Origin of the sequence: Pseudovibrio japonicus, from assembly GCF_014651595.1 — a bacterium.
In the GTDB taxonomy this organism is placed as follows: domain Bacteria; phylum Pseudomonadota; class Alphaproteobacteria; order Rhizobiales; family Stappiaceae; genus Pseudovibrio; species Pseudovibrio japonicus.
The window spans coordinates 173,015-288,357 of the sequence record NZ_BMXE01000006.1; the positions used below are offsets into that span (position 1 = coordinate 173,015).

At 51.8% G+C, this 115,343-nt stretch carries 95 protein-coding genes and 4 pseudogenes (2 of these 99 running past the window's edge); 44 read left to right on the forward strand and 55 right to left on the reverse strand.

Features of this window, described 5'->3' with window-relative positions:
- Positions 1–937 carry the 3' portion of a GSU2403 family nucleotidyltransferase fold protein gene (locus IE076_RS16495; RefSeq protein ID WP_189437883.1) on the forward strand. Its footprint begins 86 nt before the window's first position, so only the last 937 of its 1,023 coding nucleotides appear in the window; its start codon lies off the left edge, out of view; it ends in the stop codon at positions 935–937.
- Positions 938–1,004: 67 nt separating this feature from the next.
- Here IE076_RS16495 and IE076_RS16500 read toward each other — a convergent pair whose 3' ends face one another.
- A complete protein-coding gene (locus tag IE076_RS16500) occupies positions 1,005–1,949 on the reverse strand; it encodes an alpha/beta fold hydrolase (protein ID WP_189437884.1) in 945 nt (314 codons plus the stop codon).
- Between the two features lie 87 nt (positions 1,950–2,036).
- Here IE076_RS16500 and IE076_RS16505 point away from each other — a divergent pair, with 87 nt between their 5' ends.
- Positions 2,037–2,756, forward strand: coding sequence for a helix-turn-helix transcriptional regulator (locus IE076_RS16505; protein ID WP_189437885.1), 720 nt, complete (start codon positions 2,037–2,039; stop codon positions 2,754–2,756).
- Positions 2,757–2,788: 32 nt separating this feature from the next.
- On the opposite strand, the gene IE076_RS16510 is transcribed toward IE076_RS16505, so the two are convergent.
- The 3 genes from IE076_RS16510 to IE076_RS16520 all read right to left on the reverse strand — a co-directional run bounded on the left by IE076_RS16510 (position 2,789) and on the right by IE076_RS16520 (position 5,561).
- A complete protein-coding gene (locus tag IE076_RS16510; RefSeq protein WP_189437886.1) occupies positions 2,789–3,853 on the reverse strand; it encodes an alpha/beta hydrolase in 1,065 nt (354 codons plus the stop codon).
- Positions 3,854–4,038: 185 nt separating this feature from the next.
- Positions 4,039–4,338 (reverse strand): hypothetical protein, encoded by a 300-nt coding sequence (locus IE076_RS16515; protein ID WP_189437887.1) that lies wholly within the window; start codon positions 4,336–4,338, stop codon positions 4,039–4,041.
- Between the two features lie 587 nt (positions 4,339–4,925).
- The gene (locus tag IE076_RS16520) at positions 4,926–5,561 is read right to left on the reverse strand and encodes a TetR/AcrR family transcriptional regulator (protein WP_189437888.1); all 636 of its coding nucleotides are present in this window, start codon (positions 5,559–5,561) and stop codon (positions 4,926–4,928) included.
- Between the two features lie 282 nt (positions 5,562–5,843).
- Between IE076_RS16520 and IE076_RS16525 the strand changes: the two genes are divergently transcribed.
- On the forward strand, positions 5,844–6,542 hold the full coding sequence (locus tag IE076_RS16525; RefSeq protein ID WP_189437889.1) for a putative metalloprotease CJM1_0395 family protein: 699 nt from the start codon (positions 5,844–5,846) through the stop codon (positions 6,540–6,542).
- Between the two features lie 30 nt (positions 6,543–6,572).
- Here IE076_RS16525 and IE076_RS16530 read toward each other — a convergent pair whose 3' ends face one another.
- The 5 genes from IE076_RS16530 to IE076_RS16550 all read right to left on the reverse strand — a co-directional run bounded on the left by IE076_RS16530 (position 6,573) and on the right by IE076_RS16550 (position 10,347).
- Positions 6,573–6,995: a GFA family protein gene (locus IE076_RS16530; RefSeq protein WP_209009200.1), complete on the reverse strand. Its 423-nt coding sequence runs from the start codon at positions 6,993–6,995 to the stop codon at positions 6,573–6,575.
- A gap of 9 nt (positions 6,996–7,004) precedes the next feature.
- Positions 7,005–8,042, reverse strand: coding sequence for a phosphotransferase family protein (locus tag IE076_RS16535; protein ID WP_189437890.1), 1,038 nt, complete (start codon positions 8,040–8,042; stop codon positions 7,005–7,007).
- An 83-nt stretch (positions 8,043–8,125) separates the two neighbouring features.
- On the reverse strand, positions 8,126–9,037 hold the full coding sequence (locus tag IE076_RS16540) for an SDR family NAD(P)-dependent oxidoreductase (RefSeq protein ID WP_189437891.1): 912 nt from the start codon (positions 9,035–9,037) through the stop codon (positions 8,126–8,128).
- Complete coding sequence (locus tag IE076_RS16545; RefSeq protein ID WP_189437892.1) at positions 9,034–9,504, reverse strand: MaoC family dehydratase; 471 nt, start codon at positions 9,502–9,504, stop codon at positions 9,034–9,036. Before IE076_RS16545 ends, IE076_RS16540 begins: the two co-directional genes overlap by 4 nt.
- 12 nt (positions 9,505–9,516) lie before the next feature.
- The gene (locus tag IE076_RS16550; protein ID WP_189437893.1) at positions 9,517–10,347 is read right to left on the reverse strand and encodes an SDR family oxidoreductase; all 831 of its coding nucleotides are present in this window, start codon (positions 10,345–10,347) and stop codon (positions 9,517–9,519) included.
- A 349-nt stretch (positions 10,348–10,696) separates the two neighbouring features.
- Here IE076_RS16550 and IE076_RS16555 point away from each other — a divergent pair, with 349 nt between their 5' ends.
- From IE076_RS16555 to IE076_RS16565, 3 genes are all read left to right on the forward strand, one after another.
- Positions 10,697–11,956 (forward strand): acyl-CoA dehydrogenase family protein, encoded by a 1,260-nt coding sequence (locus tag IE076_RS16555; RefSeq protein ID WP_244649709.1) that lies wholly within the window; start codon positions 10,697–10,699, stop codon positions 11,954–11,956.
- Between the two features lie 65 nt (positions 11,957–12,021).
- Complete coding sequence (locus IE076_RS16560) at positions 12,022–13,212, forward strand: acyl-CoA dehydrogenase family protein (RefSeq protein WP_189437894.1); 1,191 nt, start codon at positions 12,022–12,024, stop codon at positions 13,210–13,212.
- Positions 13,213–13,223: 11 nt separating this feature from the next.
- Positions 13,224–14,339, forward strand: a complete 1,116-nt coding sequence (locus IE076_RS16565) for an acyl-CoA dehydrogenase family protein (RefSeq protein WP_189437895.1) — start codon at positions 13,224–13,226, stop codon at positions 14,337–14,339.
- 155 nt (positions 14,340–14,494) lie between these two features.
- On the opposite strand, the gene IE076_RS16570 is transcribed toward IE076_RS16565, so the two are convergent.
- A complete protein-coding gene (locus tag IE076_RS16570) occupies positions 14,495–15,286 on the reverse strand; it encodes an SDR family NAD(P)-dependent oxidoreductase (RefSeq protein WP_189437896.1) in 792 nt (263 codons plus the stop codon).
- Between the two features lie 2 nt (positions 15,287–15,288).
- Positions 15,289–16,275, reverse strand: coding sequence for an NADPH:quinone oxidoreductase family protein (locus IE076_RS16575; protein WP_189437897.1), 987 nt, complete (start codon positions 16,273–16,275; stop codon positions 15,289–15,291).
- Between the two features lie 234 nt (positions 16,276–16,509).
- On the opposite strand from IE076_RS16575, the gene IE076_RS16580 reads away from it, so the two are divergent.
- Both IE076_RS16580 and IE076_RS16585 read left to right on the forward strand, forming a co-directional pair.
- Entirely contained in the window at positions 16,510–18,903 is a 2,394-nt protein-coding gene (locus IE076_RS16580; RefSeq protein ID WP_189437898.1) for a plasma-membrane proton-efflux P-type ATPase, read from the forward strand.
- A 78-nt stretch (positions 18,904–18,981) separates the two neighbouring features.
- Positions 18,982–20,025: a helix-turn-helix domain-containing protein gene (locus tag IE076_RS16585; RefSeq protein ID WP_189437899.1), complete on the forward strand. Its 1,044-nt coding sequence runs from the start codon at positions 18,982–18,984 to the stop codon at positions 20,023–20,025.
- Here IE076_RS16585 and IE076_RS16590 read toward each other — a convergent pair.
- The 3 genes and pseudogenes from IE076_RS16590 to IE076_RS16600 all read right to left on the reverse strand — a co-directional run bounded on the left by IE076_RS16590 (position 20,022) and on the right by IE076_RS16600 (position 21,565).
- Positions 20,022–20,630: a hypothetical protein gene (locus IE076_RS16590; RefSeq protein WP_189437900.1), complete on the reverse strand. Its 609-nt coding sequence runs from the start codon at positions 20,628–20,630 to the stop codon at positions 20,022–20,024. The two genes, IE076_RS16585 and IE076_RS16590, sit on opposite strands and share 4 nt — an antisense overlap.
- Positions 20,631–20,751: 121 nt before the next feature.
- Positions 20,752–21,168, reverse strand: a pseudogene (locus IE076_RS23100) (acyl-CoA thioesterase).
- 31 nt (positions 21,169–21,199) lie between these two features.
- Positions 21,200–21,565 (reverse strand): SpoIIAA family protein, encoded by a 366-nt coding sequence (locus IE076_RS16600; protein ID WP_189437901.1) that lies wholly within the window; start codon positions 21,563–21,565, stop codon positions 21,200–21,202.
- Positions 21,566–21,815: 250 nt separating this feature from the next.
- Here IE076_RS16600 and IE076_RS16605 point away from each other — a divergent pair, with 250 nt between their 5' ends.
- The 6 genes from IE076_RS16605 to IE076_RS16630 all read left to right on the forward strand — a co-directional run bounded on the left by IE076_RS16605 (position 21,816) and on the right by IE076_RS16630 (position 26,274).
- Positions 21,816–22,073: an SHOCT domain-containing protein gene (locus tag IE076_RS16605; RefSeq protein WP_189437902.1), complete on the forward strand. Its 258-nt coding sequence runs from the start codon at positions 21,816–21,818 to the stop codon at positions 22,071–22,073.
- A 705-nt stretch (positions 22,074–22,778) separates the two neighbouring features.
- Complete coding sequence (locus IE076_RS16610) at positions 22,779–23,387, forward strand: protein-methionine-sulfoxide reductase heme-binding subunit MsrQ (RefSeq protein ID WP_189437903.1); 609 nt, start codon at positions 22,779–22,781, stop codon at positions 23,385–23,387.
- Positions 23,388–23,512: 125 nt separating this feature from the next.
- Positions 23,513–24,115: a peroxidase-related enzyme gene (locus IE076_RS16615; RefSeq protein WP_189437904.1), complete on the forward strand. Its 603-nt coding sequence runs from the start codon at positions 23,513–23,515 to the stop codon at positions 24,113–24,115.
- A 127-nt stretch (positions 24,116–24,242) separates the two neighbouring features.
- Positions 24,243–24,569: an ArsR/SmtB family transcription factor gene (locus IE076_RS16620; protein ID WP_189437905.1), complete on the forward strand. Its 327-nt coding sequence runs from the start codon at positions 24,243–24,245 to the stop codon at positions 24,567–24,569.
- Positions 24,570–24,612: 43 nt separating this feature from the next.
- Positions 24,613–25,662 carry an ACR3 family arsenite efflux transporter gene (gene arsB / locus IE076_RS16625; protein WP_189437906.1) on the forward strand — a complete coding sequence of 350 codons (1,050 nt, stop codon included), beginning with the start codon at positions 24,613–24,615 and terminating at the stop codon, positions 25,660–25,662.
- Between the two features lie 99 nt (positions 25,663–25,761).
- Positions 25,762–26,274 carry an NUDIX hydrolase gene (locus IE076_RS16630; protein ID WP_189437907.1) on the forward strand — a complete coding sequence of 171 codons (513 nt, stop codon included), beginning with the start codon at positions 25,762–25,764 and terminating at the stop codon, positions 26,272–26,274.
- Here IE076_RS16630 and repC read toward each other — a convergent pair.
- The 3 genes from repC to repA all read right to left on the reverse strand — a co-directional run bounded on the left by repC (position 26,253) and on the right by repA (position 30,098).
- Entirely contained in the window at positions 26,253–27,554 is a 1,302-nt protein-coding gene (repC, locus tag IE076_RS16635) for a plasmid replication protein RepC (RefSeq protein WP_189437908.1), read from the reverse strand. The genes IE076_RS16630 and repC overlap by 22 nt on opposite strands.
- Positions 27,555–27,807: 253 nt before the next feature.
- Positions 27,808–28,881: a plasmid partitioning protein RepB gene (repB, locus tag IE076_RS16640; protein ID WP_189437909.1), complete on the reverse strand. Its 1,074-nt coding sequence runs from the start codon at positions 28,879–28,881 to the stop codon at positions 27,808–27,810.
- Positions 28,878–30,098, reverse strand: a complete 1,221-nt coding sequence (repA, locus tag IE076_RS16645) for a plasmid partitioning protein RepA (RefSeq protein WP_189437910.1) — start codon at positions 30,096–30,098, stop codon at positions 28,878–28,880. Before repA ends, repB begins: the two co-directional genes overlap by 4 nt.
- Positions 30,099–30,937: 839 nt before the next feature.
- Between repA and IE076_RS16650 the strand changes: the two genes are divergently transcribed.
- Positions 30,938–31,645 (forward strand): GntR family transcriptional regulator, encoded by a 708-nt coding sequence (locus IE076_RS16650; protein ID WP_209009202.1) that lies wholly within the window; start codon positions 30,938–30,940, stop codon positions 31,643–31,645.
- A 186-nt stretch (positions 31,646–31,831) separates the two neighbouring features.
- Here IE076_RS16650 and IE076_RS16655 read toward each other — a convergent pair whose 3' ends face one another.
- From IE076_RS16655 to IE076_RS16685, 7 genes are read right to left on the reverse strand one after another with little or no spacing between them, the layout of a single operon-like run.
- The gene (locus IE076_RS16655) at positions 31,832–32,578 is read right to left on the reverse strand and encodes a formyltransferase family protein (RefSeq protein WP_189437911.1); all 747 of its coding nucleotides are present in this window, start codon (positions 32,576–32,578) and stop codon (positions 31,832–31,834) included.
- Between the two features lie 13 nt (positions 32,579–32,591).
- Complete coding sequence (locus tag IE076_RS16660; protein ID WP_189437912.1) at positions 32,592–33,890, reverse strand: capsular biosynthesis protein; 1,299 nt, start codon at positions 33,888–33,890, stop codon at positions 32,592–32,594.
- Positions 33,887–35,191 carry a capsule polysaccharide biogenesis protein gene (locus IE076_RS16665; RefSeq protein ID WP_189437913.1) on the reverse strand — a complete coding sequence of 435 codons (1,305 nt, stop codon included), beginning with the start codon at positions 35,189–35,191 and terminating at the stop codon, positions 33,887–33,889. Before IE076_RS16665 ends, IE076_RS16660 begins: the two co-directional genes overlap by 4 nt.
- Positions 35,192–35,206: 15 nt before the next feature.
- A complete protein-coding gene (locus IE076_RS16670) occupies positions 35,207–35,863 on the reverse strand; it encodes an ABC transporter ATP-binding protein (RefSeq protein ID WP_189437914.1) in 657 nt (218 codons plus the stop codon).
- Positions 35,863–36,630, reverse strand: coding sequence for an ABC transporter permease (locus IE076_RS16675; protein ID WP_189437915.1), 768 nt, complete (start codon positions 36,628–36,630; stop codon positions 35,863–35,865). Before IE076_RS16675 ends, IE076_RS16670 begins: the two co-directional genes overlap by 1 nt.
- Before the next feature lie 10 nt (positions 36,631–36,640).
- Entirely contained in the window at positions 36,641–38,167 is a 1,527-nt protein-coding gene (locus IE076_RS16680; RefSeq protein WP_209009203.1) for a KpsE/RkpR family capsule polysaccharide export protein, read from the reverse strand.
- A gap of 12 nt (positions 38,168–38,179) precedes the next feature.
- On the reverse strand, positions 38,180–39,361 hold the full coding sequence (locus IE076_RS16685) for a polysaccharide biosynthesis/export family protein (protein ID WP_189437916.1): 1,182 nt from the start codon (positions 39,359–39,361) through the stop codon (positions 38,180–38,182).
- A gap of 140 nt (positions 39,362–39,501) precedes the next feature.
- On the opposite strand from IE076_RS16685, the gene IE076_RS16690 reads away from it, so the two are divergent.
- The gene (locus IE076_RS16690; protein ID WP_209009204.1) at positions 39,502–40,374 is read left to right on the forward strand and encodes an SDR family NAD(P)-dependent oxidoreductase; all 873 of its coding nucleotides are present in this window, start codon (positions 39,502–39,504) and stop codon (positions 40,372–40,374) included.
- 19 nt (positions 40,375–40,393) lie between these two features.
- Here IE076_RS16690 and IE076_RS16695 read toward each other — a convergent pair whose 3' ends face one another.
- The 4 genes from IE076_RS16695 to gshA form a co-directional block, all read right to left on the reverse strand.
- A complete protein-coding gene (locus IE076_RS16695) occupies positions 40,394–41,755 on the reverse strand; it encodes an aminotransferase class I/II-fold pyridoxal phosphate-dependent enzyme (RefSeq protein ID WP_189437917.1) in 1,362 nt (453 codons plus the stop codon).
- Positions 41,755–49,335 carry a type I polyketide synthase gene (locus IE076_RS16700; protein WP_209009205.1) on the reverse strand — a complete coding sequence of 2,527 codons (7,581 nt, stop codon included), beginning with the start codon at positions 49,333–49,335 and terminating at the stop codon, positions 41,755–41,757. Before IE076_RS16700 ends, IE076_RS16695 begins: the two co-directional genes overlap by 1 nt.
- Before the next feature lie 665 nt (positions 49,336–50,000).
- Positions 50,001–50,423 carry a GNAT family N-acetyltransferase gene (locus tag IE076_RS16705; protein ID WP_189437918.1) on the reverse strand — a complete coding sequence of 141 codons (423 nt, stop codon included), beginning with the start codon at positions 50,421–50,423 and terminating at the stop codon, positions 50,001–50,003.
- A 31-nt stretch (positions 50,424–50,454) separates the two neighbouring features.
- Positions 50,455–52,059 carry a glutamate--cysteine ligase gene (gene gshA / locus IE076_RS16710; RefSeq protein WP_189437919.1) on the reverse strand — a complete coding sequence of 535 codons (1,605 nt, stop codon included), beginning with the start codon at positions 52,057–52,059 and terminating at the stop codon, positions 50,455–50,457.
- A gap of 861 nt (positions 52,060–52,920) precedes the next feature.
- Here gshA and IE076_RS16715 point away from each other — a divergent pair.
- Together IE076_RS16715 and IE076_RS16720 are read left to right on the forward strand one after the other, a co-directional pair.
- Positions 52,921–53,334 carry a hypothetical protein gene (locus IE076_RS16715; RefSeq protein ID WP_189437920.1) on the forward strand — a complete coding sequence of 138 codons (414 nt, stop codon included), beginning with the start codon at positions 52,921–52,923 and terminating at the stop codon, positions 53,332–53,334.
- Between the two features lie 257 nt (positions 53,335–53,591).
- The gene (locus IE076_RS16720; RefSeq protein ID WP_189437921.1) at positions 53,592–54,314 is read left to right on the forward strand and encodes an SDR family oxidoreductase; all 723 of its coding nucleotides are present in this window, start codon (positions 53,592–53,594) and stop codon (positions 54,312–54,314) included.
- A 60-nt stretch (positions 54,315–54,374) separates the two neighbouring features.
- Here IE076_RS16720 and IE076_RS16725 read toward each other — a convergent pair whose 3' ends face one another.
- Positions 54,375–55,613 (reverse strand): serine hydrolase domain-containing protein, encoded by a 1,239-nt coding sequence (locus IE076_RS16725; RefSeq protein WP_189437922.1) that lies wholly within the window; start codon positions 55,611–55,613, stop codon positions 54,375–54,377.
- Between the two features lie 214 nt (positions 55,614–55,827).
- Between IE076_RS16725 and IE076_RS16730 the strand changes: the two genes are divergently transcribed.
- Positions 55,828–56,181, forward strand: a complete 354-nt coding sequence (locus IE076_RS16730) for a hypothetical protein (RefSeq protein WP_189437923.1) — start codon at positions 55,828–55,830, stop codon at positions 56,179–56,181.
- Between the two features lie 28 nt (positions 56,182–56,209).
- Here the strand turns inward: IE076_RS16730 and IE076_RS16735 are convergent, their stop codons facing one another.
- Complete coding sequence (locus IE076_RS16735) at positions 56,210–57,061, reverse strand: AraC family transcriptional regulator (RefSeq protein ID WP_189437924.1); 852 nt, start codon at positions 57,059–57,061, stop codon at positions 56,210–56,212.
- Between the two features lie 368 nt (positions 57,062–57,429).
- Here IE076_RS16735 and IE076_RS16740 point away from each other — a divergent pair, with 368 nt between their 5' ends.
- Complete coding sequence (locus IE076_RS16740) at positions 57,430–58,266, forward strand: ferredoxin--NADP reductase (protein ID WP_189437925.1); 837 nt, start codon at positions 57,430–57,432, stop codon at positions 58,264–58,266.
- A 211-nt stretch (positions 58,267–58,477) separates the two neighbouring features.
- Entirely contained in the window at positions 58,478–59,071 is a 594-nt protein-coding gene (locus IE076_RS16745) for a TetR/AcrR family transcriptional regulator (protein WP_189437926.1), read from the forward strand.
- On the opposite strand, the gene IE076_RS16750 is transcribed toward IE076_RS16745, so the two are convergent.
- Complete coding sequence (locus IE076_RS16750) at positions 59,068–60,852, reverse strand: ABC-F family ATP-binding cassette domain-containing protein (protein WP_189437927.1); 1,785 nt, start codon at positions 60,850–60,852, stop codon at positions 59,068–59,070. The genes IE076_RS16745 and IE076_RS16750 overlap by 4 nt on opposite strands.
- Before the next feature lie 354 nt (positions 60,853–61,206).
- Entirely contained in the window at positions 61,207–61,764 is a 558-nt protein-coding gene (locus IE076_RS16755; protein WP_189437928.1) for an invasion associated locus B family protein, read from the reverse strand.
- A gap of 128 nt (positions 61,765–61,892) precedes the next feature.
- On the opposite strand from IE076_RS16755, the gene IE076_RS16760 reads away from it, so the two are divergent.
- Positions 61,893–62,246, forward strand: coding sequence for a VOC family protein (locus IE076_RS16760; RefSeq protein ID WP_189437929.1), 354 nt, complete (start codon positions 61,893–61,895; stop codon positions 62,244–62,246).
- Positions 62,247–62,306: 60 nt separating this feature from the next.
- Here IE076_RS16760 and IE076_RS16765 read toward each other — a convergent pair whose 3' ends face one another.
- Positions 62,307–63,569 (reverse strand): multidrug effflux MFS transporter, encoded by a 1,263-nt coding sequence (locus tag IE076_RS16765; RefSeq protein WP_189437930.1) that lies wholly within the window; start codon positions 63,567–63,569, stop codon positions 62,307–62,309.
- Positions 63,570–63,869: 300 nt separating this feature from the next.
- Between IE076_RS16765 and IE076_RS16770 the strand changes: the two genes are divergently transcribed.
- Positions 63,870–65,111 carry a hypothetical protein gene (locus IE076_RS16770; RefSeq protein WP_189437931.1) on the forward strand — a complete coding sequence of 414 codons (1,242 nt, stop codon included), beginning with the start codon at positions 63,870–63,872 and terminating at the stop codon, positions 65,109–65,111.
- Between the two features lie 11 nt (positions 65,112–65,122).
- On the opposite strand, the gene IE076_RS16775 is transcribed toward IE076_RS16770, so the two are convergent.
- Both IE076_RS16775 and IE076_RS16780 read right to left on the reverse strand, forming a co-directional pair.
- The gene (locus IE076_RS16775; protein WP_189437932.1) at positions 65,123–65,569 is read right to left on the reverse strand and encodes a GtrA family protein; all 447 of its coding nucleotides are present in this window, start codon (positions 65,567–65,569) and stop codon (positions 65,123–65,125) included.
- Positions 65,569–67,089: a UbiA family prenyltransferase gene (locus IE076_RS16780; protein WP_308936438.1), complete on the reverse strand. Its 1,521-nt coding sequence runs from the start codon at positions 67,087–67,089 to the stop codon at positions 65,569–65,571. The genes IE076_RS16775 and IE076_RS16780 overlap by 1 nt, the downstream gene beginning before the upstream one ends.
- Positions 67,090–67,545: 456 nt before the next feature.
- On the opposite strand from IE076_RS16780, the gene IE076_RS16785 reads away from it, so the two are divergent.
- The 6 genes from IE076_RS16785 (at position 67,546) to IE076_RS16810 (ending at position 73,405) form a co-directional block, all read left to right on the forward strand.
- Positions 67,546–69,174, forward strand: a complete 1,629-nt coding sequence (locus tag IE076_RS16785; protein ID WP_189437934.1) for a peptide ABC transporter substrate-binding protein — start codon at positions 67,546–67,548, stop codon at positions 69,172–69,174.
- A 94-nt stretch (positions 69,175–69,268) separates the two neighbouring features.
- Positions 69,269–70,192, forward strand: a complete 924-nt coding sequence (gene oppB, locus IE076_RS16790) for an oligopeptide ABC transporter permease OppB (RefSeq protein ID WP_189437935.1) — start codon at positions 69,269–69,271, stop codon at positions 70,190–70,192.
- An 11-nt stretch (positions 70,193–70,203) separates the two neighbouring features.
- The gene (locus tag IE076_RS16795) at positions 70,204–71,133 is read left to right on the forward strand and encodes an ABC transporter permease subunit (RefSeq protein ID WP_189437936.1); all 930 of its coding nucleotides are present in this window, start codon (positions 70,204–70,206) and stop codon (positions 71,131–71,133) included.
- Between the two features lie 11 nt (positions 71,134–71,144).
- Positions 71,145–71,999, forward strand: a complete 855-nt coding sequence (locus tag IE076_RS16800) for an ATP-binding cassette domain-containing protein (RefSeq protein ID WP_189437937.1) — start codon at positions 71,145–71,147, stop codon at positions 71,997–71,999.
- Positions 72,000–72,001: 2 nt separating this feature from the next.
- A complete protein-coding gene (locus IE076_RS16805) occupies positions 72,002–72,862 on the forward strand; it encodes an ATP-binding cassette domain-containing protein (protein ID WP_189437938.1) in 861 nt (286 codons plus the stop codon).
- A gap of 135 nt (positions 72,863–72,997) precedes the next feature.
- On the forward strand, positions 72,998–73,405 hold the full coding sequence (locus IE076_RS16810) for a GFA family protein (RefSeq protein ID WP_189437939.1): 408 nt from the start codon (positions 72,998–73,000) through the stop codon (positions 73,403–73,405).
- Positions 73,406–73,407: 2 nt separating this feature from the next.
- On the opposite strand, the gene IE076_RS16815 is transcribed toward IE076_RS16810, so the two are convergent.
- A complete protein-coding gene (locus IE076_RS16815) occupies positions 73,408–74,604 on the reverse strand; it encodes a benzoate/H(+) symporter BenE family transporter (protein ID WP_189437940.1) in 1,197 nt (398 codons plus the stop codon).
- Between the two features lie 291 nt (positions 74,605–74,895).
- Here IE076_RS16815 and IE076_RS16820 point away from each other — a divergent pair, with 291 nt between their 5' ends.
- A complete protein-coding gene (locus IE076_RS16820; protein ID WP_189437941.1) occupies positions 74,896–75,891 on the forward strand; it encodes a UDP-glucuronic acid decarboxylase family protein in 996 nt (331 codons plus the stop codon).
- A gap of 23 nt (positions 75,892–75,914) precedes the next feature.
- Here the strand turns inward: IE076_RS16820 and IE076_RS16825 are convergent, their stop codons facing one another.
- The 3 genes from IE076_RS16825 to IE076_RS16835 all read right to left on the reverse strand — a co-directional run bounded on the left by IE076_RS16825 (position 75,915) and on the right by IE076_RS16835 (position 78,511).
- Positions 75,915–76,574 carry an SDR family NAD(P)-dependent oxidoreductase gene (locus tag IE076_RS16825; protein ID WP_189437942.1) on the reverse strand — a complete coding sequence of 220 codons (660 nt, stop codon included), beginning with the start codon at positions 76,572–76,574 and terminating at the stop codon, positions 75,915–75,917.
- Between the two features lie 71 nt (positions 76,575–76,645).
- Complete coding sequence (locus IE076_RS16830) at positions 76,646–77,575, reverse strand: nuclear transport factor 2 family protein (RefSeq protein ID WP_189437943.1); 930 nt, start codon at positions 77,573–77,575, stop codon at positions 76,646–76,648.
- Between the two features lie 12 nt (positions 77,576–77,587).
- On the reverse strand, positions 77,588–78,511 hold the full coding sequence (locus IE076_RS16835) for an alpha/beta hydrolase (protein WP_189437944.1): 924 nt from the start codon (positions 78,509–78,511) through the stop codon (positions 77,588–77,590).
- 269 nt (positions 78,512–78,780) lie between these two features.
- On the opposite strand from IE076_RS16835, the gene IE076_RS16840 reads away from it, so the two are divergent.
- The 7 genes from IE076_RS16840 (at position 78,781) to IE076_RS16870 (ending at position 84,650) form a co-directional block, all read left to right on the forward strand.
- Complete coding sequence (locus tag IE076_RS16840) at positions 78,781–79,407, forward strand: class I SAM-dependent methyltransferase (protein ID WP_189437945.1); 627 nt, start codon at positions 78,781–78,783, stop codon at positions 79,405–79,407.
- 285 nt (positions 79,408–79,692) lie between these two features.
- Positions 79,693–80,307: a TetR/AcrR family transcriptional regulator gene (locus IE076_RS16845; protein ID WP_189437946.1), complete on the forward strand. Its 615-nt coding sequence runs from the start codon at positions 79,693–79,695 to the stop codon at positions 80,305–80,307.
- Between the two features lie 205 nt (positions 80,308–80,512).
- The gene (curA, locus tag IE076_RS16850; protein ID WP_189437947.1) at positions 80,513–81,544 is read left to right on the forward strand and encodes an NADPH-dependent curcumin/dihydrocurcumin reductase; all 1,032 of its coding nucleotides are present in this window, start codon (positions 80,513–80,515) and stop codon (positions 81,542–81,544) included.
- A 95-nt stretch (positions 81,545–81,639) separates the two neighbouring features.
- The gene (locus IE076_RS16855; RefSeq protein ID WP_189437948.1) at positions 81,640–82,317 is read left to right on the forward strand and encodes a type 1 glutamine amidotransferase domain-containing protein; all 678 of its coding nucleotides are present in this window, start codon (positions 81,640–81,642) and stop codon (positions 82,315–82,317) included.
- A gap of 400 nt (positions 82,318–82,717) precedes the next feature.
- Positions 82,718–83,056 carry an MbcA/ParS/Xre antitoxin family protein gene (locus IE076_RS16860; protein ID WP_244649715.1) on the forward strand — a complete coding sequence of 113 codons (339 nt, stop codon included), beginning with the start codon at positions 82,718–82,720 and terminating at the stop codon, positions 83,054–83,056.
- Positions 83,053–83,781: an RES family NAD+ phosphorylase gene (locus IE076_RS16865; protein WP_244649711.1), complete on the forward strand. Its 729-nt coding sequence runs from the start codon at positions 83,053–83,055 to the stop codon at positions 83,779–83,781. The genes IE076_RS16860 and IE076_RS16865 overlap by 4 nt, the downstream gene beginning before the upstream one ends.
- A gap of 71 nt (positions 83,782–83,852) precedes the next feature.
- Entirely contained in the window at positions 83,853–84,650 is a 798-nt protein-coding gene (locus tag IE076_RS16870) for a hypothetical protein (RefSeq protein ID WP_209009206.1), read from the forward strand.
- Positions 84,651–84,743: 93 nt separating this feature from the next.
- Here the strand turns inward: IE076_RS16870 and IE076_RS16875 are convergent, their stop codons facing one another.
- Together IE076_RS16875 and IE076_RS23105 are read right to left on the reverse strand one after the other, a co-directional pair.
- Positions 84,744–86,138 (reverse strand): alanine/glycine:cation symporter family protein, encoded by a 1,395-nt coding sequence (locus IE076_RS16875; protein ID WP_308936439.1) that lies wholly within the window; start codon positions 86,136–86,138, stop codon positions 84,744–84,746.
- 601 nt (positions 86,139–86,739) lie between these two features.
- Positions 86,740–86,922, reverse strand: a complete 183-nt coding sequence (locus IE076_RS23105; RefSeq protein WP_189437951.1) for a hypothetical protein — start codon at positions 86,920–86,922, stop codon at positions 86,740–86,742.
- 1,873 nt (positions 86,923–88,795) lie between these two features.
- Here IE076_RS23105 and IE076_RS16885 point away from each other — a divergent pair.
- The gene (locus IE076_RS16885) at positions 88,796–89,962 is read left to right on the forward strand and encodes a nucleotide sugar dehydrogenase (RefSeq protein ID WP_189437952.1); all 1,167 of its coding nucleotides are present in this window, start codon (positions 88,796–88,798) and stop codon (positions 89,960–89,962) included.
- Positions 89,963–90,418: 456 nt separating this feature from the next.
- Here the strand turns inward: IE076_RS16885 and IE076_RS16890 are convergent.
- Positions 90,419–91,513, reverse strand: a pseudogene (locus IE076_RS16890) (IS3 family transposase).
- An 88-nt stretch (positions 91,514–91,601) separates the two neighbouring features.
- On the opposite strand from IE076_RS16890, the pseudogene IE076_RS16895 reads away from it, so the two are divergent.
- Positions 91,602–91,757 (forward strand): annotated as a pseudogene (locus tag IE076_RS16895) (IS3 family transposase); the annotation flags it as partial.
- A gap of 188 nt (positions 91,758–91,945) precedes the next feature.
- On the opposite strand, the gene IE076_RS16900 reads toward IE076_RS16895, so the two are convergent.
- From IE076_RS16900 to IE076_RS16915, 4 genes are all read right to left on the reverse strand, one after another.
- On the reverse strand, positions 91,946–92,602 hold the full coding sequence (locus tag IE076_RS16900) for a hypothetical protein (RefSeq protein WP_189437953.1): 657 nt from the start codon (positions 92,600–92,602) through the stop codon (positions 91,946–91,948).
- Positions 92,595–93,449: a hypothetical protein gene (locus IE076_RS16905; RefSeq protein ID WP_189437954.1), complete on the reverse strand. Its 855-nt coding sequence runs from the start codon at positions 93,447–93,449 to the stop codon at positions 92,595–92,597. Before IE076_RS16905 ends, IE076_RS16900 begins: the two co-directional genes overlap by 8 nt.
- Positions 93,446–96,136: a glycosyltransferase gene (locus IE076_RS16910; protein ID WP_189437955.1), complete on the reverse strand. Its 2,691-nt coding sequence runs from the start codon at positions 96,134–96,136 to the stop codon at positions 93,446–93,448. Before IE076_RS16910 ends, IE076_RS16905 begins: the two co-directional genes overlap by 4 nt.
- Positions 96,137–96,255: 119 nt before the next feature.
- Complete coding sequence (locus IE076_RS16915) at positions 96,256–98,691, reverse strand: class I SAM-dependent methyltransferase (RefSeq protein WP_189437956.1); 2,436 nt, start codon at positions 98,689–98,691, stop codon at positions 96,256–96,258.
- Between the two features lie 578 nt (positions 98,692–99,269).
- Between IE076_RS16915 and glf the strand changes: the two genes are divergently transcribed.
- The 5 genes from glf to IE076_RS16945 all read left to right on the forward strand — a co-directional run bounded on the left by glf (position 99,270) and on the right by IE076_RS16945 (position 105,435).
- Positions 99,270–100,385, forward strand: coding sequence for a UDP-galactopyranose mutase (glf, locus tag IE076_RS16925; protein WP_189437958.1), 1,116 nt, complete (start codon positions 99,270–99,272; stop codon positions 100,383–100,385).
- Positions 100,386–100,393: 8 nt separating this feature from the next.
- Positions 100,394–101,371, forward strand: a complete 978-nt coding sequence (locus tag IE076_RS16930) for a glycosyltransferase family 2 protein (protein ID WP_189437959.1) — start codon at positions 100,394–100,396, stop codon at positions 101,369–101,371.
- 21 nt (positions 101,372–101,392) lie between these two features.
- Entirely contained in the window at positions 101,393–102,628 is a 1,236-nt protein-coding gene (locus tag IE076_RS16935; RefSeq protein ID WP_189437960.1) for a glycosyltransferase family 2 protein, read from the forward strand.
- Positions 102,612–103,748, forward strand: coding sequence for a polysaccharide pyruvyl transferase family protein (locus tag IE076_RS16940; RefSeq protein ID WP_209009207.1), 1,137 nt, complete (start codon positions 102,612–102,614; stop codon positions 103,746–103,748). Before IE076_RS16935 ends, IE076_RS16940 begins: the two co-directional genes overlap by 17 nt.
- Before the next feature lie 805 nt (positions 103,749–104,553).
- Entirely contained in the window at positions 104,554–105,435 is an 882-nt protein-coding gene (locus IE076_RS16945) for a DUF707 domain-containing protein (RefSeq protein ID WP_194539865.1), read from the forward strand.
- 176 nt (positions 105,436–105,611) lie between these two features.
- Here IE076_RS16945 and IE076_RS22885 read toward each other — a convergent pair.
- The 9 genes and pseudogenes from IE076_RS22885 to IE076_RS16990 all read right to left on the reverse strand — a co-directional run.
- Positions 105,612–106,115 (reverse strand): annotated as a pseudogene (locus IE076_RS22885) (integrase core domain-containing protein); the annotation flags it as partial.
- Positions 106,116–106,349: 234 nt separating this feature from the next.
- On the reverse strand, positions 106,350–106,595 hold the full coding sequence (locus tag IE076_RS16955; RefSeq protein WP_194539866.1) for a hypothetical protein: 246 nt from the start codon (positions 106,593–106,595) through the stop codon (positions 106,350–106,352).
- 37 nt (positions 106,596–106,632) lie between these two features.
- Positions 106,633–107,700: an SDR family oxidoreductase gene (locus IE076_RS16960; RefSeq protein ID WP_189437964.1), complete on the reverse strand. Its 1,068-nt coding sequence runs from the start codon at positions 107,698–107,700 to the stop codon at positions 106,633–106,635.
- Positions 107,701–108,022: 322 nt separating this feature from the next.
- Positions 108,023–108,460, reverse strand: a complete 438-nt coding sequence (locus IE076_RS16965) for a glyoxalase superfamily protein (RefSeq protein WP_189437965.1) — start codon at positions 108,458–108,460, stop codon at positions 108,023–108,025.
- A 190-nt stretch (positions 108,461–108,650) separates the two neighbouring features.
- Entirely contained in the window at positions 108,651–109,802 is a 1,152-nt protein-coding gene (locus IE076_RS16970; protein WP_244649713.1) for a DSD1 family PLP-dependent enzyme, read from the reverse strand.
- Between the two features lie 68 nt (positions 109,803–109,870).
- On the reverse strand, positions 109,871–112,270 hold the full coding sequence (locus IE076_RS16975) for a thiamine pyrophosphate-binding protein (RefSeq protein ID WP_189437966.1): 2,400 nt from the start codon (positions 112,268–112,270) through the stop codon (positions 109,871–109,873).
- A 192-nt stretch (positions 112,271–112,462) separates the two neighbouring features.
- Positions 112,463–113,518 carry an AbrB family transcriptional regulator gene (locus IE076_RS16980; protein ID WP_189437967.1) on the reverse strand — a complete coding sequence of 352 codons (1,056 nt, stop codon included), beginning with the start codon at positions 113,516–113,518 and terminating at the stop codon, positions 112,463–112,465.
- 36 nt (positions 113,519–113,554) lie between these two features.
- On the reverse strand, positions 113,555–115,072 hold the full coding sequence (locus IE076_RS16985) for a tripartite tricarboxylate transporter permease (protein WP_189437968.1): 1,518 nt from the start codon (positions 115,070–115,072) through the stop codon (positions 113,555–113,557).
- Between the two features lie 9 nt (positions 115,073–115,081).
- Positions 115,082–115,343: the 3' portion of a tripartite tricarboxylate transporter TctB family protein gene (locus tag IE076_RS16990; protein ID WP_189437969.1), read on the reverse strand. 224 nt of this gene lie beyond the right edge of the window; the window shows 262 of its 486 coding nt (coding positions 225–486); its start codon lies beyond the right edge, outside the window; it ends in the stop codon at positions 115,082–115,084.

Genomic DNA, 115,343 nt, shown 5'->3' on the forward strand with positions numbered 1-115,343 from the left:
GGTTTATCAGCAGGCGAAGGGGAATGTGGAGAATGTCTTTGTCAAGATGCCGGTGGGTGCTGGGCGCAAGAGCCTTTATGTCGGGCCAGCTCTGCAGTCTGAGACGCAGGCGAAGGTAGAGCAGATCAAGCAGGCCAGCGAACGGGCGCGGGCGCGGCGTAAAGACCTGAGCGTGCTGAATAAAGTCGGCATCCTCTCCACTCACAGCTATGCGGGCCGTGTGATGGATGCGATGGCCTATCATGGTCTGTTCCGCAACGGAGCAATTCTGGTGGGCACGCTGGCCTATCAATGCTACCCGCTTCTGCTGGGCTGCACACTGCCCTCCACCCAACTGGCGACGGATGATGCGGATCTGGTGGCAGCCTCACTGGCGATCAAAGCCGATGAGGGTATCGATATGCTCTCCATCCTGAAAGACGCCGACCCGAGCTTTGAGCCAATTCCGGAGCTGGATGGCCGCGCCAAACCTTCCCGTTTTCGCTCCCGTATCGGGTTTGTTGTGGACCTGCTGACGCCCACCCGCAAGCGCGGTGAAAAACAGCCACTAGCGCTGCAAGGGCTGGATGCCGGAGCCATGAGCCTGCAATATCTGGCGTGGCTGATTGACGGCTCTGTCCCCGCCGCCCTGCCCTTCGGCGCAGGCATTGCGGTGTATGTGCCGCGGCCAGAACGCTATGCAGTGCACAAGCTCATCATCTCGCAGAAACGGGCACATACCGCAACCAAAGTCACCAAGGATCTGGCACAGGCCAAGGCGCTGATCGAAGTCATCGAGCGCACCCGTCCCGGCTTGATTGGCGACGAATTGCTTGATGCACAGTCTCAAGGCAAGCAAGGCTGGAGCGAGCCCATCGTCAAAGCCATGAAGGCCCTCTGGCCCGACGGCTCATGGCAGGAGCGCCCTGAGTTTGAGGATTTTGTTGAAGGGCTCTAGCACTGCGTAAGGGGACACCCTCCGGCATGGCCGGAGGGATTATGTAACCTTAGATACGCCTATGGGGCTAGGTGACCTGTTGCTGGTCCAGCCAACGCAAAATCACCTTATTTGTCTCTTCCGGCTTTTCCTGTTGAATCCAGTGACCGCAATCCAGATTGACCTCGTACACATTCGGCACGAACTCCGATAGTTTCTCAAACTTCGGGATTAAATCACGCTCACCGTAGATCATGAGTGCAGGCTGCTGGATGATCGGGCTCGCCTCCGCCAAAATATGCCAGTTGCGATCAAGGTTCCTGTACCAATTTATACTGCCTGTGAACCCTGAGGCTTCGAAGGCGGAGGTAAAAACGGCCAGTTCTTCGTCGCTCATTATGGGGTCGCCGAGCGCTGTCTCTGTTCTGGCGAGGTTGATCATCGCCATACCCGGCTCAGGCGGTGAGAGAGGAACGTTCTTACGGAACAAGTTACGCAGGAACCGGGAGGAATTTTCGTCAAACACAGCGTCTGCAACACCCGGTTGCCGATTGAAATGCACGAAGTAATAGTCGCTGCCAAGAAACTCCTCCAAGGCCTCAATCCACGGTTTTTCTCCGCGCTCCTGATACGGCAAGGCCAGGTTTATGATCTTATTGACCCGCTCCGGATGCAATAAGGCCAGCCCCCAAACAACAAATGCCCCCCAATCGTGACCAACAAATGTAGCGTCTTCGTACCCGTAGTGATCGAGAAGTGCCGTGAGATCCCCCGACAACTGTTGGATGTCATAGTCTGTGACGTCTGCCGGTCGGGACGAGTTACCATAGCCCCGTTGGTTTGGGGCGATGACATGATAGCCGGCCTCGACAAGAGCGGGTATCTGGTGCCGCCAAGTATAGGCATGTTCTGGCCAGCCATGACAGAGCACGATGGGGTTTCCAGCATTTTCTCGGCCAGCTTCAAAGACTTCGAGTTCCACACCGTTGACGGCGATAAGGGTAGGTTCGGGGAAATTAGCGGGATCAAACATAAAACTATCTCCATGTAGACATGTTCAACGCCTGCCTAATTTGCAATAGTGCCAAATTCTGTCACCAATGAATGCTAGCTTTGCAAAATGAACACTCGCCTCCGACATGACGCCATCGTACGCAGCCTTCGCCGCAACGGCACTTTGACAGTCGCAGACCTGGCGGAGGAAGTCGGCGCATCCCGGCGCACTGTGTTGCGTGACATTAGCGCTTTGCGGGATGAGGGGTTTGTCATTCATTCTGAACCGGGGCGCGGCGGCGGCCTGCAACTTGATCCGCAGTCGGTTCAGACCACAGCGCGGCTCTCGGTTGCGGAAGTGTTTGCACTTCTTATCAGCGTGGCGTGCATGCGAGCCGCAGGAAATCTACCCTTTTCGGGTCTCGCAGATGCCGGACTTGCCAAAATTGAAAAGGCGCTGCCCTCGGATAAAGTCCGAGATTTGCGCCGGTTTTTGGATTGCTTGTATGTTGGGCAGCTTTCACCGCAGGTCGATATATCCGATATGGGCGTCATGGAGCCCGCACTGCTACCCGCATTCGAGAAAGCTTTTCTTCAACGGTTCCACCTGCGTTTCCAATACCGTGACGCAAAAGGGACCGTAACCAGCCGAATTGTTGAGCCCCAAGCTATACTGATCTTGCCACCACTGTGGTACTTGGTGGCTTGGGATCCTGCGCGCAACGACTTCCGTCATTTCCGAATGGATCGGATTAGCAGGCCAGAATACCTCCCGGACACAACCTTTCGGCAACGGCGCGTGCCATTCGAGGATAACGTCCGCCCAATTCGCGAGTCTCCTCGCTAACCCTCCTACATATCGCCCCGTTTTTCAGAGTGCTACTTCCCACCCGCATGCTTTTTCAGGAAGGCATGGAAGATCCGGTCGAACTGCTGCGGTTTTTCGATATGAGGGGCGTGGCCGCAGTTTTTGAACACTTGGCGTTCGGTGTGTCCGCCCTTTTGCTCGTAACGGTCCAGTGCATTTGAAGTTTGGGTGACCATGGGCTGAGGCGGGAAGACCGCTTCGCCGGGCCAGTTGGGCAGGAACCCCATCTTGCCCAGTGCCCCCAGCTCAAACATGGAATTGTCCGAGACCACAAGGTCATCAGCGCCATGCAGCCAGAGAATGTCAGGCTTGGCCGCAACATCACAGAACCCCAACGGGTTCGACTGATGGTTTGGGGCGAGCGCATTGCTGGCACCATACTTTCCCGGCGCGATGCCCGGCCAGTTGGGTGAGGCGATCACATCCCCCGGATAGGCGTTTTCACCCGTGTGTTGGGCAAATACCGACGCGGTGAACGCTTCAATTCGGCTCGGCACGAATGGTGGTTTCCAAGCGTACTGGCTTAAAATATTGCGCGGTGAAAAATCATTGTCAGGGCCATTCTCATGCAGCATCAGCGACTTGACAATTTCAGGGTTCATTGCCGCTGCGCCGCTCCCGGCACCATCCTCAAAGCAAGGCGTCCCGTCAGCCTTGCACCCCCCGAACCCGAACGGAGACGCCGGACTGACCTGCGTGAGAGAAAGCACGCGCTGCGGGTAATCGGCAAGGAACTGCCAAAGCACCCCGCCGCCAAGCGAATGCCCGACCATATGTGCCGCAGCAATGCCCAGCTCATCCATAAGCGCGGCAAGGTCCTCGGAGAAATCTTTGGTCCCACGGGTGGCATCTACAATGGCAGCCGGATCGGCTCCACCATAGCCGCGCAAGTCCGGCGCGATAGCCCGGTAAGCTTCGGGCAAGCGCTGCATGGTTTCTTCAAACCATGTTGCTGCTGAAAGATTCCCATGAATGAAGAGGGTCGGCACACCCTCTTTTGGACCGGACAACAACACGCGCGTTGTCAAACGTGCAGAGCGAACAGAACGCGCCTCAAGAAGCGTTGGAATTTCCATCTTCTTCCCTTCCAGTGGTTTCGGCAACGCCTGCACTCGGGCGCACAAAGACGCCTGTGTCAAACGCTCATAACCATAGGTTAACTGCAGTTTGGATGCACGGGAATAAACACCGCAACCTTAACTCTGCCAACCAAAAGAAAAGTGGAAGCGCGAAAACTACGCTTTTAACGCTCGGCCATTGCTCAGTTCAGAAGAGACCGTGCTGGTTTCTTTCTATAGGGAGCACGGGTTTTGATCTCCAGCAGAACCTTCACCGCAATCTTCCGGCTGGTGCTGCTTATCTGTCTCTGCCAGGCATCCTCATACCGCGACCATCGAAAAGCATGGCTCTTCAAAAGCCGGCAAATCTCCTCGCTCGGTTCTTCGTCGAAAAGAAACTGGATGCGGTTGATACCTGTATTTTCTCTCACGGTCAGTCCGGGAATACGAATGCTCGCCGGCTCAACCTGTTGCTGCTGTTGTCGAGGACTGTCTTGGTCCATTGCCCCGATCCTTTTCTGACTGCTGCTCCCGAATGCACGGTAAGGATTGCCAGCGCACAGGCCTGACCTGACACTACACTCTCCTGAACCACGGTAGTCCCTCTCCACAGCCCCCCGGCACAGGGATAAACTGCTTCGATCACGTCTTATTCGCTCAAATGGGCCCGCACCATCTCTAAACAGATCTGGAACCCGTTGATTTACCTAATCAATTCCTTGCACAATTCGGAATTGCATGATTGATGGTGAGCAGCATGCCCAAAAGCGTGTGCTCCAGCCGACTCGCAGAGCGATACCTAACGAATCTACTAGGTTCTTTCGCTGACATGAAGCAAATTGAGAGCGTCTAATTCGAATTAACGAGATCCCTCTGTTGAGAAAAATTCAATTTCATAACTTTGTTCTCGTAAAGCGCTCAACCAGAAGAAACCGGAACCATCAGAGCAACAGAGGCAGCTGCACCCCCTCTTTTTGGAAACTGTGACCTAACGGTATGGCGGTCTAACAAAATCACGCACAAAAACGCGAAATTGCGCAAAGCAACGCACATATCAACGCAAACAGGTTATCCCCGTCACCAATGCAGGTTATTCCCCCTTCAAAAGGGCTGGCTCTGCCAGTACAGCGCGTAGCACAAGATCCGATACGCTGCGGGCAATTTCTTCCAGATCCTTGTCGGTCTGTTCAGGGCGCGGAGAATACCAGAAACACGGGCCGTTCATTAGGATGATGATGGAATGGAGTGTGATGGAGATCGATTGTTTGGCAAACACACCCGCTTCAATACCCTCACTCAGCACACCGCGGTAAAGGTTCTCATAGTCGCGGCGTAACTCAATGATTTGTTGGATCATCTCCTTTTCATGAGGCTTTGCGGAACCACGGAAGAACATGCGGGTGTCCTCACTCACAACCCGGTGGTAACTGAGGAACTGGAGGATGCGCATCACGTGCGCGGTGGACATGGCCCGCAGCTTTTCGACGGGTGGCAGGTCTTGCGCCGCGATCGGGCTGACCTTTTCCATAAGCAGGGAAACAGAGCGCAGACGCACCGCGTATAGCAGCTCGCCCTTGGAGCGGAAGTGGTGATAAATACGGCCCTTTGTGGCACCAAGCAGCCCGGCAATATCATCAATCGAAGCCACATCCGGCCCCATTTTCATGAAACACTCAGCAGCAGCGTCCAATATTTCTTGCTGAGACCGGCTCAAATCTTCGATCATTCCTGCATTCCCTTAAGGCCCAACGGGCTTTCTACCCCACAAGCAGCTGTCCTCAATCCAAAACCAAAGAAACTGTCTGAAAGGCGTGCCCGCTCGCACGTTCCTCTGGAAATTCCACCCTTCGGAAAATCCAATAAATAATCGGCAGGCACTTTTCGGGAATACGCTGTAAATGCACAGGCTTACGGCCTAATCCCGAGGCAAAACCCTAGCACACCTAACAGATTTGTGTATCAGAAAGTACTTTACCGAACGCATCACTCACTAGTATATGTTCAACCTATGATAGACGGACTTACCTCCTCATTTCCCGGAATTGCCCGCGCTGCGTCTTACAACGCTGCCCAGCCCGCTCGTGTAAATCTGCAGGAGGCAACGAGCTTTTCCGTTGAACATGCGGTTCCAAAAGATTCTGTCGTCATTAGCAGCGACCTTTCCGCCAATCCGGTTGCCGCTCCTTCCTCCTCTGAAAAGTCCAAGAATGAAAACGGACTGCTTTCAGAAGAAGAACAGCAGCAGGTTCAAGAACTTCAGGAGCGCGATACTGAGGTTCGTGCCCACGAAGAAGCCCACGCTGCCGTCGGCGGAGCCTACGCAGGCGCGCCGAGTTACACCGAAACGCGCGGCCCCGACGGAAACAGTTATGCCATCGGCGGTGAGGTCTCGATTGACTCCGCACCAATCGCCGGAGACCCGGAAGCAACCATTGCCAAGCTAAACACGGTCATCGCCGCTGCTCTTGCGCCAGCCGAGCCCTCCGGTCAGGATCAGGCAGTTGCCTCTCAAGCCCAACAGGATCTGGCAAAAGCCTATGCGGAACTGAACGAAAGCAATCTTAGCAACAGCGAAGAAGAGCAGGACACCGCAGAAATCAGCGGCTTAAACTCTCTGCTGCAAGTTCAGGAATACCCTGAAACCGTCTCGGACCCTTCTGCCCTGCTGCTCAACGCAACCCAGGCCTATCAAGCCTTAGCGCTGTAACACTTGCCTCCTTCATTTTAAAATGAACGCTCACCCCTTCTCCGGTTTCCAGTCAGGCTGGGTCTCGAAAATCACTGCGGTCTCTGGCAGGACATCCCAGTGCTGCTTATCGCGGTCAAAGATGACAACCTGAACCTCCAGATCATCAGCATTATCCATGGTGCCGAGGGGTAGCGTCATGTGTTCCGTTGCGTTGGTGTTGCGACCGAAAACAGGACTACCGCAGTTAGGGCAGAAGGCTTTTGTCACCTGAGAGTCTTTGCTGGAGGTATAAACATACTGCTCAAACCGCCCAGAGATATCGACCTGCTCCGCCCGGAACATGGCACCAACCGTATGCCCGGTACCACTCACCCGGCGACATTCCTCACAATGACATTGGGCAACAACAATCGGATCGCCCTCAATCTTGTAAGTCACCGCGCCGCACATACAGCGTCCTGTTCGTGTCATAGTGCTTGCTTACTCCACCAGCTCGCCAACCACATCACATGCCATCTTCGAAATGAACGGAACTGCCATCCGCATCATTGCTGCTGACTCGGGATTAGAGGCGTTACCGGCTTCAGCGCGCGCTACAACCCCTTGAATAATTGCAGATAATCTGAACATGGAGAACGCCAGATAGAACTCCCAGTTCTTGATATTGTTTAACCCGCGGCGCTGGCAATACTCGCGGATATATTCCTCTTCAAGCGGAATTCCGAGCGAGGTGCGATCCAGCCCTGCAAGCCCGCGAAGGCCTTTCATGGAAGGCATACGCCACTGCATGCACTGATAGGCAAGGTCCGCCAGCGGATGCCCGAGCGTGGATAGCTCCCAATCAAGCACAGCTATGATACGGGGTTCCGTGGGGTGGAAGATCAGGTTATCAATGCGGAAATCCCCGTGAACCAGAGAAGACGCCCCATCATCTTCCACCATATTGGCCTCAAGCCATTCCATCAGGCGGTTCATCGAGGGAATATTCTCTGTCTCAGACGCTTTATACTGCTTGATCCAGCGGTCTGTTTGCCGAGCGAAGTAGTTCCCCGGCTTACCATAATCCGCCAGCCCCACCTCTTCAGGCGAAACATCATGCAGCGCAGCCAGCACCCGGTTCATCTCTGCAAAGATCGCCGTGCGCTCTTCGTTTGAAGACTTCTTCAAAGCAGGATCCCAGAAGATTCGGCCATCTACAAACTCCATGATGAAGAACATGGTACCGATTGGTGAGTCATCTCCCGACAGATGGTAGGTCTTGGGAACCGGCACATCACTATCAGCCAACGCTGTCATGACCCGATACTCGCGATCCACCATATGCGCTGATTTCAGTAGAGTTCCCGGTGGCTTCGCCCTCAAAACGTAAGTCTTACCGGTGGTCACCAGCTTATACGTTGGATTGGATTGGCCCCCTGAAAACTTTTCGATTTCCAGCAGCTCGCCAAACTCGGGTATGTGCTCTTGCAGATACGCCTGAAGCGCTGGTTTATCTAATGTATGCAAAGCGTTAGTCATGGTCTCCCTTCTTCCATGAAACAGTCTGATACCTGGCTGTAAGCCGCCCCTTCAACAGCCAGGCTTGCTATCATTTCTTATAATCAGGCGTTGGCCATTGCCTTTACCAGCTTGGCCACACCTTCCATTGCGCTATTCACCGGCACCGCATCGGTGCGGTCACTGATCTTGCCCCAATTGGCGGCAATAGCTTCTGGTGTGCGGTCTGCTTCTGGCAGATGAATGCCCTGTGTTTCCACCATTTCTGCCATTGTGTACGTGCCAGCAGCTGCCACAAGCACCTTGCGGTTTGGCGCAGCATCCGAGCACAGGAACACCACAGCAGGCGTGATGTTTTCAGGCGCCAGCATCTTCAGCGTACCGGCATCCATGATGCTTTCCGTCATGCGGGTACCAGCAGATGGCGCGATGCAGTTGATGTGAATGTTGTTCTTGGCACCTTCGATACCGAGCGTATTCATCATGCCCCACAGCCCCGCTTTCGCAGCGCCGTAGTTGGCCTGCCCAAAGTTGCCATAGATGCCGGATGGAGACGTGGTCATGACAATTCGGCCATAACCTTGCTCTTTCATCACGTTCCAGACGGCCTTGGTGCAGATTGCAGCACCGGTGAGGTGCACCTCTACCACCTTGTTCCAACTGGACATTTCCATCTTGGCGAAGGATTTATCGCGCAAGATACCTGCGTTGTTTATGAGAATATCAACACGGCCAAACGCCTCAACCGCCTCGGCAATCATGGCATTGACTGCGGCTTCATCTGTCACATCGGCAGCATTGGCAATCGCCTTGCCACCTGCTGCAACGATCTCCTCAACCACAGCCTCGGCAGCTGTTGCAGATGAACCGGACCCATCGACTGCGCCACCAAGATCATTCACCACCACGGCTGCACCACGGGCTGCAAGGTCCAGCGCATAAAGACGGCCAAGACCACCGCCAGCTCCAGTGATAATTGCGACCTGTCCGGCAAAGTTCATTGTATCCTGCGTCATGCAGATACCTCCTCAAAATACGTCATTGTCAGCCACTTTGCGACCAACGCGGGGCTCTCAACGCCCTCGATCTCGATTGCAAGACCAAACTCCTGAAGGATCTGCCCATCTCCCTTGCGGGTCAGAGTGTCCAGGGTGAAGCGTCCACGAATACGCTTACCACTGGCGACGGGATGCAAAAAGCGGATCTTATTGAAACCATAGTTGATGCCCATGGTCCGCCCTCTCACAACGGGCAGGGCTTCAACTGCAAACTTGCTGGCGAGGGAGAGCGTGAGAAACCCATGGGCAATCGTGCCGCCAAACGGCGTTTCTGCCTTTGCGCGCTCAGGATCCATATGGATAAACTGCTCATCAAACGTCAGTTTTCCGAAGGCGGAGATCATCTCCTGATCTACGGTCACCCAGTCAGACAAGCCGACTTGCTGGCCCACTTTGCTCTCAAGCTCTTCCACGGTCAGTTCCATAAGAACCCCTCTTTACCCAAACAGGTTGCCACCGGTCGCTACGTGAATGCCACCATCCAACGGAAGCACCTCGCCCGTGACATAAGACCCGCCCTTGCCACAAAGGAAGAGTGTTGCACCTGCAATATCATTCGGGTGTCCGATACGTTTCAAAGGCACGCCTTTGCTGACAAACTCCACTTTCTGCTCAGTATCCGTTGCAAACGCAGTCATGCGTGACTGGAACGGACCCGGTGCAAACCCATTGAACGTAATGTGCTTTCGCGCCATTTCTTTGGCGAGAATACGGGTCAGCTGGTGCACCGCAGCTTTGGATGCGGAGTAAGAATACGCACCGTCACCGATAGGTGTGGAGCCCATCACAGAGCCAAGGTTGATCACACGCGCCGGGTCTTCCGCACTACCGCTTTCCTTCAGTTCCGGCAGCAATGTCTGTGTCAGATGGAACAGGCCAGCCACATTCACGTCCATGACGCGGCTCCAGGCGTGGTAGGAGAAGGAACCCATAGGCTCACCCCAGCTAACGCCTGCATTGTTGACCAGAATGTCCAGTTTCGGGCTACGTTCACGGAAGGCTTCGACAAGCTTCTCAACGCCTTCCTCAGAGCCCACATCCCCCTGAAACGCCTCAACCGATCCAGATGGTTCCGCGTTGCTGCCGTTCAGACTCTCATTGATCTCTTTTGCTGTTTGTTCAACCACGTCCAGCTTGCGCGAGCAGATGAGAACACGTGCTCCGCCTTCTGCCAAAGCTGTGGCAACCATGCGGCCAATGCCGGTTCCGCCACCTGTTACAAGCGCCGTTTTGCCGCCTACACCAAACAATTCCTCAAGATAGCTCATGAAGAAACCCTACCTCCCTTAGTGTTCTTCGAACGCCAACCACATTTTGCGCAACTTGCTTCTCGTTCATCCGTAGTCAAGTCAGCCTGTCACCACGTTTTGGGAACGCCACCTTAAACCAATGATCAAGCCCGTCCGTCTGCGCATATAGTTGACAACATACTCAGTAGTATGTTTCGGTAGATCATCAGTTGTAAAGCAAAATTTTTACAGACTATCTTTTGTCTCTCCAGACTTGGGTCTGAATTGTGAGTGGGAGCCCACAGTCTCTTATCCATCTGATATTGCTTAGGATTTATCCACAGCATCGTGAAGATAAAAGAGCTCAGAAGCCTTGGGAGGGCCAACCATGAGCGACACAACATTAGCCGAACGTCCAGCTATGGACCTCGGGGTAAGCCAGCGCGTCGCGCCACTCATTGAGCAGGTGCGCAGCATGATCCGCGATGAGATCATGCCCCTCGAAGAGGAATTCCATAATGAAATTTCGGTAGGCGATCGCTGGGAATACACCGCGCGCCAAACAGAGATTCTGGAAAGTCTGAAGGTAAGTGCACGAGAGAAGGGCCTTTGGAATTTCTGGCTGACCGATTCCGAGCGCGGCTATGGTCTCACGACCGTTGAATATGCTTATCTGGCCGAAGAAATGGGGAAATCCCCCCTCGCCCCAGAAGTTTTCAACTGCGCAGCACCGGACACGGGCAACATGGAAGTGCTTGAGCGCTACGGTTCGCCAGAGATGAAAGAAAAATGGTTGAAGCCGCTGCTCAACGGCGAAATTCGCTCTGCCTACCTGATGACCGAGCCAGACCACGGCTCCTCAGACGCGACCAACATCAGCATGTCCTGTGTCCGAGATGGCGACCATTACGTGCTAAACGGCGAGAAGTGGTGGTCTTCCGGCGCTGGTGACCCGCGCTGTCAGGTTTACATCACCATGGTGCGCACGCCGACTGAAGGCAACAAGCACCAGCAGCATTCCATGATCGTGGTCGATGCCAACACCCCGGGCATCACCAAGCTGCGCCCGATGCAAGTGTTCGGCCATGACCACGCACCGCACGGTCATTTTCACCTGCGCTTTGAGGACGTGCGCGTTCCAGCTGAAAACCTGCTCATAACAGAAGGTGCTGGTTTTGCGGTGGCACAGGGCCGTCTTGGGCCGGGCCGCATTCACCACTGCATGCGTGCAATCGGCCAAGCAGAACTGGCTCTGGAGCTGATGTGTAAACGCGCCATCAATCGCGAAGCGTTTGGTAAGCCCCTCTACAAGCTGGGTGCCAACTTCGACATTGTTGCCGAATGCCGCATGGAAATTGAACAGGCGCGCCTGCTCTGCCTCAAAGCAGCGTGGATGATGGACAACGCCTCTGGCCGCGAAGCAGCGTTCTGGATCAGCCAGATCAAGGTTGTCGCCCCACGCATGGCACTGAAGGTCACTGATGAGGCCATGCAGATGTTTGGCGGTCAGGGAATCTCGCAGGATACGCCGCTGGCAGCCAACTGGATGGGCCTGCGCACACTGCGCTTTGCCGATGGCCCGGATGCTGTACACCGCAACTTTATTGGCCGCTCTGAGCTGCGCAAGCACACCCAGGAAAAGGTTTAGAACGGAAGGTGGGCACTTGCTCACCTTTTCTTTTTTCATCTGCACTCCAAAACAGGGAGAACGCAATGACGACGCTTGAAGAATTCCGCATGGAAACAAGGGCTTGGTTGGAAGACAACTGCCCGCAGGAAATGCGAAAACCGGTCACAGTTGAAGAGGATATCTGCTGGGGCGGCCGCAACTGGACCTTCAAATCCCCTGCACAAAAGCAGTGGCTGGAACGCATGGCCGAACGCGGCTGGACTGTCCCAAGCTGGCCCAAGGAATATGGCGGCGGTGGCCTCAGTGGTGACGAGGTCAAAATTCTCAAGGAAGAGATGACGCGCATCAACGCCATGTCTCCACTGGAAAGCTTCGGCATCTGGATGCTTGGCCCTGCTCTGCTTGAATACGGCTCTCACGAGCAAAAGCTTGAGCACCTGCCAAAGATTGCTCGCGGCGAGATTCGCTGGTGTCAGGGCTATTCTGAACCCGGTTCCGGCTCCGACCTCGCCTCCGTCCAGACTAAGGGCGTGGATATGGGCGACCACTTCCTCGTGTCAGGCCAGAAGATCTGGACATCCTACGCGGACAAAGCCGACTGGATCTTTGCATTGGTACGCACCGAGCCTGACGCCAAGAAACACAAGGGCATCTCGTTCCTGCTGTTTGACATGACCAGCGAGGGTGTCTCCACCAAGCCAATCCGCCTGATTTCCGGCAGTTCTCCGTTCTGTGAAACCTTCTTTGATGAAGTGAAGGTGCCAATGGAGAATGTCGTTGATGAGCGCGGCAACGGCTGGACCATCGCCAAATATCTGCTGACCCATGAGCGCGAAATGGTCAGCAATCTCGATGCGATCTTTGGCGGCTCCGCTGGCCTTTATGAAACCGCTGCCGAATCTATCGGTCTGGACGAAACAGGCCGTCTGGATGATCCACTGCTGCGCTCAGATATTGGCGACTTCCTCGTCGATGAAATGGCACTGACAGCACACCTTGCGACTGCAAGAGACTTCCACCGCGCTGGCAACCAGCTGGGCGCCCGTTCTGCAGAGCTAAAGTACCTTGGCACGGAGCTGAACAAACGCCGTCAGAGCCTTGTTGTGCAGGCTGGCGGGTTGGAAGCGCTGTCCGGTCCTGAGGAGAACTACGGGATCGGAAGCCAGTCGGCCTCATGGCTGCGTTCCAAGGGCAACAGTATCGAGGGCGGGACTTCCGAGATCATGCTCTCGATCATTTCAAAGGCAGTGCTGCGGCTGCCATCACTGGGTTAAGGAGAGAACACATGGAACTTTTCAGCTCTGAAGAAACTCTTCTCAAAGACTCTGCTGCTGGCTTTATGTCGGAACACGCCCCAGTACACGCCCTGCGTGACATTCGCGACCAGAAGGAAGCCCTCGGCTTTAATCAGGAGCTTCACAAAACACTGGCGGACATGGGCTGGTTTGGCATGCTCTTGCCGGAAGAAGCTGGTGGCTATGACTTCGGTCATCGCTCAGCTGGGCTTGTGGCAGAGGAAATGGGTCGCAACCTGACCGCCTCCCCTTTCCTCTCCACCGCCGTTTTGAGCGCAATTGCGCTTCGTCAGGCAAATGGCGAGCATCTAAGCGAGTGGGGTCCAAAGATCGCTTCTGGCGATGCCGTCATTGCACTAGCCATTGATGAGGGCGCAAAACACAACCCATCCCGCATTAAGGCCACGGCGGAGCCGGATGGTAACGGATTTGTCCTCAACGCGCGCAAACGTGCGGTGTTTGACGGCTACAATGCAGACCGGTTGATTGTGGTGGCCAAAACCGGAGCCGAGACCGGCCTCTTCCTCGTCGACCCGAGTGCTGCGGAAGTCGAGATCGAGCGCAACGCCATGCTCGACAGCCGGAACGCGGCCAACATCCAGATCACCAACCTGCATCTGGATGGCAAAGATCTGCTGTGTCCTCTGGAAGACGGAGCAGCTGTGCTGGAAGCCACTTTGCGCTCTGGTCGTGCGATCGCTGCCTCAGAGCAGCTTGGCGTGGCTCGGGAAGTTGCCGAGCGGACCACGGCGTATCTTGGGGAAAGAAAGCAGTTTGGGGTGCCGATCGGCATGTTCCAGGCCCTGCAACATCGGTTGGCCGACCTCTACTGTCAGATTGAGCAAACAGCCTCACTCATCTCTGCCGCGCAGAGAGCTATTGACACAACTTCAGATAGTGCTGACGAGCTTACACGCGCTGCAAAAGCAAAGGTGGCTAAGGTTTCCCGCACTGCAACAGAAGAAGCTGTGCAGATGCATGGTGGAATCGGCATGACTGATGAAGTTGATGTTGGATTGTTCATGAAACGCGACCGAGTTCTGACAGAAATGCTCGGTGATAGCGCTCATCATGTAGATGCATTGCTAAAAAAACGGGGTCTATAGCAGGATAATTCGTATTTTTACTTGTGATTATTTCGAAAGTGATTTCATAATCACTGCTATCTGATCCACCCCTTTGGATCGGCGGGAGCCAGTCCGCAACAGCATTGCCCGGTGTTGCAGACTGGCTCCTTCGCTATTCGCTCCCCGATCTCACCTCAGACCTTCATGCCCGGCATGTTGAGAGAAGATGTGTTTCCGCCATCAACTGCCAGCGCCTGCCCAGTAATGAAGCTTGCATCCCCACTAGCAAGAAACGCGATTGTGGCCGCAACTTCAGTAGGTTCACCGTGACGGCGCAATTCTGCTCGGGTGCCGAGTTTGGCTTCCTTACCCGTATTGCGTGCATAATCAAAAACAGGTTTTGTCATGCCAGTCTCAATAAGCCCCGGACAAACCGCATTGACGCGCACGCCGTCTGCGCCGAAATCGCAAGCGGAGGTCTTGGTGAAGTTGATGAGTGCCGCCTTGGAAGCACTATAGGCATTGCCACCGGCACCACCTCTGATTCCAGCTACAGATGCAGTATTCACAATCGAACCCTTGCCTGAAGCCTTAAGCTGCTCCTTGGTGTACTTGGTGAACAACATGGCCCCTAGGACATTGACTTCGTAAACCTTGATCCAGTCACCAAACTTCTCGTGGCTACCACCCCAAGATCCCTCGCAGATAATGCCAGCATTGTTGCAAAGCACGCTGATACCGCCCAAAGAGCTTTCAACCTCGCCGACGCAGCGCTCCACCGCCTCTTCATCGGCAACATTGAGCACATAAATCCCCGAGTTGGTCCCTTCCGGAAGCATCTCTGCGGTCTGGTTCAACCCTTTTTCATTGAGATCAACAAGCGCGACAGCAGCGCCTTCTTCAGCCAGACGAATGGCGGTTGCACGCCCGATACCACTGCCTGCACCTGTAATGAGGGCTGTTTGCCCTGCAAACCTTGGTTGCATGATCATGCTCTCCCCGTTTCCAGAACAACCTTACCAACAACACGTCTCTCCATGAGATCGCGAAGGGCCTGAGGCGCTTCTTCCAGTGCGTAGCTCCGGCTTACGGTCGGTTTAATCTTGCCTTCCTCAACCCATTTAAACAGCTCGGAGAAGTTCGCAGCATCCTTTTCCGGCTCCCGCATACGGAAGGAGCCCCAGAAAACGCCCATAATCGCACAGCCCTTCAACAAGGTCAGATTGGTAGGGATGGTCGGGATATCGCCCGCAGCAAAGCCCACAACCAGCGCACGGCCATTCCAGGCAGTAGAGCGCAGTGCCTGCTCAAACAGATCTCCGCCGACAGGATCGTAGACCACATCAACCCCGGCCTTGCCTGTGATTTCCTTCAGGCGTGTTCTCAGGTCCTGCGTGGAATAATTGATCAGCTCATCAGCCCCGGCTAGACGTGCAGCCTCCAACTTCTCCGCAGAGCTCGCCGCCGCAATCACCTTGGCGCCCATCACCTTGCCAATCTCAACCGCAGTGAGGCCAACACCGCCACCGGCGCCCAGCACCAACAAGGTTTCGCCCGGCTGCAACTGCGCACGCTGCTTTAGCGCATGCATGGAGGTGCCGTAAGTCATGGTGAAACCTGCAGCTGCCTGAGCTGACATGGTTTCTGGCCGCTTTAGCACTGTAGATGCAGGAACCACGACCTCTTCTGCAAATCCGCCCTGCTGCAGAAGAAGCGCCATCACTGGATCACCCGGCGCAAAATCCGTCACGCCCTCGCCCACGGCTGCAATACGCCCAGCAATTTCACCGCCCGGAATGAACGGCATCGGCGGCTTGATCTGATACTTCCCCGCAATCACCAGCGTGTCGGGAAAGTTAACCCCTGCGGCCTCCACCGCAATTCTCACTTGCCCTTTACGCGGCTCTTTAACATCAACATCCTCAACGCGCAGAGCTTCCGGTGGCCCGAACTCTGAACAGACAACAGCACGCATTCTTTCCCTCCCAAATCAAAACATACCCGTGAGTATGTTATGGAAATGCGCTGAGCGCAACCACAACGCAAGGTGCATGTTTGCCGCGCCTTGTCCAAAACACTCTCAATTTGACCAAGTCGCTTTGGAATCGAGAAACTACGGTTGATGGAAGCCCCCTGCACTCTCATTATCCATTTACACGCACTTGCAAAAGTAGAGCTGCTATGTGTGCCTCACCTATGGAAAAACCTGATGTCTAAACAGGAAAAGCCCACTCTCGCTGATGAATTTGAACGGCTGGAAAGCTCGCCGGAAGGGCTGAGCGCGGATGCCGCCGCCAACAGATTGAAGCAATACGGCCCCAACGCACTGGAGGAAAAGAAAACCAGTAAACTGGTGCAGCTGCTCCTGACATTCTGGGGACCTATCCCGTGGCTCATTGAAATCGCGGCAATCCTGTCTGCCATCATTCAGCACTGGGCGGATTTTTCGATCATCCTGTTCATGCTGTTCCTGAATTCCGGCATCGAGTTTATTCAAAGCAATAAAGCCGCGAATGCTCTGGCTGCGCTTAAATCCTCCATGGCGCTCAAAGCCCGCGCAAAGCGTGAAGGCAAGTGGACGGACATTCCCGCTGCAGAGCTTGTTCCCGGCGACATCATCAATCTGGAGAACGGCGACATCATCCCGGCGGACTGCATTTTGGAGAGCGGTCCGTACCTTGCGGTGGATCAGGCGGCGTTGACGGGCGAGTCTCTTCCCGTGGACAAACAAGTGGGCGATGTGGGGTACTCCGGCTCTATCATCAAGCAGGGCACCATGCAGGCTCTGGTGACAGCGACGGGCGGCAACACTTTTTTTGGCAACACCGCCAAGCTTGTGCAATCGGCAGGCAACATCTCGCACTTTCAAAAGAGTGTGCTGGGTATCGGCAAGTTTCTCATCTTAGGCACAGCAGTGTTGGCGGCGCTCATCATCATCAAACAACTCTACCTGCAACAAAGCCCATTGGACATTGTTGAGCTGGTACTCGTTCTGGTGATTGCCTCCATTCCTGTTGCCATGCCTGCTGTCCTCTCTGTGACAATGGCTCTGGGGGCGCTCACCCTTGCCAAGAAGAAAGCCATCGTCGCGCATCTACAAGCCATTGAAGAGCTAGCCGGAGTGAACGTTCTGTGCTCTGACAAAACTGGTACGCTCACAAAGAACGAACTCACACTTGGGGAGCCTGTGCTGATTGATGCAAAGAGCGAACAAGAGCTGGTCGTGATGGCCGCCCTTGCCTCCAGCACAATTGAAAAGGATGTCATTGATCAGCTGATTGTCAGCAAGGCTGAGCGGAGCGTACTGGAACCATACAAGCAAAACACCTTCACGCCCTTTGACCCGGTCAGCAAGCGAACGGAAGCCGAGATCTCTGGTCCCAACGGCTCTTTCAAAGTCATCAAGGGCGCACCGCAAGTGGTCATCGATCTGTGCACCAACGCACCTGAGGAAAAAGACGCTGCCAGCAAAGCCGTACACGAGTTCGCCACCAAAGGCCTGCGCGCTCTTGGTATCGCCAAAACCAACGAGAAAAACGAGCTTCGCCTGCTGGGTATTCTCTCGCTCTTTGACCCGCCGCGTGATGATTCCAAGGATGTGATTGCAGAAACGCAAAACGCGGGTATTGCTGTGAAGATGGTGACAGGAGACGACGTCGCCATAGGCAAGGAAATTGCAGGTCAGCTGGGTCTGGGCACAGCGCTTGAAAGCGCAAGTCAGGTTTTCTCCGAGGCCAAGGACATGGACAATCTTCCCGAGAGCGTTCGGCAAGAGATCGTCAATGCTGATGGCTTTGCGCGGGTCTTTCCCGAGCATAAGTACGGCATTGTCAAAGCCCTACAGCAAGCGGGCAAATACGTTGCCATGACCGGCGATGGGGTGAACGATGCGCCAGCGCTGAAGCAAGCCGATGTGGGCATTGCCGTTTCAGGTGCAACGGACGCAGCCCGTTCCGCAGCCGACCTGATCCTCACCTTGCCCGGCCTCTCGGTGATCACCGACGCGGTTATAGAAGCACGTAAGATCTTTGCCCGCATGATCAGCTATGTGGACTACCGCGTGGCAATGACAATCAACCTGATGGTGTTCGTCTCCGCCAGTGTGCTGCTACTGGATGATGTACCGCTGACCGCAACAATGATCGTTATGCTCGCACTGCTGGATGACATACCGATCATTACCATTGCCTACGACAACACCGAAGCTGCTCCTGCCCCCATGGAGTGGCAGCTGGGAAATATGCTGCGCACCGCGACCGTACTGGGGCTCATATCCGTGGTCGAGAACTTCATCCTCATGATGGCCGCGCAAAACTGGCTCGGTGTTTCCGCTATGGAGCTGCAGAGCGTCATGTTCCTCCAGCTTGTCGTCGCGGGGCACTTGCTCTTGTTCGTCTGCCGACATGACCACTGGTTCTGGCAGGCACCACGACCATCCGCCAAATTACTCATGGCAATTATTGCAACGCAATTGCTCGCCGTCATTATCTGTCGGTCCGGCTTCCTTGTTCCTGCCATCAGCTGGGAGTTGATCGGCATCGTCTGGGCTCAAGCGATTTGCTGGATGTTTGTGCTTAATGTCGCCAGAAGGATCTGCCGCTAAAAGAAGTCGTCACGCACTCTTTCGCAGACTCAGCAGACCGATTAGGTTTATCGGATTATCTGCAATTGGAGCTGGCGCGTGCCGAATTTACCCCTTCCCTTTTTCACCGCATTGTTTTTGTGCTTTATCCTTCTGCGTCTGATGGTTGGTTATGGACGCAAGTTGCCCCCGCTGTTTGTTATAACCATCAGCCTTTACGCCCTGCAATCCGTACTGCTCGGCATCAAGTGGGGCATGGGTGGCCTTCCGCCCTGGGCGCTTGCTGGCTTAGCCCTGCTGTTGCCGCCTGCCACATGGCTCTCTTTCCTTCAGCTCACTGACCAGATGTCGAAGAAGGCTATCATCTGGACCGCTGGAGCGACTGTGCTCTCGCTCTCCATTTTGATATTGGCTCCGGGCTTCAACATTCCAGTTCTCATTGATCTGGCGAGCGTCACCATTTACCTTGGCTACGGCTTCTTGTTCTTCCGGTCTGCGACAACCCGGCAGTGGGAATGGACAAGCCGCCTCCCCATTGATCAAATGCTGCCAACGCGGCAAACCCAACTCATCGCCGGAGCCGTTTTCTCGACATCCGCTCTGGTGGACCTGGCTGTGGCGATCGACTTCGCCGTGAACAAGGGTAGCAGTGCCGCAACCATCGTAGGCACTGCCAATCTCTTTATGCTTCTTTCACTGATTGCAATTGTCGTTCTGTTTGGGCGCAAACCATCTGCCCCACAGCCTTCAAACCAACCTACTCTGAAGCAGGTTGAAGCCTCAGACGAGCAGATCGCATTGGTCGCAGCACTGGATCAGCTTATGCGAGATGAGCACCTATACCGGGATGAGAACCTATCTCTTGACAAGCTCGCGCGTAGACTGCGTGTCCCGGCGCGGCAGATTTCGACAGCTGTCAACACACTGCGAGAAATCAATCTGCCGCAATACACCAATGGCTTTCGCGTGGCAGAGGCCTGTCATCTTTTGGAGACAACAGACACTCCAATCACCACCATCATCTTCGAAGTTGGCTTCACCACCAAGTCCAACTTCAATCGCGAGTTCCAACGCATCGCGGGCAAGAGCCCAAGTGCGTGGAGAAAGGAACATCGCACATCTACGAGCGTTGAGATTGCCTAGAAGATCTCGCGCAGGATCCCCGTAGCATGGGACCAACCACCCATCAGGCTGATGTTGGACACCAGCTTATCAACGTTGATGCGGACGTTCTCCCGCGGAACATCCGCATCAAACTTAAGATAGACCGCCGCCATTTCTCCAGTCAGATCGAAGCTGGAAACACCTCCGTTAAAATAGATCACGGCCTTCTCTGACGCGACAGAAAAGGCATCGAACAATCCAGCAAACTCACCTGCCACGTTGTCCATCTTGACTGTCACATTCATGGTGCTGGGCAGCCTTAGGGTCGCCGTAGGATCACACCAACCAAGCCCCCAGGACCGACGTCTTTCGAATTCGATCGTAAGCACTCCGTCGGGTGTTTGAGCGGTCTTCGCTGTCAGACTGCAGCCTCGTACATCACTGGTTTCAAGATTGATGTCACTCACAGAAGCGTCGTCTCCGATAATACGAAGCCCCAGGCTGCTGCCTGAAATCTCGACAGAGTGCACGCCCTGCGGGGCAAGAGTTTGGGTGGTCTCCATTCCGGTTGAAACGCCTGCATAAGTCACGATACCAATTGCAACGATTGCTGTGAGGACTGCGATTGTGGTCTTACTTGTCATCTGGAAACTCCTTGGCTTAACTTCCAAAACTATGGGTTTCCGGTGCGTTTGGGGCGACCTCAATCGCGAATTAGGACCTGAAAGACGCCCTAAAACAGAAATTAGGACGCCGCGGCGGCACCTATCTTTCCGTGATAAGCAGCGCCCCTGCTGCCTTACAGACATCAGGAGGCAATGGGCAGGCATGATGAATGCCTCGGTCCAGATTCGCGCAAATCAGGTTCGTTGTGGCGATTAATCGCTGCGTCTCCGCATTGTACATTTCATGAAGGATAGAGAGCGTTTTCTCGTGAACCTCTATCAAGCCCGAGTGGCAAAACAACAGAGCCCCAGCTAGTGCTTCGCAATGGTATTTCGTCGTTTACTGAACTGCAGCCATACCGCGATTATGCTGGCGGAAGTACGAGGGCGTCAAACCAAGCCGAGAGAAAAGGTGCCAGTTGGCCTCATCAAATTTCACCGTATACCACTGAACATTCATGTGCCCCATGTGGTCCAACTGGTACGGATAAACGACACCACGGTAGGTCTCAATCATGACCTTTTCCTCCTGTGGTGTGGGCGCCAAATTACTCTTTCACCCACGCCCAGGCTTTGTCCAGATTGACCATATCGAAGTGCTTTTCGCCTATGCCAAGCATGGCCGCGAAGGGACTATCGATGGCGACGAGCCATTCCCAAATCTTTCGATCGGAGACGATTGCGATACGGTGAAAGCTCTTGACGTGGGTCATTGCCCACTTCAGATCCTCATATCCAGCCTCAAGCCCCCAGCTTGCCTGGTCACTCAGAACCACCAATACGCTGACTTTTGGATGCTTCTCAAGCACCGCTTCGACCTGTGCAATCAGTTGCTTTTCCTGTTCCAGATCAACCTTTCCATCAACCTCGAACCCAAGAACATTCTCTGTACTTTCAGGAAGTTTCTTGATCATGCAGACACCTCTTTTGCTACTTATAAGTTAGCTGAGTCCACCTACAATCCTGTTTCGTTCATGCCCTGATTTCGAGGGAATATGGAAACCACCTATCAATTTGAAAAGTGGACAGCTGTCAACTCGCATAAAAGTGTAACGAATTTGCGCGATCTCCAATCTCGAGACGGTTGCTTACAAACGGAATTTGAAACCCAAAGCTGAAGGCGTCATGCTGAGCATACCAAACAAAAAAGCCAAGGAGATCACTATGTTCCATCAGTATGGTTTGTACGGGTTCCACTTTTTTCCATTTCCAATAGTCCTCACTCTTCTGCTTTTCATCAGCTTTCTGATTGCCCGGTCCTACGGATATTTTGGTAGCGACCGCTCCAAACAGACTGAACCGCCAGAACCAACACAACGCAATTCGGAGGCTCTGGAAATCCTGAAACGCCGGCTTGCGAAAGGTGAAATTGACGAGGAAGAATTCGGGAAGCGTTTTCAAGTTCTGCGTCAGAACCTGTAGTGAATGACAAGAGCGGCGTTCAAAGCAACCGTATTGACCGCCGTTTCTTCGCCCAAAAAGCCGAGTTGTCAGCTGACAACCAGCAGAGTGAAGTTCTCACAATCAAGTCTAAGCCTACAAAGGCCGCGTCTCAGAACGCACTACCGCATCAATTCGCGAGTTGCACGTTCCTGTAGACCTCACTGTATCCCGACCTGATATCCTCCCAACACTCCCACTTGTACGCCACAGCAAGGGGATCGACAGTGCTTCCACGCAACTCGCGTTCCGTTGCTCCCCCGCCTTCTGTTGCAGTGGCTTGCGAAAACCAAACGTTGTTTACATCGGAGTTTACATCGGAGTTTGCATCGAGATCGCGACAGTTTTTGCCAAAGTGTAATCATTGACTGCGTTCGTTTTCCCGCAGATTCACCGTGCTATAACTTTACGATACCGAGTGAAGACCGAATAATTCAGCTATATCATTGTGTTACTTCTGTCTCTCAGCGCCGACGAGAACAAGAACTCCTCGGCCTCAGCCGTCCCAGTGGACACTTTGTTACATCTGATTTCTTGCTGAAAAGTCGGGGCTGAGCCACTGTTTGATCAAGGTTGAACGCGGCCTCCGCAGACGCAATCAGCCGCACACTGCTGGTCCCCACGTACCCCCAACACCGCGAAACCAGCAGTGTGCATCTAATTTTAATTCAACGCATTCGGGCCACCATGTCATATATTCGATCCTTTTGGAATTCACCCTATACGTTCTGGTTTATTCTCGCTCTTCCGGGACTTCCAATCATTGGCAGCCTCCTGCGTGCAGGTGAAGAGTTGGAACCGCTGCTGCATCCATCCGGAGAGTTCTCCGCGCGGTTTCTAGTCATCAGCCTGATGATCACACCGCTCATGTTCGCAACAAATGGACAACGCTGGGTTCGTTGGCTCATGGCACGCCGACGCTATATCGGTGTAGCCGCAGGGGGTTACGCGGCTCTACATGTTGCCATTTACCTTCTGGACATGGGGGCGCTCGCACCAATCATTGAAGACATGTTCAAAATTGGAATTTGGACCGGATGGCTCGCCTCCCTCATTTTCATTCCACTCGTCATGACAAGCAATGACTGGTCGGTTGCGAAGCTTGGCAACAACTGGAAGAAGATACAGAAATTTAGCTATGCCGCTGCTGTCCTGACTTTGGCCCACTGGGTTCTGGTTAATTTTGATTTCATTCCAGCCCTTGTTCACTTCATCCCACTGACGCTCCTGCAGGTTTATAGATACGTGCACCTCTCCAAAAAGCGAAAGGACCGTGAACGCACCGCTCCTGCGTGATCCCAAGACCGGTCCGACCTCACCCACCTTCGGCTTCGAAGGTGGGTTTTCTTTGCTCTCCTTTTGTAGAGGGGGACAGTCCCTTCTTTCACAGCTAAGCTGAGCCAATGGAGGAGGGACCATTCATGACCACAACGGATTTTCAGAAGATAGACAGCGCTCAACTTGCGCACCCAACAGCACTGAAGCTTTCACTTCCTGACCCACTGCCCGATGACATTCAGGAACTGTTTGGAAAATGTCAGAGTAAGCTCGGGCTGATTCCCAATGTGTTGATCGCCTTTGCACACCGGCCTGAGAAACTTCGCGCGTTCTCACAAATGTATAACGAACTAATGCTTGGTGACTCCAGTCTTTCCAAATTGGAGCGTGAGATGATTGCGGTTGCGGTGTCTTCCATCAATTCCTGCTGGTATTGCCAGGTCGCCCATGGTGCGGCCGTTCGGGAGTATTCCAACAAGCCGGAGCTGGGGGAGGCCATGGTGATGAACTATCGTTATGCCGATCTCACTAGCAAGCAGCGCATCATGCTCGACTTTGCAGTAAAGGTCGCCAAATCGTCCTCAGAGATAGGGGAGGGGGATCGGAAGCTGCTTCGAACTGCTGGATTTTCCGAAGAAGACATCTGGGACATTTGCGAGGTGGCTGCGTTCTTCTCCATGTCCAACCGCATGGCCTCTGCAACAGGAATGCAGCCAAATCCAGAGTATCACGCCGCAGCCCGCTAGGATGCATGGTAAGGGGTTTTAGCTGTCAACTTGGCTTCCAGAAAGTTGACAGCTGTCAACACAGAAATACCTTGCCAACCGATTACCATCAGAGTATATCGTTGATCGACGATATACGAGATCCAAAATGACAGACCACAGCTGTGTAACCGAATTTGCACCTACCTCATTAAATGAGGAGGAAGAAGAAAAACTGGCAATACAGGCGAAAGCACTGGCGCACCCCGCTCGTGTTCGCCTGCTCAAAATCATGGCTGCTCAACCGGGCTGCGTGGGCGGCGACCTTGTCAATTCAATCGGACTGGCACAATCCACCGTGTCCGAACATCTTCGTATTCTTAAGGATGCAGGCTTCATATTGGCGGAGGCCCAACGTCCGCGGGTTTGCTATTCAGTCAATAGAACCGAATTGAAGAGCTTCAGCCATCTCTTCGGAAAAAGCTTCTCGCTCTAATATTTGCCTAAATAAATCGTCGATCGACGATATAGGAGAAACAATGGGAACTTTCGAACGCTACCTGTCCGTCTGGGTCGGTCTTGCGATGGCCTTAGGGGTAGGGGCAGGGCTCCTCCAACCGGGCCTTTTTCAATTCATCGGTGACCTACAGGTTGGGGGCATCAACCTGATCATCGCAGTGCTCATCTGGTTGATGATCTACCCAATGATGGTGCAGGTTGAATTCAGCGAAGTCCGCCACTGCTTCGCAAAACCGAGGGGTCTGATCGTAACACTTGCGATGAACTGGCTGGTCAAACCGTTCACCATGGCAGCGCTGGCCGTACTCTTCATGCGTTACCTGTTCGCCACCTTCATCGCACCCGACCTGGCTGACCAATACATCGCCGGTATGATCCTGCTTGGCGTTGCACCGTGTACGGCTATGGTATTTGTCTGGTCGTACCTGACCAAGGGCAATGCAAGTTACACCGTGGCTCAGGTCGCTACCAACGATCTGATCATGATATTTGCATTTGCGCCAATCGCAGCATTTTTGCTTGGTGTCTCTGACATCATCGTGCCGTGGGATGTACTGCTGATCTCAACTGCATTGTTCGTGGCACTGCCATTGGGGGCAGGGTGGTTGACCCGAAGTGCTCTCAAGGACCAGGAACACCTTACTTCCTTCAGCAACAATATGAAGCCGTTTTCAATTGCGGGACTTGTTGGCACAGTCTTCCTATTGTTCGGTCTTCAGGCCGACAACATTATCGCCTCGCCAGGCGATATCGTTTTGATCGCGATCCCGCTGCTTATCCAAACCGTCCTGATATTCTACGTGACGTACCTTTGGATGAAGAAGTGGCGCCAACCGCATAACGTAGCTGCACCCGGTGCCATGATTGGTGCCTCCAACTTCTTTGAGCTGGCTGTCGCGGTTGCTATCAGCCTCTTCGGCGTAACCTCGGGCGCTGCTCTGGCGACCATTGTTGGCGTACTCGTTGAAGTTCCGGTAATGCTAGCTTTAGTGGCTTACGCAAACCGGACGCGTAACCAGTTCACTGAGGATACTGTGGTCGATGGATCGCCATTTCGGTCCAACCCATAAGACAGAGGGCAGGGGAGTGGTTTCCTGCCTTTCCCCTCAGGTGGATTTTTAACTATCTACCGATACTCTGGCTCTTCAATTATTTTCAAAGAGCCTATTATGTCCCAAGTTCCAGTTTTCTGCCAAGCAACCACGGTTTTCCTGATCGACAAGAATTCTGAAGAGCCGCAGGTTTTATTATTCCGCCGCCTTGATCCCCCGGCAAACACATGGGGCCAGGTTGCCGGAGCAATTGAAGCAGATGAGACAGCCTGGCAAGCCGCGCTTCGTGAAGTGAGAGAAGAAACCGGTATTATTCTTGACGAGCTCTGGTCTGCCGACGCTGACATCCGGTTCTACGTGCCCGAAAAAAACAGCTTCTCAATAATCCCTGTCTTTGTCGCTCATATTTCCCACGATACTCCCATCAAACTCAACGGCGAACATGATGCCTATCAGTGGTTCTCTTTTGCCGATGCAAAAGCTCTGGTAAGTTTCCCCGGTCAACGCCGCATGCTTGAGCTAATCGAAGAAGAATTCATCCACCGGACCCCAACGCCGCACCTTCGCATCAACCTATCCCAATCAGACGAAGATGACGGCTCCGATCTTTACGCCAGAGCCAGCCCATAAAGCGATTTGTGCAGCGCGAGTTTGCCATCTTTTGCCCGGTCAACACAGGCGCGGAAATATCCGGCAGGGCGCGAAATGCCCTCCGGATCGCGCAGGGTTTTTTCAACAGTCACGACCAGAACAGCGGCGGCCATTTTCTCGCCAAGGACCAAAATCGCCTGTTTCCAGCCATCTTCGGACAGGCCAATCGCCAATCGCATCTGTTCTGCGGACTGGGAAAGATCAAACCAGCTTGAGAACGACATGCCCAGCATATCCTGGGTCTCAGTTGTCGCGCTATCAATCAAACCAATGGAAATTGCAGAAAGATGATCGCTGAGACCCGCGTTTAATTGGGAACCTTGCTGCGCTACACCTTGCGTCGGCTTTAGTGACTTGGCAGGGAATTTGCTTGATTGGTCTTTTTCAAGAGCAATTTCTAAAGCTTCGTTAGAAGCGACTTTGGTATTTAAGTAGCCATCGGTAGATGGCTGCCGTTGTATACTATTTTTAGGAGTCTGATGGGTTGTAATATTATAAGGGGTGACATCAATGTCATGGTCGCCTGACATTTGAGCATATTCATTTGAATAGGTTGGGGTTTCGGCCACCTCTTCACTGTGCTCAGCAAGCTCTGTTACCACCACTTCATAGAGCTTTGTGATTTTTTCAGACCGCTCTACAACCAGCATTGGCGTTTCCATAAGAGCGTTAAGTTCTGTCAAAAACGCCTCACAGTCGGCCCCTTCGCTTTGCCCGGTACGGCAAGCATCGATGATTGCACGCGACAGCCGGTTGACCGTACGTTTGGCCTCCTGCTCTGCACGGACCCGTGCCTGAAATTCATTACCAATCCGCTTGATCTCTTCAACGCGCTGGCGCGCTGGAGAAAAGTCAAACCCGTATCCGCGGTCAATCTCGCCGCTGGCATCATTGCGATAGATAAAGCGGCGGCCGGTTGAGCTATCGCGGTAGGCCAGGATTCCCACTTCAACAAGTCGCTTGATGGCCCGGATCACAGTACGCGTGGAGCGACATACATATTCGGCAAGCTTGTCATTGGAAATCGCGACCAACGGACGGCGGTCCTGTTTCCAGTCATCAGCCCGTGTCAGCCCGATCAGAATATCTAGAATATGATAGGCGGTTCCGTCGATCCCCAGGGCAGGGGCCGCCTTTTTAAGAGTGATCGCCACCTCGGCCTTTGTCGTTTTGACAATGTCATTAGCCAGTGCCAGACGCTGGCTCTCCAACATGGCGGGTGTCATTTTGCGGAAAGACGCAACACCGGTGCTTTGCATAGCAAACCCATTCACCCAAGAAAATCCGGGGTGTTATCCAAGTGAAATTGGGGATTTAGCGCCCGAAAAAGCAAAAATGCGCCACAAAGGGATTCAAGAAAGCATTGCTGACTTGATTCGCACGGTGCGTTCGTCGTAGGATGTTCGTGCTAAAGAAGGTCCTCGACGAGTGCTATTCACTCTCTTGGGCGACGATTTCAGGGCCTTGCTGATTGCCGTCAGCAGGGCCTTTCGTCTTTAAGGGGCTACACCATCAGGCATCCTCCCCCTTCGTCTCTTCGAATTCGGCAATTAGTGCCGGCATCTGCTTCAGCAAAAACGCGCCGAAATCACTCTTCGTTTTACTGTCAACGGAGAACACCGTTGCTTTGTCTGTCCGCTTAACGAGCACGTGCTTGTTGCCAAGCCACTCAGAATTCTTCGTTTTGCGGGTATGTGCCGCAACAGCGACCTCACCATCGCGGGAGGCCGACTTGATTTCCAATTCAGCTGGCGTTTCCTGCAAGAGCTGGAGCACCTCACTAAAACGCTCATCACTGTGCAGCTCGAGAAACGAATCCAGCCCGAACAGCGAATTGACGGCTTTCTCATGGTTTGGCGCAAGCTTTCCATCATGGAAGAAACTGGCCATCTCTTCCCAACGTGGCCGGCCGATTTTTGGCGCAGGCCCGATCACACGCAAAAACTCCTCAGGCATAGTTGCCGCAAGCTTGCGGAGTTTGGAAACCAGAGATTTGTCCTTGCCAATCGCTTTAACAATCATTGTCTGCGGGTAGTCTTGCGCGAGGCGGAACACGAACAGACACGTTTCAATGAAGCTCAGGTCCTTGCGCTCATGGTTTTCTTGCCCCTGAGCCACCAGTAATTCTTCATCAGAAAGCTCTTTGATGACACCGCGGACTGGCTTGCCCAGAGCACGGCAGGCTTTCCAACGACGGTGACCGTAGGCAATCTGGTAAATGCCAGCTTGATCCGGAGCAGGGCGCACCAGAATGGGAACCTGCTGCCCCGTCTCCGCGATAGATTCCTTGAGGGCTTCAAAGGCCGGATCAAATGCCACTTCCATGCGGTCTGCCACGAAGGACGGCTGCACCTGTTCCGGGTCAAGCTCCACCACATTTACGGAGGAGGCCATTTGGGAGTTGAGTGTTTTCAACTCTTCGCGCAGCTTGTCGCGTTCATCCTTGATCAAGTTGATCTCGGCAGCGCCGATTGCTCCAGAAGACATGCGCGGGCGCGGCGCAGTTGCATCGGCAACAAGGCCAGCCATGCCACCACCTGAAAACAGGGTGTCTAGTGCGTTTTTCCGGTCCTTAGCTTTGTTCATAGCGGTCGTCCCCAAGAGTTGCGGAGAAGATCTTCAATTTCGCGGTTCACGGAGTCCATGGATTCAAGCGCACGCTTCAGCGTTTCGCGGCCAATGGCTCCCGGCTCCAACTCATAGAGTGATTTCTTTTCAAGTCCTGCATTGGCAACCGCTGTGGAGTCCAGAGCAGGTGCTGTCAGTACGTCCTCACCAAACAACGCCCGCATCAACCCGACAACACGGGTTTGCGGACTATCATTTGGATTGTGACGGGTCACCAGGAACCGCATCCAGTCCAGGTTCATCTCTCCGCCATTGTTCTCAATCACACCCATCAGGTCAGAGCTCATGCCAAGAAACTGATTGCAGCTTGCAAGGTCGAGCATTTGAGGGTGCAATGTGATCAACAATCCGGTGGAAGCAAACAGCGCGCCAAGTGTGAGAAATCCCAGTTGCGGCGGGCAATCAATCACGACAACATCGTAGTCCGCATCCACTTCGCTTAGCACGTTACGGATACGGCGGAAGAAGATGTTTTCACCGGTAGACGCCCCGGACGCGATGGCGGTGGGCACAATGTGCTCAAACTCAGCCAACTCAAGGTTGGCCGGAACCAGATCCAGATTATCAAAATACGTCGGGCGGATCACTTCGCTCAGTGTGCGGCGGCCTTCATCGTATCGAAGTGCGCCAAATAAGGTAGAATTCGGCTCAACGTCAAACTCCGGCTGCACGCCAAACATGGCAGAAAGCGAAGCTTGCGGATCCAGATCAATGGCCAGCACGCGATAACCGCGCAGGGCCAGATAATGTGCCAGATGAGTGCTGGTTGTGGTTTTTGCCGAGCCACCTTTGAAATTTGCGCAGGCAATCACTTGCAAACGCTCACCCGGACGGCGACGCGGCAGAATATTGACCGCTTCATCACCCTTTTTACGCGCAGCGAGCACTTCACGGATCGCGTTGATCTGCTCCAGAGTGTAACTGCGACGCCCATTGGCAAGACGGGTCGGTGTTGGCCCTTCTCCATCCAGATCCAACTGGCGAATGGTACTTTCAGAAACGCCGATCAGCCGCGCAACATCCACTGAAGAGAATGAACGCAGAGCTTTGTTGGCTTCTGGCGGATAAAGCTCCTGCCTCAACCGGTGCAGCTGGCCAGATAGGAGCTGCGAATAACGGGAGATCTTCTCAGACGGAGTTTCCTCACGTAAAAGAGTGTTGTTGCCGTATTCCACTTCGCTTCGCCCTCAAACGGTTCTAGTCATCTACAAACGGAAAGTGCGCCAATTTGGTCTGTGTTTGCGTCGAAAGGGTAACTGACCTGCACTTCAGTTCAATCCCTTTTTGCGTAATACCTGCCATCACTCAGGCGTTTTAGTCCGTTTTTTGGCGTTTTCATTTTTATTTTCAATGACTTAAAAGTTATTTGCGCCGGCAAAACAACAAGTGCATAAAATCGATCAAACAACCGATCTGTTTCCCAAGAAACGATCTTCCTGTACTGAATGGACCGACTCACTCTCCCTCTCACTGATTCTCTTAAGCTCGTCTTCAGCAGTAACACGGCGCAGAGCAGGGGGAATAAGTTTTGCAAACCACCCTAGGAAGACTGAGGTATTTGGCACGCATCCAGGGCATATCTTGCTAAGGCACAACTGGATTCCACTTGTGGCGATAAGTAGCTTCAACCGGAAATTCAGTTAGCAACCCAAGTTGAGTATAGTTGAAATTATTTTATTAAAATATCGGCTTAAATCAGCTTACCAATAGGGAACTCTAAGTAAGAGTGGCGCACATACTCGATGAAACTGAGTGCACTTGCACAATCTTCCAAAAACAATCGATAATACGGCATCTTTTTCCATGAAATGTGCTCGTTTTATTGGAAAGTTATGCCGCAGCTTCGCAATTTAATTGCTTTTATAGTTCAGATATTGTTTTACAATTGGGAGAATGAACCGGCCAGACCGTATTGCAATTGAACTTGGCCTAAAAACAGAGCTGATGATCTAGTTTCCATATCCAAAAAGAGAAACGCCAAATTGCATAGATAATAATTGTAAGGCAGATAACTTTGAAAATAGAGGATACATTAGAAAGAGCCGCACCATCGGTCACTGCACAAAACGCCCCGTCCTCCGCCTCTCTCATCGACAGGGCCTATGCGCAACTGCGCGCGGCAATCTTGTCTGGCCAGCTTGAGCCAGGCAGCAAACTACGCATCCGCGAAATGTGCAGTACATTTGATGTCGGGCCAACACCTGTACGTGAAGCACTGTCCCGCCTGGTGTCTCAGGGGCTGGTTGCCACTCAATCTCATAAGGGATTCTATATCCCGGAGCTCTCGAAAACCGAGTTTGAGGACATTATTGAGCAGCGCCGCCTGATTGAAAGCGCAACGGTTCGAACTGCCGTTGAAAAGGGCGACACGCAGTGGCGCGAAAGTGTCCTTGATGCGTACCATACCTTGCAGGAGATTGAGCGCACCTGGCAAACTTCACGCCGTGATTTCTGGAATGAATGGGAAGAAGCCAACCGCGTCTTTCATATGACACTGGTTGATGGCGCTGGCTCCAGCTGGGCAAGCCGCTTCCTGTACATGTTGCATGACCAGTGTACGCGCTACCGCGCTGCCATGCACCGCACAGGCTTCATTCCCGAGGGCGTCCAGGATGACCACAGCCAGCTGATCAATGCAGTGCGAACAGGAGACGGCGCTCTCGCCGCCGAAACGATCAAAACACACCTTGATCGCTTGCCGACACTTCCACTGCCATTCTAGGGCGCAGCGCCAAAAAATGGTTGCCGGTGAGGGACTAGCTCTCCCACCGCAATCCCTCAGGCTGCAACAAAGCGAACTCAAGCAACTCCGATCGGCTTTACCGACAAATTCCCCGTCTCTAAGATACTCTCGAGATCAACGCAGCCCGAGTTGTGCGACTGGAAGGTGAGGGTGCGCATAAGTTAACTAGAGCCTGTTGCCACGCGCCAGAAATTTCAGAACTTCCATATTGGTGGGCCAACTGTGATAGCACCCGGCCTGTTCATCTGGAGTAGGCGGGCACTCATTCGTACCCAAAAAATGTGAGGCTACGAGTTGGCCTGTATTACTGAAGAGTTCCAGATTGGTGCGAAACAGTGTTCTTTTGTTAGGTACCACCGTTGTTTCCGCTAGTACCTTACCTGCATCGATCCTCTGAATACTCTCATGGAGGCTCACAGTAAAAGCCTTTTCATTCGCCAGAATCCCATGAAAAACCGGATCTGGTCCCTTGTAGAGCGGCAGTTTACCGGGATGAATATTGTAGGTCTTACCAGAATACCGCTCAAAAAACGGACTGCGCAAAATCTGCCCCAGATGAACTGTCAGGATCAGATCCGGTTTGCATTTCTGGATAAAATTCAGTGTTCGCACCGCACTCACGTCATTGGTCCGCTGAACAGGACATTGCAAGCTATGAGCCCAGGTACGCATACTTTGCCATCTGGGAACATGCGGCATCCGGTAGGCGGGTTTTGTCACCGCTCCCAGATATGCCGCGTACAGCGGGCCAGAGCGAAGCACAAGGTCTTTGTATGCGCGCCAGTCGTTTCGCTTGCCAACAACAGCTGCGCACTTCACTAGACCACAGATTTCGAACTCCGGGTAAGCAAGCAAAGAATGCAGAGCAGCATCCGTGTAGACACTGGCGTTAGAAATAAGACAGATCCGCATGGATACTCCGCACTTACACAAAATGGTCGTATGTTACGCCCATTTTGCGAGCCTTCGCCAGCCTCGGCGGTTCCATTCGCTTCATCCGGTGCTCTGTGTAGGAAGTGGTCAGGATTTTCTCTGCCGTCCCCTTCGCAGCTGCCTCAAGACCATCCGCATTATACAGCGTACCCCGCACTTGGATGGTAGCTTTCAAGGCCTCGACGAATTTCTGGAAGACCTCTGGCTCCGGTGGTGTGGCCGAGCACCAAAAATCTTCCCAGTCGCCTTGATGCGTCAGTCCATCCATATCGTAGATCGTTGGCAATATGCAGCAGGTCGGCACACCATATTCGAGCGCTTCAATCCCTGCTGAGCTATTAATGGTCAGCATGCCCAAGGATGGCTCGGCAAGTTCCTTGATTGTCTGACCATGAATAAGCAGCGTACGCTCTTCAACGCCATGTTTCCGGCTTGCCGCAACAATGGCGCGTGAAAGTTCCTTAAAGCGGTACTCCAGCGGATGGCTCTTGAACAGTAGAGATGTTCCTTCAGGAGCGTTGCGGGCAAAGGAGGCGATCACCTTCTCAATCGCCTCATAAATGCTGCCAAACGGGGAGTGATCGCGTATCTGGAAGTCTCCATTCAGCTGCAGAGCGAACAGGTAATAAGACGTGCCACTGCGCTTCAACCCATCCCAAATAACATCAGCTTCCTTCTTTCGTTGCTTGGCCTGCAAACGTGCTTTCAGCCAACCACCATAGACCTGCACACGGGATTCGGTGCGATGATTTCGGTAATGCGGAAACTTGCGGGCATGAATAGCGTTGAAGAGGGTAAAGCCCAGTTCCTGCAGTACAATCTGCTTGTAGCTGCCCGGGTAGCGAAGCTGAGATGTATCCTCGGTCACCGGGAAATCAAGTGCCATCAGTTCCTGTTTGGTCTGCGGAAAATGGGAGAGCGCAGAACAACCACCGTACTCAACCGTCATCCAGTCTGGTCGCAGGTAGCCCAGTTCCGTGGCAATGATGTTCACATCCAGACGTTTTGCAACTCCAATGGCAATCTTATGATAGTAGCGCCGGTCTCCATGAAGCAGGATATCAGTGACCCCGTTCGCAACAATCAGGGCTTCCAGGAAGAGCGCCCAATTCTCTGGAGGCTCAGAGAACCGAACAGCGTCCGTATGCTCCCAATCATGGACGTCACTCCCGCAAAAATGAACCTTGAGCGTCTTGGTACCCAGCTCCTCCAAGTAATGCGCAGTGCGCGCGTAATACTTTGAAAGTGGGCCTTGCAGCAGCAAAACGCAGCGATTGTTCTGTGAAGTCATTTGTCACCCCAGTAACAATCCGCAAAAAGGGGCACACCAGCGGCTTTGGCTGCAGCCAGTCGTGGCGGTGTTTCAACATACGCACCATGCCCATTGACACGATTATTCAAGATGCGCTGTACAAACTCTTCAGCCGCGATCTTTCGCCCTTCGCGATTAAAGAAGCTGCCCCGAACTTGAATTGTATGCCCCATAAGCTTTTCCAGATCGTGATAAAGGTCAGCGTCTGGCTGAACTGGATCCTTCCAAAAGTCCTCCAAAGATCGCTGGTCCGTCAATCCGGCAATATCATAGACTGCAATCCCCATGGCCTTCACGGGCACACCGATCTTCAGGGCTTCCATACCCACGGTGCTGTTCACAAGCACACACCCCTGCGAATGCTTTAAAAGCTTATTCAGGTCGCCGCCATCAATAATAAGTGTACGCTCCAGACAACCAAAATCAGCAGCTATACTACGGATGACATTCGGCCAGTCTTCCACATTGTTGTCAAAGGGGTGGAGCTTGAACACCAACTTACTATCAGTCGACGCGCTGCGCGTAAACGTACTGTAAATCTCACGAATGAAGGTGGACAGATGCTTATACGGGGAGTGATGCCGGATCTGGTAGTCCCCTTGCATCTGCATCGGAACGACAAAATAGTTGGCCTGTTCTTCCACAAGCCTCTCTATGACGTCCTCCGCCTCGCACCCAAGGCGTTTTTGACGGATCAACCGCGGAATATAGCTAAAGTAATCCTGAAAGGGGTGGTAATAGCGATCACGCTGATAAAACGGAAACAGATACGGGAAGAAAACAGGGATGAGGTTGCAAATCACCTCATTGGTTGCCTCTTGCAAAAACGCATGCGGAAACCGGCCAGCGGGTTCCAAAGGAGGCAGCTCGGCAGCACCTTGTTTTATCTGCTCAGGATCTGTTGGATAGTGCGAATATACGCCCATCCCTCCACGCTCAAGCGTGATCCAATCCGGGCGCATGTAACCAAACTCATAAGCAAAGGTGTTGATCCCACGCTTCATGGCCACATCATGAGCTATCCGATGATAGGGTCGCCGGTCGCTATAATAGAGAATATCTGTGATCGCATTTTCATCGATCAGCTTCTCCAGCGAACTACGCCAGCTCTTCAAACGCCCCCAATAATTCTTCGCGCCCAAACCAACACGGAAGTACCAGTCACTGAGCGAAAAATTGACAATAACGCACCGGGCGCCCTGCGTTTCAAACGCCTTTACAAGCCCCCGACAGAAAGCAGAGGGGTGCGATTGTAGAATAAGAATCGTGCGGGTTGTCATATTACCTAGGTCCAGCTACTTGAGCTGGTTCTTGCGATGTTGAGCGAGCGCTTCATCGACAGAGTCATACATTGTCAACTCCCCTTCATGCAGAAGGCATGCGGCGTCGCAGAGCTTCTTGATTGCTGACTCGGCGTGGGAGATCATGATGATGTTTGCGTGTTTAAGCTTTGTCTCAAAGACTTTGTCGCATTTTCGTTTAAAACGCGCGTCACCAACTGCAGTAATTTCGTCGATCAGATAACATTCAAAGTTCACCGCCATACTGACTCCGAATGCAAGACGCGCCTTCATCCCGCTCGAGTATGTCTTGATCGGAAGTGACATGGATGCACCGAGTTCAGAGAAATCCTCCACAAATTGCACCATTCGTTCGGTGTCTTCACCATACATCCGTGCTACGAAGCGAACGTTTTCGATGCCGGTCATCTTTCCAGCAAATCCACCCTTAAAACCAAGTGGCCAAGAAACTTTCACGTTTCGTTTAATCTTCCCGCTATCCGGTAACTCTGCTCCGGCAATCAAGCGCATCAGCGTCGATTTGCCTGCACCATTGTGACCGAGAATCCCAATATTTTTCCCACTGGGGAACCGAGCCGTCAGCCCTTTAAGGATCGTCTTGGTAACACCCTTAAGGTGATACGTTTTCCGTACATCCTGAAATTCAATCATCAGAAAGACTTCTTTCGATAGAGACGTTCACCTAAGAAACCAAAGAGAAGCAAGACTAACGCGCAAGTCAGAAGATATGATTTACTCAAGACAACACTATTATAGTTTGAATAGTAGCCCTCACGAAACCACTCGACGCCATGCAACACCGGATTCCAAGATAATAATTTCACTATGTGCGTTGGAAAGTCACTGGGAACATAAAAGATACCCGAAAGAAAGAAGAGTGGCTTGCTAATAATTGATTCGAGTTGCTTCCAGGTCGGCCACAGTCGAAATAATACAGCGTTGGATGTCCCTGCACCCAATCCAAGTAGAGTAAGTGCTCCAAATCCCATAGCGCACTGCTCAATATGAACAGGGAGTGGCGCATCATCACCGATGATTATTATGGAGAAAAACAAAACAACGATCATCAGGTAGGTCAGGACGATCAGAATATACTTGGAGATCAGTATGTCAACTTCATTGACAAGAGGATAGCTCAAGAGCCCACGACTTGAATTGATCGCGGCCATAAGTGAACTTGATAGCTTCGAATACGTTTGGAAGGGCAAAATTCCTGTTGCGAAAAACAACGCGAAGCTGGTTCCAAAAGCCGGTGATCTGCCAACACTCGAGAAAATAAAAACCAAAACCAGCGTACTGAGTGCAGGATTCACAATCGCCCAGAGATATCCGAGCTGCGTATCACCAAATGCAGTCCTAGTTTCACGAAGGACTAGCGCACCAATGACGCGCGCCTGTGTTGTGATTACACTGTCCATTCTCATCAATCTACTTAAGGTGGTCACGAATAGAATAGGTGATTACAGTCCCAAGTGCCCAGATACCAAGGAATCCAAGAAACAGTATGAGTGAATTGATTAGCCGTTTCGGATAAATTGCTTCCTGAGGCAACGAGGGCGGATTAAAGACAGCAAGATACCGCTGTTGACGATCAGCTTCAGCGCGCGAGCGCTCCAAGCCAGCAAGAGCAGCGGTGTATGCTTGTTGAGCAAACTCCTGTTCGACAACCAATTCTTCATAGTTTGCCAACAGCGAAGACAATGATGAAAGACGATCGGCCTCCCCCGCTTCCGCTTGCAGTTGCTCAGGACGTTTCCCGCCAATTTCATCGCGCTTGGTCAATATCTGTTTAACCAAAACGTCTTCCTGTTTGCGAAGTTGGCGGATCGTTGGCGAGCTTTCGTCAATTGTTCCAACAAGTGTTGCCAGACGGGATCGTGTATCCAGGAGCTGCTTTTCAAGGCCAGCAATAAGCTCGATCTGCACCTCAGCGTTTCTCGTCGGGTCGATAGAACTCTCTGTATTACGAAAGTCCTTCATACGCATCCGAACCATTTTCATTCGCAATTCAGCGCGCCGAACTTCTTCTTCTGCAAACTTCACCGCATCTCGGCGTGCATTCTGGGAAAGCGTATTCACCAACTCAGAGCTATAAGACAGAACGTGAGATGCAACGCTTTCCGCCATCTCTGGTGAGAACGCCTGAACCTCCACCTCGATAATACTCGATGTATTATCAAAGGTGATTGAGATCATATCCTGCCAGTAATTCACGAGCTCTTCGATCGGAGAGGCTGGGTCGAAACGATAGATAAAGTCTACGTTAGGATCGCTAAAGTGACTGAGAATTCCGTCGTCTTTCGCAAGTCGTTCGACAACTTCCCGCCCTTTAAGGTAATCCATCAAGATAAATGAATCAGTCGTTGTTGTACCAACGCTTGCTAGCCCTGTTAATGCTCCCAAGAAGTCACCTCCTGCGGAGGTTCCATCCATACCACGCACCGAAAAGCCGATAGTGGAGGAAAACCGTTCGGACGCAATCAATAAGAAGTAGGTTGCACCAAGCACGCTTGGAAGGACAACCATGAGCGCAAATGAAAGGGCAAGAATTCGTCGCCTAAACTGCTGAGGTCTCAAACCGCGAAAACCGAAGAGACCTTTGACCCCATCGTTACTTTCCTGCCGCGCCTTCTCGATAGGCAACTTAACAACAGATGCAACTTTTTTTATGGGCGACTTACCTTTGACAGCAGGAGCTTGCTTCTCTGGAACCTCCGGCGTCGGCTTTTCAGCGGCAGGCTTCGACGCTGCAGGTGGCATTTCTGCAACTTTTGCGGCCGTCCCTTTTTCCATGTGGGTCTTCACCTTTTTCAAATGTGCATCTAGTCGCCGAAGGAGACGCGTACTTGCTTCTCCGAATGGAAAATGGCAGAATTTAGCTAAATCATAGCATATCGACCTGAAGTGAGAAATCTTTATTAGTTTCTCAACATAAATCGCGCAGCTACTACGCAAAACTTAGCAAACTCAGAAGGCACTCGCCGTCTTACCTACAGCTAATGTTCCACTTAGAATTCTCATGAATTTGTTTAGCTCAGCCCCGTAAGCGCTGGAAACATACACCACGTCCTTGTCACGCAGTGTGAAAAGCTGCCCGCGGAAATAAGATCGCGCATCCCGCATGTTCAACCGATAGATTACAGGAATTTTTCCGGAATTAGCATCGCGGTACTCTGGCTTCAACACAGAAATAACTTCAGGATCCTCATAGCGGAAAACAAAGAGACCTTGTGAGTTGGCTGCATTCTCGTCGAGGCCACCAATTCGGCCCAACGCTTCCACAAGAGAAACATTAGATGCTTGTAGCGGGTACTCACCCACTTTTGGCACAGCACCAAAGGCTGTAAATGTCTGCGGATCATGTGTCACGAAAATACGATCACCCGGATGAACGTAGACATTTTCGTCACTCCTGAGGAATACCGTACTGAGCATTTGCTCCGCCTGACGACCTTTACGGGCGATAGACACATAACTTTCAGTAGCAGGCGCTGTGCTCCCGCCTGCATTTGCCACGACATCCAGCAATCGCTTACCGCTCAGATCCAGCGGATATTGGCCCGGTTTTTCCACGTCGCCGTTGACTGTAACCAGACTGCTCGCGTTTTGTTTTAGCGTGACGATAACCTGTGGGTTTGTCGCCTTCCTCTCGAGCGCAATCTGGAGCGCTTCCTGAAGCCGCTCGACAGATTTAGCTCGGGCATGAACCTTTCCAATATATGGTACAGTGATCGCCCCACTCTGGTTTACCACAAAAGGCCCAAGCTCTACGCCGCCAGCCTGCCCAGTGGGCGTAAAGAGCCGATCATTGCCTTGTTCCCACACAACGACGGAAACGGTGTCACCAATCCCAACGATGTGCTTTGGTGCCCACTTCCCTGCTGTAAAGACCGTGGACAATCCGATTGGCTGATACCCTGAGAGAACCGAAACGACCGTGTCATCCAAATCGATCAGATGATAGTCAAAAGGCGCCTCACGTCGATCGGAAGAGGAAGCCTCTATCTCCGCGGAAACCGGACCCGCTGCCGGAAGCGCAGCACATCCCGACAAAATCGCCAAGACTGGCGCAATTACAGCAACTGACTTAAAGAAACCTGAAGTTACTTGAAACGACCGCAATTCGGTCGAGGAGCGAAATAAATTCATAAAACTTCTGTCCATTTTGCCGCCGGGCCGACAATTCGATGCCAAATTCACCCAGTCTGAATACACCGCGTTTCATATCTCATTTAATACTAAATTTCAAACATTCTAGAACATAGCACCTCAGCTATCTGCTCTTTCCTATGGAGAAAGTGACGCTTCGAACATACTTTGAAGAAACCAACTTGCACGTTAACCATCTGTTTGCCAAAAGAAATGAAAGAACCTTATTTGGAGACAGTTGTCCGATGTTCCGACCCGAAGCGATTCTCATTACTGGGGCCAGTTCTGGATTAGGTAGAGCGCTTGCTGTCTCTTACGCGCGAGCGGGCACTACCCTTTGTTTGACTGGACGAAATGAGGAGCGGTTGCTTGAAACTGCGCGAGATGCAGAGGGTATGGGCAGTCGTGTGCTGTGGAAAGCGCTTGATATCTGTGACACAGGTGCCGTTCAAACGTGGGTCAGCGAGATTGAAGCTGACACCCCTCTTGATTTGGTAATCTCAAATGCCGGTGTTACAGGATCGCACGGCGTGGATGGAACAGTGGAAACAGCTGAGACAGCTCACGCTCAAATTGCAACCAACCTTGGCGGCACAGTCAACCTACTAACTGCCGTCGCGCCCTATATGCAGAAACGAAAGCGCGGCAACATTGCTTTGATCAGCTCGTTGGCTGGGTTACAGCCAATCTCAGATGGGCCGGCCTACGGAGCGTCGAAGGCAGGCGTGATTGCCTATGGTGAGGCGATGCGCGATCATTTGCATAAATGGGGAGTTTCTGTCACGGTGGTATGCCCAGGTTACATCCTGACACCTATGGCAGATCAGTTTAAGAGCTGGCGCCCGTATGAGTATACTGCGGAGGAAGCAGCTACCTCGATCACCAAAGCCATTGCAAAGAAGAAAGCATTTCACGCATTTCCATGGCAGTTGGCTTTGAGTATCCATATCGGGAAATTATTGCCGTGGAAGCTGCGTCGGCTGGCAAATCAGCGCTTCAATTATCAGCGCTGATTCAACTATTCACCACTAATCAGGCCGACATAACCTGCTGAATGGAAACCGGGTTGCTGTCGTAGTTTGAAATCTCATCACTTATCAATTCGATTGCCTGATCCAGTTGCGCTTCCGTATGCTCCGATGTGATGAAGAACCTCAGACGAGCCGATTTTTCCGGCACAGCGGGATAAATGATCGGCAAAGCGTTTAGCCCACGGTCGAGCAACCGTGCAGCCAGGACGGTAGCTTTGAGGGAATCACCAACCATAATCGGGACAACTGCGCATCCTTGGCTAACACCGGTATCAAGCCCTGCTGCCTGAGCTTTATCGAGGAAATACTTCCCGTTTGATTGCACGGCCTCGACGCGATGCGGTTCAGCCTTCATCAAACGAACAGCCTCGCAAACTGCTGCTGCAATTGGAGGTGCAATACCCACGCTAAACACAAAGCCAGAAGCTGTGAGCTTGAGATAATCAACTAGATCACTGCAGCCTGCAATGTACCCACCACAGCCAGCAAGCGTCTTGGAGAATGTCCCCATCCAGATATCAACCTCAGTGGGATCAATCTGAAAATGTTCGGCGATACCGCGGCCCGTTTTGCCGAGGATTCCGATGGAGTGCGCCTCATCAATCATGAGCCAGGCGCCATATTTCTTCTTAATTTCAACAAGACGAGGCAGGTCAGGAAAATCCCCATCCATCGAGTAAACACCCTCGACCACGATCAGCGTACGAGGGTGCTTATGAGCGCGTAGCTCCAGGATATTCTCCAGCGCATCCAGATTGTTGTGCGGGAAAGACTGCCGCACTGCTCCGGAAAGTTTCGCTCCGGTGACAATGCTGTTGTGAATGTAGCTGTCATGAACGATCAAGTCTTCCGGCTGCATCAATTGGCCAATGCTGGTGACATTGGTTGCATGCCCGCTCACGAACGCAACAGAACTTTCCACACCATGCATTTGCGCGATGAGCTGCTCAAGATCGGTGTGAATCACACGTTCGCCAGCAACAACGCGGCTGGCACTTGCGGATATCCCGTAGTGATCCACGGCGGCTTTTGCCGCCTCCTGGACCTTTCGATGCCCATTTAACCCAAGATAATCGTAGGAAGAAAAGTTAAGGTAAGTCTCACCATCAATCTGCGTTGTTGCACCTGCACGACCGTCGTGCGCCCGGAAGAATGGATTTTTGATTTGCAAGAGATCTGCCGCAGCCTTCTGCAGGCGAATTTCCTTGAAGCCGGGAAGTTCTGCAAATTTAGGAGCAGCAACTCCAGTGCTTTTAGGCTTTTCGGGTTTTTGCTTTGGGAGCGCGGACTTCGCCCGCCGCACGCTCCCCAAAGCGTTCAACCGCTCGTCCTTACTCAATTTTTTCTTGTCTGACTTCGCCATTAATTCAGAATTCTTGCCGTTTTATCTTGATGGGTATCCAGTATCGCATGCACCGTTGATTTCTGAGAATCATCCAGATCATCCGAGAGGTGTTGGTTGGCCAGAACACCGTGTGCTCCGTCCTCGCTGACGGCCTCTCCACCTTCGCGTTTACGAAGTTTTATGAGGATCTGTCCAGCAAAATCATCCAAGCATGTTCCACCTGATATTGAAACCAGCGGAATTTCCAAATTGAAGCGTTTCTGAATTCCCATTCTGAGTTCTAGTCCCATCAACGAATCCATCCCGAATTCCGCCAGAGGGCGTTGGTAGGAGATATCTTCCGCAGGAAGACGCAGGATTTTACCAATCTCAGCAGCGAGGATATGAGCGACGACGTCTTTTGCTTCCCCATCTGACTTACCTTCAATGAGTGAGTGGATATCTGTTGCTCCCTCACTATCACCATCGGCGTCACCGCGTCCTACAATTTCACTGAACAATGGCTTGCTCAAAAGTGGCAAAGATTGATGGGCGGCAGTCCAGGCGAACCGACCAATATGGACAACAGCACCAGGTGCTGAGCCATCGTCTTGCTCCATGGCAAGCTTGAGGATGTCGAGCCCTTCACGTGCCTTAATCGTTGCCTCACCGAGGTGCCTTGAGAGTTTGTCAGAAACATCTCCGTTTCGCGCGAGGAAGCCCACATCGCCAATAGCGCCCCAACCGACAGCCAAGGCTGGCTTACCAGCTCTGCGGCGTGCCCTTGCCAAGCCTTCAAGGTAACCGTTCGCGGCAACGTAAGAAGACTGACCTGGGTTCCCGATCAGTGTTGTAGCTGAGGAGAACAGGATAAACTGGTCTAGCTCGTCCTCCTGCGTCAACTCATCAAGCAGGCTGGCACCCTGAACCTTTGGCTCCAGAACTTTCCGGAACCGTTTTCCATCAAGCTGCTGAATAATTCCATCATCCAGAACCATCGCCGCATGCACAATGCTCTTGATTGGAGCTGATTGGCGCAGCTCCGTCAGTAGAGAGTTAACACCGGCTCTGTCAGTGACATCGCAGGAAACGACCGAAACGGTCACGCCGCTGTCAGCCAGCGTTTCAAACAAGACCTTGTGTTGATCGCTCACTACAGCAGATCGGCTCGTCAGCGTGATCCGGCGCGCGCCGTGATCAGCAAGCCAGCGGCATACTTCCAGACCAAAACCACCAAGACCGCCAATCACAACATGGTGGCCATCCTGAGCGAACTTAAGGCTCGTCCGCTCCTGAGGGACTTTGACCTCTTCAGGCTGCGGTGGTGTGATCAGAATTTTCCCGATGTGGCCTGACCGCTGCATCAATCTAAAGGCATCCTGCACATTGCGCCCATCGAACACCCGATAAGGCAATGGCGTGAAGGTACCATCTTTGATCAACTCGAAAACATCTTCAATAAGTTTGCGAGCCAGTTCACTGTCATGCAGCAGGATCTGGTCCAGATCGATACCGAAGTAAGAGACATTTCGGCGGAACGGACGCAGACCAATCTTCGTATTTGCGTAAAAATCGCGTTTTCCGAGCTCAAGGAAGCGACCAAACGGACGTACGATATTGATGCTGGATTCCATCGCTTCGCCGGCAAGCGAGTTCAGCACAGCATGAACGCCCTTACCACCAGTGATTTCCATCACTTCCTCCGGGAACTCCAGACTTCTGGAATCCAGGATATGATCGGCGCCAAGCAAACGAAGAATTTCTCTCTTCTCTTCAGAGCCAGCAGTCGCGATAACCTTCGCGCCTACATGTTTTGCGATCTGTAGAGCAGCCAGTCCAACGCCACCCGCGCCGCCATGGATCAAAACCCATTGATCTTCTTTCAGTTCTCCAAGATGAATCAGTGAGTAATAAGCCGTCAGGAATGCAACGGGGTACGTCGCCGCGGAAACAAGGTCCTGACCCTGGTCAAGTTTGGCCACCGCAAACTTCGGAGAGGTCACATAAGACGAATACCCTCCAGAGGTAAACGCAACAACTTTATCACCTACAGCAAGATTGGAGACGTTTTCACCAACTCGAGTCACGGTTCCAGATATTTCCAGACCCAAATTTGGTCCGCCATATCCATCCTCAAGCGCCTCTTCTGGCAGCATCCCCAAAGTCCACATAACATCGCGGAAGTTCAGACCAGTGGCTGCAACCTTGATCTCAACATGGTCGGAAGACGGATCAACTCGCTGCTGCCCACGCCAACCTAGATTGTTCAATGAGCCAGACTCAGAGAAATTAAGTTCAACATTCTCAGCAGGTTCCCAGGAAGACTGACCGAACCCAGCCTTAACTCGAGAAACGACCCGGCTCTTTTCCGGCTGATGGAGTTCGTTTTCTGCGTTTTGATAGAAAACCGCTTCTACGATATCGGAGGCAATGCTCTCCATGTCTTTACTGGTGCAAACATCAAGCGCAAGCGGTGTTAGTTCTGGTGCTTCGTTGCCAAGTACGCGTGCAAAAGTCCACGCTGCACTTTGTGCAGGCGACTCTTGCTCAGCATTATGGCCACTACCACCCGGTGCAACCAATGCAAGTTGCCCACTGAAACCCGGATAAGCTTTAATTAGCCCCACGCAGGTCACACAGCGCTTCATTACCTGATCAACAGGACTATCCCCGGCCTCTGCGAGCCCATACAAATGAATAATTGTTTTGACTTCTGCATCAAGAACAGCAGAACCAGCAAGAGCGGTCTTCCAGCCATTGGCCTCGTTCAGGTCAAACTCGCCACTATCCGCATTCAAAATTCTTATGTTGTAAGCGGACAAACGCGCGTCATCTCTAATGGCATTCGCGATTTCCTGCTCCAAACTTGCATTACCAGCAATAATGATCATTGCCTTGCTCTCAGGCGAGTCCAAGAGAGGAGCAGAATGGACCGCCGCGTTTTGTGCTTTCGCAGTCGCACTCAAAAGAACAACAGACGCCCCATCCTTATAGGCCTCAATCGCAATTGGTGCATCGAAGGACGTGGCATGGAACTGCTCCAGCCAATCACTGCTCGTTTTGAGCGGACCAACCGCATACTCGTCAGAAATTGAGCCATCAAACCAGCCAGCAGAGAGACCAAAAGCGACGTCGTGGAAGACATCCGACATTGGTTCAATTGCAACGAACTGGCCACCGGCGGTCAGGGCTTGAGCCAACTTCGCAAACAAATCCGGCTCGCTCTGACAGGCTGCATGAAGCAGACCAGACGAAATAATCACGTCAAATGGACCCTGCTCAAACACCGCATCCCAAGTGTGATGACCATCCAGATTGCTGGTGTCATAAACCGTAATTTTTGGCTCGTCCAATGTGCTTGCAGACAAACGCGCTGCGCTTTTGTGATTGCTATCCGCAATTGAGATCTGTGTGACTTGTTCCGGTTGAATCTGCTGAATATCTTTTGCTAGGCTCAAGCCGGAACCGCTTAAGTCCAATACATGCAATGGCTTCTCGTTATTCCAATCGCTGAGTGCGGCTTTCAACCATTGAGAAACACTCCGACAGCGTGCTTGCGCCTCTGGGGAGGAATACCAGTATTGCTCCAACATCGCACTGGAATGTTCAAAGTCCTGACCTTCGAGTTCGTCCTGAACAAGGCCTTCCAGAACGAATTTGCGCGTGGTTGCAAGAATGGTTGCAGCCGCAATGTCTTGTGGGCTTTCTTCAAGAACGCTCGCAACCAGAAGATCAAACTCAGGAAGCTCAAAATCGCTATTCAAATCAAAGCGGTTATTGCCACATTCTGTTGCCGCGCCTGCCTCCTGTAGGATCGTCAGGAGATTGACGAAATACCGTCGATGAGCTTTCGGCAGATCTTCAAGAGAAACGGATTGCTCACTATCTGCGAACTTGGAGATGATATCGAACGCGGTTCGTTGTGCGGCTGCAGCCAAGAGCAAATAGGCTTCACGCTCCGCCTCATCTTCGAAAGTCTGAAACTTTTCAGCAACATAATCTTCAATTGGCGGGAAGTTATGCTCCAAACTACTGACTGCGGCTGCCGGATTGCGTTGCAGTGATGTTTCTACCCGATAAACCAGGTCCGACAGATTATCTTTGCGGCCAAGCTCCGTCGCTCTAAAGCGGCCACCGACAATCGTCGCAATTACGTTGTCATCCTCGTCGAAGATCTGGAAATCTGCCAGAATAGACAACTCAGACGCGCGTTTAACCTGAATACGAACATAAGCTGGTGATGTACCGGATTGATACTGGCGAACTTTATCAAAGAAGATCGGTACATACGCTTTTGGGCGGCTATTTTGCGTTGTATTTTCTCTAAACAGCGAGAGCAAGCCGTGGAAACAGCCATCGAGCTCGGCAGGATGCAAGCCAAAGGATGGCACGCTGTCTTCTTTATCAAGCGCCGACAGGCAAACGATGAAAGTGCCCTGATCAACCTGAGCAACATTCTGGGTGCGGCGAAAACGCGGCCCAAACTCAAGGCCGTAGGTCAGCGCCGCTTTGTAGATGTCTTCGCCCGTATTGATAAGCCGCGCAGCTTCAAAATCCAATTGAATTTTAGGTACTGCTGTCTCCAGCTTTGCAACGCGTCCAACCGCATGCAACGTCCAATCATCACCGCTCAAGCGCATACGGCTGGAGATTTTAACAGTCCCCGTTTCAACTGAAATCTCGGTTTGCACCTCGGTCAGGTACTCATCGCTTAACACCAGTGCCTGTAGAATATCCATCGAACGCAGTTCTACAGCATCGCTTCCGTAAAGCGTGGAGCCTGCGGCAAGCGCCATTTCCACATACCCAGCGCCAGGAAAGATCATCTGCCCGTTGATGACATGATCTTCCAGGAAGGGAACTGTGGAGCGATCCAAATGGGTGGTCCAGAGATTGTAGTTTGCGTTGGGACGCCAACCTAGAAGCGGATGCTCACCACCACGGAAAATACCCATATTAGCTTCAGAGCTATTCTCGAAGCGGAAGCTCTTGTTCTGCCAAGGTAACCCCGGCAGGTCTACCGGCCCTTCAGGATTCTGGCCAAAGAGCTTTTCCGTATCAATTTTTGCACCAGCGATGAATGCGCGGACAACAAGATGTACAACCGGATCAGCACCATCAAATTGCTCATTCGACAGGCTGGACAGAACAGATCCCTTACTCTGTTGATCAGCAACAATTTGACGCAAATAACTTTGAAGGATTGGCTTTGGCCCAATCTCGACAATGACTTCAGCGCCTAAATCGATTGCCGACGCAACTGCCTTAGAGAATAACACAGGCTTACGAAGGTTCTGCCACCAATAATCAGCATTAAGTTTCTGCCCATCCCAGATTCTACCAGAAACCGTAGAGATAAATGGCACTTGAGCTGGGTTGGATGTTACTGTCCCAACGGCATTACGGAAAGGATGCTCGACCGGCTCAATTAGTTTACTATGGAACGGGTAATTGAGTGCTACTTTTCTGAAAGCAACATGGTTAGCTCGTGCAAATTTCGCAAAGCCTTCCAAGTCTTCTTTAGTGCCAGACAAACTAACAGATTTTGGACTATTTTCTGCCGCAACTTCAATGGAGTCAAAGCCGCCCTTGGCGATTAGCTGTCGTGCTTCGTCGGCAGGCAAAACCAAAGCAGCCATGGTTCCATGACCAGAAACGACTTCCTGCTCAGCGGATCGGTGATAGACCAGTGCAACAGCTGCTTCCAGCGTCAAAGCGCCTGCGATGTGGGCAGCAGCTACTTCACCGATACTATGTCCAAGGACCATGTCCGGTTTCAAAGCGTATTCTTCAAGAGCGCGACACAGTGCGACCTGAACACCAAACAGCAGGGGCTGAGCAATACTGGTCAATTGCAAGTCAGTTTCAAGTGTTTCGCTGAACAGCTTGGCTTTTAGTGACCAGCCAGACAACCCTGTGAAGTGAGCGTCAATCTGGTCAAAGGTTTCTCTGAAACAGGCGTTGGCATCATAAGCCCCGCAACCCATTCCCGCCCATTGCGCGCCATTGCCGGAAAACGCGAAGGCAGTTTTCCCAGAATTTGCTGCTTTATTGGAGTAAATGACATTCGCATTCTTCTTATCGGCAGCAAAATCCGACAAGGCGACCTTGAGCGTTTCCGCATCTGCGCCTGTAAAGACCGCCTTCTCCTGAAATAGCCGTTTGCGATGGTAAGTTGCAGCGCAAATGATTGGACTGTTCTGCACCGTCAAGACATCATTGCGCGCATAAGTCCCAGCCAATTCGGCCAGTGCTTCCTTTGTCGGTGCCGAGAGCAGCAAAGAATTCATGTCCTTGCGCGGAGGAAGTGGCCTCACCTTATTCGCCGCCACCTCTGGATCACTTATAATGACGTGGGCGTTTGTCCCTCCAAAGCCGAAGGAGTTAACTCCAGCATATCGCAGGTTCTCGCTAGACGGTAGCTCTACGCCTTCACCGGCAACCTGGATATTCAATCCATCAAAGTCGATATCGGGGTTCGGCTCATTAAAATGTAAGCTTGCAGGAAAATAATCGTTTTGAAGTGCCAGAACAGACTTAGCCAATCCCACCAAGCCTGATGCGGGCTCGAGATGGCCGACATTTGTCTTGACAGATCCAATCGGAAGAGGTGCCCGTCTTTTCTGCGCAAGGGTTCTGCCAATCGAACCTGCTTCTGCAGGGTCACCAACGCGCGTTCCAGTACCATGCGCCTCGATGAAGGCAAGCTGGTTGGGGTCAATACCGTTATTCTTGTAAATGCGGTCGAGCAGGTTTGCCTGCTCCACATCGGATGGAAGCGACATCCCAACGGTCCGACCATCAGAATTCACATCAACGGCTACGATGTCAGCCTGTGATCTCTGGCCTTTCCACCGCGGAGCATCTTTCCGCTTGATGACCAGCGCAACGCCACCTTCAGAGCGTACATACCCATTCCCGCCAGCATCGAAAGCTTTACACTGCCCATCCGGTGACAGCATGGTCGCTTGCGCAAACCCCACAAATGGAAACGGGCTAGCCAGGACGTTAACACCGGCCACAATGGCACAGTCAATTCGGCCTGATTCGAGCGCTCGGTAGGCCTCGTGCAAGGCAACCAGAGAAGAAGAACAAGCCGTATCAACGGTAAAGCTTGGGCCTTTCAGGTCAAAAATGTAGGAAAGCCGGTTAGAGATGATGGAGAGCGTATTTCCCGTCATAAAGTGACCAGTTGCCACGTTAGGATCGAACAGACTCTCATTGGCATAATCGAGCGCGGAGGCCCCTACATACACACCCACATGCTCGCCAGCCAATGTATCTGGTGAGATACCAGCGTCTTCAATGGCCTCCCAGGTGAGTTGAAGCAGGATGCGCTGCTGAGGGTCCATTTGTTCAGCTTCACGCGGCGAAATACCAAACACACTCGGGTCGAAGTCCCACAGGTTGTCTAAAACACCTGCTTTAAAAGTGTATGATTTGCCGGGCTCAGAAACACGTGGATGAAGATATCTGAAATGCGACCAGCGATCCGCAGGAATTTCAGAAATACTATTCTGACCAGATCTCAGCAAATGCCACAACTCTTCCTTGCAAGAAGCGCCAGGTACACGAACAGATAGGCCTACAATTTCCAACACGCAGCAAAACTCACTCATTTAGGCACCAACATCTAGCATTGCAATGCCCGCAAAAAACTCAAGATTCCATATATAACCTTGGCGAGAATGTACTTGTAAAATTTAGCACATCAACAGTTTTCTCGGGAATGTATAATGTATAACCATGATCGGCCATCGCGACACCTCCCACTTCCAGTGTGACCAAACCCTCAATTGGATCAGCTACTTGCGCACCACAAGCAAAACCAAAGGATGAGACTCAGTAAGCCTTCAACTCATGAGTCGCTCAAAATTTCCTTTTTCCTAGGTATTTTTACTTTAAAAAATAAAAATATCGAAATAATTTTGCGATATATACTTTTTTTCATGAATCTAATTAATGCAACCTTTTTGAGCGAAACTAAACGCTTGAGACATTCCGTGTAATTGGGAAGCGATAGCGCTCATTCAATAAAGCGGTTCACTAGTTCATTATGATGAAATGTGCTCGCGACTCGTGCATATCTGCTCACCTATAGCCTATCGGTCGACGTAACCCCGCTAGCGTCGTTATTAAAGCTGTCTGATTAAGGACAAGCAGGCATCCGGATCCGAACCGCACCCTTGTAAAGTCACGATTTGTCGTTGTCACGTAGACGCTCCCACACACTCCACCAGCCAAGTAATACCGAATCTTCGTTCTCACCGCGCCTATTGCGGCATCATTCCGGCGAACGTAAGCGCTGCCAGGGTTGGTGGGTGTCGGTTGGGGCTGTGACGTCTTGGTAGCCGAGAGCTTGGTAGAATTTCAGAGCGGCCTGATTGATGCGGTCGACCTTTAGCTCGTGTTGGCATCCATAAAAGTCTCGCAGAAACTGAACCGCTTTCCGGCCAAACCCGCGTTGGTGGTGGCTATAGTCGATGTAGAGAGAATGCAGGAAGTGCTCTGGCGCGCAGTAGCCCATGAAACCAGCAACCTGGCCTTCATATCGCAGAACCCAGACGTCTTCGCCTTCAACAAGGCTGTTGAATTGGCTTGCATCTATATGGCGCGTGTGGTCATAGGCGAAGGTACGGCTCGCTACATCTGCATAGAGCGCAGCGAGCACGTCATGATCGTCAGCTGTGTAAGGCAAAATCTGCAAAGTGTCTCACCTTCCAGTGCAAAAGGTGAGCCTACTGATCGCCAAGGCACTCAGGTGGCAAAACTTCAGTTGCGTTTTGAGAATCCAGAAAACGATCAAAGTTGTGTTCGCCCGCGCGGGCTTCAATTTGCTCATACGCAGCACGGGACTGGGACACCATGGCTTCCTGGAATTTCAACCGCTCCCCGGAAAGAGGCATGGCCTTCAGGTGATCTGACTGGTTCTTTGACAGCTCAGCGATAAAGCCGGTATATGAGCCCTTCTGCTTAACACCTTCCAGAATTTTGGCGGACGGTGTCAGATCTGGATTATCCAGCTTGGCAGCTTGCGCATTGACGGCATCCGTATGGCCGGTCCCGCCATAGACATCATCCATGACTTCTGCGGTAATGCGCATGTCATCCAGCAGCCGGTGCCCAGCTTCACGAAGCTCCATACCGCCAGTACCATATGCTGGCAAAACCAGACTTGGCACACGACCTTGCCATGCAACCATGCGCTGCTGATCATTCAGCGCCTGCTGTTCAGCAGCGGAGATACATGGCGACGACGCCAAGGTCAGGTGGGTCAGGAATGCATTGAGGAAGTGGGCCTGTTGCTCACAAATGCCGATTGGCGTCAGCGGGTTAATATCAAGGGAGCGCAGCTCGATATATTCAACGCCGCGGCGACACAATGCAGCAATCGGCCGTTCGCCTTCTTCCGTATTCCGTTTTGGACGCGCAGAACCGTAAAGCTCATTTTCAAGCTGAAGCTGGTGAGTGTTGATCTGCTTGTAATCGCCTTCTTTAGCCACACCGATCTGCTCGTACTCACGCACAGAGGTCGCCAGCGCGCCGCGCAGGCCCTCAATGTAGTCGCACAGAGAGTTGTAGTGAATATCCAACTCGCTCTGAACAACGCTGGTATAGCCAAGATCACTCATCCGAAGCGAGGTTGCGTATTCACCGTAGTAGGTGTCTTCGCCCAACATGGACAGGGTTGGATGCGGTGCAGGCAGATAGCTTTTGTCGACAGCAGGAGAGGCACCAAACAAATACAAAACCAGCCAGCCATGACGCTGCAAGTTGCGGATCAAGCCGAGATAGCCCGCGCTGCGGAAATCCTGAAGGCTTCCGCCGGAGGTACACTGGCCATGGAAGGCCCGCCAAAGATCGTCGGAAATCGAGAAGTTGTAGTGAATACCAGAGATTGTCTGCATACGCTTGCCGTAACGATGTGCCAGCCCCTTGCGGTAGAGTGTCTTGATCTGCGCCGCGTTGGAGGTTCCGTACTCAGCCACGCGAATGCTCTCATCGCTGGCAATTTCAGGCGGCATTGAGGCATTCCAAAGGTACTCGCCTGCATCGGTCCTGCGCGCAGCAAACGCCTGAAGCTCCTTCAAAAACTCCAGGCTTTCTGCCACGGAGTGCAATGCAGGGGTGATGAACTCCAGCTGGGCCTCGGAGAAATCTGTCGTAATAAATTTATGTGTTAGCGTTTTGCCCAGAGCGTCCGGGTGATCACGCAATGACATAAAGCCATCTCTGCCAACACGCAGAGCTTCTTTTTCGATCCCCACGCGGAGTTCCGCAAGGCCCCTACGAACAGCGCCTTGTTCCAACAGCTTCAGCGTGGTTTCACCTAATTTTGTCATTCTCGTTCCGTTAATCTGCGCAAAACGGTAATATGGGCTCAAAATATTCCGGTGCACCTTTAGGCGCACTCTCTCACATAGATACTTTGTAATTCCGAGGATGCAAGAGGACAAAGCTTGTCGAATTTTCCGCCGTGCATTATCGGCAACGCCTCTCCTCAGTGCGCGAGCGAAGCTCTGGCCTAGAATAACATCACACGAAACCTAAAAATCAAAATGCAATCAAGCACACTTCTATGCTGAAATCATACATGGCTTAGACAACTTCAACAGTGAGAAATCTTAAACATGACCGTAATCACGGAGATTTCGCTCTAATATTCTGATCTTAGCAAAAGACATGAACTTAATATTTGCTCAAGATTATCCTTACGCTTAATCAACCTGCTTGCGGGGAGTCTACTGCAATTATTTACTGAAGGGAAATTTGATGAAATCCGCAGTCACCTCAGCAAGTGCAATTATATTTTGAAAAAACTAACTCACAGCTCTGAGGGTGCTCACCGCTCGTAACAGCAATTTGCCCGTAAGCGGCGATGCCACAAGGAGCGCACTTTCGACCCTTTTCTTTGACTAAACCGACCTCAAAAACACGTAAAGTTTTGTAGGGAAACTGAAGGCAGATCGTGCACGGATCTGCGGCTCCACCATGTTCCGCCTGCAAATTCTTCAGTGGATCCAGATTTGGAGAACTCCGAAGTTCGGCCTGGACTGTAGCCACCCTCAGCCATTCATGCCGAAATCCCCACAGGAACCCTAGCAAATACTCCGGCAAATCTAACGGGTGTTTTCGCTTCAGCCTGCCCCTTACTTTCAACGTGTCGGCCTGATGAGGACCATAATTTGCCAAAAAGCCTTCCCATGAGCGTTCTCGCATTCGTGCTCCCGGTTTTGGCTGGGTGCGTATTGGATGAACAACGCTTGCCACAGTCCTATACGCCAACCGTTGCGGTTCCGCGCGGGGCGACGCTGGTAACCGTTAACACCACACCAGACGGCGCGTTCTGCTATTTGGAGGGATATCAATCCTCCATCTATGTCCAACATACCCCCGGCCCAATAGTGGTGCCCCCTGGCTTCGAGGGGCAAAACCTCATTTGTGAGCTAGAAGGGTTTAAGACCACACAGGGTGCTGTGCTGCCGGGTCCGCCACCGCCAGATGGTGAGAAAATCATCATCCAACGGGTCTTTATTCCTGTTGGCGTGGATGACCCAAACTCGAGCCCTGCTGGAGCAATTGTACCTGACGGGTTTGTCGGCACCTACCGCCGTTAGAGCGATGCTTTACGACAGGGCAATGCAGACCAATAAAGCCTTGCTTTTGAAAGATCCGCTTAATCCATAGCTAAGCCCGGACTGCCATGTTCTGCGACAGTTTAAAGCACGCAGGTCATTGCACTACATATTGTTTTCCCCGCACAACACGCATTTTGACTTATCCGAATTCATCTATGTGATCCGCTTTGCAAACCTGCTGCCATGCAACGCAAGCCAGCCTGGCACAACGAACCCGAGAAAGGCAGGAGAACAAAATGACAAAGCCGCTTATCATTATCACCGGAGCAAGTTCCGGGATCGGCGCAGCGATTGCCAAGACTTTCGGTGCTGCTGGTCATCCTCTTCTTTTGCTGGCTCGCCGCGTGGCCAAGATGGAAGCCTTTGGCCTGCCCAATACACTATGTCTGAAGGTTGATGTTACCGACCGCGCACAGCTAATCGCGGCTGTGAAGGAGGGGGAAGACAAGTTTGGCCCGGCAGACGCCATCATTAACAATGCCGGTTGCATGCTTCTAGGCACGCTGGCTGATCAGGAGCCCGCTGAGTGGGACCACATGATCGACGTGAATGTGAAGGGGCTGCTGAACAGCGTTCGCGCCGTTCTGCCAGCGATGAAAGCCCGCCGTAGGGGTACCATCATCAATATGGGCTCCATCGACGGGCGCCGATCCTACACACCTCATAGAGTCTATTGCGGCACAAAGTTTGCCGTGCACGCGTTTAGCGAAGCCTTGCGTGCGGAAGTAGCCGCCGACAACGTGCGTGTCATTGTTATTGCACCAGGAGCAGTCGCGACAGAACTGGTGTCTCACACCACGTCTCAAGCGCTCATTGATGCCCACTACGAAGCGCTCAACGCGCCACATAGCATTCTTGACCCACAAGAGATCGCGAATATTGTGCTATTCGCCTACCAGCAACCACAAACCACCAACATCCGTGGGATCGTGGTGGCAGGCACCGGTCAGGTCCAGTAACGCTGATCGCGAAAAGGTCAGAACAGCAAGTCGGCTCTGCCCCGAGCCGACTGTTTTGCTTTAAGAATTCGGCACATCACTCAGATGGCGGGCAATTGCCTGGAACATCGCTATGGATTTCATAATCACCATATCCTCATCCTCGTGATAGGACGGATAGGTGGACGTCTTGGCGATAACCACATTGCGCGCCGGATTAATGTAGAGAAACTGGCCATTGATCCCGATTGCCGTAAAGTCTCCCTGATCAGACTCTAGCGGCATCCACCACTGGTATTTGTAGCCAAGCGGAGAGGGGCTTTGCGGGTTGTTGTAGCCCGGCATCAAACGAGGTTCATCCGGTGTCACAGAGGCTTTGATCCATTCCTCCGATACGATCCTCTCGCCATTATGGTTGAGGCCTCCACGTTCCAGAACCAGTCCAACTCGTAACATGTCGCGCAGGCGTATATTCACACCACCGAAGACAACCGGTTGCCCTTCCTGATCGATCATAAGCTCTGCAGAAGACTCCGCTCCGATTTTCGACCAGAGCTTATTGCTGAACCATTCCTGATAGGGCTTTCCAGTCGCACCGCGCAGTACCCAGCCGATCACATGGGTATCAATCGACGAATAGCGGTTGTAGGTTCCTGGCTCCATTTCACGTGGAATTTCCTTGGTGAACTCATCCTGTGAACCCAGCAGAATCGCAACTACCGACTGGACAATATCGGAGTCCAGATCAGCATAGTCTTCATTCCAGCGTACACCGGATGACATCTCGAGCACGTCCTTTAAACGCACGCCGTCATACGCTGTCCCCTTGAGTTCAGGCACATATTGGACCACCTGATCTTCAACGCTGTCGATGTACCCTTCATCAATCGCAACACCAATAAGGATGGACGCCATGGATTTTGAGACAGACATCTGAATGGCGTGGGTCTCTGCCGTGTTGCCCCTATCATAATATTCATGGATCAGCTTGCCATTGTGCATGATGGCAAGACCGGTAGTATGGGAATCGAGAATGTAATCTGCAGTCGAGGCCGTTTCGCCCTTATATACAAAGCTCTCTGGCATAGGCGCAGCCCGGTACTCACGCGGTAGCACATAAGTTTCCTTGGACGCCTCTACAGTGGTGCTTGCATATTCCTTGTAAAGTGACCGGAACTTCTGATCGATGTTCTCAGGTTTAAACGCATCCGCATATGCCATCACAGCACGGATCTCGGCTATGTCCTGCCGAAAATAAAAGGCACCAGCAGCAAACACGAGTACAACAGCCAGAACACCCCAGCCAATCTTCTTTAACATTACGTCCCCCCAATCGCGGCGAAAGGTCCAAGCTTTCAAAGCGAACGCAAGCTTACGCAGAGGTAAACAACTTGTAAAGCGAGCAAAAGTCATCAAGAGAACGAGATCTTTCCCATTTCAGCGCAATTTAAACCAAAGCGCTCACGTAGTTTTTTCTGGTTTCCTGTTTAATGAACTGACTTTCCATTTTATCCACGCGGTGGGAACAAGAACGATGCAGTCAAAAACAACAAAAACGCTTATCGCACTCAGTTTTCTTGTAGTTTCATCGGGTTACGGCCTTGCTCAGACCGGTGAGTCCGCTCAGGGACCAGTTGGTGTGGAAAATGATGAGCCATTACAGTCGGAATATCCGAACATTATCAGTCCGGTTTCCGATTGCCCGAATATCGCGGAAAAATATCGGACAGGCGGCGCCGGAGCCGACCCGTTGGGCTACCCTCCAAACTTTGGATACCCCAGTATGTCTGCAGCCGATCAGGCAGCATGTATTGAGGAGATCAATAAGGATGGGAACATTAACGAGACCCTGGAAACACAGCAAGAAAACAACATCCTGCAAAACTGAGCAAATTCAGGAATATAGCCGGTGACCACTATTGTAGCGGAAGGCATATCTCGACAAGAAGATCCTCGGTAGATGTGTTCGTCAGGCTATTCAGGAAGATCTCGTAGCACGGCTGGTCTGCCGCTTCTTCTCCGGAGGAGGGCAGCCATACGCCGTAAAGGTAGCTAAACGCAGCCTGCAACCCGGCATACGCCCCCTGATGGCGCAGCACCGCGCACCGGCAAGCCGGGATCACGAGCGGCTCCAAACCTGATGTATTTTCTAAGGAGTTTGGCACAACGGCACCAGCATAAGAGCGCAGTTCATCTTCCGGCACGATGGCAGGATCATCATAATAGATACCGATAAATGGGCCGCAATTGCGGATCACCCCTCGTGACGACAACATCGCAGCCAGTTTGCTAAAGATCGCCCCCATATTGCCATAGGACCCACGATGTGACAGGGCTTGCAAGTACCTTTCAGGCATCTCTCTGATTTCCACCGGATGCATTGTAAAAACGTCGTTTCGTGCCGAGGCCAATGCCGGTGTTGTGCTTTTGTTTTCTCGGAACTGGCCGGGTGCCACGCCATACTCTCCCTTAAACGCGCGGGAAAAACTCTGCGCGCTGGGGTAGCCGTATCGTTCCGCAATTTCTGTCACAGCCGCATCGGATTGGAGAAGATCCAGCGCCGCACGGTTCAGCCGAATGCGGCGGATTGCTGTGGCCAGCGTTTCTCCGCGCATGCTTTGGAACACCCGGTGCCAGTGAAAGCGTGACATGCAGGCCACATCAGCCAAGGTATCCAGACTCAGATCCCCATCCAGATTATCGTAAATGTATTCAAGAACACGCAGCATTCGTTTTTCATAGGCTGCTTTGCTCTGCCCTGCTTTCACGTCTTATGTCCCTTGCCTTCGCCACTTGTTCTTTTACACCATATTGCAAGTGAACATATCTTGCTTTCTTGACGGCAACACACACGGAAGAGGCCAGTCGTCACAGATTGAACGAAACCGTATCGCTCAATATGCTTTTAGTATTTACACCTATTCCCACGTTTGGCTTGTATCTCAACTCGCGCACTTTCTTTCAGAAATCAGCAATTCATCTGCTGTGAGTAGCTGGATTCCTCACTTTCAGGCGCAAATTTCTGAAATTTTACTTATAAAACGGTTGCTTTACCGCCCCCCGCTCGGATAAAGCGGAGGCAACAACTGGCCAAGTATCGGGCTCTGGCCTAATCAAAACAATCTAAGGATTGCAAATGACCGACGCAGCGTTGGCCCTAGCTCCTGTGCTTGATCAGGAAGCCAAGACCGAATTTCCTATTCCGGCAAACGTGTTTGCCGAGAAGGTGGTGTCCGTAAAGCACTACACTGACCGCCTGTTCAAATTCCGCATTACACGTCCAAGCTCTTTCCGTTTCCGCTCTGGCGAGTTCGTCATGATTGGCCTGCCAAATGCCGAGAAGCCGATTTTCCGCGCCTACTCCATTGCCAGCCCGTCCTGGGATGAAGAGTTGGAATTCTTCTCCATTAAAGTGCCAAACGGTCCGCTGACCGAGCACCTGCAGAAGATCCAGCCGGGCGACACCATTCTTATGCGTAAGAAGCCAACCGGCACGCTTGTCAATGATGCGCTGATCCCTGGTAAACGTCTTTACATGTTCTCCACCGGAACCGGCGTTGCGCCATTTGCCTCCCTGATCCGCGATCCTGAAACCTATGAGAAGTTTGAGGAAGTCATTCTGACCCAGACCTGCCGCGAAGTGGATGAACTCACCTACGCGAAGGAACTGGTTGAGGAAGTCAAAAACGATCCTCTGGTTGGCGAATTTGCAGCCGGCAAGCTACGTCTGCACACAGCAGCGACCCGCGAGCCATATCCTTGTCAGGAGCGCATCACCAATCTGATCGATAGCGGCAAGCTCTTCGAAGATCTGGGCGTGCCACCACTAAGCTCAGCGACTGACCGCGGCATGATCTGTGGCTCTATGGAAATGATCAACGACACCAAGGAAGTCCTTGAAAAGCATGGCCTTGAAGAAGGCTCCAACGCAGCCCCGTCCACATTCGTGGTTGAGCGCGCCTTCGTTGGCTAAGCCTCCGGCCTCCGCATTATTTAAGAAGCCCGCTGTGTTTGCAGTGGGCTTTTCTTTTGCTCTTTTGCGCGAACCACAATCTTGCCACCAACCTTCTCTCTGATTAGCGTCAAATCTGATCGCAGTATTCGACTTACCATTTGGTAAGCGATAACTTACTACAAGGTAAGATACTCAGTTCAGGGTATATAGGAAGCAGCGGGAGGCAGATTTGGAAAACCCTGTAGACAGCCCGAAAATGCGTTATATCACAATGGCAAGCAAGGTTTTTGCCGAGAAAGGGTATCACGCTGCAAGCCTAACCAGCATTACTGATAAGCTCGGCGTAACCAGGCAGGCGCTGCTTCATTTTTTCGGCTCCAAAGCCGGCCTCTATACCCATGTGATGAAAGCGCTCTCAGACCGCCTACTGACCTCCATCCAGAATGTTGAAGGCGTTACACCAGAAGAACGGCTTCGCGCCTTCTTTCTGCAGCTCTCTGAAGAGGCACTTACCTGTCCGCAAGATACGCAACTGCTGGTTCATGCGCTTTTGGATGCGCAGGAAACCACTGAGATCTGGCCACTAAAGCCGTTTCTGGATGCATTGGGCGCGCTGGCACACCAGACAAAGCGTTGGTCTGAGGCCTCGGATGCTGACTTGTTTTGCTGGATTTATCAGCTGCTGGGATCCATCCAACACTTTGCCATTTCGCAGAGCACGCTAAAAGGCATGTACGGGGCAGGGGCGTTTGAGTTTCTGAAAGAGGCACATCAAGCACAGCTTGAGGCGACTCTTTCAGATCTTGAGAAAACCCCAGACTAACCGGTGAGCTCCAGCTGCTCGTGAATCAGCGCAATCTCATCTTTCCATTTTGCCTGAAGATGCGGGGACTGCCTGTTTGGACGGCGAGCCAGATCAGCAGCCATCAACTCCTCCAGCTCAATCAAACGCTCAAGCATGTCTTCTTCAGAGGAATTTTCCGTCACCGAAGCACCCTCTTCATCTCCCGCATCTTCCATGCTCCCATAATCGTCTATGGTAGTTTTGACCGGCTTTACCTGATCCTTTGCAATCAGTTCATAGGCCGCATCCACATCGTTGACTTCCTGAAGCCGTCCATTTAGCACCAGCCAGAACCGGTTACACGTGGCTTCCACCAAATGCCTGTCGTGCGAAACCAGCAGGAAGGAGCCATTGAAAGACTGTAGTTGGTTGGAAAGTTCGTTGCGTCCGTAAAGATCCAAGTGGTTAGTCGGTTCGTCCAGCATCATCAAGTTGGCTTGCACCTGTGACAGCGAGACAAGCAGCAGGCGTGCGCGCTCACCGCCACTCAACTGAGAGATCTTTTGCTGGAGCTGATTGTATTTGAAACCAGCAGAAATAATGGTCTTTTCACAATCGGCAACACGCAGGTCCACATTCAGCGCTTCGCCCACGGACACCATACCCTCAACCAGATTAGCTTCCCCCGGCAGCTGTTGGAGCGTCTGATCATAAAACGCAATCTGACAGCGCGGATGAACCCGAATATCGCCGTCCTCACTCTTCCGCTTCTCCCAACAGCACCGCAGCAGGCTGGACTTGCCTGTTCCATTGGCGCCCATCACCGCAATCCGGTCTCCGGGGCGCACTGCGATATCGTCAACCTTATACAAAAACACATCAGCAGCAGGCGGCGTGACTTCCAGTTCTTTCAGCTGCACCAGCCGGTCTGCCTGAATTGGCTCACCAGCAATGGAAAGGTTCCATGGATAGGCCTCCACCGCATCCGTCTGGTCGTCCTTCATGCGGTCAACCATCTTTTCCATGGACTTGGCCTTGCGCGATAGATCCTCGTTGTCGAAGGTACGGCCCCACTCCGCAATCCGCTTGGCGCTTGCCTCGACCCGCTTAATCTCTTTTTCTTCGGCCTCGCGCCGTGCAATGCGGGCTTGAGTTAGGATCTCATGCTCTTCCAACGCTTTGGTGCAGGGCAAATCAAAGGCATGCAACTTCCGGTCCTGCATAATCCACGAGCGGTTGGTGACAGCATCCAGCAAGGTCACATCATGCGAGATCATCAGGAAGCTGCCATTCCACGACTTCAAAAAGCTTTCGAGCCAAAGAATAGTAGGAAGGTCGAGGTGGTTGCTTGGTTCATCCAGTAGGAGCAAGTTCGGTTCAATCATCAACGCGCGGGCCAGCATCAACCGCGTCATCTGCCCACCACTGAGATCTTTGCAAAGCACACCTGACTGGTGAGGCTCAAAGCCCATTTCTGGCAGAATCACGTCCACCTTCCAGTCCATCCAATCGCGTTTGTCTGCGGGCAGGGCATCCCGAACCGCTTCTGCAAGCGTCAATTCCAGCAGCTCCCTGGGCACGTGCTGTTCGACACAAGACACAACGGCTGCTCTGGAAACCGAGACGCTCCCCTCGCTTGGCTCGTCGCGGCCAGCAAGGATATTCAGGAATGTGGATTTGCCACAGCCGTTGTGGCCAATGAGGCCGATCCGGTCACCACTGTTCAGCCCAAAGGAGAGATTTTCAAACAGCACGCGTTCAGGCGAGCGTTGCCAAAGGCCACTGCCGGTTATCAATGGATTGCCACTGGACTTCGCCAAAGGACCGTGCCTCCCAACACTTCTTTCAGACCAAAAGCAATCCACCCGTGAGCAAGATCGCTCAAACCGCTTTTGGTGCCTGCTGCCGTGCGTACTTTTTATTAAAAAGACGCTCAGGAACAGTCACTACAGAATATCTGCAGGTATTCCAACAGGAGGAGGAGGTAGAAACTTGCAATGAGACTTCAACTTAGGAGAGACAGAGGATTCTTCGCAACACGCTCTCAATGACCAGCTGAGGACCTCTTTTCAGAATCAGGGTCACTCAGCGTCATTTGGACAGGTCACCCCATGCGCTCAATCAGTGTGGTGAGCGGGACTAAATCGCTTTTAAATACCAGCCAACGAGCACACTTACCTCGAATTCTGTGCTTTCATCTCGTTGTAAGCTTTGGTGAAGCCCGTTGCGGAAAAGCTGATAGCGACCTTCTTACCCGCTCGGGACATCATCACAAAGCGCCCGCTGTCTGTTGCCGATTTCATAGCTTCAACGAAGGCCTCTTCTGTTTTGCCCTCAATCACGCAACCTTGCGCCATACAGCGATTAACACGTGCCACAGCTTGAAAATCACCAATCAGTACACCAACGCCAGGGGGTAACAGAAAATCGAGCGGCAACACATATTGCACCATGTCGCTCTGTTCTTCCGAGTTGTAGGCCATCGTCATCAGCAGAAGATTGCCCCCGGTTTCATTGTGGACGATACGCTGCGAAATCTGACATTTGGTGATGTTTTCCGCAGATTGGAAACACTCAAGCAGCCAATCTCCATGGCGCTGAGACACCACCTTCCGGCCAGCGGCCTCAGCGCTTTCTGCTGTCTGTGCTAGCGCCGGTGTGGCACCGGAAAAAGCGGCAATACCCACCGCAAGAGCTGCGAATAAAGAGAGGGGAACAGGCAAATTATTCATTTGAATATCTCGCTTACAAGCATAACGATAGGACTGACCAATCTATCCCACCATTTCAAATCTGCCGCAATATTGGAGATTTGCAGGACAGGCTTTCTAGAACCCCGATTTTCATCAAGGAATTCAAAGTGATAAAAACTGGCAAGATCAATTATATCGAGATGCCCGCTGCCGATCTGAAAGCAGCCAAGGCTTTCTATAGCAATGCATTGGGTTGGACGTTCGAGGACTACGGGCCTGACTATACAGCCTTCAACGATGGCAGTTTTAACGGCGGCTTTTTTAAAGCAGATCTATCCTCATCCACCGCAAACGGGGCCGCGCTGGTTGTCTTGTATGCTGAAGATCTGGAAGCGCTGCAGGAAACCCTGCAAAAGCACGGGGCCCGTATCCACCGAGAGATCTTTTCGTTCCCGGGCGGGCGCCGGTTTCACTTTCTGGACCCGAACAACAATGAACTGGCCGTTTGGTCAGACAAGTAAGCGGAGAGGGGAGATTCCCCTCTCTAATAATTTTCTGGCCTGTGTCATTACCACAGGCTTTTAAGCGCTAGCTTCTCCAGCGAGACCATCTGAAAACGCGACCTTTTCAGCCTTCTGCGCTCTTGCGCCCATCATCACCAGTACAAGGGCCATGCCGCCAAACACACAGAACGCAAAGGACAACGGCAGCAAGGTCTGGTCGTAGGCCCGCCCCATAAGCACAGAAAGGATAAGCGCGATGAAGGTCGTGGATGCGCCAATCAATGTGGCGGCCAATCCTGCCAAATGTCCAAGCGGCTCCATCGACATGGCGTTCAGGTTGCCGTTCAACATCGGTTGACAGAAGAAGGCGAAGGAAAGATACGTCATGAACAACCACAAAGGCGGCGTGGTAGCAACAAAGAGCAAGTAAAGTGCAAAGGCCAGACTGGATACAATCTGGATACTCAGCGCAGCTCGGCACATGTTCTGCATACCGATCCGTCTGACAATACGGCCGTTGACGATTGAGGCCATACCGAACACGACGGCAATCCCGGAGAAGTAGAGTGGGAATGTCTCATGGATATCAAAAATATCCGCAAAAATTGGTTGAGCCGTGCTGAGGTAAGTCAGCATGGTGCCAAACACAAATCCAGCAGCAGCCGTGTAATACATCGTCGCTTTGTGGCTCGTCACCTCAAGCACGCCAGCCCACAAAACGCGCGGAGTGATGGTACGGCGATTTTCCGGCTTGAGCGTTTCGGGCTGTCGCAAGGCAAGCCAGGTACAGGCAACACAAGCCATGAGAAGCATAATAACAAAAATCGCGCGCCAGCCAGCCGCGAACAGGACACCTTGACCGATCAAAGGCGCCAGCGTGGGCACAACAATAAAGACCGCCGTTACAAACGATAGGATACGCGCCATTTCCGCGCCGGAATACTTATCGCGCACAATTGCCATCACAACTGTCCGGTGTGCACTTGCTCCGATGCCCTGCAGCAGGCGACCAAAAATCATCATAGGCAAAGAGGTTGCTGTTGCTGCGAGCACAGCCCCCACGGCAAACACAACAGAACCGGCATACACGGCTGGCTTTCTCCCAAAGCGATCCGACACCGGGCCAAAAATGAACTGCCCTAAGCTCAACCCCAGAAACAGCGCGAAAATAATGAACTGAACGTTGTTAGGATTTTCTACGTTCAAGTCTTTTCCGATAATAGTAAAGGCCGGCAGTACAGCGTCAGTTGAAAGCGCCATCAGGCTTGTCAGCGTTGCCATAAGGGCAACAAATTCAACCGTTCCCAGGCTTGCGCCTGCGGCTTTGGGAGAGTCCGACATGAGGATATTCCTGTTTCAATCCCAGCCGTTTTGCGGGTGTGCTTTCCGCAGTGGGGCGTGAGATCAACCGTTTTCACGGCATAATTTGTGGGAGCAATATCCTTCACCTATCAGGCAAATAAAGTTAAATCAAGATTTGAGATAGATTGAAATTAATAACGAGGTTTGACGAATATGCCCACGCTCAGAGGCAACCAAGCGCATAAACGGCTCGCTCATGCGATTCCGGAGCAAATTGTCGGGTCTTAAGAAGACACTAGGATTCTTGGTGTTATTACTCTCCCATATTTTGGGGGCAATATGATTTTAATTGAGCGATTTAGAGGAGCACTCCTCCCACTTATTCTGGCCGGATTGGTTTTCATTCTTTTGGCAGCAATCGTGTTTCGAATGGCTGGGGAGCAGCCGGAGAGCAACTCCTACGCCTTGCTGGCTGACGCTTTTTTGCACGGCAGATTTTATGCGGAAAGCTGTTTTGATCTGGACTGTGCGCTTTATGAGGGACAGGTCTATGTGATCTTTCCACCCGTGCCAGCATTGATCGCTCTGCCATTTATTGCGATTTTTGGCATCGGGTTTCATCAGTTCATTGCACTAGGAACCGTTTGCTTTGCAATCACCGGGGTCGTCTGGTGGCAACTCACGCGCCACTATCAGGAAGATTTCCGGTTGGCACTGCTGCTCGTCGTGGCATTTCTGTTTGCTACTCCGCTGCAATACACGGTGCTCCGTGCTGATGGGGTTTGGTTCTTTGCCCAAGCCGTCGCTGTGATGCTCACTTCGTTGGCGCTATGGTCCGCGCTGATAAAGCGGAACGCATGGCTTGTAGGGCTGTTTATTGGCCTTGCGTTTCTCACGCGCCAGATGAGCATCCTTTATATGCCGTTCTTCTTTGTTTTGATGACACCAGCTGACAGGTCCATCTTCGACATTAATTCCGAGAGCATTCGGCGTCTGCTTAAACTTGCTGTCTTCCCCGCACTCGCCATCTTAGTGTACTTCGCCTACAACTACGCCCGTTTCGGCGATCCTATGCAGACCGGCTATTCGTATATCTTTCCACCTGAATGGGATTACATGGGGAACCCTGAGGCCAAGTGGATCGACAACCGGGTTCAGGATTTGGGCCTGTTCCACAAGGATTACCTGATCTTCAACCTGGCACATTTCTTTGTGCAAGGGCCAAATCTGGAATTCTCCGGTAAGTATCTGACACAACTTAGTGGTTTCGGAGACAAAGGCATCGCGCTCTTTATTGGCGCGCCGTTCCTGCTGTATTTCTTCCTCGCCAAGTGGAACCGGGAATACCTGTTTGCTGCTCTTACAATTGCACTTATTGCGGGCGTGACACTCTTCTATCACTCCAACGGCTTTTCTCAGTATTCAGTGCAGCGTTACGTATTGGATTGGCTGCCGCTGATGATGCTTTTCGTTGTCAGAACAATCAGCAAAGACAACATTGGGATCTTCGCACTTCTCGTTGCGCAGGCCTTGTTCCTAAATGTCGCCATGCAGGCCCTTGCGCTTGCCGCAAATGGTTGAGGTAAAGCGCATCAAGCTTGGCGAAAGGTGATGACCTTATGACCGAGGTAATTTGTGACCGCGCCAACAGCGATGGCGACACCATGCGCCATCGCTTCTGCGATCATGAGCGGGAGCAGGCGCACCATTAGCTCACTGAGCCCGACCGACAGTGCCAACACAACAAACGCAGAGAAAAAGTTCACGCCCAGGAACACAAGGATCTGCCGTTTGGCACTTTCAGGCTTGTCCGCATTAACAAACACAAAATGTTTGTAGAGCGTGTATCCGATGCTCATGCCGATGAAATAGGCTAGCAACACCGCAAGCCAGAACGGCAGGAACACTGAGAGACCGATCCGCAAAACCCAGTTTACAAACGCAGCAAAGCCCCCCGCGAATAGGAAACGAACGACCTGACGGAATTCCGGACTGGTCTCATAAGTGGACTTAAGCGCAGCGAGGCGAGCAGCAACCATCAGATCACATAGCCTCCGAAACTTGCGCAAAGGAACAAGACCCCAAGCAGAACCCCAAGCACAAGACTCTGCCTATCTTTGAGCGCAAAGACGACGGGATCATCGTTCAGTTCCAATCGCTGGCATTTGAGCCAGATTCTTCCTAACCAGAGGAAGAGGATTGGCGGCATGCCCCATAATAAAGCTGGCACCGAATAAAAGTTCGCGTTGAACGCCTCGTTGGTCAGGTAAAGCACCATCACTAGCGTAGCCGCCAGCCCACTTGCGGCACCCATTCCAAGAAGCACCGGCAGGTCAATGTTTCTGTAACCACGACCCGACATGCCACCGTTTGTGCCCGCCTCTACGTGGCGGCCAAGTTCCGTATGTCGTTTGGCCAGTGACAGAGACAGGAACAGATACATCGAAAAGACAAACAGCCAGGGTGAGGGCGGCACATCAACCAGCGTCACACCAATCCCAAGGCGCATGGTAAAGAGCGCTGCCAGAACGGCAGTATCGAGCAGAGGCACTCTTTTCAGATAAAAGGAGTAGGCAACCGTGGTTGCAAGGTAGAAGAAGAAACCCAACACCACAAAGGAACCGAGAGCGCCTGCAATCGCAAAGCTGAAGGCAAAGCCGAGCGGAATAGCCAGCAGCGCATGCACGATCTTGAGTTTGCCCGAGGCCAGTGGCCGTGCCTTTTTGGTCCAATGCTGACGGTCCGCATCAAGATCCCACAGATCATTCAGCAGATAGGTAGAGCTCGCAAGAATGCCCAGTGCGATGAACCCCAGTGCCGCAGTTGTCCAAGCCAAAGGATTCAAGGCCTGACCACCCAGGATAAGTGGGACAAAGACCAGCGTGTTCTTGGCCCACTGATGAAGGCGTAAGCTCTTCAGGAATGGCCGCAAGAAACCGTCAGGTCTTACGAAGGTCTTCTCAACTTCCCCGCATTGAGTTGCTCTCTCTGAGAACTTCTTGGTTGGATGTACAACCAAAGATTGTTTTGCCCGTTTGAATACCGGAATATCTGAAGTACTATCACCAGCATAAGCAAAACCATCCGGACATTTCTCTACCAAATAGTTGGCTTTGTTAATCGCCTTTAAGTTGGTCGTGCCGTCACTTGCGTAAACTTCCTGAATAAAGCCGAGTTGTCTCGCAATTTCCTTCGCAAAAGTTTCGTCAGTAGCCGTCGCCATGTGCACCAAACGGCCTTTCTCAGCCTGCGCCCGCGCATAGGCGACCACATCCTCATTCAAAGGCAAATTTTCGACCGATAAATCAACCCGATGCGCCAGCTGCTGCTTGGCATAGGCGCGGCCACGCAAAAGCCAGAAGGAAACAACAAATAAATTCAAAGGGTTTGCTTTGAGAAACAAAATTAGCGCCTCAAAGAAACAATCCGTCCGAATTAAAGTGTGATCAAGATCTAAAATGAGTGGGGGTTGTAGATCATCCCCCCTTGATTGCTCAAGACTTTGAATATCTTCCATATGCCCACCTGAAGACTCTGCCCGGCGAATAGTATGGAGCATGAATACCTAACCAATTACTCGCATTCTTGGTTAATCTCAATTTGAAACGATTCAGATATTTTTTCTTGGAAATTTTTATTGCGACGATAACTGCGAAAAATGCTGCAAAAGCCTAGGATTGAGCAAGGTTTCTGCGCAATCTCATTAGGGATATTACCCCCAAGATATCAATGTGTGGCCGTTTCTGGGCAAGAATACAATTGAATAAGACAAAAACTAGGTTAGAGTACGTACCGGGATGTGCGTATCTACCGGCAGCGAGGGCAACTGAGCATAAAGCCACTCGTGGGGAGCTGCTAAAGGGAGAAATAATTTCTATTTCGTGTTGCTCTCAGGAAAATATGCAATTTTTCGGGGTCACTCTTTTATTGAGGTGACCTCCAAATCCTATTGAAAAATGTATTCAAGTCGGCGCTGTTGGGGAACAGGCGACCGATGTAGTGAGGAGATTCCTAGATGAAATTCAGCAAAAGTTTTCTATTGGCGAGCGTAGTAAGCACTGCACTGCTATCTACCTCTGCATTTGCTGCGGGCGTTCATCCAGAGACCGGCGAGAAACTCGCTGACGACCAGACTTTCACTTACCGTATTCTTGACGAGCACTCTTCCTTTGACCCACAGGTCAACGAAGACGTATCTGGCTCCGAGATCTCACGCAACCTTTTTGAAGGTCTTTACAGTCAGGACAACCTCGGCAATCTGGTACCAGGTGTTGCACTGAGCCATACTGTTTCTGACGACAGAAAGACCTACACTTTCAAGCTGCGTGACGACGCGAAGTGGTCTGATGGCAAGCCAGTAACCGCAGGTGACTTCGTGTTTGCATGGCGCCGCCTGTCTAGCCCGGAACTGGCTTCTCCATACCAGTGGTATGCTGAGTTGATGTCCGTTGAGAATGCGGATGCAATCGTTAAAGGCGAAATGAAGCCAGAAGAACTCGGCATCAAGGCTCTGGACGATCACACTCTTGAAGTAAGACTGACCAAGCCATTGCCTTACTTCGCGGCAATGACCACACACTCAAGCACCTTCCCATCTCCATCCTGGGCGATCGAAGCACACGGTGAAGCTTGGACCAAGCCAGAAAACATCGTTTCCAATGGCGCCTACAAGCTGGTGAAGCACGTTCCGCAGGAAACTGCTATTATGGAGCGGAATACCCATTACTGGGACAACGCGAGCACCATCATTGACAAGGTTGAAACCCTCGTCATCAACGATGAGAACATCGCTCTGACGCGCTATCTTGCAGGTGAAACAGACCGTACGGAAATTCCAGCTGGTCAGTTCCCGCGTCTGAGCAAAGAGTATCCAGATCAGGCCGTGGTTTTCCCACGTCTTTGTTCTTACTACTACACATTCAACTTGTCTGACTCTGGTCCAGAAGAGTTTAAAGATGTTCGCGTTCGTAAGGCTCTGGCCTACGCTATTGACCGCCGCGTCATTACCGAAGGTGTAATGCAGGGGGGACAGTTCCCAGCTTATACCTTTACACCTGCTGTGACTGCGGGCTTCGAGGTTCCAAACGTAGACTTCGCTGGCTGGTCGCAAAAAGAGCGCGATGCAAAAGCGAAAGAACTCCTAGCAGCGGCTGGCTACACCAAAGACAACCCGCTTGAGTTCGACATGGTTTACAACACCTCTGAAGGACACAAGAAAATCGCTATTGCGATGAGCCAGATGTGGAAGCAGAAGCTCGGTGTCAAAGTCAACATGAGCAACATGGAATGGAAAACATTCCTGAATGAGCGTGGCAACCAGAACTTCGAGCTTGCTCGCGGCGCATGGTGTGGTGACTACAACGAAGCCTCCACCTTCCTGGATCTGATGGATTCAGAATCTGGTTACAACGACGGAAAATTTGCAAACGCTGAAGTCGACCAGCTGTTGTCCGATGCGAAGTCAATGACTGCTCCTCAGGCGAACTACACGCGTATTGAAGAGATCATGGCGACAGAAATGCCAATTATTCCGATCTATCACTACACCAACGTGTACATGATGAACGCTCAGTTGAAAAACTGGCCGATCAAAAATGCTGAGCAGAACTGGTACGCAAAGAACCTCTACAAAGTTGCGAAGTAATCCAGCAATCAAGAGCACCGGTGTCTCAGACACCGGTGTTTTTGCATCTTCCTGTTGCTGAAACACCAGTTCTTCATACGAGACATTAATAACAATGCTCAGCTACATCCTACGAAGAGTGGCTATCGCAATTCCAACATTGCTGCTGCTCACAATAATATCATTCCTGCTCATGCATGCGGCTCCCGGTGGTCCATTCACATCCGAGCGTGCCCTTCCTCCTGCAGTTCTTGCCAATATTGAAGCCAAGTATGGCCTGAACAACCCGATATACGTGCAAATCATCAACTATATCGGCGGAATTATTACAGACTTCGACTTCGGTCCGTCCTTCAAATACAAGGACCGAAGCGTAAACGACATTATCGCAAACGGTTTTCCAGTCACCCTGACCTACGGCTTCCTGTCGTTCGCAGTGGCTGTGCTTGTTGGAGGCGCGCTTGGTATCGCAGCTGCGCTCAAACAAAACAGCTGGCTTGACTACTTTGCCGTTGGCGTCTCTATCGGCGCACAGGTCCTGCCAAACTTCGTTATGGCACCAATCCTTGTTCTGGTCTTCACACTATGGCTGGGTTGGCTCCCCGGTGGCGGTTGGAATGACGGGCAATGGAACCACCTGATCCTGCCGGTCATCGCACTTTCCACCAGCTACATGGCATCGATTGCTCGCTTGACCCGTTCATCCATGCTAGAAGTGCTGCATACAAACTTTATCCGCACGGCCATGGCCAAGGGCCTACCGTACAGAGTTATTATCTTCAAGCATGCGCTTAAACCTGCGCTACTGCCTGTCATGTCTTATCTCGGCCCTGCGTTCGTCTCCATGATCACAGGTTCGGTTATTATCGACATGTACTTCTCCACCGGTGGTATCGGGCAGTTCTACGTCAACTCTGCACTCAACCGGGACTACGCTGTAATGATGGGCATTACGATCCTCATCGGCGGTCTCACCATTCTCTTCAATCTCATAGTCGATATCCTGTACGCATGGGTCGACCCGAAGATTAGATACTGAGGGCCGAGCACATGATGGTAGATGTTCAAAAAATGGAGCAGTTCGCAGAAAATCTGGCTGCTCAGGAAGAAGTACAAGGGCGTTCCCTGTTTGCGGATGCCCGTCGCCGCTTCTTTAAAAACAAGGCTGCAGTAGTCAGTTTGATTGTTTTGTGCTGTGTGTTCGCTTTCTCAATGTTCGGTCACATGATTGCTGTATGGCCGAACGATGAGATGGATTGGGGCATTCTGGGACAGATCGCCGAACTAGGCGCACCAAGCATTGAGAACGGTCACTATTTTGGCGTTGATGAGCTTGGCCGCGACCTGTTCGCCCGCGTGGTACAGGGAACCCAGATTTCCTTGATGGTCGGCATCGTTGGTGCTTTGATCGCAGTGATCGTTGGCACCCTGTACGGCGCAATTGCGGGTTACACAGGTGGCAAGGTCGACAACGTCATGATGCGTATCGTCGATATTCTGCAGTCCATTCCGTACATGTTCGTTCTGATCCTGCTACTGGTTGTGTTCGGGCGATCAATCTTCATGCTCTTTGTGGGGATCGGCCTGATTTCCTGGCTCGATATGTCCCGTATCGCACGCGGTCAGACGCTCACGCTGAAAAACAAAGAGTTTGTTGAAGCGGCGATGGCTACTGGCGTGAAGCCTCTCACGATCATTCTCCGACACATCGTGCCGAACCTGCTGGGTGTTGTGGTTGTGTATTCAACCCTGCTGGTCCCACAGATGATCCTGACCGAAAGCTTCATTTCATTCCTTGGTCTGGGCGTACAGGAACCAAACACCAGTTGGGGCGCGTTGATCGCTGAAGGCGCAGGAACCATGCAGTATGGCACTTTGTGGCAACTGGCGTTCCCGATGTTCTTCTTCATCATCTCTCTGTTCAGCTTTTTCTTTATCGGCGACGGGTTGCGCGATGCGCTTGACCCGAAAGACCAGTAGGAGGTGAAATCGTGGCACTCTTGGATATCCAAAATCTACGGATCACCTACGACACCCCGGACGGAGTGGTAGAAGCCGTAAGAAACGTAAACCTGACGATCGACAAAGGCGAAACCCTTGCGATCGTGGGTGAATCCGGCTCTGGTAAAAGCCAGACTGCCTTCGCGACCATGGGGCTTTTGCCTCATAACGCGCAGGTTTCCGGATCAATCAAGTATCAGGGTCAGGAAATCATCGGGCTCTCGCACGAAGAGATGAACAAGCTTCGCTCCAACGAGATCGCTATGATCTTCCAGGATCCGATGACCTCCCTGAACCCGTATCTGCGCATTTCGGACCAGATGGCTGAAACGCTCATATACAATTCGCCAGACGGCAAGCGCATGAAGAAGAAAGATGCGATTGCTGAATGTGTGCGTATGCTGGAAGCGGTGAAAATCCCGAATGCAAAGAACCGCATTCACCTTTACCCGCATGAGTTCTCCGGCGGTATGCGTCAGCGCGTGATGATCGCTATGTCCTTGCTTTGTCGTCCAAAACTGCTGATTGCAGATGAACCGACAACAGCACTGGATGTGACCGTTCAGGCTCGCATCATGGATCTGCTGGTGGAACTTCAGGAAGAGTTCCACATGGCGATCGTTCTCATCACCCACAACCTGGGCATCGTGGCGGGCTCCTGTGAGCGCACCATGGTCATGTACAAAGGTGAAGTGATGGAGCAGGGCTCGACGGTCGATATCTTCGGCAAGCCAAGTCATCCATACACGCAAGGTCTGTTAAGCGCCGTTCCGCGTCTGGATCAGGACGAAGAACGCCTGATCACGCTGGACCGCAGTTTTGAAACCCAACTGGCGGAGGGCTGATTTTGAGCACGAAAGAGCCAATTTTGTCCGTTCGCGATATGCGGGTGGAATTCAAGATCAAGAAGCAAAACGCATTGCCCTGGCAAAAGCCAGACATTCTGCGTGCTGTGAAGGGTGTGTCCTTTGACCTCGCAGCAGGCGAGACATTGGGCATCGTGGGTGAATCCGGATGCGGCAAGTCCACTTTGGCCCGCGCGATCATTCGCATGATCCCGTCCCAGGGCGGTGAAGTGTTCTGGCAGGGGCGGGATCTGATGAAGATGAACGAGAAGGAACTTTTGGGTATCCGCAAGGAAATCCAGATGATCTTTCAGGATCCTCTCGCATCCCTTAACCCGCGCCTGACTGCTGGTCAGATCATCGCAGAGCCGCTGAAAACGCATTACCCGAACACATCCAAGGATGAAGTGAAGAAGCGCGTTCGCGAACTCATGGAAAAGGTTGGCTTGTCCGGCCGGATGATCAACCGTTATCCGCATGAGTTCTCAGGCGGCCAGTGTCAGCGTATTGGTATTGCACGTGCATTGATCACCAATCCAAAGATGATCATCTGCGATGAGCCTGTTTCCGCGCTCGACGTGTCTGTTCAGGCGCAGGTGGTGAACCTGCTGATGGATCTGCAAAAAGAGCTGGGCTTGTCCCTACTGTTTATTGCGCACGATCTGAGTGTGGTTAAGCACATCAGTAACCGCATCATGGTTCTGGAGTTTGGCGACATCGCTGAACTCGGCGAAGCCCATGAGGTGATCAACAACCCGCAGAGCCCTTATACCAGAGAGCTCATCAACGCGGTGCCGATCCCCGATCCGATTGCGGAGCGCAAACGCATTGCAGAGCGCCGCGCCTTAGAAGCAAGCGCGTAAAGCCCTTATTTGTATCACGGATGCAACAGGCGGCGGGGCAAATGCTCCGCCGTTTCTTTATGTTTTGCAACGCAAGAACGGCACTGCCACACTACAGTCCCAACCTATTTCTCTGCCTTCAAGGCTATCATTATTATGAGTGAAACACATCAAGGCTCCTGCCTGTGCGGGACCGTTCAATTCAAAATTCAGGGCACTTTCAAGAGCTTCTACTTTTGCCACTGCAGTCATTGCAGAAAAGGCACAGGCTCCGCGCATGGGTCCAATCTTTTCTCCTTTGATGCAGACTTTACCTGCACCAGCGGGGAGGAGGCCATCAAGTCCTACCATGTTCCCTCCACCCGCCATCAACGAAGCTTTTGCGAAAGCTGCGGTTCTCCGGTCCCGACTTATGACCGCGAACACAACTTCCTCGTAGTCCCGGCAGGCTCACTGGATACACCCGTGCATGCAGAGCCGACGGCACGCATCTTTATGGGCAGTAAAGCAAATTGGGATGAGCATCTGGAAGACGTTCCCAAGTTTGAAAAGCTTCCTGCGTAACCTCAGGCTTTCTCGGAGGTCTGCTCGCTTTGCAGATCTCCCTGCTTCCAATCCATCCAGAACTTCAGCCCCATGCCAACCAGCAAGCCCCAGAACGCAGCGCCAATGCCGAAGAAGGACAGGCCAGAAGCTGTGATCAGAAACGTCAGGATGGCGGGCTCGCGGCTCGGGGCGTCTTTCAGCATGCCCTGAACAGAGACCATCAGCGTTCCGATCAAGGCCAGTCCAGCAACGCCGCCAATCAAGATACGTGGGGCCAGCTCGACAACACCAACGAATCCGGCTGAGAAGATGCCAAACAGAATGTAGACCACACCTGCAACAACCGCCGCCCAATATCGTTTCGTCGGGTCCTTGTGCGCATCTTCATTGGCGCAGATGGCCGCTGTGATCGCAGCAAGACTAATACCGTGCCCACCGAAGGGAGCGCTCAGAACCGATCCAATGCCGGTCCAGCTGAAAAGCGGGCCGGGCGTAGGCTGATAGCCAAAGCTACGTAGGATCGAGACACCCGGAATATTTTGGGAGGCCATCGTCACGATATAGATCGGGATACCAATCCCGATCAAAGCGGCAAGTGAAAACTCCGGCATCACAAATACCGGCGCCTGCACCAGCTCAAGCGAGCTGAGGTTCGAAGTATCGGCGTGAAAGTAAAGCACAACAAGAAACGCAAGCAAAGCAGCAGGAACAGCCAGCAGCTTGTTGATCTGCCCAGCTACGAACCACGCCAGCACCACAGGCAGGGCAAGCGCCGGAATCTCGGCGACAGCCTCAAATGGCACCAGACACAAGGGCAGGATCACCCCCGCGAGCATGGCTTGTGCCAGTGGAACGGGAATCATAGCCACAATGCGGCCCAGAGGTTTCCAAAGACCAGTGATAACCACAAGTACACCTGCAAACATGAAGGCACCAACCGCCACCGCGAACCCACCTTCGGGAACGCCGGAGGTTGCCAAGAGCGCTGCGCTGGGTGTGGACCACGCAACCGAAATCGGAATGCGCTTCCAAAGACTGAAGCCAATTCCGCAAAGCCCCATTGCGACGGAAAGCGCCATCAGGCCGGACGTTGCTTGCGCAGCGGTTGCACCAACACCGCTCAGTCCATGTAAAACAATTGCAAAAGAACTGGCAAAACCGACAAATGCAGAAAGGATGCCAGCGCTGGACGCACTAGCGGAAAACGAGGAATTCATTGGAGCCCTGCCACAAGCGTTGGCGTGAACCACTCAAAAGTTGGGGAACAGAGAAGTCACGAGAGGCGTGAGGAAATACACCTACAATGCTAACAGCAGTACCGTGTGGAGCAAGCCTTCAACAACCAAAAATATTTGAAATTTGCTCAACTAAAGCGTGTGTACGCTCATCCCTTTGAAAACACGCCGATTTTTCTCTAGCCGAATTATCGGGAGAGGTTTTTCAATGTTTACCGCTCAAGACAGGCTGATAGGCTTCCTCCATCTCTGACAGTATCGCGGGTTGACCTTATGATCTCGCTTGATGATCGGCGCAGGATTCTTGTTACGGGAGGTTCCGGCTTTCTAGGCTCCTACTTGTGCGAGAGGCTTTTAATGGCGGGACACGAAGTGCTGTGTCTGGACAACTTCTTTACTGGTGCACGTATGAATGTGGAACACTTACTGGACCACAAGCGCTTTGAACTGCTGCGCCACGACGTATGCCAACCGCTGTTTGTGGAGATAGACGAGGTCTACAATCTGGCCTGTCCGGCCTCGCCCATTCACTACCGCTTAGATCCAGTGCAGACCACTAAGACCAGCGTGCTTGGTGCCATCAACATGCTTGGGCTGGCAAAGCGCGTGAAGGCCAAAATCCTTCAGGCATCCACCTCGGAAGTCTATGGTGACCCGCAGGTTCACCCGCAGCCGGAAGAGTATTGGGGCAATGTAAACCCTATTGGCGTACGCTCCTGCTACGACGAAGGCAAACGCTGTGCGGAGACCCTGTTTTATGACTACCACCGTCAGAACAACGTCAATATCCGGGTCATGCGGATCTTCAATACGTATGGGCCGCGCATGCATCCCAACGACGGACGGGTCATCTCCAACTTCATCATGCAGGCGCTCATGAACAAGCCGCTCACACTTTATGGAGACGGACTGCAAACCCGCTCCTTCTGTTACCGTGATGATCTGGTGGACGGAATGATCAAGCTGATGAACGCGCCCGATCACATTTCCATGCCCGTCAACATGGGCAACCCCAACGAATTCACTATCAAAGAACTTGCAGAGCTTGTGCTGGAGCTAACCGGGTCCAAATCCCGGATCATCCGGGAACCTCTTCCTCAGGATGATCCGCTCCAGCGCAAACCGGAGATCGGCCGTGCCCGCGAATATCTCGGGTGGCAGCCAACCACCGAGCTGAGAGAGGGGCTGGTCAAAACCATCCAGTATTTTGAGGAGCTCCACTCCAAATACACCCAAGCAGAGGCGCTAAAGCTTGTTCAGGCACAGTAAGGCAATTTTGTGTTTGTTTTCAGCTACCAGCCCATGGGCCGGTGATTGCTGAAGAAGCCGCCGGTGGGGCCATCATCCAGAAGCGTTGCAAGACAGATGGCAGTGGCAGCACCCTGGTCTGGCGTCAGCGGTGCAGCAGTGCCGCCTATGCGCGTTGCCACCTTGCCCGGGTCCACGGAGTTGATTTTCACGCATCCCGGTAGTTCTCGTGAGAGGGTGAGCGTCAGAGCATTAAGCGCGGCTTTGGCCACACCAGATGCACCGGGTCCCGCCAGCCCTTCTGTAAACGATCCCCAGTAGGAGCTGACATTGACGATCCGGCCATAGCCCCTGTCGATCATGGCGGGCGCAGCACGCCGGATCATGTGATAGGGGCCATACAGCATCACTTGCAGGCTTTCGTCAAACTGGGCCGGATTTTCCAGCAACGGCGCTTCGTAATAAACGCCAGCATTGTTCACCAGAACGTCAATAACACCAATGTCGTCATAGGCTTGTTCGATGGAGCGCAAGTCCGTCACATCCAGCTGCACATGGCCGCAGTCCAGTTCTTTAGCCGCTTGTGCGCCAGCCTCCGCATTGCGTGACCCGATGATGACATCAAGGTCTTTACTCTTCAGGCCCTTTGCGATTGCAAAACCTATGCCTCTGTTGCCTCCGGTAATTAACGCGCGTCTGGCCATCTGGTACCTCGGTTACAGTTCAAACAAAGATCTCTTCCCCACCAACAAAACCCGGCATCAGCAGGCGCTTATCATGGCCCATTGAGTGTAAAGTCGTCCAAATCCTTCCCCTCTTCAAGGTCATACGCAAAGCGGAAAGGATCAGGGTTAAAGTACTCTCGGTAATATTGAATTTTTCCATCAGGCACGTGGAACAAGCCACCATAAACCTGATTGTATTCCCGCCCCGTGGTCAGAATTTCCACTTCACCTATGAACTGCGCGAACACCCATTCCGGCGACATCATGGGGTAGAATTTCAGATTGGACGTAAAGTCCGCTTCGCCTGCACTTTCCGGCCATGTGCTGTAGTACTTGATAAGGTTTTCCTTGCCCTCGATCACATCGGGAAACCCTTCAGGCGCATACGGCATATCCAGCACCGCTTTGTCGGACCATACACCTGCCAGAGCTTCCATATCCTTGTTTTCAAGGGCCGTTAGAAAGCGTATCACCATCGCATGCGTCATTTGCCTCTTTAGGAAATCCGGCGGGTTCGCTTTGGCGTTGCGTCTGGCAACCTCCAGAATATCTGCGTTTTCATTCTGGTGCTTCAGTACAAAGTGGTGCATGAAAATGCGCCAGTGATTGCTGCGTTTGTGAAGGCGGAAGTAGTAGAGGCCTTCCACCTCCCACAGTTTGTCATCAACAAAGAGCTGGTTGAAGACACCGCACGATGCATGTGCGATGTCTCCCTCAAAATGCACGCTGATATCACTCAGGGTATGCCGTACCTGATCAAAGCCCGGCAACAACTCTGCCCAGTCCGCCAGTTGCTGCTCGCGGGTTTGCTTGTGCACCATGTCTTTAAACAGTGAGCTGTAGTCGATCTCGACATGATCGCTGTAAAAGTGCCCCAAAGTATCGAAGTCCGCTCGGTCAAAGCAGTTCACAACACCTTCCAGCACTGTGGTTATCGCCGCAATATCCTTAGCATTTTCAAAGTCACTGGACTGGCGCATGGAAGATCCTGTTCAAAGCGTTGAAAGAAAATGTTCAGCGACCGCATCAAGAGCCCGGTCAACCGGTTGGGCCTTGTCGTAGAAGTCGTACTGGGTCACCCCCTCAAACCAGAGTGTGGTCGCGCGGTCTCCCATGTGCCGTGCGAACTCCTTGGCACCCATCGGCAGGGCTGCAGCCTCACTGTGCACGATCAGCGTCGGCTGGTTTTGTTTTTCGGCCGTGCTCACACCATCAAACGTCAGCCACGTTTCCCAGGAGGCAAGATTGAATTTGTTATCAAACTCAGGGATCAGGCCGCGGTCTTCCTCGGTGTAATACTCGGTGTTGAACATGAGCGCGGTTTCATCCACCTTGCTGGCGGCAACAATGTAACGCGGCTGTTCGTGGGTCAGGGCATCACGGCCCAGTTTCAGCAAGGCACTGACACCCTCTACACCGCCGTAAACCTCTGAAACCATTTCAGGATTATGCAGATAGGGCGCAACAAGGGCCAGTGAATGCACGTGCCGGTTCCCCCCAGTCGCCGCGCTCATGTAACCGGCTGATTCAGAAAGGGCGAGGCCGGAAATCCGGTCCGGATCTACATCCGGGCAGCGGCCCATAAAGTCGATGGCGGCACGAATATCATCGGTCTTGCGCAGAGGGTCTTCCAGATATTTCGTCTTGCCCTCATGGGCAGAATGCCCCCAGCCGCGAAAATCAAAAGCCAGCGCAGCAAACCCGCGTAAGGCCAGTTCAGAGGCATAAAGGCCGGACATCTGTTCCTTCACCGAAGTCCATGCGCCTGTGACCACAACACCGGGAAGTTTACCTGAGGCAGGTCTTTGTTTGGGAAGGTAAAGATCCCCATGCAACACCTCACCATGGCACTCAAACTCCACGGGCCGAACCTCCACCTTCCCCAGATTACTACTGAGTTTCTTCCTCTCAGGCATTTGCAGATCCTTGGTTCTGTACAGACAATCTTTTAGCAAGATCTCCCGTAGACTAGAAAAATGCCTTTAACGTCCAGCAGGGGCTTGCCCACATCGTAAAAACGCGGCTGCTCAGACCCTACAAAATCGCTTAAACTCCTAGATGACCGGGGTAGGAACCCGGTTCCTCGATGCAATACATTGATTGTACTTTAGATAATTCTAAATTATATATTGTCCTTGTAGCCACACCAGCCCAACAGGCTCTGTTGCAAAAGAAGAAGTCCGAGATGAACCAGAAAGTTGCGCACTGGAACGCCGTTTATACCGCTCGCGAAGAAGAAAAACTGACTTGGTACGAGATCCAACCAACACTCTCCTACAAGTTTGTCACCGAATTTCTTAAGCTGGGCCAACCGTATATCGATGTGGGCGGCGGAGCATCCAAACTGACCAGCATCCTGCACGCGGCAGGCTATGGTCCACTTGCCGTTCTAGATATCTCGCCCCTTGTGCTGGAGACAGGGAAGGAGCGTTTAGGCGGCGTTGCTCATGATGTGGACTGGATCTGTGCGGACATCACCAAGTGGACGCCAACAAGCACCTATCAAGTCTGGCATGACCGCGCAGTGTTCCACTTCCTGACCGAGGTGGAAGACCAAAAAGCCTATGTAAATGCGTTGGTTAAGGCTGTTCCCATAGGCGGCACCACAATCATCTCCACGTTTGCAGAGGACGGGCCGGAAACCTGTTCCGGCTTGCCTGTTCAGCGCTATTCCTCGCAGACACTTGCCGACAAACTGGAAGCCCTTGCTCCGGGTGCTTTCTCGCTTGTCGCCGCACACCTGCATACACATGTGACGCCAAAAAAGAACGAGCAACACTTCCAGACGAGCATCTTCAAGCGTGTTGCCTGATATGGTGGAAGCGCTGCTCGCTCTTGTGGAAGGGGCGCAGATCAATTTCCGGATTGTATAATCGGCTGAGGGTGAAAAACGCTTCGCTCACTCATAAGCGGTTATCGAGAAGGGCCTGCGGGGATAACGCAGACCCAGCCGGCAATTATCCCCACCCGGATAGACCTTATTAAGCCGCGGAAATCCGCGCTGCATTACCGTCACGGCCTGAAATATGAACAGAGCACATCAGGAATAACACCCACCCACTAGACGACCGGTCTATTTTAATTTAAAACACTTCACATGAAGAAAAGTGAAGCCACAAGACAACACATCTTAGAAACCGGTCGCAAGCTGATTGCAGAGCAGGGTTTTTCAAGCATGGGCCTGAGCCTGCTGCTGAAAACAGCGGGCGTTCCGAAGGGCTCCTTCTATCACTACTTTGAATCTAAAGAGCATTTTGGCTGCGTTCTAGTTCAGCAATACATTGACGAGTACATGGCAACCCTGGACGCGCTGCTTGAGCCGGGTGAGCTGACCTATCGTGAAAAGCTGTTCAGCTACTGGAGCCGCTGGAAGACGACCCAACACGCTGAGGACACCTCCAAGCACTGCCTGATTGTAAAACTGAGCGCGGAAATCGCTGATAGTTCCGAGGACATCAGGGAGCTGATGGCACAGTTGGCCAATAAGGTGGAGACACGGTTAGGGGACATCATTCAGGCTGGCATTCAGGATGGATCAATCGCACCGGGCGTCGATCCCAAAGTGACCGCTCAACTGCTCTACCAAATGTGGTTGGGCGCCAGCCTCATCGGCAAACTGACACGGGAAAAGAAGCCATTCTACCGGGCACTGGAGTTCACGGAAATCCTGCTGCCTGCTGCACAAACCAAAACACAGGGCATACACGCTTAACCCTCCAAGGTTAGGCGCGAAATCGCAAGGTTTCGGGCACCCCTTCCAAAAGTTCATGGCGTGGGCACTGCACCAGCAATGCCCATAACCAGCGCCGTCTGATTCAACACCGTCTGTGGTGATGCGATGAAGCAGGTCCACACCGGGATGAATCCGAAAAGATAACTAAAAACAAACTATTACTGTCTTAAATTGAGGAATAAAAATGACACAGACTGCAGAAGTAAACCGTCAGATCGTATTGGCAGAGCGTCCAGTCGGAGCACCAACACCTCAGAACTTCCGTCTGGAAGAAGCTGGCATCCCGACACCGGGCGAAGGCGAAATGCTGCTGCGTACCGTTTATCTGTCTCTGGACCCATATATGCGTGGCCGTATGAGCGATGCCAAGTCCTATGCTGACCCAACCCAGATCGGCGACCCGATGACAGGCGGTACCGTGTCTGTGGTGGTTAAATCCAACCTTAAGAACTTCAGTGAAGGCGACTGGGTTGTGAACATGGGTGGTTGGCAGGACTACCATATCTCCAAGGGCGATATGGTCTTTAACCTGGGTAAAGAACCAACTATGCCGTCATGGGCACTGGGTGTTCTTGGCATGCCGGGCTTCACTGCATATGCTGGTCTTCTGGAAATTGGCCAGCCAAAAGAAGGCGAAACCATTGCTGTTGCAGCTGCGACGGGTCCCGTTGGTGCGACTGTGGGTCAGATCGGCAAGATCAAAGGTTGCCGCGTTGTGGGTATCGCTGGCGGCGAGGAAAAGTGCAAGCATGCCGTTGAAAATCTCGGCTTCGATGTTTGTCTCGACCGCAACTCCCCAACCTTTGCAAAGGATCTGAAAGAAGCCTGCCCAAAAGGAATTGACGTTTACTTTGAGAATGTTGGCGGTGCTATCTTTGATGCGGTGCTGCCGCTGCTCAACCCACATGCACGTATTCCACTGTGTGGTCTGATCTCCCAGTACAACGCGACCAGCCTGCCAGAAGGTCCGGACCGTACGGGTGCGCTGATGGGTGCTTTGCTGGTGAAAAAGATCCGCATGCAGGGCTTTATCATCTTTGATAGTTTCCCAAATCTTTACCCAAAATTCGCAGCAGATATGCAGCAGTGGATCGCAGAAGGTAAGATGAAGTACCGCGAACAGGTCGTTGAGGGATTGGAAAATGCGCATGAAGCATTTATCGGCCTCCTCGAAGGGAAGAACTTCGGCAAGCTCGTCGTAAAAGTGGCCGACTAATCTTCAAGCGGGAATAAAAAGAATAACACGAGCATCAGTGCCTCCTACGGGCACTGATGCCTACTTCATTTATGCCGGCTGAAAGGTAGATCACAATGAACGTGCTTATGGTCCTCACATCCCACGACAAGCTGGGTGATACAGGCGAGAAAACCGGTTTCTGGCTGGAAGAATTTGCAGCCCCTTATTACACATTCAAAGACGCTGGCGCGACAATCACTCTGGCTTCTCCTGCCGGCGGTCAGCCTCCGCTGGATCCTAAGAGCGACCTGCCGGACTTTCAGACTGCCGCCACCGACCGTTTTAAAGCGGACGCGGCTGCAAACAAGGCGCTGGCAAACACTGTGAAGCTGGATAGTGTTTCCGCAGACGATTTTGACGCGATCTTCTACCCAGGCGGACATGGCCCGCTGTGGGATTTGGTTGACAATCCCAAGTCTATCTCTCTTATCGAGAAGGCTTATTATGCAGGCAAGCCAGTCGGCGTCGTCTGTCATGCCTCCGCAGCGCTGATCCATGCAAAGGCCCAGGACGGCACCCCACTTGTCAAAGGCAAGAACGTCACCGGCTTCTCCAACTCTGAAGAAGACGCAGTTCAGCTGACTGACGTTGTGCCTGTGCTGCTGGAAGACGCCCTGCAGGAAAAAGGCGCGATCTACCAAAAGGGACCTGACTGGGGCTCCTTTATTCTGGAAGACGACAATCTGATCACAGGTCAGAACCCTGCATCCTCTGAAGCAGCAGCAAATGCAATTCTGGGGCGTCTGGCCTGACACCAGCCCCGCCTCGCAAAACAACAACCGGTACAGAGATTTGCTCTGTGCCGGTTTTTTTATGCCCGCCGCACGAGGGGAATAAGACCCCCCGCACAGTTTGCGTTGAAATGTGCGTTGCTTTGCGTAAATGCGCGTAAATTTGCGTTGTTATGTTGTTAAGGGCGTGTCGGTTGATCGCCCGCAGTCCCAGCCTCCCAAACTCCCGTAGGACCTCAGTCAGCACGTCTGGCCTCTTACACTCGAATCTTGACAGTTGGCACAAAATATATAATATCATGCCAAATGGCATTATTCACGTTTCACCACATCAACGAGAGACATCATGCCCAGCCTCCGAAAGATTGACCAACCTGTGGCACCCGGCGGACCCAAGTTCACCGAGGAAGAGGTGCATGCCATGCAGCGCGCCGTGATCAACCTGTTCGAGCGCTGGCAGCTAACTGATGAGCAGGCCACCATGCTGCTGGGAGACATCGCCAAGCGCACTTATCAACGCTGGAAGGTCAAACAGTATGGCCGTGTGAGTGTGGACCTTGCTGCACGGCTCTCCAACCTGCTTGGCATTCACAAAGCGCTTCGGCTGTTGTTCAGCGATGCCAACCGCGGCTATGGTTGGTTGAAACGACCCAATAAGGATTTCGGCGGCAAATCAGCGCTTGAGATCATGCTGGGCGGGCAACTGACGGATTTGATGCGCGTGCGCAGATATCTTGATGCGCAGCGAGGCAACTGGTGAGCACGTTAACTCTGGTGGAAACGGACCTGAAAGCCCCTGAGACTCATGTCAGCTGGGACAAGTATTATCGTCTGGTCAACTCGGCCTACCCACCCATAGATCTGTTTGAGGACATCGCTGATCCTGCAGACTGGGAACTGTTGGCAGCTGCTGAAAGCCGGACCAACCCGCACCTTGCAGAGACCATCGGCAATCTGGACCTTGTGCCCATTGAGCGCCGCGTAAGTGGTCCCGGTGCGTCTTATCTGACGGCCCCGTTCACCCACGCTTCTCCTGACCGTGCAGGCCGTTTTCACGATGGCTATTTCGGCGCGTTTTATGCTGCTAAATCCTTTGAAACCGCGCTGTTCGAGACCGTGCATCATACCGGCAATTTTTACGCAGCAACGCAGGAAGCACCGGGCTGGATTGCGCAGATGCGCGAGCTGATCGGCAGCGTGGATATCACACTCACCGATGTGACCGATCCGCGCTTTGACATTCTGCTTCACCCGCAAGATTACAGCGCCTCGCAGACCTTCGCCCGCAAGCTGCTGGAGGATGGCGGCGATGGCATTCTGTACCCGAGCGTGCGGGACGAGGGCGGCCTGTGTATCGCAGCGTTTTATCCGGATGTGGTTGCTGCTCCTGTTCAGGCACGGCACTTCAGCTATCACTGGAACGGTGAGGCCATCAATATGATCAAGGACCTGACCTCCGGCGAAGTCTTCGAGATCTCCGAATAAGAAGCGCCCGCATCCAAAGCCCTCCGAGATATGTCAGGTCGGCCAGCGCTGCGCAGGTTTGGGAGATTAGCATGTCTGCAATTGATTTCGTGAGGATTGCAATTGTGAGCATTTATAGCGGCGGCGGCACCTACAGCCTTTCCAACTACAGCCTGTCAAAATATGTCGGCAATGCATCGTCTTCGCTCAGCACCCGCATGAGCGAAAGTCTCGTTCCTCAGGATGAGGAGCCGGCAACAGACGATACGCAAACCACACCAGACCTTGAGCCCACTCCGGATACCGTCATCGACGCGCGTGATCAGCTGGACGACCTATATGGCGAGCTAGGCACCGCTGCGGATGACTACAAAGACGACATGGAGACGTTCCGCACCGAGGTCTTTGATAAGCTAGGGTTCACCCGCGAAACGCTTCACATGATTGCGCGTAATGAACACGGCTACTTCTCTGAGCAAGAGGTCGAAGCCGCAAAGCAGTCCATGGATGAGCAGTTGGATGAAGCACTCGGTAAGAACGACCCGGACTACGCACCAACTGCGGAGAACTATCTGTCCCTCCTGCAATACCTGAACGAGGAGACCTTCGAGGACGAGCGCGGCACGTTTGAGTGGGCAATCAGCAAAGCAAGTGCTCAGGTCCATTACAAACGGCTTGCCGATGGTGAGGAGAGCGATCTGTTCTCTGATGATCCGGTCGTGGACCTGCTCACCGAGGCTTATGAGGAACTGTTTGAAGCACAGAAGACCGACGCCGACGCGAAGTTGGAATCCATGCCTTCCTACGATTCCGCCCAGTACCGGTGGGATAGCAACAACGACACGAGCGACTCCGATACCTACACGGCTCCAGATAGCTGGTGGAGGTAATCCAAGCCAGAAGACACTCCCGAACATAGCACTCAATACAAAAATGGCCCGGCGATGAAACCGGGCCATTTTCTTTGAAAACTGTGTTTTCTCTTATTCAGCCGGAGCCTTGCTTGCTTCTGCAGATGCATCCCGCTCAGCGAAGTACTCTTTGGTCAGCTTGAAGACGACCGGGCTCAGCAGCAGCAGGGCGATCAGGTTTGGAATAGCCATCATCGCATTCAGCGTATCAGCTACCAGCCAGATGAAGCTCAGTTCCGCAGTCGCACCGAAGTAGATCGCAGCTACCCACAGTACACGGTACGGCTTGAGCGCACGTGGACCGAAGAAGAAGCCGATGCACTTCTCGCCATAGAAGCTCCAACCCAGAATGGTGGTGAAGGCAAACACGGAGAGAGAGATTGCGATGATGTAGCCACCAACGCCCGGCAGAGCCATCTCAAAGGCCAGTGAGGTCAGACCCGCGCCGGATTCACCGGAGGTCCATGCACCGGATGCCACAATCGCAAGACCAGTGATGGTACAAACGATGATGGTGTCGATGAACGTGCCCAGCATCGCGATCAGACCCTGCTTCACAGGGCTCTTGGTTTCAGCAACAGCGTGAGCGATTGGCGCAGAACCCAGACCAGCTTCGTTAGAGAACACGCCGCGTGCAACACCAAAGCGGATCGCAGCCCAAACAGCAGCACCAGCAAAACCACCTTGAGCAGCAGTTCCGGTGAAGGCCTGCGTAAACACCAGTTCAAGCGCAGAACCGATCGCATCGATGTTGATAAACAGAACAACAAGGCCAGCGATGATGTAAGTAATAGCCATAAACGGAACCAGCTTACCGGCAACGTTACCGATACGGGTGACACCGCCCAGAATAACAGCGCCAGTCAGCACCATTAGAATAACAGCAGTTACCTCTACTGGCATGTTGAAGTTCTCGTTCAGAACGTTTGCAACACTGTTTGCCTGTACGCCGTTACCGATACCAAATGCAGCAACACCACCACACAGGGCGAAGGTTGACCCCAACCAGAACCAACCACGGCCCAGACCGTTCTTGATGTAGTACATCGGGCCGCCAACATAGTTGCCAGCACTGTCACGCTCGCGGTACTTCACCGCCAGTACAGCCTCTGCATACTTGGTTGCCAGACCCACAAGAGCGGTCATCCACATCCAGAACAGCGCACCAGGACCGCCAAGGAAGACAGCTGTGGCGACGCCCGCGATGTTACCTGTACCGATTGTTGCTGAAAGAGAGGTCATCAGCGCATTGAAGGGGCTGATTTCACCGCCACCTGCGCCTGTGCGACCTTTCCAGAGCAGGCTAAAACCCGTGCCCAATCTAAAGATGGGCATTAATTTAAGTCCGATCTGGAGAACTAGTCCAACCCCGAGAATAGCTACAAGCATAAACGGGCCCCAAACAAACGAGTTAATCGTGCCTAGGTAATTCGTCATTGTTTCCATGGTTAGCCTCCCACCATGCATTTTTATTAAAAGACGTTTTACATCTTCAACATGCAGCCCGAATACATCTACATTAGGCTAATTTCAAACTTTATTGTTGAATATCAATGACTTAATGGTGGAAATAATTGATTTTGCGTAGAATTTTACGAAATTTTTGGTGAAAATCTCCCGCTTTGCGGGCCGATTTTATCGATTTCAACCTCGTGATTTGTAAGATTTACGAAAATTTATTCGTATTTTTGCGCGGATTGAGGATAATCTCACCAACGCGGAGAGAAGCCCGAACCGTTGGATGCAGCGCGGCAAAATTCGAGCTTCCGGTTGAATGAGCAAGCACGTAAATGAGGAGGAGGTTGTTAGGAGCAAGGCTGTGCACCGTAATAGACCTTGCAGCCTCTTCTATGAAGCCGGCTCCCGTGCAAGCGCCTTCAAAATTTCATGGAACAGCCCGTGAGAAAGAAGCAAGAACGTACCTATGAAGAGATCGTTTTACTCACCAGGGCTCCCTTGAATCATTTAAGTGAAGCTACAAATAGCCTTCTTCCATGCGTAATTCAGGCCTGAATTTCAAGAAACTGACTTATGGGGAGACTTCAGTTCCTCCACCGACAGAGCGGATTCAGCCATCAAACTGTACTTTTATCAACCTCCACATAACCTCAAAACCCTTAGTCCTTGCATCCGCTGTTTGCATCAGTTGGAAGTTGATCGTTGGTTTGATTAACCGTTTGAACTTGCCATGGTCACTCGCCGGTTTGCTACTTCGATATTTAACTTGCCGCAAATCAACAAATTCATGCACTTTTCCTTGGGCCTTCAGCTTGGCGAGGGCGTGCTGTTAGGCCGGATTCTTATCTGTGTAGATCCTAGCGGCACTATAATGTTTCGAAAGCCGGTGCGCTTTGGTTAAAGCAGTTTGGCAGCTGCAGTACTACTGCGGAAGCAGAACAGCAAAACAATGGTTTTGCCATACTTTTCGACGCCCCGGTAACGGTATAACCAGTACCCTTTGACGTGCACATGTCTTTCGTCTACTCCGCAGGAAGAAGATCGGATATTCTGATACAACGATGTTCGTTTCTCTAGTTTAGGAGCGTAGCGTTGCACCTACCGATAGGGCGTTGTGTAGTCAACATTGACGTTGTGCTCATTCAGCATCTCCTCAAGATCACGATAGCTATTGGCATATTTGCAATATCATCTCAATGCCCAAAGAATGGCCTCAACTATTTGCAAGCTACCGGACCAACCAATTCAGTCAGCAGGCCCCTTCACAAACAGCCCTATTAGGGTGCAGTCGCAAAACCTTTTTTCTCCACGCTTTTGCCAAAATAGCGAGTGCGCCGCAGGTTGGCAGCTGCTCTCGACGTCTCAGAACGCAACGCCCTTAGACTGCCCGAGTTCATCGGCGGCGAGTGCTCCGGAGAACTGTCATTGGTCCCTCAAGACTAGCCTCTACCAGAGGCATTGATTGAAGAGATTGTGGAACAGAAATAAAATTGAGCTTACAACTCGCCCTTTCCCGCTTAACTCAGGTCGCAATGACGCGCTCGAGCATTGAGCCTCCAAGTTCTGGCAACCTATTGAGGACGGCGACATTGAATTTGGTCTCCGTCTTCTGGTTTGCAAACTCATGGGACTTTAAACTTGTTCCGAAGATTTATATATAACGCTCGATCAAGGTCTCGCCTCTAGAACGCCGCCCGTATGCGGTGTGCGTCTGCCAGGCGATTCTGTCATGTTCCTGAATGGCAAGAAGATGCCTGTCACGAGCCGTGGGAATGTTGTAGCCTGAGGGCTAGGGACCGCCGATCTATGCGGCGGAATGATGACCTCCACCTCATCGAAACGATCGCCGATGCTTGTCTGGTAGGCTCCCGTCATAAGCACCCTCACCCAGAGACGGCGCAACCGCACCATCAATCTGATGAAGCAAATCCGGCAGCACCGTGAGGCCAGCCACCATATCTACCGTCAGTTCAGCGCGCAGGATTTCGCCCGAGTTCAGGTCCTTCTACAAATGAGTTTGCGCAGCTTTCTGCGCTTTATCTTGGATCCGTGTTTGGCTTGCAGCCATTCTCCAGCTCTAAAGACCTTCAGTCCGCTGCCCTCGACCACCAGATGGGCCGGTTCGGATCAAGAAGTTGATGCCTGCTGATTTGTCGGCTTTAAATTTCCGGCTCTACACTACAACATTGAAGAATCGGGGATGGCCGCTCCGACTGCATCAGGCGAACCCGCGAGAGCCAAGCCCGTGGGTATGGCGGAGCGCGAAGTCGAGAACCAACCTAAACTGCAAACATATCTCGATGGCGTAGCCTGAGAATTTCGCAGGCGTGTGCGGCGTCTGTTGTTTAGAACGAGCCATGGTCTGGCAACCTCATCGTCAATCCCAATGGTTACATCACCACGCATCCGAAGATTTTCGCTCTGTTCAGGCAAAGTAGTGACCAGTAACCCAGCCTTTGTAAATTTGTCCCGCCGCGCAGCATTGTGTTTGAGTGTCATGCAAAAACGCGTTTGCCAAGAATGTTCCGCCTACAGAAACATCAAAGGTGGATTTGTACAGCAAGGCCTTGAAAACCTGAGAAAACACTCTATTAACCAGAGATATTTGACAGTTCTCACAGAACCGTTGTTCACCTTATACAAATTGAACCCCTCGAGGAAGATTAATGAAAATTGCCGTTGCCGGGATGGGCTATGTTGGAATGTCTATATCAGTGTTACTGGCCCAAAGGCACGAGGTTGTTTCAGTCGACATCTCGCCCGAGCGAGTTAACATGGTCAACAAACGCCTTAGTCCTATAGAAGATCGTGAAATTGAGCAATTCCTTTCGCAAAAAACGTTGAATATACGGGCCACAACCGAAGCGCAGAGCGCCTACGCGGACACCGATTTTGTTGTCGTTGCCACGCCAACAAATTACGACCCCGAAACGAATTACTTTGACACCTCTTCCGTGGAAGAAGTGGTCGGGCAGGTTCTTGCAGTCAACAGCAGTGCGGCGATTATTATCAAATCGACTATTCCAGTTGGCTTCACCCAGAGCCTACGCGAAAAGTACGGCACTGATCGGATTATCTTTTCTCCCGAATTCCTCCGGGAAGGCCAAGCCCTTAAGGACAACCTGTACCCTAGCCGAATCATTGTTGGCGACACCGGAGAGCAAGCCCGCCAGTTCGCCCAGCTACTGCTTGAAAGTGCGATCGGTACAGACGTTCCGGTGCAGTTTACCAGCCCTTCCGAGGCTGAGGCCATCAAACTGTTCGCCAACACCTACCTTGCAATGCGTGTTGCCTTCTTCAACGAACTGGACAGCTACGCCATAGGACACGGGCTGGATGCACGACAGATCATCGAAGGAGTATGTACCGATCCACGCATTGGCAGTCAGTATAACAACCCCTCTTTTGGTTACGGCGGTTACTGTCTTCCGAAAGACACCAAGCAGCTTCTTGCCAACTACTCCGAGGTTCCACAAAACCTTATTCGCGCCATTGTCGATGCCAACCGGACGCGTAAGGATTACATTTCCGAGCGTATTATCATCGAGAACCCCAAGGTTGTAGGAATCTATCGCTTGGTTATGAAAGCCGGCTCCGACAATTTCCGACAATCATCTATCCAAGGCATCATGAAACGCATCAAGGCCAAAGGGATTAAGGTGGTTGTTTATGAGCCCGTCATGGAAGAGGAGACCTTCTTCGGCTCGGCCGTAATGCGAAATCTGGAGGAATTCAAAGCCTGCTCCGACATCATCGTCGCCAATCGGATGACTGCGGATATTGGTGACGTGGTCAAAAAGGTCTTTACTCGAGATTTGTTTGAATCGGATTAATGACTTAGGTACATTGTCGGCCTTGGAGCTCTTCGAATTTCTGTCAAACAGTTTGGCCTGCAGATATCATCTATCGTGCCACAGATGAAAGCTGGCTTTATGTGCCGGACATCAAGGATATGGCAAGCATCGAGATTATTGGCTGGACGATGGCCTGATCACATTCGGGCTTCACTATGCTGCGAGGCTTTCGAGATGCGCTGAGGCGACAGCGAGGTATACTTGGCCGATTCATCAATCAGATCCCGGGAGTCAGTGTGTTAGAGCGCATTCCCGAAAAACGGGGCCGGTTTACGGAAATGAATTCGTGTGAGGACAAACGTTTAGAGCTTGATGCGTGAATTCATATGAACGCAACATGCTCTAGTTGTCGCTACCACAAACAGCTTAGGAACGCAGATGTTATCCAGTCCATGATTAGCAAAGGCAATGGTAATCCCCCATTTATGGAGGAGTTTAGTGGTAGAGTTGTGCCGCCCGTTTCAGTTTGTCGTCGGGCGTAATACCTCCTATGGCCATGTTTAGCCATTCGTTGTTGTAAGTCTAGGGCCAAATTGTGGTTTGTATCTGTGCTTATTCTATGGTTTTAAAGCAGCTCTGAACCAGCCATTCCTGCCTGACTGTTCTGTTGTAGCGTTCGACATAGGTATTCTGTGCCGGTTTTCCTGACTGGATATGAAGGGTCTTGATGCTTTGTTTGTGTGCCCAAGACATCAATGCTTCACTGACATTCTCTGGGCCATTGTCAATGCGTATCGTCTTTGGTTTAACTCGCCATTCAATTAGATGCTTCAAAGCACGCACAACCCGGAGAGCGGTCAAAGAAAAATCAACTTTGATTGCGAAGCCCTACCAGTTGAAATCATAGAGGATATTAGGTGTTCGGTACCGCCTACCGTCCTCCAGCTGATCAGAAAAAAATCCATTGACCACCCCTGATTGGGGCTCGAAGGAACGGTCGGAATGTCTGGCTCTGCTCGTTTCAGGCGCTTACGCGGCCTGATCCGCAGACTCAGTTCCAGCAAGCGGTAAATGCGATAGACACGTTTATGGTTCCAACTAAAGCCTTTAATATTACGAAGGTATAGGAAGCGCAGGTCAAAAACCTAAGTTCTGTGTCTATCGTTAAGCACACCAGCCAATCGGCAATCACCGCATTCTCATCACTCAAGCGCCGTTCATAACGTAGTAGCACTCACCTACACCAAAGGTACGGCGCGCCAGAGCGATGGAACCGCCTTTTCCTTCGACAGCAAACACAGCCACCTCCTTACGCTGAGGTGGCCTGTCTTTTTTTGCAAGAGCTTCCTTCAAGAGCTCAGTTTGCAGAGACTGCTCAGCATACATGGTCTTGCTACGGCGCAGCTCGTCTTCCGCTGACTTCATCTGCAAAATCATCGGCGCATCAAGGCCACGATACAATTACAGCCATTTATAGTAGATCGTTGCGCTCATGCCATGGTCCCGACAAAGCTGGGCAACCGCAAGACCGCTTTCCCCTTACTTCAAAATCGCAGTGATCGACGCATCGCTAAATCGAGATTTCCTCATAAAATCAGGCCTCAATATTAGGCAACACTATCTCTACTTGTAAACTCGATCAAATCTCGGAAGGAGTACCCAATGTCTCCGCAATGCTCCAATCGAGAGCTTCTTTGTCTCTTAGAAGAAAGAACTAGTTCAGCACAGGAGGTTCCAGACAAGAGAGCAAACCAAGGCGGCCATTTTCGACTACCTTGAGGTGTTCTACAACTGCCAGCGCAGACACATTCGGTTATCAGCTGCGAAACCCTGATCGACGTTTAAACAAAGGGCAGCGCAATACGATTAATCAACCTGTCCAGAAATAGAGACGAACTTCAGGTTCTCTACTGTCTTGGGTCCCCGACTAATTTAGGGATCGCGACAAGGTTTTGACTAAAGGGCCATCCCAACTGCTGCGAAGAAGTAAGCCTCTGAATTATCTGCATTTTATCAATAAAACTATCGGCCTGAGTTTGCTACACCTTCAAAATCCTCGCGCAAATTATAGCGACCTTTTGCCGGGTCGGCATAGGTTACCGTCGCAAACAATTGAAGGAGAGTACTCAGCCCTACTTTCTGTTTAATTTCCGGCAGGAGCCTAAATTCGGCCATTCGGCCGACGATTTGTGTCGGTTCGGCAATTTTCTTAATGACATGATAGCTCGGACGGTCAACATAGTCGTCAAACAGAACGAGCACAGGCCGTGTTATCCGCATCACCACAGTTGCAAAGCATGCAAGGCGGAAACGCCCGTCAATAAGAACTAAATCTGGGTGTCGAAAAAAGGGTTCGTCCCAGACAGAAACAGGATAGTGATGAAACCTCTGCCAGGAGGTTTCATCAATGGGCCTGCCCCATTGGCCCGTCGGCCCAATGTCTACGTGATAGACTATGGCTTGTGACGGAGGATTGGAAACGTCGATCTCCGACTGAAGACCAACGGCCCATTCTCGATCAGATTCCACGGAGATTGTCAGTTTATCTGGCTGGCTAGCTGCGAGATAGCTCGACCCCCCAGAGCCATATTCGAGAATGGTTCGGGCTCCTTTATAACGGGTCTCCAGAAATTCTCGTTCTCTCTGGGGAAAGGTAAGTGTCGTGAAGGTACTATGCAAAATCTGCTCTTACCAGTTTCATTATGGTATCAAAGACACTTTGGCTTTCAGCAGCATTATGCCCCTCAGGATTGGAGAATAGCAGCCGGTGCACTGGCCCATTGTAGGGGGCATGCTCATGACTAACGCCCATCGCCTCGCATAATGGTTTGTAATGCTCTTCATAATGATGCGTATCCTGCACGTTCTGTGCTAGTAGAATCTGCCTGTCGCCAAGAGCATCCAAATTTTCGATGATACTCAGGCGTTTGGGGTAAGCAGCAAGCGCCTCTGCCCGCCCCGTATGTCCATAACAGATACGCAAGTATTTTTCGACGCTACCCTTATGATAGGAGGTAACGCAGGTTTGTGGGTTAATCGCAATTGCTTTAGAATTAGGGATGGTGGTTATAAAGCGTAGCGCGGCAAATCCGCCTCCGCTTGAGCCATAGGAATAGATATTATCCTGCGCAACTCCCAGAGATTCTGCAATACCAGACGCCATCCGGCCAATAATGGGCATAGGATCGTAATCCTTTGTCCCGGAATACCATGCGAGGCCCAACGTATCTTCGAGGTACAAGCTTGGATCTGAGATATACAGGCAATTCCCAGGAAATGAGGGGGCCCAAGTCCAGCGATTAAAAACGGGGAGGGTATACTTGCTTCGAATGGCATCCCCACAGAACAGTACGAACAGACGCTTTTCTTCAGATGGATACCACAGGCAATCGTAGCGAAATCCCTCATCCGAAAAGTGGTAAAGCGTGGCCTTATCCGCTGGACCGTCTTCTGCTCGCCACTCTGCTTTTGGAATTTCCGACAGAGTGCTGCCTGAAACTTTACCTGCATATTTAGGAATACTCAAATCTCAACTCCTAGTTTCTTCAATCGCGCAAGATGGGTTTCATAGCTAAATTTCTTTTCTACATATTGCAATGCTTTTTCTACTTGTTTGTCATAGGCTTCCGGGTTTTTGTGCAACTTCCTTGCGAGATCCACTGCTTCATCGGGAGCCGAGTACAGTGCCGCATCTTCGAACAGGGCGCTGTATTCCCTAGGCAAGATCACCGGTACACCCACGGCCATGGCCTCAATGATATTACGCCCAAAAGATTCAACCCCATCGGGGTGTGGGTAGTAGATAAATACATCAATCTTGGCTAAAAAGTCTTTCGGCTCCATGCTACCAAAGGAATGCACGGTCCAATTAGTCGGAAGCTCTCCAATCATCGCCCTCGGGGCATTCCCACCACCAAGAACATGAACTTCGACATCATCGGTGTCGGGATAGGCAGCTAGAAGATCCGTTCTTGTGGCTGGCCACTTCACAAAATCATCGTGCGAATGCCGCCCGATGCGCAGTGTATCATTTGGACTGCGTTTTCGTGGTCCGCGGTACCAGCCCTTGATGTCAATAATATTGCTCCAATCCTCATCCGAGAAATTGATATGTCTCAGATCGCTGGCGTGGTGCTCATGCAGCGTATCCCTTATCAATGGGCCAATAGGATGCCAAGTGGCGTCTTTGCCAAAATAACGGCGAATATTCTCAGCGCACTCTTTAACGTGATAGCGCAGAACACCCTCAGACGAATAATCGCTCATCGGAGGCTGATTTACGATAACTTTGATCTCCTTGGCATCGATTGTAGGAACGTATCTCTGGAAATGGTGTAGTATCAGTGGGTCGCGCAGGATCAATAAATCACAGCTCACCTTCTCTCCGAAGGTTAGTATGCGGGTGCCGGTATCAAAGATTTGTTGTCGGGCATTGTCTTTCATCTGTGACGGGCTCTCTGTCGAAAACCCCAAATCGTAGCGGCGTAACTCGAATACTGCTGAGGGTATACCGAATTTATGTGCAACTTGAAGCTCTTCGATCGAGGATTGCACGCTACCTCCTGGCATCCGGAACTCTGATCCAGTGATTACAGGGATATGACTGGCCTTTGCATTTATCCGTTTACGATCGGGCCGCATGATAACAGGAGCTGGGAACGGTCTGACAGAAATGTCATTAGTGAATTGAACGTTGGCTCTGTTGTTTCGGTTGAAATTTTGAGCGTCCAGATATTCCTTTCGGGCCCCGAACATAAAACCGTTCACGCCCATCACCTCGTCGGCGACGATGGAAGTATCAGAGTGGCGCTGGAAAGAGTAAGGACCAGTATTGAGGAAGGGAACCGCTTCTTTTCCGAACACTTTGCGCATCCGGCGGATTAACTCGTTATCAGCAGAGAAGCGAACGGTGTCCCAGTAGCCAAGATGCTCCCGCATAGGTTCGCGGCGGAACATAAAGGATGACGTGTTGGTGATGATAAACTGGCCGCTGCCCGTCCAGCGCGTAAAGGTAAGATCACTAAGTGCGCGAGCCTGCTGACTTGTACAGCCCACAATCTCGGAATTTCTTGCCAGATAACGAGCCTGTACCTCGATTTTTTTCGGATGTGACCAGTCGTCAGCATCATGGATAGTGATATATTCCCCAGTAGCTTGATCCAGCGCGTGGTTACGTGCAACATAGGCGCCGCCGTTCACTTCCATACGCAATAACTTAATACGCGGGTCCCCGGCTCCAAATTTTTCGACCACGTTGCAGGTTTCGCCGCCATCGGGGCTGCAGTCGTCAATTACCAGAACTTCGAGGTTTTTCCAGGTCTGCTCCTGAAGCGAGCGAAGAGCGGTTGGTAATGTATCGGCAGCATTATACGCAGCAAGCAGGACAGTTACTCTTGGCCCATCGGTAACTTCCAATAGTTCCTCAGCCGAGGTCAACCTGTCGTAGGGAGAAAGAGAAACGTCATCCGTCATCTTAATAGGCGAAATATCAAAGACACCCAAAACTTCGTTGATCCAGAGGCAGCGGTCCGAAGCAGCTTCTGCATGATTGGCCCAAGCCAACAATAAGTCAGGGCTCAGTTCCCCGCTTAAGCAAGCCTGTTCATAGGACGCTTCCATCGCGCTACGATCACCGAGGAAATATTGGCATAGCACCTCAGAAGTGGCCAACTTTTGCCGAAAGCTCAGGTCTGGGGCTTCTTCTCGAGAACGCTCCAAATACCTTAGCGCTACTTTATAACCCTCGTCTGTGTTGCTGCGCATATTCCATAGCGCCAACTCTCTAGCAGCAGAAGCTCGCACGTGGGGCAGAGGGCTCTTATCCAACATGTCTTCGAGGTCTAACGGGGCTTGTTCAGTAAAGCCGAAGCTTAACAGATTAGTGCGCAACGTCTTTAGGCGCAGTTTTTCTTTTGCTTCCTCTCTGCTTTTGTATGGAGAACGTCGTTTGTAACCTTTCTTTTCGCCATGTAGTGCGAAGTGAACAAGCGGGTTCATCTCAGCTTCTGCAACATCCGGATAGGTCTCCAAATAAAAATTGGTTTGGAAGCCTTTTCCTGGATTGCGTCCCATGGCGGCACCGTATTTTAAATAGTGCTCCGCAGGATCAATATTTGCTTTAGCTACGTCGGGATAGGTTTGACGATACCAATTACTATGCACTTGCTTTGTTTGTCTGATAATCTTCTTTTGCTTCTCAAGAGGTTCGTGCATTTTTGTACAATCTATCTTCAATTTTTAATAAATACGGAAAAACTGATCGCATATCTCCCGTTTAGACCTGAGATATAGCTCAGCGCTCCGTCACTTGATAAAGCCTAGCGGCCTCTTGCCTAACCAGCTTTATGAACGGGCCCCAGGAGCGAGAGCTTTTCCCAAAATCTAGGTCGCCCACTGGTCAGCGATCGGCGCGAAGAATACCCACTCGATTGTACACCACAAACCAAATTCAAATGGCTTTCTCTGTCGCTTATGAAGTGGGCGGCAAGTCTTTTTAATATCAGCTCAAGGCCTTCATAATGGAGCTTAACTTCGAAATTACCGCTCTGGGAGATGTTGGAAATCAGACGCTTGTTCAAATCATCGAAGTCGAAATTATGTTGCGGCTCAATATCTAACATATCTTTGTACTTATAAGGCGTACGTCCAAGCAGATTGGCGATCATGGCTGCTTCATAGACATTGTCATCACTCCAACCTGATCCGCTTACCAATAACTTATTTTCAGCATTTTTCGCTGCAGCTTTAACAGCATAGAAAAAGGGTGTACCTTCTAGCGGGGAGAGCCACGAATCTGGCTGTTTCGATAGGATAACGATTTTTTCCTTATCGGTATGCTGCAGTTTTTCTAAATCAATAGCCATGCTCGGATTTAAAAGAAAAGGCGCATGAGCGGTTGGTTCTGCTCCAAAGGAGTTGGACAGCACAAGATTGTTTTTATAAATCTTGTGAAGCTCGTCTGCTATCATGGCGCTATAGTGTAATTCGTTCTCATTCCCTTCCAAAATGACGCACTTAGACGCGGGCGGGTTCGTCAAATCATCGCATATGGTAACGTAATTCAATTTTATCAAATGTTGTCCAGCCCAGGTTTTCTTAGCCCAATCCGGGTTGGTAAAAAAAACCGCTGGGGAGAGGCCAAACACAGGCAAACCGGTGATGAAACGATGAGCCTGCACAAGATGTCGCGATGACATTTCTCCCTTAATAACAAATAGATAGTCGCATACGTCACTATTCTTTTTCGGAGGAATTAAGGAGATCGAATCTACCTTTGCGGCGGCTCCGCTAGTCGTGGTTTGCTCTAGCCGATCCGTCAGCAACGCTAGCTCGTCGAAGCGCGTTGCCAAATCTTCAGTGAGCTGATCTCGTTCTGTCTGCAAGGCTTCCTTTTCTGCCGCCAGCTCGGAAATACGTCGATCGCGTTTAGTAATGCGTACGATAGTCTTTTCGTTGAAGGATGCCGCCTCAGCTTCGATAGCAGCACGAGTTGAACGCTCAAGCTCCAGATCAAGTCTTAGTTGTTCACGTTCTATCGTAGTTTGCTCTAGCCGATCCGTCAGCAACGCTAGCTCCTTGAAGCGCGTTGCCAAATCTTCAGTAAGCTGACTTCTTTCTGCCTGCAAAGCTTCGTTTTGTGTAACTAGGTCGGATATACGTTTATCTTGATTAGTAAGTATCTCTTCTAGCGCGTCGGCCGGATTCTCCATAGCCTCATCCACCCCCTTTTTTGTGTCTGATAACACAGCAAAATCTTCTTGTCTTGCGCTAAGTAGATCGCGTATCTCAGTGTTTTCTTTTTTGATATTGCAACTATCAAAGGCCTCTGCCTGAAGCTTAGCAACCTGCATGTGCCGCCTATCGTAGGCCTCATTGAGTTGATTGAACTTTTCTTGCATTACCTTATGGTCCCGCTGGACTTCTGCAAGCTGTTTGGCGATTAAGCTGAGGTTTTGCTCGGCCTCTTTGACGCGTTTTGTCTCTTGCACCAACAAAAGTTCGTACGTGTTATGCGTGCCCAGTTGGCTAAGAGCGCGATCAATAGAACGCAAAGTTGGCAAATGATTGGTGGCGTTCAGTAGGTGGTCGAGTGGCTCCCCGAGATTTAACCCGGCAGCAATAATCGCCGCCCCCCCGCCGGACTCAAAACGCAGTGTGCGTTGATCTTTGGATAGATCGTCAATCAGTGTGTTTTCATTATCGCCCAGTAAAAAAATAACCCCTCGGTCTGATAAGCGAGGCAACCAGTGGGTTACCAAAGTATCAACGAGAGAACTGCTCAGCTTTTGATCTACAATAAGAAGATCAACCTCGTTTTCCCTAAATTCTTCGGATGCCAATTCTACTGGAGCGCACATTAATTGAGAAAATTCTTGGTACTGCTTCTTGTTGTACTTGAGCAACACTTCGGCGATTCTCACGCCCTTACCAGTTTTGTCTACTTGCGTACCAATACCAACGCAAGTCGAGTTGAGACCTAAGCGCTCGATTGCTTGGCACATAGCAAAATGCGCTACACCATTCTGCATGCCGAGTGTTACGCCCAAGTCCGGACGTATGGCATTGATTAACCAAAACAGAAAAGGAATGTGTTCTAAACATTGTGAGGATTTGAGAAATTTAGGGCGCAAAAAAAGAACATTACTGGTTAATGAAAGAATACTATTAGAAAATGCCGAAGACGGGTTACCTTTTTTGTTGAGCGAAATATTATTGGTCACATTTTGTCCATTCAATTTAAGAAATTGAGAAGCAATTATTTGAACCACCAGTGCTTGCTGGAAGCCTTTTGGAAAACGATTTGGCCGAATCTGCAGTCTTTGCCCAACTGTTTCTTCTTAGGTTTACCCGCCAATTTATATGCCTCATTGGGCTACCCGATTGCAAGGGTCTGACGAAATCTTATGCAAAGTTCTGTCACAAAGCTTGGCTTTCATGCAAAGCACCTGGCGCTCGAACAGTTTCATCCCGCGAGCGCCTGGAACTGACGATAGGCTGGAACGCCTTACTGGCCCAGTTAGTCTGTTCTGATCATGCATGCGATTTCAATTCCATCGAATCTTACTTCAGCTGAACGAAAGACTTTAAATTCCGTCGTTGGTCTGGGCAGCCACTTATTGAACCGATAGTCCTGCTCAATGATATTATTGAAATATTTCAACTGTAGCATATCGATAAATGACAACCAGTCACCAATGAGGAGTAAACTTTGCGGCAGCATCCTCAATCAATTGAAGTGGGATTACCCAACTCTTAGGAAACTGTAAGACCGCTAAATTTCATGTATATTTTCACTCGATAGCATGATAGGAGGAGCACTAGTATTCAACTTAATTTTAGCGAAAACATGAGACGAATTTGTATTGTCGGCGCGGGCTTTAGTGGGTCTGTTATTGCTCGCGAGCTTGCGGAAGAAGGATTGAACGTGTTGGTCATCGACGAGCGTGACCACATTGCGGGCAACTGCCACACGTATCGTGATGAGGAAAGCGGCGTGATGGTGCACAAGTACGGGCCGCACATCTTCCACACTGCTAACGAACGCGTCTGGGAGTACATCAATCGTTTTACCGAGATGATGCCCTATGTGAACCGCGTAAAGGCAACGGTGAAGGGCAAAGTCTATTCCCTGCCGATCAACCTGCACACCATCAACCAGTTCTTCGGCACCTCCATGTCCCCTGTAGAGGCAAAAGCCTTTATCGAGGATAAGGCACGTACGGATATTAAAGACCCGCAGAGTTTTGAGGAGCAGGGCCTGCGCTTCGTGGGTGAGGAGCTCTACAACGCGTTTTTCGATGGTTATACCCGTAAGCAATGGGGCGTGGAGCCAAGCATTCTGCCAGCCTCTATTTTGAAGCGGCTGCCCCTGCGGTTCAACTACGACGACAATTACTTCAATCATCCTTACCAAGGTATGCCGAAGAATGGGTACACGGCGATTATGGAGAAAATCCTCGATCATCCGAGTATCGAGGTCCGTTTAGGTTCTGCCTATGAATATATCGATGAGGAATTCACCCATGTGTTCTACTCTGGCCCGCTGGACCGTTACTTCAACTACGACATAGGCCGTCTGCGCTATCGCACGCTTGATTTTGAAGAGGTGCGCGGCGTAGGCGACATGCTCGGCACGGCAGTGATGAACCACCCAGATCCCGAAACGCCCTACACCCGCATTTCAGAGCACAAGCACTTTGCGCCTTGGGAAGCGGCAAAGTTTGAAAAGACGGTTGCATTCCGTGAGTACAGCCGATTCTGCGAGGAAGGGGATACGCCGTATTACCCGATCCGCTCACTAGACGACAAAGTACTGCTGGAAACTTACGAGAAGAAGGCGCAAAAGGAAGAAGGCGTAACCTTCGTAGGTCGCCTCGGCACCTACCAGTACCTCGACATGGACGTCACGATCCAAAAAGCGCTCGACGTCGCTAAGGCGTTTTTGGAAAAGAACCGGGATTAAAATAGAAAATGCTATCAATTGTAATTCCCGTTCATAATGCAGAGTATCACCTTAGAGAGACGGTTGAGGGCATTTTTCGGAACATTTCCTATGAAAAAGAAGTAATTCTTGTTGATGACGCATCAATCGACGCAACCCGATCTGTGATGGCAGACCTTTCAAAGCAGTTCAAAGGTATTCGTTGCTTCTTTCACTCCGAAAATAAAGGCGCAGGCGCTGCGCGCAACACGGGTCTTTGTGAGGTTCGGGGTGAATTTGTTCTGTTTTTCGATTCAGACGATTTGATCATTGAAGGCGCGGTTGATCGTACTCTTGACATTTTAGAAACCTCAGATGCAGATTTCGCGTTCACACCCTACAGATACTCCAAGGGAAGGTCCGGCGTAGCAGGTGGAATGCATACACGGGACGGTCAGTTGTGGGCTAGCGTTATGCAAGGGCAGTCAAAGAAAGAGATCGATCTTGATACCGGCGCTTGCTTGCTGACGTTCACCAATTATCCATGGAACAAAATCCTTCGCACAAATTATGCTCGGGAAATCGGCCTTTACTTTAGCGAAACGCCAGTAAACAACGACATACATGCACATTGGCAATGCCTCTTGGGGGCAAAAAATATACTGATGGTCGATGAGGCATTTTGCCTTCACATAGTGCCTGAAGACGGAAACAACATCACCAACATGCATGACCGGCGCCGGTTGGCAGTCTTTCAGGCTCTTGATGATACTGAAACGTTGTTTAACAAGAATCCGGAGCTGCGGAGGAAGTATTATTACCACTTCGCTGAGTTCAAAGTCATGCTTATGAAGTGGGCAAGAGACCGGATTGAGGCCAGACACAAAGCACAATTTAACGAAAGTGTATATGCCTCTTTCGGGGCAACAAGTTTTGCTGACTACCTTAACATCAAGTCACAGAAGCCGAAGATCGCGTCTGAGGTGAGCAAGCTCATTCTTCGCCAACACCCTTCATTTTCTGCTTAAGCTTATTTAAGAGATCAAGCGATGACCAAATTATCAATTATTACCACAAGCTACAATATTTCCAAATACATAGGAAGATGCTTGGATGATCTTCTCGCACAAGATCTTGATGATTATGAAATTATTGTCGTTGATGATGGTTCCTGCGACGGCTCCGCTGACATTATTGCCGATTATGCGTCCAAACACGACTTGATACACGCTGTTATGCTACCGGAAAACAGCATTGGCGGCGTTGCAACCGCAGCCAATGCTGGGCTTGAACTGGCTAAAGGGGAGTACATTGGTTTTGCCGATGGAGATGACCTTTACGCGCCTGACATGTTTTCCAAGTTGCTGAATGCCGCGCAAGAGCATGGTAGCGATTTGGCCATATGTGATTACTTTCTGCTAAATGATAGCACGGGAGAAAAAACCGCTCCGGCAGATGAAGGGCGTTGGGCAGAACTTGGAGCGGCGGAGGTCGTTTCTCTTGATACTTTGGGAACTAAGAAAATACTTCGCTTTGTTGCTGTTCCTTGGCGAAAAATCTACCGACGTGAATTGTTGGAAAAGAACAACATTAGCTTTCCCGTTGGGGATTATTTCTACGAGGATAACCCGTTTCACTGGATGAGCGTGGTTTCTGCCGAAAGCATCGCTTTGGTTCCGGAAAAACTCTGCCAACATAGGGTATTTCGTGAGGGGCAAACCATGGCAACCACTGACCGCCGGTTATTTAAGATGTTCGAGCACCACAACACCATTTACAAGTGGCTGGAAGCGCATGGAAAGTTAGAAGTATTTGACACCTCGCTTCTGCGCTGGTTGGTCTCGCAAACTGAATGGATTTCGCGCAAATGTCCACCGGAATTGCGCGACGAATTATTTGATACTGTTTCTCCAGAGATTAAAAAGTACTCACACAAGCAGATGCGAGAGATGGTCGACGAGAACAAAACAGGGCAGCACGGATCTTATCTTGCGATTTCACTACAGGACGGCAATCGTAAGCGCTTTCATTCTTTGGTTTCAGGGCATATTCGTTTTTCGCTTCTTCAAACTGCTTATTACCGTTACAGGCGGTTCGGCGCGAAGGATGTGGCAAAGGAAGCTCGCAAGTTGTTTTGGAAGAAGCTGAAATTCGGCCTACCCAGGATTGATAGCCCGAGCGCCATAAAAGACGCACAATTGGAGAGAGTTTTATCTGAGCTGGAAGATGTGAAGGTCGGAATCCGCATTTTGGAGCAGAAGTTGGATAATGACTCTCGTAAATAACTTATTTGGAACGCAAATGAACTTTTTAAGAAAGTTTAAGAAAACTGAGCAAGTAAGCATACATCGCCCAAAGATCGGTATTACAGGATCGTTTGGAAGGGGTAATTATGGTGACGAGCTTTTTGTTAATAATTACATGTATTGGTTCGGTGATTGGGCCGAACTTTTACTGTTAAGCGGTTTACCGAAACCCACCTACTTTAAACCATTGGCAAAAAATCTAGTGGACTCCGTAGATGCGGTGGTGCTAGGCGGTGGGGATTTATTATGCCCGTATAAGCCAAAAGTTGACCGTGATTTTATTAATCCACTTTATCTCAGACGACCACTTCATGTGGCAGGGATCGGAGTCGAACTTAATCGCCCAGACCAGATTGAAGAAGTCGTTGGTAAGTGGAAACATTTCCTAAACCATAGGAATGTTCGATCTATTTCCACCAGAGATGCAGGATCTAAGGAATGGATGGAAAAGAACATCACACCGTCAGTAAACATTTCATCGCATCCTGACCTCGTATGTGCGCTACCTTTGCCAAAGATCAGGGATAAGTCCAAAGCACCCATTCTAGGACTTATTACAAGGCACATTAAACATCGAAAAGAATACATCGTAATGACTGAGGTTGCCAAGGTAATGGCAGCAAGAGGCTGGCGGATACGGCATATTGTTGGCGGTGTGGGTACCCATGGCCTTAAGGATTACGATAACTCACGTTTTGTTGAAGTTCCAGGAAAGGAAACCTTTCGAAGCGAAAAGCTTGACGACATAAGCATTGCGATAGGCGAATGTTCGTTAGTATTGAGTATGAAGTTGCACACGACAATTGTAGCAACAATGTATGGCGTTCCGACTATTTGCATGAATCCTGTATTTAAAGCAAGACAGTTTATGCGCTTGGTAGATAACGAACAGAGCGTGTTTGCCCACGACGATCGAGCAATATTCGATTTCATTGAAGCTGGGGTCAAGCCTGCGCCTTCGGATAGTGTCGCTAGGGTACGAAACGATGCTGAGGCTTATATGCGGACATTAGGTGGTTCAATTTGGAACGAGTTTAGGAATTCACAGAGCAAGGAACTTCAGAAAAAAATTCCAGTCACCCCACCCATACCTAAATAGTCGGTTCGCACTACACATTGCCTTCCTCCCAAGAAGCGGGACAAATTATTTCTGTAAGGTCAAAGATTGAAGGAGGAGGACACCTTTCTACGAAATATTCAACTCCCCAGGCGTGTTAGGGTATGGAGACCATCCTCCATACTTAACTGAGATCTCTGAAATCGAAGGGCAGAAAGTCTCAGGAGCGACTGATCCGAATTTGAATGGGCTCTACCGAAGAATGCCATGCGATCACTCAAGCACCTGACCAACATTAGCGGTCAGGCCGAAAAAAGTTCTTTTCTTATAAGCTATTTCCACAACAACTCTCGTATTGCGTAATTGCGTGACTGATAAAGAGGTATAGGCCTGCTCATACTTTTCTATTGGAAAATCGACTAGATGTTTGCCTCTCATTTAAGAATGCATAATAAGCACAACGATCGACTAACAAGAGTAATAACCGTTTAAAAATAGAAACTGACACAGATAATTTCTTATCTTGGGATCGAGAGTACGAAGATATAGTAAAATCAGCAAGGCTAAATCCAACATACTTTTCCATGAAAACCATGTAGATACCTCTCTGGAGAGGCTTTAAGAAGAACAGGTATTATTCCTAACAAGCTGCGGGACTGGTGCGCGATTACTGATCAGAGATTCAGAGCCTAAGTTTAGTTGACATGATAAGCGTAGGAGTCCATTAAAAAAATCAAAGCGGAGCTGCATCGCAGAAAGAGTTGTTAGAGCAGGGGCAGCTCGACTATGCACTTAAGAAGCACTCCATTGATTGAGGTTGTTATTTTTATCCTTGGGGACGTGTTTCTTGTTTAACTCAATAACCGTTGTGCGCGCAGATCGTGTCAAGCAAATGGGAGGTCTGACGGAGGCCTCTTCCGGGGCTTTGGTAGTGTCTACCTACCGAACGCCTGATACCTCAGGCGGTACTGCCTTCCCTCACCACTTCGTCGGGGGTAAATGGACGGGGATTTTTAGTTTCTTCCGAACTTACCCCGAGGTGCTCAACAAATATGAGTACTTCTGGTTTCCCGATGATGATATCCAAACTACGCCGGAAGATGCCGATCGGTTTCTTGAGATCGTGAAGCGAGAAGGGTTTCAGCTTGCGCAGCCAGCCTTAGAACCGGATAGCTACTATGCGCACCGCATTACGCTGGCTAATCCGCTGCTGAGCTTCCGTCGCACGAATTTCGTGGAACTAATGATGCCAATATTGCATCGGGACTTGCTATTGAAGGTACTGCCACTGTTTGAAGGTCGCCACTTCGCTCAGGGGCTCGACTATATGTGGCATCAACTTTCGAGAAATCCTGAGCGTGATGTCGCAATTATAGATGAAACGCCGATGGGGCACCGCCGTCCGCGCCAAGTGTGCTTGAAGGGCAATATGTCGAAAATGCAAGTGGACATGATGTCTGAGCGGGAAGCGACATTTAGAGAACTAAATATTTGTAGGCAAGCTCCGGTGGTAATTAGTGCGAAAACCAAAGACGGCATAGAGCTTCAACGTAGTTCTCGTTTAACCGTTAAATTACTTATGGGGATGTGGTCGTGTCGGGCCAAGATTACCCGGCAACCATGGTCTGCAAACGACTATTTTCGAATGCTTGGCCAACAGGCTCTAGGAAGAACGAACACTACAACGTCAAGCTATGTTCAACCAACATCCGTTTGTCGAGCGCGTTAACGGCCGCCGACGGGATGAATGTTTGAACGAGTACCTTTTCTGCAAAGGCTCTGTTGAATCTTTTTGCGTTAAGAAACACATAGCCTTCTCCGAAGCGCAATTCAGGCATAAATTCCAAGTTGGTGGTTTATAAAGGAAACCTCGGCTCCACGGTAATCCCCCATTTATGGAGGAGTTTAGCGGTAGAGTTGTGCCGCCCGTGTCAGTTTGTCGTCGGGTGTAAGACCTCCTATGGCCATGTTTAGCCATTCGTTGTTGTAAGTCCAGGGCCAAATTGTGGTTTGTATCTGTGCTTATTCTATGGTTTTAAAGCAGTTCTGAACCAGCCATTCCTGCCTGACCGTTCTGTTGTAGCGTTCGACATAGGCATTCTGTGCCGGTTTTCCTGGCTGGATATGAAGGGTCTTGATGCTTTGCTTGTGTGCCCACGACATCAATGCTTCACTGACATTCTCTGGGCCATTGTCAACGCGTATCGTCTTTGATTTAACTCGCCATTCAATTAGATGCTTCAAAGCACGCACAACCCGCAGAGCGGTCAAAGAAAAATCAACTTTGATTGCCAAGCGCTACCAGTCGAAGTCATAGAGGATATTAGGTGTTCGGTACCGCCTACCGTCCTCCAGCTGATCAGCAATAAAATCCATTGGCCACACCTGATTGGGGCTCGAAGGAACGGTCGGGGGAAAATCAATCGTATCGCCATGCTTGTCGATAGCGCGAAACAAATACGGCCCTGTTACCACTTTACTTGCCCTGTCTGCAACCAGCAGCGCTCAGCCAGATTATAAATACAGGCGGGGAGGACCCACCGGAACTAAGTGCACTAAGCTGTCTCAGTTAATGGCCGTAGAGGACCTCGCCAAGCAAGCCGTTATCTGGCGAAAGGGCGTTCGGCCTTCAATGTAGTTCTGTCAGACGCCTGTCAGGACCCACCGGATCTGACCGTCCGCAAGGATGATCACGCAGCCAGCAGGAAGGCTCTTCCTGCCTTCTTCCAGAGATTCCACCTCATGCCCCGCAGGCAGCTGCCTATGGCGTGATGATGAAGCACCGTAAAGCCAAAGCCTCAATGCCGGACAGACGGAGAGGAGTGATCTGGAGTCGTACGGCCCAGAACCAAGCTTCACGCTCCCTGACGCATAAACTACAGACCACATGCCCTAATCCGGCATTTCTGCTCCGATGGAGTTCACTCTAAGGAATAATCCGCTCGGCTCTTAGTCGATCAAACAGGTCGATGAAACTACGTTCACTGTCCTGAAACTCTTTGAAGCCAAGTCTGCGGCTTTTGGTCATGGACATGAGCAACTCGAGTGGACGGCTGAGATCTAAATCCGAATGCCAGCCGGAAGCCAGTTTCTCCAGCGGGTTCCGTTGCAACCCATGCTTCTCTATCAACTCGTCCCAAGTGCCAGAGCACCCTTTGAGGAAGTCTTCGAGTGAGAGTGATTGCACAGGCTGAGCAGGAACCTCAAGCTCGAAATATCGCGCGATCGTGGCCCACATATTGCGCCACCGGATTACTTCGCCATTGACGATGTTAAAAGCTTCATTTCGTGCGTTTGGCTCCGTCGCAGCCCAATGCATTTGTTTTGCCAGGATCCGAGCGTCTGTAAATCCATAAAGACCATTGTAAGAAAACTCAGTTCCTGGAAACGCAAATGGCCGCCCGGTGGCTTTACATATGGAAGCGAACGTCGCCAGTGTGACACCCATATTCATCAAGTTTCCGAGGGTATACCCCACAATGGTATCTGCACGATGGACTGACCAACCACAGCCATTTTCCGCACAATGCTCAAAGAGAACGTCTTCCTGCTCGTAATAAAAATTAGGCTTGTCCAAGCGCGGAAGATCTTCGCGAAATGGAGTTTGAGCAGAAGCAGGATCGAATTCCCCAAACGGGCCTACATAATGTTTTCCGCCCGTAACAAGAGCGACATGGCGCAGGCGAGAGCTCTTCCTGAACGGAGCAAGAGCCGCCCTCATCATCTCACCGTTAAGGCGAATGTTCTCCGCCTCATCTTTTCCCAGCGCCCATGCGCAATAGAAGATATGGGTGGGGTCAATCTCCGACAGTTCTTTGGCTGCTTTTGCGCGATCATGGAGGTCTACATTATGACATGTAATGTACGAGGCACCGCGGACAGGCTGTCGCGAAACTCCATGAATTTCCCAGTCATTAAGGCTATTCAAATGGGCCGCCAGATTACCACCAGCAATTCCCGTAACTCCAAAAATAAGCGCTCTTTTTGCGTACATGAAAGTACCTCCTAAAGGTTAGTCGGGAGGCAGCAATAGTTACATGGCAATATTATGTCTTCACGCGCGATATACATCATGTAGATATTCTTTTTTAACGCTTAGAAATATTGCAATAAAATAGATTATACTTTGACGTTCCAAATATTCATAAATAAAAATCACCTTCGCAGTGCAGCTTACCTCTGTTTGAAGGTGGTCGGGGGAGATTGCTGCTATACCGGCTTAAAGGTTTGCGCCCAGTCTTTACACCTGACAGGATCACGCGCCTCTGCTTTCAAATCGGGAGGCATATACCTCCCGATTTATTTCTAATAGTGCCTTAAAGGCCGGTAAGCACCAATTGCGGTTCACCATCGGAGGTCTTCTCACTGGTCGTGCCATCCGCATTCACAGTGCAAGTCACCCGTTGGCGGTAAGCAGAGAAGCTGTCAAAGCTCACCACATCGACCGGTTGATCAAAGTGCAGCGTCAGGCGCGTCCGGCAAGCGGCCACCGAGCTTTGCACGCCAAGTACCTCCGCATTAAACCGTTGACCAAGATATCTGCCAGAGACCCGGTCTCCGGGGCGCAAGTACAGCGCAGGTGGACGGTTGCCGACAGCCGCATAAAGGGTGTTCCAGTCGCGATAGCCTTGCTGTTGGGCAATCAGTTCCAGTGTCTGGGAGTGGGATATGGTTTCGCCGCGCTTTTCCAGCGCAACACGCAATTGCTTCGCCTGCGTTTTTAACGCGGAAAGGGAAGGAAGAGATCCGTTCATTTCATAGCCTCAAACTATGCGGGATCAACTTGATGGGGCTCGCATTGCCATCAACCCGCTTATTTGGGCTGAGGTCGTCTCTCTTGTTTCAGGCTTCACCATGAGCATTGCTCTGCGAGCGGCAGGGGCCTGATCCCGTGCCGCGCAAATTACAGAGGAAGGCCCTTGCTGTCAAATAATGATGGAAATTTTAGTAAAACTTGCCTCGCGCCGTCACCGGCCAAAGCGTTTCCACCACACCGTCACGCACGCCCACATACCAGTCGTGCAGGTTACAGGTCGGGTCACAATGGCCCGGCACCAACTTGACCCTTTCATTGATGCTCAGCGTGTTTTGCGCGTCTTTTAAAACCCCGTGTTCGTCCGAAAAAACAAGAGCTTGCAGGTCGGGCCGCTCAAACACGGTGGGCAGACCGGAATCGGTGCTGTGCGCCTTCAAACCCGCATCACATACCGCCTGTCCATCAATATCGGTGGACATGATGGAGGTCAGCACAAACAGCGCATTATCAAAGGAAGGCAGCTGCTGGCCCTCCTTGTCCTTCACCTTCCTGTAATCGGCGTCCATGAACAAATAGGAGCCACATTGCAACTCGTTGAAAACACCCGAGGCCGCCTCAAACGGGTAGGTTCCGGTGCCCGCACCGCCCACGATATCGCACGGGATCTGGTCTTCCGCCAACAGGTCCACCGCCTCTTTGGTGATGGTGATGGCCGTATCCATCAGCGCTTTGCGATCCGCGTAGTCATAGGCGTGTTGCGCCGCGCCCTGATAGGACTGGATGCCCGCAAAACGCAGCTTTGGTGCTGCAATAACCGCAGTCGCCAGCTCCAGCACTGCCACACTATCGGCAACCCCGCAACGGCCACCGCCGCACTCCAGCTCCACCAGAACCTCAAGTTCTGTGCCATGACGCACGGCGGCACGGGAAAGATCACCGATATTCGCCAGATTATCCGTACAGACCAGAACACGCGCACCCAGTTTGGGCAGCTGCGCCAAGCGGTCGATCTTGTAATGATCACACACTTCGTTGGAGACCAGAATGTCTTTGATGCCCGCCCGTGCCAAAGCCTCCGCCTCGCTCACCTTTTGGCAGCACACGCCGCAGGCGTTGCCTTGCTCCATCTGAAGCCTCGCGATGTCGGCAGACTTATGCATTTTGCAATGGGCGCGATGGCGCACACCATAACGGGCGATCTCATCGCGCATCTTCAGGAGATTATGCTCAAAAGCATCAAGGTCTACGATCAGCGCAGGCGTCTGCACCTCTTCCACACGCATCCCCGGCAGAGCAGGAATGTCGTAGCCAAGGGTGTACTGGGAAAAATCTGAGGTCACGGCAAAGTCCTTGAAACAGGCTCAAACGGGCAGAAGCACTGCAGCACACCGCGCTTCTGCCTGCAAGCTTAACTCGCCTTGATATAGCGAATCTTGCCACCTCTTGAAATGGTTTCCGCCGCCCGCAAGATGGATTGGGTATCAATACCATAATGTGCGTAAAGGTCGGCAATGGTGCCGGTCTGCCCAAAGTGCTCAACCCCCAGCGTGCGGATGGTGTTGCCCTTGACCGCGCCCAGCCATGCCAGCGTTGCCGGATGACCATCAAGCACGGTGATCAGCGAGCAATTGTCCGGCACATCCTCAAACAACCGCTCGATATGGCTGCGGGCCTGTACCGCTCCGCGATCCCGCGCCCGCTGCGCTGCCGTCCAGCCTGCGTTGAGGCGGTCGGCGGAGGTGATGGCGAGCAGGCCCACATCGCGCCGGTCCTCTGCCATCAAGCCAACGGCATTGATGGCCTCGGGAGCCACGGCACCGGTATAGGCAATCACGATTTCCGCATTCGGCCCCGGTTTGCGCAGCCAGTAGGCGCCATCGACGATGTCCTGCTCCTGTTCCGGCGAAATGGTGCGCTGTGGTTGTTCCAGGGGGCGGGTGGACAGGCGCAGATAGATGGAACCGCCGGTCTGATCCCGCAGCCATGTGCGTTCATCGGGGTCCCCTTCGCCGTCGCGCTGCATATAGTCAAACCCGAAGCGCATGATGGCCGCAAGCTCATCCACGAAAGCAGGCTCAAACGCGGCAAGGCCATCCTGCGCCATTCCGATCAACGGCGTGCTGATAGACTGGTGCGCCCCACCTTCCGGCGCCAGCGTCACACCCGACGGTGTTGCCACCAGCATAAAGCGGGCGTCCTGATAACAGGCGTAGTTGAGCTGGTCTGCCGCGCGCAAGATAAACGGATCATAGACCGTGCCAATGGGCAGCAGGCGCTGACCGTTAATGCTGTGGGACAGGCCCAGAGCCGAAAGCAGCAGGAACAGGTTGGATTCCGCAATTCCCAGTTCAATATGCTGACCTTGCGGAGAAAACGCCCACTTGAACGTGGAGGGAATACGCTCGGCCTTGAAGGTATCAGCCAGCTCTTCCTTGGCAAATAAGCCGCGCTGGTTGACCCATGGGCCAAGGTTGGTGGAAACCGTCACATCAGGCGCGGTGGTGACAATGTGCTTGGCAAGCGCATCATCCTGCTTTGAAATTTCGTGCAGGATCTGCCCAAACCCCATCTGCGTGGAAAGCATCTTTTCCGCCGCATCTGGTGCCGGCAATTTGGCTGGTACTGGTACTGTTTTCGCAGAATAACGGCGACTGCCTTTGGAGAAGAACGGGGCTTCAGCAACGAGCTTTTGCAGGTCTTTCGGGTCAGCGGCGCCTTCCCATTTGTCCCACTCATGCCCTTCGCGGATACCTTCCAGCTTGCGGTATTCTTCCATCTGCGTGGAGGTCATCAGGCCCGCGTGATTGTCCTTGTGTCCTGCCAATGGCAGGCCAAAGCCCTTCACCGTATAACAAATGAACAGCACCGGACGGTCATGCCCGCCTGCCTCTTCAAAGGCTTCCAGCAAGGAGGGCAGGTCATGCCCACCCAGATTGCACATGAGCGTTGATAGATCTTCATCACTGCGCCGGTTGATCAGCTTGCTAACGTCGCCCTGATCCCCCAGATCATCCAGCAGTCGTTTGCGCCAGGCAGCACCACCCTGATAGGCGAGGGCGCAGTAAAGCTGGTTCGGGCACTGGTCAATCCAGTCCCGCAGCTTTTCCCCGCCCGGTTCCTTGAAGGCTTCCTCCTGCAGACTGCCGTATTTGAGTGTGACCACATCCCAGCCGAAATTGCGGAAGATGCTCTCGAACTTCTCCCAGAGTCCTTCACGTACAACCGCATCCAGCGACTGGCGGTTATAATCCACGATCCACCAGCAATTACGTAGACCCTGTTTCCAGCCTTCCAGCAGGGCCTCATAGATATTGCCTTCGTCCATCTCCGCATCGCCAACCAGCGAAATCATCCGGCCTTCCGGCGCTTTGTTAAGCCCACCATGGGCCTTCACGTAATCTTGCACCAGCGAGGAGAACAGCGTCTGCGCCACGCCAAGGCCAACGGAGCCGGTTGAAAAATCAACGTCGTCGACATCCTTGGTGCGCGAGGGATAGGACTGCACGCCGTGGAACCCACGAAAGTTCTGCAACTTCTCAAGGCTTTGATTGCCCGCCAGATATTGGATGGCATGGAACACCGGCCCGGCATGAGGTTTGACAGCCACCCGGTCCTGCGGGCGTAAAGCGTGGAAGTAGAGCGCAGTCATGATGGAGCTGATGGAGGCGCAGGAGGCCTGATGCCCGCCCACCTTCACATCACCAACATCAGAACCGCGAAGGTGGTTGGCATTATGAATGGTCCAGGAGGCCAGCCATCGCACACGGCTTTCCAGTGCTCCCAAAATTTCCAGTGAAGCTGCGCTCATTAAACTCCCCGTCGGTTCCATTGGAATCTTTATTATGGGGTGAGGCTAGCAGGTTGTACGGGGAATATATCTTTTGAGCAGAATGATTTCCCTTCATGAATAAGGGAATTCATCCCCCATCACTCAAATTAGGGAAAAATGCTTCCGGCAAGTGGGCCTTGAACGCAGTTTACGCCCACTTCCTGACCTCGATCATACCCGCTCTTTTGCTGGGTCTGACGGTCTCACCCCACGCAGCAGAAGGGGGACGAGGACGGTCAGGAGAAGCAGGCGGAAGACGTGGTGGGCGGCAACGAAGGTCGGGTCCAAACCGCTCTGTACCGCAATGGCGGCCATAGCTTCAACGCCTCCGGGTGCAAACGCCACAAACAGCAGGCTTGGGTCAAGACCCACAAGCGCCATGGCCAAAATCACACCGAGGATCGCCATGCCAACGGTAATGAGTGTGACCACAATCCCTGCGCCAACGGCTTTGACAAACATTTCTGCACTGATGCCTTTGAAACGGGTGCCAATCAACGCGCCCATCACCAAAAACGAAGTGAGCGTAGCCCAGTCCGGCATTTTCCCCGGTGTCAGCTCAGTCAGGTGCCCCAGCGAAGACACCAGCATACCGCCAAGCAAGAAAGCGGCAGGAACTTTCAGCTTCTGAAAAATCACTCCCACAACTGCGGCACCCGCCAACACGTAAACGGCTGAAATTGCAGTAATATTCTGCGCCGGTAGGAAGGATGCTCCGGTTTCCTCGTAGAGAAGCGCGATGAAAGGCGGAACGCAGATGGTGAGGAACAGAACCCGCGTGCTTTGCGCAAGGCTGATACGGGTCACATCTGCCTTGGTGTCAGCGGCCATGCTGAGGATATAACTCAGGTGCCCCGGCACCGAGGCCAGCGAGGCGTTGTATGCATCAAACCCGAAGAAACGCACCAAAATTGCCCGGCTGAGCATCATGCTCAATCCCAGCGTGATACCGAGCGCAACAAAACTGGCAGGCCATGCCACGGCTGCATCAAGGACAGCAGGCGTCACACCGGACCCAATGCCAGCACCCAGAACGACAAAACACAGCGTACGCAACCAGATGGGAACAACAACCGGCGCCCCAAGCACCCCAGCCAACGTAACTGCCAGTGCCGAGCCGGTGAGGGGAGCAGCTGGGAATCCTATCAAAGTAAAGAGACCCGCCCCTGCGCTTGCAATTGCAAGCGTGATTGCCAGATTGGACAGGTCTGCTTTGTTGATGCTCAAAACTTGAATTCCCAGCTGCCTTGTTGTTTTTTCTTATTAGTCGCTTTCAGCGGCTTGCAGTTCTTGTTTACGCACACGCCGTGCACGGATCAGGGGCAACACGACCAGAACAACAGCCAGAACCAAGAGACCCATGGTCATCGGACGTTCCAGAATAAAGCCAATGCCGTCATAAAGCTGCATGGAGCGGGAGAAGTTGTCTTCCAGCATGCTGCCCAGAATGAAACCGATCAGCAGTGGGGCAAGTGGGTAATTGGCAAATCTCAGTAGCGTTGCACACACTCCAAAGCCTACCAGCATCAGCAATTCCGTCGCGTTGTTTTGTCCAATGTATGCGCCCATTAGGGTGAAAAAAAGGATAAACGGAATAAGAAAATTGCGCGGAACAGCAAGCACCTTAGCGATGTATGGTATGAGCGGCAGGTTCAGGATCAGCAGGATTACATTGCCCACATACATGGAGATGATCACTGACCAGAAGATCTCCGGTTGATCCACCATCAGGCGCGGTCCGGGGGAGACATTCAGCGCGATGAGAGCGCCCAGCAAAATTGCCGTGGTGCCTGAGCCCGGAATACCGAGCGTCAGCAGGGGAACGAAGGAACCAGTACACGCTGCATTGTTGGCAGCCTCTGGTGCTGCAAGGCCTTTGACGGAGCCTTTGCCGAATTCTTTCTGCTCCTCTTTCGGCGCGATATTGCGCTCAACCGCATAACCAAGGAACGAGGCAATGGTTGCGCCTGCACCCGGCAGAACGCCGATAAGGAAGCCCTGAATGGATTGGCGGCCAATCACCGGAGTGATCTTCTTGGCCTCTTCCTTCGTGATACGCAGATCCTTGATATCACCGCTCGAACCGCCGGAGTTGGAGCGGGACGGGTCCAGCACAAGGAACAAGGCTTCCGGCAGGGCGAACATGGCCATGGCCAGCGTGATAAAACCGAAGCCGGACTGAAGATCCAGAATGCCCATGGTAAAGCGTGGCTGATTGAACAGAGCGCCTTCGCCCACCGTAGCCATCATCAGGCCAACCAGCGTCATGAGCAGCGCCTTGCCCACCTGTCCGCTGCCTGCAAATGCAGCGATTGCGGAAAGGCCAACCACCATCAGTGCAAAGTATTCAGCAGAGTGGAACAGCAGGGCGACGGAAGCCAGTGCTGGCGCAAAGATCATCAGCAGGATCGCGCCAATGCTACCGCCTGCGAAGGAGGAAATGGCAGCAACGGTGAGCGCCTTACCGGCCTTGCCCTGACGGGTGAGGGGGTATCCATCAAAGCTGGTGGCAACAGTGGAGGCAACGCCCGGTGCGTTGATGAGGATGGAGGAGGTGGACCCTCCGAAGATCGCGCCATAATACACCCCGGCAAGCAGGATCAGCGCGGCGGATGGATCACCAATGGAGATGGCCACCGGGATCATGATTGCGATGATGGACATGGGGCCAAGGCCCGGCAACATGCCGATGAAGGTGCCGATGAGGCAGCCGCCAATCACCATCAAAAGATTAGAAAACGAAAAGGCCGTAGAGAGGCCAACCCAGATACCGTCTAACATAGTGGCCTCCTAGCTTAGGAATGTTGGCAGGGGGCTGAGGTAAATTCCCAGCGTTTGCTGAACCAGATACCAGACGCCACCAGCAGCGGCGGCAGCCACGGGTACAAGGATGTAGAAGCGACGCTCCCCGAGCAACGCAGCGGCTACGACCAGAAACAGTAGGGTGGAGAGCAGGAAGCCGGCAGGGCGCAGCAACAGCGCGTAAGCCACCATCAGCACGAGCAGGAACACAGCCTGTCCGATGTTGTAATCTCCCAATCGGCTGAAATCG

Bases quoted from the DNA above. Each gene is read 5' to 3' on its own strand.
- IE076_RS16500 (WP_189437884.1), bottom strand. From the start codon at position 1,949: ATGTTTGATCCCGCTAATTTCCCCGAACCTACCCTTATCGCCGTCAAC.
- IE076_RS16505 (WP_189437885.1), top strand. From the start codon at position 2,037: ATGAACACTCGCCTCCGACATGACGCCATCGTACGCAGCCTTCGCCGC.
- IE076_RS16510 (WP_189437886.1), bottom strand. From the start codon at position 3,853: ATGGAAATTCCAACGCTTCTTGAGGCGCGTTCTGTTCGCTCTGCACGT.
- IE076_RS16515 (WP_189437887.1), bottom strand. From the start codon at position 4,338: ATGGACCAAGACAGTCCTCGACAACAGCAGCAACAGGTTGAGCCGGCG.
- IE076_RS16520 (WP_189437888.1), bottom strand. From the start codon at position 5,561: ATGATCGAAGATTTGAGCCGGTCTCAGCAAGAAATATTGGACGCTGCT.
- IE076_RS16525 (WP_189437889.1), top strand. From the start codon at position 5,844: ATGATAGACGGACTTACCTCCTCATTTCCCGGAATTGCCCGCGCTGCG.
- IE076_RS16530 (WP_209009200.1), bottom strand. From the start codon at position 6,995: ATGACACGAACAGGACGCTGTATGTGCGGCGCGGTGACTTACAAGATT.
- IE076_RS16535 (WP_189437890.1), bottom strand. From the start codon at position 8,042: ATGACTAACGCTTTGCATACATTAGATAAACCAGCGCTTCAGGCGTAT.
- IE076_RS16540 (WP_189437891.1), bottom strand. From the start codon at position 9,037: ATGACGCAGGATACAATGAACTTTGCCGGACAGGTCGCAATTATCACT.
- IE076_RS16545 (WP_189437892.1), bottom strand. From the start codon at position 9,504: ATGGAACTGACCGTGGAAGAGCTTGAGAGCAAAGTGGGCCAGCAAGTC.
- IE076_RS16550 (WP_189437893.1), bottom strand. From the start codon at position 10,347: ATGAGCTATCTTGAGGAATTGTTTGGTGTAGGCGGCAAAACGGCGCTT.
- IE076_RS16555 (WP_244649709.1), top strand. From the start codon at position 10,697: ATGAGCGACACAACATTAGCCGAACGTCCAGCTATGGACCTCGGGGTA.
- IE076_RS16560 (WP_189437894.1), top strand. From the start codon at position 12,022: ATGACGACGCTTGAAGAATTCCGCATGGAAACAAGGGCTTGGTTGGAA.
- IE076_RS16565 (WP_189437895.1), top strand. From the start codon at position 13,224: ATGGAACTTTTCAGCTCTGAAGAAACTCTTCTCAAAGACTCTGCTGCT.
- IE076_RS16570 (WP_189437896.1), bottom strand. From the start codon at position 15,286: ATGCAACCAAGGTTTGCAGGGCAAACAGCCCTCATTACAGGTGCAGGC.
- IE076_RS16575 (WP_189437897.1), bottom strand. From the start codon at position 16,275: ATGCGTGCTGTTGTCTGTTCAGAGTTCGGGCCACCGGAAGCTCTGCGC.
- IE076_RS16580 (WP_189437898.1), top strand. From the start codon at position 16,510: ATGTCTAAACAGGAAAAGCCCACTCTCGCTGATGAATTTGAACGGCTG.
- IE076_RS16590 (WP_189437900.1), bottom strand. From the start codon at position 20,630: ATGACAAGTAAGACCACAATCGCAGTCCTCACAGCAATCGTTGCAATT.
- IE076_RS16600 (WP_189437901.1), bottom strand. From the start codon at position 21,565: ATGATCAAGAAACTTCCTGAAAGTACAGAGAATGTTCTTGGGTTCGAG.
- IE076_RS16605 (WP_189437902.1), top strand. From the start codon at position 21,816: ATGTTCCATCAGTATGGTTTGTACGGGTTCCACTTTTTTCCATTTCCA.
- IE076_RS16610 (WP_189437903.1), top strand. From the start codon at position 22,779: ATGTCATATATTCGATCCTTTTGGAATTCACCCTATACGTTCTGGTTT.
- IE076_RS16615 (WP_189437904.1), top strand. From the start codon at position 23,513: ATGACCACAACGGATTTTCAGAAGATAGACAGCGCTCAACTTGCGCAC.
- IE076_RS16620 (WP_189437905.1), top strand. From the start codon at position 24,243: ATGACAGACCACAGCTGTGTAACCGAATTTGCACCTACCTCATTAAAT.
- arsB (WP_189437906.1), top strand. From the start codon at position 24,613: ATGGGAACTTTCGAACGCTACCTGTCCGTCTGGGTCGGTCTTGCGATG.
- IE076_RS16630 (WP_189437907.1), top strand. From the start codon at position 25,762: ATGTCCCAAGTTCCAGTTTTCTGCCAAGCAACCACGGTTTTCCTGATC.
- repC (WP_189437908.1), bottom strand. From the start codon at position 27,554: ATGCAAAGCACCGGTGTTGCGTCTTTCCGCAAAATGACACCCGCCATG.
- repB (WP_189437909.1), bottom strand. From the start codon at position 28,881: ATGAACAAAGCTAAGGACCGGAAAAACGCACTAGACACCCTGTTTTCA.
- IE076_RS16655 (WP_189437911.1), bottom strand. From the start codon at position 32,578: ATGCGGATCTGTCTTATTTCTAACGCCAGTGTCTACACGGATGCTGCT.
- IE076_RS16660 (WP_189437912.1), bottom strand. From the start codon at position 33,890: ATGACTTCACAGAACAATCGCTGCGTTTTGCTGCTGCAAGGCCCACTT.
- IE076_RS16665 (WP_189437913.1), bottom strand. From the start codon at position 35,191: ATGACAACCCGCACGATTCTTATTCTACAATCGCACCCCTCTGCTTTC.
- IE076_RS16670 (WP_189437914.1), bottom strand. From the start codon at position 35,863: ATGATTGAATTTCAGGATGTACGGAAAACGTATCACCTTAAGGGTGTT.
- IE076_RS16675 (WP_189437915.1), bottom strand. From the start codon at position 36,630: ATGGACAGTGTAATCACAACACAGGCGCGCGTCATTGGTGCGCTAGTC.
- IE076_RS16685 (WP_189437916.1), bottom strand. From the start codon at position 39,361: ATGAATTTATTTCGCTCCTCGACCGAATTGCGGTCGTTTCAAGTAACT.
- IE076_RS16690 (WP_209009204.1), top strand. From the start codon at position 39,502: ATGGAGAAAGTGACGCTTCGAACATACTTTGAAGAAACCAACTTGCAC.
- IE076_RS16695 (WP_189437917.1), bottom strand. From the start codon at position 41,755: ATGGCGAAGTCAGACAAGAAAAAATTGAGTAAGGACGAGCGGTTGAAC.
- IE076_RS16700 (WP_209009205.1), bottom strand. From the start codon at position 49,335: ATGAGTGAGTTTTGCTGCGTGTTGGAAATTGTAGGCCTATCTGTTCGT.
- gshA (WP_189437919.1), bottom strand. From the start codon at position 52,059: ATGACAAAATTAGGTGAAACCACGCTGAAGCTGTTGGAACAAGGCGCT.
- IE076_RS16715 (WP_189437920.1), top strand. From the start codon at position 52,921: ATGAGCGTTCTCGCATTCGTGCTCCCGGTTTTGGCTGGGTGCGTATTG.
- IE076_RS16720 (WP_189437921.1), top strand. From the start codon at position 53,592: ATGACAAAGCCGCTTATCATTATCACCGGAGCAAGTTCCGGGATCGGC.
- IE076_RS16725 (WP_189437922.1), bottom strand. From the start codon at position 55,613: ATGTTAAAGAAGATTGGCTGGGGTGTTCTGGCTGTTGTACTCGTGTTT.
- IE076_RS16730 (WP_189437923.1), top strand. From the start codon at position 55,828: ATGCAGTCAAAAACAACAAAAACGCTTATCGCACTCAGTTTTCTTGTA.
- IE076_RS16740 (WP_189437925.1), top strand. From the start codon at position 57,430: ATGACCGACGCAGCGTTGGCCCTAGCTCCTGTGCTTGATCAGGAAGCC.
- IE076_RS16755 (WP_189437928.1), bottom strand. From the start codon at position 61,764: ATGAATAATTTGCCTGTTCCCCTCTCTTTATTCGCAGCTCTTGCGGTG.
- IE076_RS16765 (WP_189437930.1), bottom strand. From the start codon at position 63,569: ATGTCGGACTCTCCCAAAGCCGCAGGCGCAAGCCTGGGAACGGTTGAA.
- IE076_RS16770 (WP_189437931.1), top strand. From the start codon at position 63,870: ATGATTTTAATTGAGCGATTTAGAGGAGCACTCCTCCCACTTATTCTG.
- IE076_RS16775 (WP_189437932.1), bottom strand. From the start codon at position 65,569: ATGGTTGCTGCTCGCCTCGCTGCGCTTAAGTCCACTTATGAGACCAGT.
- IE076_RS16780 (WP_308936438.1), bottom strand. From the start codon at position 67,089: ATGCTCCATACTATTCGCCGGGCAGAGTCTTCAGGTGGGCATATGGAA.
- IE076_RS16785 (WP_189437934.1), top strand. From the start codon at position 67,546: ATGAAATTCAGCAAAAGTTTTCTATTGGCGAGCGTAGTAAGCACTGCA.
- oppB (WP_189437935.1), top strand. From the start codon at position 69,269: ATGCTCAGCTACATCCTACGAAGAGTGGCTATCGCAATTCCAACATTG.
- IE076_RS16795 (WP_189437936.1), top strand. From the start codon at position 70,204: ATGATGGTAGATGTTCAAAAAATGGAGCAGTTCGCAGAAAATCTGGCT.
- IE076_RS16810 (WP_189437939.1), top strand. From the start codon at position 72,998: ATGAGTGAAACACATCAAGGCTCCTGCCTGTGCGGGACCGTTCAATTC.
- IE076_RS16815 (WP_189437940.1), bottom strand. From the start codon at position 74,604: ATGAATTCCTCGTTTTCCGCTAGTGCGTCCAGCGCTGGCATCCTTTCT.
- IE076_RS16820 (WP_189437941.1), top strand. From the start codon at position 74,896: ATGATCTCGCTTGATGATCGGCGCAGGATTCTTGTTACGGGAGGTTCC.
- IE076_RS16825 (WP_189437942.1), bottom strand. From the start codon at position 76,574: ATGGCCAGACGCGCGTTAATTACCGGAGGCAACAGAGGCATAGGTTTT.
- IE076_RS16830 (WP_189437943.1), bottom strand. From the start codon at position 77,575: ATGCGCCAGTCCAGTGACTTTGAAAATGCTAAGGATATTGCGGCGATA.
- IE076_RS16835 (WP_189437944.1), bottom strand. From the start codon at position 78,511: ATGCCTGAGAGGAAGAAACTCAGTAGTAATCTGGGGAAGGTGGAGGTT.
- IE076_RS16840 (WP_189437945.1), top strand. From the start codon at position 78,781: ATGAACCAGAAAGTTGCGCACTGGAACGCCGTTTATACCGCTCGCGAA.
- IE076_RS16845 (WP_189437946.1), top strand. From the start codon at position 79,693: ATGAAGAAAAGTGAAGCCACAAGACAACACATCTTAGAAACCGGTCGC.
- curA (WP_189437947.1), top strand. From the start codon at position 80,513: ATGACACAGACTGCAGAAGTAAACCGTCAGATCGTATTGGCAGAGCGT.
- IE076_RS16855 (WP_189437948.1), top strand. From the start codon at position 81,640: ATGAACGTGCTTATGGTCCTCACATCCCACGACAAGCTGGGTGATACA.
- IE076_RS16860 (WP_244649715.1), top strand. From the start codon at position 82,718: ATGCAGCGCGCCGTGATCAACCTGTTCGAGCGCTGGCAGCTAACTGAT.
- IE076_RS16870 (WP_209009206.1), top strand. From the start codon at position 83,853: ATGTCTGCAATTGATTTCGTGAGGATTGCAATTGTGAGCATTTATAGC.
- IE076_RS16875 (WP_308936439.1), bottom strand. From the start codon at position 86,138: ATGCATGGTGGGAGGCTAACCATGGAAACAATGACGAATTACCTAGGC.
- IE076_RS16885 (WP_189437952.1), top strand. From the start codon at position 88,796: ATGAAAATTGCCGTTGCCGGGATGGGCTATGTTGGAATGTCTATATCA.
- IE076_RS16910 (WP_189437955.1), bottom strand. From the start codon at position 96,136: ATGCACGAACCTCTTGAGAAGCAAAAGAAGATTATCAGACAAACAAAG.
- glf (WP_189437958.1), top strand. From the start codon at position 99,270: ATGAGACGAATTTGTATTGTCGGCGCGGGCTTTAGTGGGTCTGTTATT.
- IE076_RS16930 (WP_189437959.1), top strand. From the start codon at position 100,394: ATGCTATCAATTGTAATTCCCGTTCATAATGCAGAGTATCACCTTAGA.
- IE076_RS16935 (WP_189437960.1), top strand. From the start codon at position 101,393: ATGACCAAATTATCAATTATTACCACAAGCTACAATATTTCCAAATAC.
- IE076_RS16940 (WP_209009207.1), top strand. From the start codon at position 102,612: ATGACTCTCGTAAATAACTTATTTGGAACGCAAATGAACTTTTTAAGA.
- IE076_RS16955 (WP_194539866.1), bottom strand. From the start codon at position 106,595: ATGTGGTCTGTAGTTTATGCGTCAGGGAGCGTGAAGCTTGGTTCTGGG.
- IE076_RS16960 (WP_189437964.1), bottom strand. From the start codon at position 107,700: ATGTACGCAAAAAGAGCGCTTATTTTTGGAGTTACGGGAATTGCTGGT.
- IE076_RS16965 (WP_189437965.1), bottom strand. From the start codon at position 108,460: ATGAACGGATCTCTTCCTTCCCTTTCCGCGTTAAAAACGCAGGCGAAG.
- IE076_RS16975 (WP_189437966.1), bottom strand. From the start codon at position 112,270: ATGAGCGCAGCTTCACTGGAAATTTTGGGAGCACTGGAAAGCCGTGTG.
- IE076_RS16985 (WP_189437968.1), bottom strand. From the start codon at position 115,072: ATGTTAGACGGTATCTGGGTTGGCCTCTCTACGGCCTTTTCGTTTTCT.